This is a genomic window from Bacillus sp. 5RYD7K (assembly GCF_059831465.1).
The window spans coordinates 2428559-2543901 of sequence record NZ_CP191200.1 but is presented as its reverse complement, the minus strand read 5'-3'; the positions used below and the strand labels follow the sequence as shown (position 1 = coordinate 2543901).

Genomic DNA, 115343 nt, shown 5'->3' with positions numbered 1-115343 from the left:
CTCCAAGGTCCCGGCAGCGTTTCTTTAATAGATAAAGAAATGCGCTCGTTATCGCGGTCTACGGACAATACTTTCACTTTTACGTCCTGTCCCTCTTCCACGACGTCAGACGGTTTTTCGACGTGTGAATGAGACAGCTGCGAAATATGAACAAGCCCGTCGATTCCGCCGATATCGACAAACGCGCCGAAATCAGTCAGGCGCTGCACTTTTCCTTCTAGCACGCTTCCAACTTCAAGCGTTTGGAGAAAATCGTGCTTTTTGGCTGTCTGTTCTTTTTCCACCACAGCCCGGTGTGACAGAATCACACGGTTTTTATCACGGTCAAGTTCAACGACGATAAGAGAGAGAGTTTTCCCTTTATAGTCAGTGAAATCCTCGACGAAATGAGCTTCGACAAGTGATGCGGGAATAAAGCCGCGAACGCCGATATCAACGACGAGACCGCCTTTCACCACATCTTTCACTTCAGCTTCAAACACTTCTTTTGTTTCGAATTTTTTTTCAAGGTCTTCCCAAGCGCGGTCAGCATCAACGGCACGTTTAGATAAAATCAAAGCATCGTCTTCCACTTTTGTTACTTTCAGGTCAAGCTCGTCGTCAACTTTTACGACATCCGATGCTTTCTCTACATGAAGACTTGATAATTCACTGATTGGAATGATCCCGGATTGTTTGACATTGATAATTTCGACATCTACATGCTTGTCCTCTACCTTTGTCACAATCCCTTTTACTACATCTCCAACCTCTGGCACTTGAACATCAATTTGATTCATTTCCTCTGTCATTTGAATAACCTCCTTGGTCCAAACCTACACAGCTTAATTAAAACGGTTTGAAAGCTGAACATGTGAATGTCCGCTTTTCAGCCGAATATGTATTAAAGAATCATCCAAAAAAAGATTTTGAATGATCAATAAAAAGTTTTATTAGTATTAACTTCTAATAAAAGGACTGGTTTGTCAAGCAATAACATCTTGTCTTTTGAAAAAAAATTAAAATGAGCTCCGCCCGATGTTAACGTGATTTCTGTTCAACGATCTCCAGAATTTTTCCAGCGACCTCAGGAATGCTCAGTGACGTCGTATCGATTTCCACCGCGTCGTCCGCTTTGCGCAGCGGGGAAACTTCCCTCTCTGAATCGAGTTTATCGCGTCTTGCAATTTCTTCAATGAGCGTCTCGTAATTCACGTCATAGCCCTTTTTCTTATTCTCTTCATATCGGCGCTTCGCTCTTTCTTCAACGGACGCCAAAAGGAAAATCTTCACTTCCGCATCAGGCAGCACGTGAGTTCCGATATCACGGCCGTCCATGACGACGCCGCCCTTTTCTCCGAGCTGCTGCTGTCTTTTCACCATTTCTTCTCTGACGCCTTTATGCTTGGCGGCGATAGATACTTGGTTGCTGACTTCGTCTTTTCGGATTTCTTCTGTCACATCTTCTCCGTTTACCAGAACGATTTGTCCTTCCGGAGCGGATACAAGCTCAATTTCCGTACGCTTCAAAAGCTCTGTGAGCGCGGCTTCATCCGTTAAATCGGCATTTTGCTTGAGCGCCGTGTGTGTAATGGCACGATACATCGCTCCCGTGTCAATGTACACATATGATTTTTTCTCAGCCACTATTTTAGCAACGGTGCTTTTTCCGGCAGCCGCCGGACCGTCGATTGCAATTGATAATTTCTTGTCCATAATCTCTCTCCTTGCTCTTTACTCCTCTATGGATTGTATCATGAACTGTCCGAAAAGGGGCGAAAAAATTGAGACGATTTACCGCTTTACCGTTTCAATCCATTCTTTTTTCTCCATTTTATCCACTCCTTCATATTTCACAGCTTTCGAAATATAAGGTTCAATAGGCTGATAATGAAGCAAAAACTGTACTGCGCCCAAAATAACGAACTGAATGCAGACCAATTTGACCAGCAGACGTTCAAATGTTTTCATACACGCGCACCTCCATTAGGATTAGTATGGAAAAGTGCGCTGCAGTTTATTCCGGCAGACGGTTTCTTCTCTGCTGCAGCTGCACGCGCATACAGTATCGGAGTATATGCTGCTGAGACGCGGGGTCGATGTCTGTAAATTCAAGCGTCATTTTTCGTTTCGCCGCCTTTTCATCATAAAAAACCCGCTGGGTAACGGCCTCGGCCGTTATATCCGCTGTATTTTCCTTTTCGGAGAGAGTGAACGAAACATACAGCTTTTCACCCGGTTCCGCGGAAATATGTTCAGGCAGCACAACTGCAATTCCGCCGGCGCTCATATTAGAAGAAACCGTTTGAAAGGCGTTTTTTTCCGCTTCCATTTTGACGGCTACATCCAATACAGCGTCTGCACGGACGTACCGGCGTCTTTGAATCCGCTTCATTTCTTCCTTTGGGGGAATATCCAGTCCGATCATCGGGATGGGATCTTTTTTCTTTCCTTTGATTATGGTTTTAAATTGATAAGGCACTTGGCCGTTCCCCATACATTCAGCTGTTATCTCCAACCCTTTGTGCAAAAAGACCGTCCGTCCCGTATCCAGATCGACGGGATATGAAATGTACAGTTCACCGCTTTCAATACTGACTGCTTTGCTCCTCGCTTTTTTGCACTCATTGTTCTCTATGTATTCAATCCAAATATAATTTCCGACAGCTATCATAGGCCTTCACTCTTTCATTATTTATGCTTTTATTAAAGCATGTAATGAAAAAAAGGAAAAGACTTTTAGTCCTTTCCTCCTTTATTTTTATAGGTCTTTGTATATAGGTTCTGCACTTTTTAATTTTTCTATTTTTTCTTCTTTTCCGTCGTCCGCATTGATGAACATTTGATATGTGTCTTTCCCGATCGTCCCGAGCATTTCATAGCAAAGCACTTCCTGTCCGAGTTCATTCGTGATCAGTGCCTGCCGCGTCTCCCGGACTTCAACATTTTTGTTCAGCTTCGCTTTCGCTTCATCAGCCGATAAAGCCGGAGCCGGAATTGTTCTCGTGCGGTGCGCCGCCAAATAATCACGCGCGGAGAAGCCGACGACTTCACCGTCATCCAGCGCCACCTTCATCCGGATGGCTTCCGGATAAATACGGACGTTTTTCTCAATGGGAATAAACGAGAAGACGCCGATGTTGTTATATTGCGCGCTTTCATCAATTTCGAGATTTTTTGTTTCATAACCGTTTTTCTTTAAAAACGCGACGGCCCGGTTAGATGCTTCATTGAGGCTGATCTTTTGTTTCTTCACGGCCCGCTTTTGAATTAAATAGACCGGATGTCCGCCTTTTTGGGTAATATCCATATAGATAAAAGACTTGCTGTCGGCGTCTTTCATGCGGATGCTGTATACGTCCCGATTCGTCTTCCGGCCGCTTTTGACCACTTTAATGGAATAATTATGATCAGGCGCAAACCGTTGCGCGATTTTGACCGCTTCTTTTTCTGTAATTTGTTTTCCTTTCAGATGCGTAAAACCTTTTCTTTCTGTATTTGCGCTTGTAAACGTAGGGCTGGTGCTGTCTTCAGAAAAAGCGCCTACATTTTTTTCGACTGTTTTAAAGCTGTCGACGATCGTATTATCGCTTTGTTTTTTGTCAGAGGCGAGCGCCATCTCAACATCCATCCACCGCAGATTTTTGCTCATGACGAGATGCTGAACGCTGCGCAGCTGGTTTTGAATGTTCTCCGCCTGTTTGTACAGGCTGTTCAGTGTTGTATATTCTTTCTTATCGAGCGGTTTTTGATCTAAATCCCGGACAGATGTTTTATAGCTGAAATCTCCTATGTTGGATAAAAATTCTTCCGTCTTATTAAAAGGCATGAGAGTCAGCGGCAGCTGGCTCACATTGTTATGAGCTTCAGATGTTATTCTCCATACATCAATGAGCGCCGGAGACAGAGATTTTTTACTGTTCATAGCAAGCGTCGTCCCGATTTTGTCGTGAAGCTGATCTACATGGTATGTCAGTTCATGAAATGCCCTCTGATAATTATTTTCCGCATGCAGAAGGACCGCATCTTTTTCCTGATGCTCTTTATATCCCCAATACCCGGTTGCGGCGATCGCGACACCGAGAACAGCGATAATGATTCCTCTAATCATGTTAACACCTCATTTTTCGTACTTTTACTCACAGAAAATGTGTTTTCCGATCTGTTTAATCTGCGGACGTCCCCAAATCCATTTGCTTGTCGCCGTATCAGGATTGAAATAATAAAGCGCGTTTTCAGAAGGGTCCCAGCCGTTAATCGCATCAAGAACCGCTTCTTTTGCTCTTTCATTCGGCTGCATATATATTTGGCCGTCGGCAACAGCGGTAAACGCGAGCGGTTCGAAAATGACGCCGGCCACCGTATTCGGAAATAACGGGCTTTTAATACGGTTTAAAATAACAGCGGCGATGGCAACCTGTCCTTCAAACGGCTCACCGCGCGCTTCCCCGTACACAGCCTGCGCCAGAAGATTGATGTCGTTGTTTGAGAAACCGCCCGGCATATTGGCCGCTGTCGTATTTTGCTTTTGATTTGACTGACCGCCTGTATTGTTTTGCGGTTTTTGAGCGGGCTTATTCGTTCCAGCAGGTTTCTGCGCGCCGGCAGACGGTTTCGTTTGGTTTTTTAAAGGAACGTTGCCATAATGGGTGAACGTATTCCCTTTTTGAATCTGCTCCATTACATATTCGCGGTAGTATTTTGATTTTGAAATCAGCACCTGCTTGGTTTTCGCGCCGACGAGGCCGTCAACCGGCTTCATGCCGAATTTCTCCTGAAAATTCCGTACGGCCCAGTATGTCGTCCAGCCGTAAACACCATCGATTTTCCCGTTATAAAATCCGTTATATTGCAGACGGGCCTGCAATTCTATAACATCATCACCCGTTGCGCCTCTTTGAATCACTTGATTTGAAAACGCATGGGCCGTTTCATGATCGAAGATAGCGGCGGCGAATGAAAATAGAATAAGACAAGCCATAAGCGCTCCTTTACACTTCATCTTTTCAAGCCTCCTCCAGCAAAATTTAAAGTGTACCCGTATTGTCTGTCACGAGGTTATTTTTATGCACGTTTCCTTCTTATCCCCTGTCAAGGCATAAAAAAGAAACCGCGCGCGGCGCGCGGTTTCTTCATACTTGGATTATATTGACGGAACGTGCTTTTTTTGCCTTCCTCAGCCCGAACCACCATAAAAACAGCATAAACGGCAGCATATAATATACCCAATGATTGAGGGCGGTAAGAATAAAATCGTAAGAACCATGCAGACATGAAGGCACAACCAGTGAAATCACTAGCCACTTCACACGGGCTTTTTTCTGCGAAAAGCGGGCTTTTCCAAGATAAAACCCCATGATCACCCCGATCAGCGCGTGGCAGGAGACCGGCAGAATCGCCCTGATGAAAGCATGCTCAACACCGTGGCCGAATAAATAAAGGATATTTTCAAGCGTCGCAAAGCCTAATGACACACTTGCCCCGTAAACGATTCCGTCATAATGCTCATCAAAATGAGCATGCGGGTACACACTGATCATCAGAACAAACCATTTCACCGACTCTTCCAAGAAGCCCGAAGACAAAAACGAAACGAAAAAGCTTCCTCCCCCTACATGCTCTTTTTCAAGAACATACTGGATGAACATGGTCGGAAACACAAGTACAACTCCGAGAAAAAAAGACCTCAGCACCATATGTACGGGTTCATTGTCATATTGATCTTTTAAATAAAAATAACTTAACAGCGCAATGCCGGGAGCAATTCCTGCAGAGATGATTGCAAACATCAGGCAACCTCTTTCCTGTATATTCCTATATCTATCGTACCATGTTGTTTATATTTTTACATCTTCCAATTTCTAAAAAAGAGCATATGAATGATCATATGCTCTCTGCACCCAGCCGTTTTGAAATTTCGTTTGCGATCAAGCCGCCGTGAAAACGGCCGTTCTCGATAAAAATTTCATTGGCGTTATTTCCCGCTGCAATAACCCCGGCAATAAAAACACCATCAACATTTGTTTCCATCGTTTCTTCCCGGAAAAACGGCCGGCCTGATTCTGCATCAATCTGCACACCGATTTTTTCAAGAAATCCGTGATCGGGATGATATCCTGTCATGGCAAATACAAAATCGTTTTTCAGCCTGACCGTCTCATTCCGGCCGGAGCGGAAAATGATCTCATCTTCCGTCACTTCTTCAAGACAAGCGCCGAATTCCATCCGGATTGTTCCGTTTCTGACGAGGGCCTCAAACTCAGGCAGAATCCACGGCTTGATGCTCGGGGAGTACTCATTTCCTCTGTAGAGCACCGTAACGCGCGCGCCGGACTTCACCAATTCCAAAGCCGCATCTACACTCGAGTTTTTCCCGCCGATCACCGCGACATCTTTATCAAAATAAGGATGGCCTTCTTTAAAGTAATGAAATACCTTAGGAAGCTCTTCACCCGGTATGTTCATATAATTCGGATGATCATAATATCCTGTCGCGATAATACAAAACGGAGTGAGATAGCGGTCTTTTGACGTTTCGACAAGAAAACGGCCGTCTTCTTGTTTCGTGACGCGCTCCACCGTTTCAAAGGCGTTTACACGAAGCTCTTTTCTTCTGACAACCTCTCTGTAGTACGAGAGAGCCTGTATTCGGACCGGTTTTCTGTTTTCCGTTATAAAGGCGACATCGCCGATCTCCAGTTTTTCACTTGAACTGAAAAAAGTTTGATGTGTCGGATAGTGATAAATGCTGTTTACGACATTTCCTTTTTCGATCACAAGGGCGTTTACGCCAATTTTCTTCAGATGTATAGCCGCCGATAATCCGCAAGGACCTCCGCCTATTATAATTGCTTTTTCTTCTGTCATGTCCTTCAACTCCTGCGATTTGGCATTTCCATCATAAGTTTCCACTCATATAAAAAATCTCCTATATTATCATAGGAGATTTTTTTTGTTTATGCAAACGATTGGTTTATATCCAGCCTCTGAAACGCGAAGCCTCCGCCATTTTCCGCACGCCGACCATATAAGCCGCAAGCCTCATGTCAATCCGGCGGTTTTGGGACATTTCATAAATATTATTAAACGATTTTACCATCATATTTTCCAGTTTTTCTTCGACTTCTTCTTCACTCCAGTAGAAGCCCTGGTTATTTTGAACCCATTCGAAATAAGAAACCGTTACACCGCCGGCACTCGCCAGAACATCGGGAACCAGCAGCGTTCCTTTGTCTGTCAGGATTTTCGTTCCTTCCAGTGTCGTCGGTCCGTTTGCCGCTTCTACTACGATTTTCGCTTTGATGCGGTCAGCGTTTTCTTCTGTAATTTGGTTTTCGATCGCTGCCGGGACCAGTATATCACAGTCAAGCTCAAGCAGCTCCTGATTCGTAATGGTGTCATTGAAGAGCTTCGTCACTGTTCCGAAGCTGTCTCTGCGGTCAAGCAGGTAATCAATATCAAGACCGTCCGGATCGTAAAGGCCTCCGTACGCGTCAGAAATTCCGACAACTTTCGCGCCGGCGTCATGCATAAATTTTGCCAGATAGCTGCCCGCGTTTCCGAAACCTTGTACGACGACGCGCGCGTTCTGAATATCGAGGCCTTTTTTCTTGGCCGCTTCTTTAATGCAGATGGTGACGCCTTTTGCCGTAGCTGATTCCCTGCCGTGGGATCCGCCGAGTACAAGCGGTTTTCCCGTAATAAAGCCGGGTGAGTTAAATTCATCAATTCGTGAATATTCATCCATCATCCAAGCCATAATCTGCGAGTTTGTAAATACGTCAGGCGCCGGGACGTCTTTAGTCGGTCCGACAATCTGACTGATTGCTCTGACGTATCCTCTGCTCAGTCTTTCAAGCTCTCTGAATGACATATTTCTCGGATCACAAACAATTCCGCCTTTACCACCGCCATAAGGAAGATCAATAATGCCGCATTTTAAACTCATCCAGATAGAAAGTGCTTTCACCTCTTTTTCAGTTACATTCGGGTGAAAACGAATACCGCCTTTTGTCGGACCTACGGAATCATTGTGCTGCGCACGATAGCCTGTAAATATTTTCACAGACCCGTCATCCATCCGAACCGGAATTTTAACCGTTAATAATCTGAGCGGTTCTTTCAGCAGTTCATACACTTCTTCTGGATACCCCAATTTTTCCAGAGCTTTATGTATTACGGTTTGGGTTGATTTTAATACATCATGTTTGTCTTCTTCATTATGACCGGTGAATCGATCGGCTGCCATTTGAGTTAACCTCCTAAAATCTTCTGTTTCTCTCATGCTCCCTTTCAGTGACTAGTATACACCTTCAATATCTCCGTGCATAGGAGAAAGACAATGATTTTTTCCATAATTTCGCTCAAAAAAAAACGGCCGCTGAAAACAGCAGCCGTTTCATCTTTTTTATGAAAAATGTTTCTGGATGGTCTCTACAGCATTGCCGTCCATGATGAGTTTTCCGTATTCATGGAGCCTGTAAATCGTGATCGTCGCCGGATGCCCGTATTCGGCCAGCACCGAGACAACGCCTTCGGCAGAACGGGAGCCGAGGTCTTCAAGACTTACATAGTATAGGTTCTCATAGTGGTAGACGGTTCCGCCGGTAATCCCGATGCGATGAAGGCTCCCGGCAAGCTGAATGATATCTTCAAACGAATGGAACTGATAAATAATATCCGGGCTTTCGTCAAGTTTGACCTGCATCTCGATATAATCATCGTCATATTCGTCATCTTCTGCGTCCGCGTCATGATTTTTCGTTACAATCACAACCATGCCTTGTGCCTGAAGAGAATATACTTCCACCGCGATCGGACCATTCGCTTCAAAGCCGAGCTCTGTATTTGCTTCATTCATCATATCTTTAAATAACTGGTGGACTTTAAACGAGTCCTTCCAGAGGTCTTCTTTTGTCAATCCCCGATCAGTCAGATCGTCGAGGGTTAAAAAGATTTTAATCTTATTATAGTTCAGACGCTCAAGCCGCATAATGTTCCCTCCTGCCTCTTCTTGCACACAAATCATATAACACAGTATATGAATAAATGAGTCATAGGTTCTTAATTTGTTATCAGTTTACACCGTGTACAGCGGGAAGACAAGCAGAATGCCGTTTTTTATCGGAACGGCCGGGTTTGTCTCAGGAAAACGGCTCATCAGGGCCGCACAGCGTAATGATATGCGTCTCCGGTTTCGCTCCGAGCCTCAGCGGAACTTTTGTCGTGCCGTAGCCGTTGCTGATCAGGTAATGCGCTTTCTTTACCGTGCCCGTCCCGCCCAACTCATACGGCCCGAACCGGCCGAAACGGATTTGGCCGCCGTGCGTATGGCCGCTGAACACGGCATCAATTCCGTCAGACTCATTCATCTGCTCATGGATTTCCGGGTTATGGCAAAGCAGGAGATTTACTTGGTTTGCATCCGTATGTCTGACCGCAGATTCGTAATCATCCATCATCATCCGGATATCATCCACGCCGCAGATCGTAACAGTTTCCCCTTTATAAGCAAACTGAACCGATTCATTTCTCAGCGGAATCACTTTATATGCCCGTAAAAGAGAGAGCAATTTTTGCTGGCTGACCTCGTAATCATTATTTCCCCACACATAAATGACAGGCGCAAGAGCCGTCAGACGCTTGATGTTTTCTTCAATTCTGGCGTAAGGAACTCCGCCCTCCGCCAAATCACCGCCGAGCAAAACCGCATCCGGCTTATAAACCGATGCTTCCCAGAGAAGCTTTTCATCAATTAAACGGCGGTGCACGTCAGATATAAAGAAGATGGTGAGCGGCTTCATCCCTTTCATTTTATCAAGCGTAAATGTATGTGTTTTCAGATGGCTGCCGTTTGCCGTTTTGTACATGACGGCCGCCATAACTGCAGCCGCTCCCGCCAATGAGCCGAGAATTCCCGCTGTAAGCTTCATAAAATGCACTCTCCATTCTGTCATTGTCTTACATTAGACGGACAAACAAAAAAAGACGTTTCTATCCTTTCCGGAAAACGCCTCTTTTTATTTGCTTTCAAAATAAAGATTGATATCATACCGATGTTTCATTAAGTGAAAAACGGATTCTCTCGCCCGCCATTTTTCCGGCTGAGGCCATAAATCCGTGCTTTTTTGGATAATTTCACATCTCAGTTTATGAAATTCTCCCTCAGCTTTTTCTTCCTTTTTTTTAAAATAATAAGAAGTGCAATACGCAAAAGCGGAAGCCATAATCCAGCACAAATAAACCGTATGGCCTAATATTTCCTGCAGAATTAGCTGCGGAGAAGCTTGAGGGGCATTAAAGCTTTTAAAAATCAGCAGTACGCACATCAGGGAAAAGCAAACGAGGGACGCCCACTGCCATCTTCGGCATTGCGCGGCATAATTTTCGTATTTTAATTTCCTTTTAACCAGTGCCTGAAGCATTTGTTTCGTCGGTCCGTCAGCAAATCGGTCTAATTGCTTCCATAAAGAATCCATGCGCTTCACACCTTGTCCGTTTTCATTGATACACTATATGAAAGCCGCGGTGAAAATATGTATTTATTCGGACAGCGGAATGTTCAGAACCTGGCCGGTATACACGTCGTTTCCGTTTAACCCGTTGTAGCTGCGGATTTTTTCTTCGCCCACCCGGCTTTTATAATATTTCATTGAAATGCGGTAAAGCGTTTCTTTCGGCTGTACAGTATGCTGGACGGTCCGCACTTTTTGCCGGACGGTTCCGGCTTGATCACTGCCGGCAGCCGGAACCGCTTTTTCACGGACAGCCGGCGGAGACTGCTGTTTGGTCTCCGCATATTCGGTTTCTTTCGGCTTCACCACCTGTTTTTCTGAAGCCGTTTCCGTTTTTTTCGGTGTTTTTTCAATCGGTTTCTTTTTCGTTTTTTCAGATGCGGCCGTTTCTTTTTTTTCTTTGGCCTCAGACTTTTTTTCCGGCTCTTTTAAAAGAGCCGTTTCGGATGTTTCTTTCTGAACGTCCGCTTTCGGAGTAACGGCAGGCGCACTTTCACTGTGATCTATGAAGACATCTTCATAATCCTTCGGGTCAAATCTGCTGCTGTTCGTCATATACAGAAGACCGAAAAAGACACCGATTGTCACAATAATAAACAGAACGGTCAGGAAAGTGAACAGCGGTGTTTTTGTTTTGGTTTTTTCCTTCACCTGCTCTTCCTTTTTTTTACGCTCCTCTTTTACAGATTGTCTTGTCGGGAGGCTGTCTTCAAGATATTCAATTTGTTCATCCGCGGCCGCGGCAACCTGCTGCTCGGCACGCAGCTGAGCTTTTCTTCTTTCAACTCTTGACATTTCCGTCATGCAAACCCCTCCTCACATATTGAAAACGGATTTGACAGGCAAATACCGCATCAATAATAAAATGCGCTGTAACCGGAACGAATAAATTGCCGGTCCATTCATAAATAAGTCCCAGCAAAAGACTGATGCCCGCAACCATAATAAACAGAAGCCACTTCGCCAAGTATCTGAAATGAAGCACGGTGAAAATCAAGCTGGCGGCCCATAAACCGATATGTGTCTGCAGGACGCCTCTGAATAAAATCTCTTCGCTGAACGAAATGAGAAGCGTCAAAAACAAAATGTGCAAAACCGGCCTGTTCTTAAAAAGCAATGTATTAATACCGCCGTCATCATATAAATGCGAAGGACACCATTTCATCACCGCCAGATCGGCAAAAATGACAAGGACGGCAAGAGTTACACCGTACCATATGATTTTATCGTCACGTATATGCCAAAGCTTTAAAAAATCGTGAACATCAGTGAAAAAGAAAAAGCCGATAACGGCTGAAGCCGCCAATATGAGCAATTGGGTAACATAAAGCTGTATGACAATCTCCCGGTCTGAGAGCTGATGGATCAATTCGCTTTGCCGTCTCAGCTCAACTCACCCGCAGACTCTAAACCGAAAATCCGGTCTAATTCCATCTTCCAATCTTCAAACCGCTCCATGTTTTTCCGTTCTCCTTTTTGCTCGTACGGGGCCAGATCAACTCCGCAGCTGCTGCAGCATTGTCCTGTTTGATCTTCAGGCTCATACGATTCATCAAAGTAAGCCAACAGCGCTTTTCTTATGCATTCTTCCCGCTCCAATAACGCCGAAAAGCGGTTCATTTTATGCAGCTTCTTTTCCACGCGGTATGTCAGTTCTTCCTGCAGCTGTTCTTTTGTGGTTTTTCCCTGCAGATACAGGTGGATGGCCGTTCGCGCCTGCGTTTCCTGAACGCCCTTACTTATAAGAACGTCCCGAAGCTTTCGCTCATCGCTCGTACCGGCTTCCCGGATGATGGCCAGAATGCCTTCCAGATCATAATCAGACAAGCTTTCTGTCTGAATAATCTGCTGCTGAAGCTCTGTATCGCCAGGCGCTCTCAGCAAAATACTGACACTCGGGCTGCCGTCGCGTCCCGCTCTGCCGATTTCCTGCATAAAGGCCTCAGCCGTTTGGGGAGGATAAAAGTGAATGACAAAGCGGATATCAGACTTGTCCACACCCATGCCGAACGCATTGGTGCAGCAAATGCAATCAAGCTGGTTATGGATAAATTGCTGCTGGATTAAAATTCTGTCGCCTGTATCCATCCCTCCATGATAATAATCCGTCCGCTTTCCCGTTTTTTCGTTCAGCTCAGCCGCAAGCTCTTCCGCCCACTTTCTGGTCGGACAATACACGATGCCCGGGCCTTCAAGCTTTTTGACGAGATCCGTGATCCTGCTTATTTTTTCGGCATTATCAGCCAAATGTTCAACCGTCAAAAGAATATTCGGCCGGTTGACAGAATATAGATGGCGCACTGCATGCTCAAGTCCGAGCACGTCCGTCACATCACTGAGCGTTTCTTTTGTCGCTGTTGCGGTCAGCGCCAATACAGGCGGCTTGCCGAGTGCTTGCCTGAAGGGCCCGAGCTTTGAATAATCAGGCCTGAAATCATGCCCCCATTCTGATATGCAATGAGCCTCATCAATGACAAACAAACTGACCGGGACGTTTTTCAAACGGTTCAGCACATAAGGTGACGAGAGGGCTTCAGGGGACATATAAAGAAATTTGTACCTGTTGATGTTGCTGAGAATAAAATGCCGCTCGGCAGCATTCAGCATGCTGTTTAATGCCGCAACCCGTTTTTCTCCTTTCGCTTTCAGCTGCTGCACCTGATCTTCCATTAATGAAAGGAGCGGCGAAATAATCAGCACGAGTCCGTCCATTATGTAACCGGGAAGCTGATAGCATAATGATTTTCCCCCGCCGGTCGGAAGCATGGCGATCGTATCCTTTTTTTGGAGCACGCTAGTCATAATCTCTTCCTGCCCTTTTTTAAACGAATGCAAACCAAAGTGCCGGTATAAAGCTTTATGGAGCTCAGTCATGCTGTTTCACCGTCTTTGCCAGCGCGAGCCTGATCTGAAAATAGCTGAAGCGCATCTGCATTCCTTCGCGAATCCGTTTAATTTTATTCGTTTGATGCTGTTTTGCAAATGCCGTTATCATACGCTGGTCCTCTTCAGAAATGTACTGTTCTATAAAAAATGCAGGCTGATGCAGTGATATTTCTACGATATGATCTTCGATGGTGGCGGTTTTTAAATTTCTGACCGCGGCGATCCTTTCAATCGGAAAACCTTTTTCCAAAAGCTCCAAGGTTTTCCTGGCAGACTGTGTCAGCGCGCTTTCCGCCCGCAAATCGGACAACAGCTCGCCTAGAGCCGGATGTGCACATTGCGGAAGCGATTGAATAACATAATGTACCGCTCCCCAAAACTGGACGGACACATACCATTCATCTTCGTTCAGCTGAGAAGCGAGCTGCTTATTCGTTTTGCCGATTCTGTCGAAAGATGTTAAAGAATAGACAAAAATAAGGGCCTGCCGTTCACTTACGCCTTGCAGAAGCTGAAACAGCGCGTCATGCATTTGGACGGAGAGCTCTTTGGCGTCTCTGTTTTTGCGCATGAACCGTTTGACCCATCTCAGCGCCTGCACATCGTTTGTAACCGGGATATATTGACTGCATTGGCGCTCTTTGTTTGACAGGACTTGAATGAGCAGGGAAAGCCGCTTCCACAAGGTAACGGCCGGCGTTTGATAATTCGCGCCGTGACAATGCTTCGGCCAAGGCCGCTCGGCAAATGCCCGTTCGAGCTTTTGAACGCCGCGTGCAGTCACTTTACACGTTCCCTCTTCTTTTCCGGCTGTAATGTATAAGTCCCCGGCGAGTTTATGCATAGAATCCGCAATGTCGCCGCGTTCACACTGAGAAGCCATGCCGAAATATTTAGCAATCTGAAATAAGCCGGCATCCTGAATGGTTTGAGACGACTTTTTTCCTTTTAATAAATGAAACACAGCACTCGGAGTCCGTTCGCCGTCTATTTTGTCCAGACAGTCGAGAACCACGGTATCAAAGTAGTTTATCGCCAATCTAAACACACCTACATTCCTTCTGTGACAAGTTTCGTTTTTTGGTTCTTTTTATTTTAACAGATTTTCATATAAATTTGACGTTTAAAGTCATCTTTTGGGGGGAAGTGCTAAAGAGAATCCCTTATGTGATAAGCATTCTCAATCATTTTTCTGTTGAAATTTGACACTAACATCATTACAATAAGTAAGAGGAATAGGTGTTATATTTAAAAAATATATAAGGTAAACCATTTGTTCCAACACGAACAATCTGGGAGGTTTTTTTTCATGGCAAAGTACACAATCGTAGATAAAGATACGTGTATTGCATGCGGCGCCTGCGGAGCTGCGGCACCAGACATTTATGATTATGATGATGAAGGCATTGCATTCGTTACACTTGACGAAAATAAAGGTGTCGTCGAAGTTCCGGAAGTGCTGGAAGAAGATATGATTGACGCATTTGAAGGATGCCCTACTGATTCAATCAAAGTTGCGGATGAGCCGTTCGAAGGCGACCCGCTAAAATACGAATAAAAAAGCCCTCCCCGTGAGAGGAGCTTTTAGTTCTTGAATAAGACTCCGGCTGTTATCGGCCGGAGTCTTATTTTTTTGCGTGATCAAACAATCAAAAAAGCGCCCGGCCTGTGTTTTACAGAGCGGACGCTTTGGCGTGGTTATTGTGTCTGGATGCTGCGTTTTTGTTCAATCCAAGGTTTAAGCTTCGTAAAGATGAACGTAAAGACGATGGTGATGATAACGCCTTTTACAATGTTAAACGGCAGAATTCCTGCCACAACCGCCGTTTTTAATTGGCTGTTTGACAATGCCGGTGAATGTAAAAACCAAGTATACGCAGGCAGGATGAGAATATAGTTCAAAATACTCATCAGCACGGTCATTGCTGCGGTTCCGGCCAGCAGGCTCACTGCAAGTCCTTTAGCAGATTTGAGCTTTTTAAACATAAACGCTGTCGGCAGAATAAACAGCGTCCCCGCGATAAAATTGGCTGCCTGCCCGACAGGCACGCCGGCCATGCTTCCTTGAATGATATACTGCAGAATATTTTTAATCGCTTCAACCGCAATCCCCGCCGCAGGCCCGTAAACCAAAATGGCAATAATTGCAGGAACGTCACTGAAATCAATTTTCAAGTAATCCGGCAGACCCGGAAACGGGAAATTTAACAGCATAAGCACAAACGCAATGCTGCTAAGCATACTGATGACAACTAATTTTTTTACTTTCACAATGCTCTCTCCTTTTCGATCAAATCTCTCGAAAAGAGGAAAGGTTCTTTTGCACCTCAATAAAAAAACCGCTTTTATTAAAAAGCGGGAGCTTACTAAGGCTTGGCAAAGAAACGTTAGATATAAGCATCAAAACGTCTGCTGAACCTCCATCTTCTCCCATCCAGACTATACTGTCGGCTCCGGAATCTCACCGGATCCTGCCGCCGAAGCAGCTCGCGGGCTTAGAGCATGACGCTCATCACCGCCGGTAGGGAATTTCACCCTGCCCCGAAGATTGATCTTATGAATTTATTCACATTATATATGATCAAATTGTAATTGTATAGAGAACTGCTCAATTTTATATAAAATATTGATAAAGCCCATTTTAACTGAATTATCGGCTTCCTTTTCTCCTTTACTGCGTCAATACACATTGACACTCAATTAAGAATATGATAAATTATCAGATATTTAGTCAGCTAAACTAGGAGGAAATCTAACAATGTTTCGAGTTTTGGTCTCAGATAAGATGAGCAATGACGGCTTAAAGCCGCTGATGGAATCAGACTTTATAGAAATTGTTCAAAAAAACGTCGCGGATGCAGAAGATGAATTACATACCTTTGATGCCCTGTTAGTCCGCAGTGCCACAAAAGTAACCGAAGAATTGTTTAAAAAGATGACTTCTTTAAAAATCGTCGGCAGAGCCGGTGTCGGCGTAGACAACATCGACATTGATGAGGCCACAAAACATGGAGTTATCGTGATTAATGCGCCGAACGGAAACACCATTTCAACGGCAGAGCATACATTCGCGATGATTTCTTCATTAATGAGACACATTCCGCAAGCCAATATTTCAGTCAAATCAAGGGAATGGAACCGGACGGCTTTTGTCGGAGCGGAACTTTACGGAAAGACTTTAGGTATTATCGGTCTGGGCCGGATCGGAAGCGAAATCGCCCAGCGCGCCAGAGCATTCGGTATGACTGTCCATGTATTCGATCCGTTCTTAACCGAGGAGAGAGCCGGCAAAATCGGCGTGAACAGCCGGACATTCGAAGAAGTGCTTGAAAGCGCGGATATCATTACCGTTCACACGCCTTTAACAAAGGAAACAAAAGGTCTGCTTAACAGAGAAACCATTGCCAAAACAAAAAAAGGCGTCCGCCTGATCAACTGTGCAAGAGGCGGGATTATTGATGAAGCTGCGCTTTTGGAAGCGCTGGAAAGCGGGCATGTCGCAGGCGCTGCGCTTGATGTGTTTGAAGTGGAGCCTCCTGTTGAGTCAAAACTCCCAGATCATCCGTTAGTAATCGCCACACCTCACTTAGGCGCATCAACGAAAGAAGCACAGCTGAATGTCGCGGCGCAGGTTTCTGAAGAAGTGCTGCAGTTTGCTAAAGGTCTGCCTGTCATGTCGGCGATCAATCTGCCTGCGATGACGAAGGATGAATTCAAAAAAATTCAGCCTTATCACCAAATTGCCGATAAAATCGGAAGTCTCGTGTCACAATGTATGAAAGAACCCGTCAAGGATGTTGCCATTCAATATGAAGGCACTATCGCGAAACTTGAAACATCATTTATTACAAAAAGCCTGCTGTCCGGCTTCTTAAAACCGCGTGTAGACTCAACGGTCAATGAAGTGAACGCCGGCGGTGTAGCAAAAGAACGCGGAATCAGCTTCAGCGAAAAGATTTCCTCCAATGAAACAGGATATGATAACTGCATCAGCGTAAAAGTGACCGGAGACCGGAGCACCTTTACGTTAACAGCTACGTATATCCCTCACTTCGGTGAACGAATCGTAGAACTGAACGGCTTTAATATTGACTTAAATCCTGCCGGCCACCTCGTTTATATCCAGCATCAGGATACGACCGGTGTAATCGGACGCGTCGGACGCATCCTCGGCGATAACGATATCAATATCGCTACCATGCAGGTAGGCCGTAAAGAAAAAGGCGGAGAAGCCATTATGATGCTTTCTTTTGATAAACATTTAGATGACAAAGTCGTCAATGAGCTGACTTCAATTCAGGATATTGTCTCAGTTAAATTGATTGACCTTCCGTAACAAACAAAAAACCCAAAACATTCATATGTTTTGGGTTTTTCACATTTAATGGTTCGGAAGCGGATTAGGCGCGGCGGGCACAGCGATCGGTTTTGTCACATCATAATTGCCGATTTTCTTTGTAGGCGCATGTGTGAACAGCACCTCAGAATAACCGAATTCCTTCGCAGTTAACAGAAGCCCTTCAATCATTAAAATGCCTTCCAACGAATCTTCAACTTTATGTTTTTCGGACAACTGGATCCGCAGCTGCTCGCCGCTTTCCCTTTCCGATACCGATGCAATCGCATCTGCTTCTATAATGCTCGCGGTCTGTGAGTCTCCGTCTGTTGTTTTCATCCCGTCAATGGCCTGATAAACTGAATAATAGGTTTGTGCAGACGGGATGAGATACTCTTGTCCCAGACTGTCGCGATAAGAAAAATACGCCCGGTTGGCCTGCTTATGTACGGACATCTCAGCCGAAAGGCCGGAAGCTTTAAAAAAATCCTGACCTTCTCCGTTTTGAATCTTTGTCAATTTTATCCGCTCGTAAGGACTCCAGGTCAAAGTCTCTTCCAGCATCTTTTTCAATAAATCAGCTTCGGCAGCTGATTCGATTGAAAGCCGTCCGTTTACCTGCACAAGCAAATCTTTCTTAACCGCGGTTACTTGCACACCGTCCAAAAGCTGAGGAACAGAGAGGAAAGATTCGGGCACTTCTAAGTTTTCTGCATCAGAGAATGCCTCTGAAACCGATTCGTCAGGCTTCTTTTTTTCAAAACTGACCGGAATGACGGCGGATGTATCTGAATCGGCAAACGCTAAAGTAATGTAATTGTTTTTGTTTTCGTTAGAAACGACAAACGTCTTCTGATCCGGCTTGACAGCAGCTGACTGACTGGCTATTTCAGCTTGACCGCTGTCAGCTGTAAGATCACCGGCAGATTCGTTTTTTGTCATCAGGTGAGGAGATATAATCAGAGCGATGCACAATGCGCAGATGCCGGCGGCGGCGGGGCCAACCCAGCTTCGGGCCGGTTTTTTTCTGTCCTGTCTACCCGTTTCAACATTCCGGTAAATGGCCTCTGGTGAACGATGATCTCTAACCGCCGGAAGTTGTCTTAACAACTCCTCTACCCTTTCTTCGTTCCAATATGACTTCATCATCCATTAGCTCCTCCCTCAAAAGCTCCATCTGTTTCCGAAGTATTTTGAGCCCTCTGTGTTGGGTCGTTTTGACTTTGCTTTCCGAGAAGCCAAGAGCGGCGGCTGTTTCCTGGATGGAATATCCCTGAATAAATCTCAAGATAATAACAGCTCTTTGATCTATAGTGCAATGATCAAGCGCGGTATAAATTTCCCGGACATTTTCATGCTGTACGGCGAGTTCGTCCGGAAGCAAATGCTGATCTCTGACATCTTGTGTATCCCAATCAAACGTACCCATAATACGCTGTCTGATCGTCTGCTGCTTGCGGAACCAGTCAATCGCCACATGGCGCGCGATGGACAACAGCCATGTTTTTTCACTGCTTCTTCCTTCAAAAGTATGATAAGAATTCAAGACGCGGATATACACTTCCTGCGCCAGATCCTCAGCCTGAGTCTTATCTTTCACCATATAAAATAAAAATTGGTATAAATCTTGATGGTATGAATCATATAATATCTGAAAGGTTTCTTCCATGGGAAGCCCCTCCGTTCACTTTTTTGTCGTAAAAATGCGTTGAAAAGTTACATTACAACTATATTACGAGAAACTGGAATTTGGAAGGGAATTTATATTAACATATTCTTAAATTTTTAAAGGAGAAATAAACAAAAACACCCGCATGTTCTGCGGGTGTTTCGTATGGAACAAGATTGTTCGTCAATTTCAGACGCCATCCTGCACTTTTGTCGGAATATAAAATGTAAATGTCGTTCCTTTGTCAATGCTGCTGTGCACCGCAATTGAGCCGCCGTGGGCTTCCACGATATTTTTCACGATGGCAAGTCCGAGTCCGGTTCCTGCCCTGCCCCTTGTTCTCGCCTTGTCCGCTTTATAAAAACGTTCAAAAATAAAAGGCAGGTCCTCTTCAGGTATTCCCGAGCCGGAATCTTTAATATCGATTTTCAAACCGTCTTTCACGGTCTGAACCGCGATATGAACGTTTCCGCCTGACTCTGTGTGACGCAGCGCATTATCTATAAGGTTGGTAAACACCTGCTCCATTTTGTCTTCGTCAAAAACACACTCCGGCTGAGACACGGCAATATCTTCTGTGAGCGAAACCTCTTTTTCTTTCGCTACACCGGAGAATTTCCGGGAGATCTTCTCCAGAAATTCATGCAGATTCACCGTCTCATAATGCAGGCCCGTATGTCCGGATTCCATTCTGGCCAAATCCAGCAAATCATTGACGAGCCGGCCCATGCGAAGAGATTCATCATAAATGATCTGTGCGATTTCTTTTTTCTCCTCTTCGGTGCTTGCAATGTCGTCCACTATTGCTTCGCTGTATCCCTGCAGCATAGAAATCGGGGTCCTGAGTTCGTGACTGACATTGGCAATGAAATCTTCACGCAGCTTATCAAGCCTGCGCTCTTCGGTCATATCACGGAGCACGGCTACGGCGCCGCGGACGTGTGATTCCGCATAAAGAGGCGACATTAATAAAACCCATGACCTTCCTTGAAGCGTCATCTCAATCATTTGCTCTTTTTCTGTGCTCACGGCATTTTGGAAAAGCTCTTTCGCCTCAGGCGGAAGGTTGTCTCCTTCTTTAATATTCATATTCTGCTCATAATACCAGGCCTGCAGAAAGCGTTCAGCCGGCGGGTTTGTCACCAAAATGGTGCCGTCGATATTAATGGTGATAACTCCGTCTGCCATACTGCTTAATATATTGGACAGCTGTTCTTTTTCCTGATTCAGCGCGTTGATATGAAAATTGAGCTGCCGGCCCATCTGATTAAAGGCGATGGCAAGCTCCCCGATTTCATCTTGAGTAAGAATCGGAATCTTTGTATCAAACTTTCCTTTCGCCAAATCCTGGGCGCCTTCCCGCATTTTCCGAAGCGGGTACGTCACCCTGCTGGACAAGAAGAAGGCGAAAAACGTTGTCAAGACAATGGCGATGCCCGCCGCAAGAAAAATATAGCGTGTCGTATGTTTCGTCGTATCTTTGACGGCAAGCAGCGACTGAGATAAAAAGACCATGCCTTTTTTGCCGTCTTTTTCATACGGCACTCCGACGATCAGCCGTTCGTTATCGGAACCGGCATTGTTGGGCACCGCGCGTTTGCTTACTTTTTTTCGGTCTGTCAGCGCCTTGTGCAGATCCCGGTCGTGTTTGATCTGTTCCAATGTAATAGAGGATAAATGATTATCGTCATTGGGCGAATACCAGACATGCTTATCGTCCTGAATGATCGCGATGCTCGTTAAATTGTCCGCCAGCTCCCACGTGATGGATCTGGCAAGCGGCTGGTCTTCATGATTTTCTATAATGACCGCAATTTTATCGGCAAGCTGCGTTAAATCTTTTTCTGCTTCTTCTACGTGGTAATTTTCTATAAACTCCAGAAGCAGCACCGTTAAAATAAATAAAACAATTAATACGAGTGAAAGAATGGTAAACCAAAGCTTTCCTACTACGCTTTTCCAAAACTTCATTCAGCGCCTACCTCAAATTTGTATCCGACTCCCCAGACGGTGACGATTTTTTTCGCCGCTCCCGGGGATACTTTGTTTAATTTTTCACGGAGCCGTTTGACATGGGTGTCAACCGTTCTGAGATCACCGAAGAATTCATACTGCCACACTTCTTTTAAAAGTTTTTCTCTGTCATACACTTTGTCCGGTGTTTTTGCCAGAAAGTACAGCAGTTCATATTCCTTCGGCGTCAGGCTTACCTCTGTGCCGTCCGCGGTCACTCTGTGAGCATCGTGATCGATGGAAAGATGTGAAAAGACGAGCACATTTTTTGTCGGCGTATTGGCTGTCAGATAGGATGTTTGGGAAGCTCTTCTTAAGAGCGCCTTTACCCGGAGCACCACTTCTCTTGGACTGAAAGGCTTCACGATATAATCGTCCGTGCCTGCTTCAAACCCCTGGACGCGGTTGGCTTCTTCCCCTTTTGCCGTCAGCATGATAATCGGCGTTGCTTTTTTTTCTCTAAGCTGCCGGCATACTTCTATTCCGTCCGTTCCCGGCATCATTAAATCCAAAAGCACCAGATCATAATCTGATGCCAGCCCCATTTTAATGGCCTCATCGCCGTTTTCCGCTTCTTCAATCACATAGTTTTCCCGTTCAAGGTACATTCTTAAAAGGCGTCGAATTCTGGCTTCATCATCTACTACTAATATTTTAGTTTCATTTGTTTGATCCATCGTTTTCCCCCTGCTTTCCTTCTGTTACTATCATTTTAACAAACTGTACGGCTGCTTGAGAACTGTATCGGCTTTCGGCTCTATGCGTACGAATGAAGTCCGGCAAGCACGAGATTCACAAAAATTAAGTTAAACATAATAATGGCGAAACCGATGACGGCAAGCCACGCGGACTTTTCGCCATGCCAGCCTCTTGACAGCCGCAAGTGCAAGTACGCTGCGTAAAATAAAAAGGTGATCAGCGCCCATACTTCTTTCGGGTCCCAGCCCCAAAAACGCGTCCATGCAAGCTGCGCCCAGATCATCGCAAACACAAGCGCGCCGAGCGTAAATACCGGAAAGCCGATAGAAACCGCGCGGTAGCCAACTTCATCTACCAAGTCCAGATTCACATTTTTGACGAGCGGGCTTAAAAGAGCGCTGATTCTCTTTCTGAATATCAGTCTGAGGGCGCCGTATAAGACGAGACCCGCGCCAAACGACCAGATCACCGTATTGACCTTTCTGCCTGAAAAAATAGCCGGAAGCTCAATAAACGGCTTCATCGCGCCTTCTGTAAGCAGTTCTCCATCATGCGGGCCGACAAGCGCAGGCATATCATATATCATGACGCTTTTGGCGTCTTTTTTATCCACCCAATTAAATTCGGCTTTGTAGTCCGCCAGCCGGAATGCCGACGTCACAGCGATAAATGCCACCGTCGTCACAATAATAAACATGATGACCTCGAGCCAGAACGTTTTTTTGCCCGGTCTGGACTGGTCGACATGCTTTAACAGGAAAATGACACCGGCTACAAAGCTGATCGCAAGAATTGCCTGCCCGAGCGCCGCCGTCGTGACGTGAATGTACAGCCAATTGCTCTGCAATGACGGAATAAGCGGCGTAATATCAGCGGGAAACATGCTTGCGTACGCGATCAGCAAAAGTGCGACAGACAATGTGAACATGCCTAAAGACGGCAGTCTGTAAATAAAGTAAATAATAATAAAAGCGAGAACAAGCATCATGCCGAATGACGTTGTAAATTCAAACATATTGCTGACAGGCGCATGTCCGCTTGCCGACCATCTCGCAATGAAGTAGGCGAGATGGCATAGAAATCCGACAATGGTTAACGTGATTCCGATAGCCGACCAGCGGCCCTTCCCGTCCTTTGCGCCTTTTGTTCCCCGGATGGCGCCGCCGAAAACCGGGACGGCAATTAAATAAATCAAAAAGGCAGCATAAAGAAAATTTGCGCTCAGCTCCGCCATGACACCACTCCTTTTTCATTAGGCCTGATTTTTGACCAGTTCTTTTTGATCGGCCGGTTCTTTAATCTCCGTCCCGCTAAGAACATATCCGATATCCTTTTTTAAACCGAACCAGTTTTTGTTCGTATGTCCTGCCACAAGCACTTCGCTGTCACCGGGTTTGATCCAGATCCTTCTATGCTGCCAGTACATCCCTTGAATGACGCCGATCATAAAGATCGCGCCCCCGACGGCAAGCACCCATAAGGTTAAATCTTTTCTGACGGTGAGACCTGTAATGTTTTTCGTTTCCACATGGTCGAATTTTAATTTGTACTTGTTATTTGCGGAACCTTCAACAGTCTGCTGAATCGCAACAAAGCTTTTCTCCCCTTTCGGCTTGTCAGGAGCCGTGACTTTAAAGACGAAAGCCGGATTGTTTGGGACCTTTGTTTTCGTGCTCGGTTCTCCGTCCTTATTAAAATAAAAATCGGGAAGATAACTGGCGATCTGCACTTTGTAACCGTTACCAAGATCATAGTCCGTGTCGGGATCAAGAAGATTGATCTTCAGTTTGCCGAATGACCGTTTTGTTTTTTGGTCGATCAGCTGGAATACCATCTGATCGAGCTGGTTTTCTTTATAGTCCACCTGATACACAGAATAGGAGTCAAACCGCAGCGGTTCATTGACGCGGATATCGTTTTCTTTGACTCTTTTAAGCTTTGGCTTTTCACCGAATACGATGTCGCCCTCCCTCTTGTACAAAACCGCATCCGTTGTGAAGGATTTTGCGACTTTGCCGTTTCCGGCTCTGTCAATGGCATCGGCGAATACTTTTTTCTCAGTGTTTTTATTATACGTCTCCATGGTGAACCGGTTGTTTTTTAAGTAATATTGGCCGTCGGTGCCGGGAATCTGGGCGGTTTCGCCTTCACGGACCCAGAGCGTTTCATCGACGTACATCCCCGGGACGAATCTCAGCATGGCCCCAATCAGAAAAATGATCAGGCCGATATGATTAACGTAGGGCCCCCACCTTGAAAAACGGCCCTTTTCTGCGAGAATACTTCCCTCTTGTTCCCGCACTCTATAATGCTTTTTTTTCAATCGTGTTCTGATGCCATCAGCCGTATCTCCGCTCAGCTCAGTTTCTGTCCGGCTGTATAGACGCTGCCGCCTTAAAAAGACCGGATTCCGCTGAACGCCTTGATTTTTCAGCGCCCTGTACAACGGAATCACCCGATCAAGGCTGCAGATGACAAGTGATACGCCGATTGATGCGATCAAAAGCATATACCACCATGAGCCGTACAGGTGATGAAAGCCCAGCAGATAATACAATTGGCCGATTGTGCCGTACTGCTGTTCATAGTATGTATCCGGCTGAGCGCCCGGCGGCAGATAAGCTTCCTGCGGAAAAACCGTGCCGAATGCCGACGCCGCCAGAGTAATGACGATCAGCCATATTCCGACTTTAACGGAAGAAAAGAAATTCCATACCTTATCTACAATTGTTTTGTTATATGTTTGCGAACGTCTTGCGCTGCCGTCGTACCGCATATCGGCAAGCGGCGACTTTTGATCATCAAGCGGCTTTCCGCATGACTCGCACAATACCGTCCCGGCTGGATTCACGTGTCCGCATTCACATTTAGCCTTTTTCATGAAGACGCCTCCGGCTTAATTAAATTCATATAGTCATGAACCATGCGTTCTGTCATCGTGCCGGTCACCACTTTCACGACTTTTCCGTCGGGATTGATCAAAAATGTCGTCGGGATAGGCGATACGCCGTACGCGTCCAGCACTTGCCGGTCAGTATCAAGCGCAACAGGGAAATTGACGCCGTATGTTTTCATAAAATTATGTACTGCAATTTTTGATTCGCCGACATTTACCGCAATCACCTCGACACCGAGGTCTTTAAAATGCTTGTATTGATTCTCCATATAGGGAAATTCCTGCTTGCACGGCTCGCACCACGTTCCCCAGAAATTCAGAAAAACACCTTTTCCTTTTAACTGACTCAGTTCTATGAGTCTGCCCTCTGTATCTTTCAGCGCGAAATTCGGGGCTTTGGACCCCTCAGATATACGCTCGCCGTTTGAGTAAACAGCATTATAGACGGTATATCCGAGCGCGCAGAGTAAGATGAGAAGGATGCCGGTCCGAATGAATAAACGCCGCCGTTTTTTGTTCATTGTACACTGCTCCCCTCCCCTGCCTGCAAATCCATTCAATTATATCATCTACGCGTTTTGTAATTTTTGAAGGTTATGTGAAAATTAGAAAGCGTTTTTACCGTGTTCAGCTAAAGACCGCAGCCTTTTCACCTCATGCGGCGTCAATTCTCTTGCGTCTCCTGTGTGAAGGCCCCTTAAATCTAAAAAGGCGTATTCTTCACGTTTGAGCTTCAGCACGTCATGACCGATCGCCTCAAACATACGGCGGACCTGTCTGTTCCGACCTTCATGAATTGTCAGCTGAATAATGCTCGTCTGCTTTCTTTTATCCAGAGAAAGCATTTTCGCTCTGGCCGGCGCTGTCTTGCCTTCTTCAAGCTGAATGCCGCGCTCAAGCTTCCGCAGAAGTTCCTTGGAAGGAATCCCCTTCACTTTGGCGACGTACGTCTTATCAATTTCGTATTTCGGGTGCATGAGTTTGTTGGCAAACTCGCCGTCATTTGTCAGTAATAAAAGACCGCTCGTATCATAATCAAGTCTGCCGATCGGATAAATACGCTGCGGCACTTCTTTGAAAAAGTCGGTTACCACTTTCCGCCCTTTATCGTCATCAGAAGCTGAGATCACTCCTCTCGGTTTATAAAGCAGAAAGTACACGGGTTCTTCCCGCTCCACCTTTAATCCGTTTACTTCAATCTGATCAGAACCGGTCACTTTTACGCCGAGCTCTGTTATTACTTTTCCATTCACCTTTACTTTTCCTTCTTTTATCAGCTCTTCTGCCTTTCTGCGTGATGCCACGCCGGCATGAGCAATAACTTTTTGCAGTCTTTCCATGTCGTTCACCTCAAGTATAATCTTACTTTTTTCCCCTTGAACAAACAAGCTTTTTCAAGGAGCATTATTCTGATATATAAAAAGCGCCTCAATCAGGCGCTTCCAAATAATAACGTAACTATGATGATTGATGCAACCACCCCGATCAGATCAGCAAGAAGACCAACCTTTAAAGCATCCCCCATTTTTTTGATGCCGACTGCACCGAAATACACAGTCAGGACATACAGCGTCGTGTCAGTCGATCCCTGCATGACCGAGGCCAGTCTGCCGATAAATGAATCAGGCCCGTACACGGCGATCAAATCCGTCGTCATGCCGAGCGCCGCCGTACCCGAAATCGGACGGATCAGAGCAAGCGGCACGACCTCTGCGGGAATGCCGAGCGCCGTAAAGAAAGGCTTGCACAGCCCCATGACAAAATCAAGCGCGCCCGAGGCCCGGAATACGGTTATCGCCACAAGCATCCCGACCAAATACGGAATGATGGAAAACGCAATCTCTATTCCTTCTTTTCCGCCTTCAACGAATGATTCATAAGTCGGCACTTTTTTGATCGTGCCGTATATCAATATACCGGCGATAATAATCGGAATCATGGCTAAAGACAGCCAATTCACCATTTCCATTCGCTTACCTCCCTTTTCTTTTGCGGCGGTACCAGAAGTAGCGGTCAATGAAAATCGCGCCGATGCCCGAAATTAAAGTCGCTAAGATGGTCGGTCCGACGATATCGGTCGGTGATTTCGCCGAATAAGCCATGCGGACGGCAATGACGGTTGTCGGTATCAATGTAATGCTCGAAGTATTTACCGCCAAAAAGGTAATCATGGAACGGCTGGCCTCAGACTTGCCTCCGTTCAGCTTTTTCATCTGCTCCATGGCTTTAATGCCGAGGGGCGTCGCCGCATTTCCCAATCCGAAAAAGTTTGCCATGAGATTTGATAAGATGTATCCCATTGCCGGATGATCAGGGGGAATATCAGGAAACAGCTTAGAAATAAACGGACGGCACATTCTGCTGAATATATCCAAAAGGCCGGACTGCTCGGCTATTTTCATCAGGCCGAGCCAGAACACGAGGACGCTCATTAATCCAAACGAAATCGTAACCGCTTCTTTCGCTCCTTTAAAAACTGCTTCATTCACATCCTGCAAGGTTCCGTTAAACATCGCAAAGACCAGTCCGATTACCGTCAGACAGACCCAGATTAAATTGACCATGCTGAACCGCCCGTCGCGCTCATAAACAGGCTCGTAAATGTTTCAATGAAATGCTTTTTCGGTTTTTTAAGGTGCTCGTTTTCATAATAGACGGGGACCTTGGCGATCACTTTCCCATCATGCATAACAGTCATCCGTCCGACGACATCAGGAATGAGAGAAGCATCCTTTTTCCAAGCTTTTTTCGGTTTTATTAAGGTTGTGCTGATTTTCACATCATCGATCTCATCCTCTTTTAACAAATACTTGACATCCCGGGAAATAAAAGCGTGTTTTCCGTAAAACGTCTTTTTCAGCTTCGGGATGCCGCCTTTTTTGGCGACGATATAGGTTTTATAGTGCTCAAAGACATAATTAAACATATTCATATGGTCATCCCAGTCATCCGGATCATTTATGGTGACTGCGATAAGATCCGTGCCGTCTTTTGAAGCCGTCGAAACGAGCGTCCGTTTCGCGATTTTTGTGTACCCCGTTTTTCCTCCTGTGCTGTAACGATAAAGCCCTGTCAGAAGCTTGTTTTTATTTTTCCATACCCGGTCCATCGTTTCCGCTTTATACACTTTGGTGCCCGAAACAGTCCGGTATTCCTTGATCTTCATCGCGTATTTAGTCAAAAGCGCCATATCATACGCCGTTGAATATAAATTTTCATGGTCGTCCAGCCCGTGCGGGTTTTGAAATTTTGTATTTTCCATTCCGATTTGCTCGGCTTTGTGGTTCATCATAAATACAAAACCGTCAAGACTTCCGCCGACATATTCAGCAATGGCCGCAGCGGCGTCATTTCCTGACCTCAGCATAAGCCCGTAAACGAGGTCCTTCAGTTTTACTTTCTGTCCAGGCTGAAGATAAATGGCCGAGCCTTCCGTTTTTACGGCATTCGGCGAAACCGTCACAGTCTCTTCCATCTTCCCAGATTCAATCGCCAGCACCGCCGTCATGATTTTCGTAATGCTCGCGATCCGCCGCTTATGGTGTTCGTCCTTAGCAAACAACACCCTGCCTGATGCACCGTCGATTATAATCGCGCTTTTTGCGCTGACATGTATTTGGGCATGTGCCGTATTTCCGTCTGTAATAGAAAACAAAATAACAAAAATCAAAAGAAATACGGCAGCTTTTTTGAGAAAGCGCATGAATGCTCACGTCCTTGTTGTGGGTTTGTACAAGTTTATGCGCATGTCCATGACTTATGAATACCAATTGCATCTCTTTTACGTAAAAAAACTCTCCCTTTGGGAGAGTTTTTTTATCTGGATGATACCATATTCGAGCCTGATGCTTCATATTGCGCCAATTCTTCACGCATGCGCAGAAACTCACTGCTTAGTGAAAGCAGAAGGCTCCGCAGCGAATCGGGCACATGCTGATAAAATTCAATCGCACTTTGGCCTGTATAAGCGGCGCGGCTGTTTTCGTACCACGTATCCTTTTTCGGCATGAAAAATTCTTCCACGCACTGATGATACACTTTATACAGTGTTTTTTCCGCTCTCGCCTCATGAAACGGCTCCTGCATTAAGAGCCGGCGGCAGGCTTCCTGGGCGCCTTCGCAAAAGACGGTCATCCTTCTCAGCACACTGAGCACATCGCGGCAGTATGCCTCATCCGCCTTTCCAGAAGCCTGCATTTCCGGTAATGTCGTATGATTTAAATAACTGTTGACCATCGTGACAACCTCGGCTAAAAATTCACCAGTTTCTTCAGTATGGGCCCTCACAATCGAATTTCCCATTTCCGTCCGTTTCCTTCCTCTCTTGTACTTCGTCAATTTGCGTTATTCATCAATGGCCTTTCCCTATTATCGTATGATGAAAAACCGTTATTATTTAATATCCTCAAAAGTTTGGTTGAAGTTTTCAAAGAATAAGTCGGCTTCCTCCTGGAGAACGTCTTCTTCCGCATTTTCAGGAAGAGGCGGAAGCTCGTCCAGTGTTTTTAAGCCGAATTGTTCAAGAAATACCGGGGTCGTGCCGTATAAAATCGCCCGGCCGGGACCGTCGGCGCGTCCCACCTCACACAGCAGCGCTTTTGACACGAGACTGTGCAGAATCCGCTCAGACTTCACGCCCCGAATATCTTCAATTTCCGCCCGTGTGATCGGCTGCTTGTATGAAACGATCGCCAGCACTTCTAAAGAAGCCTGTGACAGTCCCTTTGACGGCACCTCGATTAATTTTTTCAAATAAGGCACGAATTCTTTTTTCGTTGCAAGCATATACGTATCCGCATATTCGGTCAGCTCAATGCCCCTGCCGTCTTCCTTGTACTGGGCGGCCACTTCTTCCATGATTCCGGCCAGTTCCGCTTCTTCTATTTCAAGCACCGTCACCAATTGCTTTTTGGTCAGCCCTTCATCACCCGCCGCGTACAGCAAGGCCTCCACAATCGCTTTCCAATTCACGATATCAAGCGCCATGAATGGATTCACTCCCCGTAATGTATATATCTGAAAAGTTTTCTTCTTGTTCGATGATAATCTGCTGATTTTTCATCAGCTCCAGAACGGCTAAAAACGTCACGACGAGATGGTCTCTTTGCCGAGAAGGAAAAAGCTCCGTAAAGTTAATTCTTCTTCCCGCCGTCTTTAAGCTTTTTACGATTTCGTTCATTCTGTCTTCAATCGGTATTTCCTGTCTTGTAATGGTCGTTTCTTTCGGCCGCGAGATTTTTTTACGCTGAAGCACCTTTTGAAACGCACCGATCATGTCATAAACGGTCACCGACAGCCTCTGCTCCGTCTGTTTGATTTCTTTTGCATACTCACTTAAATCACTCGGCGGCTTTGTAAATGACTTTTGTCTTTCTTCTTCCCGCTCTTTTAAATCATTCGCAGCGGTTTTATATTTTCTATACTCAATCAGCTTTTCAATCAGTTCGTCCCGAGGGTCTTCCTCTTCAAGCATTTCATCTTCAAACAGCTCTTCCTCTTGTTTCGGAAGCAGCATTCTGCTTTTAATGCTGAGAAGCGTCGCCGCCATGACCAGATATTCACTGGCGACATCAAGTTCAAGCACTTGCATTGTATGTACATATAATAAATATTGTTCAGTAATGGTTGCCACGGGTATGTCGTATATGTCGATTTCAAGACGGTTAATCAGATGAAGCAGCAGGTCCAATGGGCCTTCAAACGTATCAATTTTCACTTGATATTCTACCATTATCTCACCATTTTCAATATCACTCTCATTGCCGGAAAAACTGGCTACCCTTTAGTATAATCCACCGAAATGCTCTCGTCCAATACTTTTCTAATTGTGCTTCGTTATTTAGAAAATACTGAAAAAGAAGGTATACGCCTATACCTTTAAAGGCGGATGCACATATGATAGCCGTGTAAACATGAAACAAAGGGAGGCTGATTTCAGATGGGCGGAGCTTGTTTCGGCGGAGGTTTTGCATTAATTGTCGTTCTGTTTATTTTGCTTATTGTCGTAGGGGCATCTTATATCTGCTAGTTCTTCACGTTTCAGACACCAAGCCGCTCTTTTTTTCCTTTTCATAACGCTGTGGTACACTGGTTTTAGCAAAAGGAGGAAGCGGCTTGTATCCAAAAGCTTATATCGGCTTTTTGGCCGAATTTCACGCATCAAGAGATTATTTTGAGTGTCATGAACTGTTAGAGGAATATTGGAAAAAAAGCCCGCCTGAGGAGCGGAGCATTCATTGGGTCGGCCTGATTCAGTTAGCCGTCGCTCTGTATCACCAGCGGAGGGGAAATGAAGCCGGGGCGAAACGGCTGATCGCCAACAGCTTACGCATTCTGAGGGCTGAAAAACAGGCTGTCAGCTCTCTCGGCCTCAGCCATCCAAAGCTGATAGAGCTGATAGAGTCGCTGTCAGACGATATAAAAGCCGGCCGCCCGTACAAAAGTGTTATGCTGCCGATTACAGATGACACTCTGAAAGAAGCGTGTCTTGCCGAATGCCGCCGCAAAGGCTATACATGGGGGCAGGCCGGCGTATCAGACACCTTTCTTATTCATAAACACCGCCTGCGGGACAGGACGGATGTCATTAAGGAACGCGAACGGGAAATGGAGAGAAGAAAAAAAAGCAGAGGCTGACGGACAGCCCTGCTTTTTCTGCATAAAAACAGCTCCCGAAACCGTGAAAATTCCGGGAGCATTTGTCAGTTATTATATGAAATATCCTGATCTTTTTGATGTTGACAGCGTTCAAAAAAGCTTTGCGTTAATTCATTCGGAACGAGTGCCTCCGTTTTGAACAGACGTTTTAAGGCGTCCATCATTTGCTTTCCGATTCCTTGATGGCGGTGAGAAGGATTCACGCTGATATGGCGGATTTCAACCTCTGAGTCTTTTTTTTCGACTCCGATCGCTCCGACGATATCTTCATCCTCTTTCCAAAGAAAGAGCTGGCGGCCAGTATCCGTTTCATAGTCCTTTATTGTCTGCTGAAGCTGCTTGAGATCTTTTTCATTCGGCATAAATGACAGAAGACCCATTGCAATCTTTTCAAACGATTTTTTATAACGAATTAACATAAAAACCCCTCTATATCCAAAATGTCCATTCATGTCCTAGCAAACGGATGAATAAAGGCGATCCGTTTCCTCACATTATATCATTTTCGCCGCTGTTTTAAACGCTTTTCAACAAATTATTCAAATGAACGGTTTAGATTCGCCATTTCAATGGCGGATACTGCGCAATCCGCTCCCTTATTTCCGGCTTTTGTTCCGGCGCGTTCGATCGCCTGCTCAATGGTTTCAGTCGTTACGATACCGAAGATAACCGGGACGCCCGTCGCCGTGCCCGCTTGAGCGATGCCTTTTGCCGCTTCGTTGCAGACATAGTCATAATGCGTTGTCGCTCCTCTGATCACCGTGCCGAGTGTAATAACCGCATCGTATTTTTTCGTTTCCGCCATTTTTTTTGCCGCAAACGGGATTTCAAACGCTCCCGGCACCCAAGCAACGTCAATGTCATTTGATTCTACACCGTGGCGAAGCAATGTATCTTCCGCTCCGCTTAACAGCTTGCTCGTAATAAATTCATTAAATCTGCCGACGACGATTCCGATTTTAAGTCCTGTTCCTACTAAGTTTCCTTGTATGATATTCATATGTTATCCATCCTTTTTTGTGAGATTTGTTTTTAGAAATGAAGCAAGTGTCCGAGTTTGTTCATTTTGGTTTGTAAGTAATTCCTGTTATGCTCACCCGCTTCCATTTGAAGCGGCACCCGTTCTGAAATGCTCAGTCCGTATCCTTCAAGGCCGGCGATTTTCCGGGGGTTATTGGTTAAAAGTTTCATATGCTGAACCCCCAAATCGCGGAGAATCTGGGCACCGATCCCGTAGTTGCGCAGGTCAGGCAGAAAGCCGAGCGCTTCGTTCGCTTCAACCGTGTCATACCCCTCTTCCTGCAATCGATACGCTTTCAGCTTATTGATTAAACCGATTCCTCTTCCTTCCTGACGCAAATACAATAAGACGCCTCGGCCTTCTTCGGCAATTTGCGCAAGCGCGGCATGAAGCTGAGGCCCGCAATCACAGCGGTGGGATGCAAACACATCGCCCGTCAGGCATTCTGAGTGCACTCTGACAAGAACGGGTTCGCTGCTAAACGGGACATCACCCATAACAAAGGCGAGGTGTTCTTTTCCGTCAACCTCGTTTGTATATCCGTAAACCCGGAACGTGCCGAAATCAGTCGGCAGCGTAATGTCAACTTCTCGGTTCACAAGTGTCGTAATGTTGTAGCGGTATTCTATTAAGTCTTTTATCGTAATCATTTTCAGCTGGTGGCGTTTGGCGATTTCTGATAACTCAGGCACTCTGGCCATTGTGCCGTCTTCATTCATAATTTCACAAATGACGCCCGCTCCTTGAGAGCCGCATGCTTTTGCAAGGTCAACGGCTGCTTCCGTGTGGCCCGCCCGCTTCAGGACGCCTCCTTTTTTTGCGATTAAGGGAAAAATGTGGCCCGGACGCTGAAAATCGTCAGACACAGATTCCTCGTTCAACAGCGCCTGAATCGTAAATGAACGTTCTTGAGCGCTGATTCCTGTTTTTGTCAGTCTGTGGTCAATGCTGACCGTAAACGCGGTTTCATGTGAGTCCGTATTATGATCGACCATCGGGTGAAGATCCAGCCGGCCGGCAATATCTTCAGAAAGCGGCGTGCAGATCAGGCCCCTCCCATGGGTCGCCATAAAATTGACCACTTCGGGTGTGGCATGCTCAGCGAGCGCTACGAAATCTCCTTCATTTTCTCTGTCTTCATCATCGACAACGATGATGACTTCACCTTTTTTCAGCGCATCTAACGCCTCTTCTATTGGATGAAACATATTGATCTTCCTTTCTAAAAGCCGTTCTCGTTTAAAAAAGCTTCTGTGATCGTTTGATTGCTTTTCGTTTGTTCTGTTTTGTGCAAAAAGCGGTATAAGTATTTGCCGATCATGTCACACTCAATATTTACGGTCGAGCCGACTGTTTTCGTCTGAAAAATCGTTTCTGAGATGGTATGCGGAATAACGGATACCGTCACGCTTTCGTCTGATAAACCGAAAATCGTCAGGCTCACGCCGTCTACCGTAATCGAACCTTTCAAGACGAGCGTTTTCGTCAATTCGGGCGAAAGTTTTAGATCGTAATAAACCGCGTTGCTTTTTTTCTCAATCCGGGTAATTTCCGCCGTTCCGTCCACATGCCCGGATACAAAGTGGCCGCCGAAGCGTCCGTTGGCGGACATCGCTCTTTCCAGATTGACTTTGCTGCCTTTTGACAAGCCGTTCAGCGAAGTGGCTTTTACGGTTTCCGGCATGACATCAACCGTAAATTGTTTATCAGAAAATCCGGTTACGGTCAGGCAGATGCCGTTTACGGCGATGCTGTCGCCAAGTTTTACATCGCTTGTCACTTTTGAAGCGGCGATGGTTAATGCCATGGAAAGGCCTGTCTTTTTGATTGCTTGGATCGTGCCTGTTTCTTCAACGATTCCTGTAAACATCGTCACCATCCTTTCCGTCTTTAGGTATGGCCGTCAGTTTTATATCCGGCCCGATTTGGGTGATTTGTGTGAATTGTAAATGGGGGACATCTTTCATTGATTGAAAACCTTCACCGGAGATCAAGCTGGGAGCAAGCGTTCCTCCGATTAATTTAGGGGCGAAATAGAAATGAAGCTCCTCGAAACAGCCTTCCTTGACAAAACTTCCGTGTACGGATGCGCCGCCTTCCACATAAACGGACATTATGCCGTTTTCAGCTAGAATGCTGAGCACCTCAGGAATGTGAATGCGGTCTGTTTCAAGCGAAAAGACTTTTATTCCGAGTGCGGTCAGCCGCTCTTTCTTTTGCACGTCAGCGCCTTTGGCCGTAAATATCCATGTCGGCGCGGCGCCGTCAGTAACAACATTTGCCGTTTCCGGAATGGTCAGCTTTGTATCGAGAATGACTCTGACCGGCTGCTTGACCGCATCAGGCAGCCTGCAGGTCAGACTCGGATTATCGGCTTTGACTGTGCCTGCTCCGACAAGAATGCTTTGATGCGATTTCCTGTATTGCTGGGCATCAAGCCTTGCCGCCTCTGAAGTAATCCATTTGCTGTCACCGGTTTCAGTCGCTGTTTTCCCGTCAAGGCTTGCGGCCGCTTTCAAGGTGACATACGGAAGTCCGGTCCTCATGAAGTGAAGAAACATTTTATTCAGCTCTTCTGCCTGCTGCCTGAGAAGTCCGGTTTTCACTTCGATGCCCGCTGCTTCCAGCATTCTGATGCCTTTTCCGGCGACTAGCGGATTTGGATCTGTCATAGCGACAAATACTCTTTTTATCCCCGACTTTATCATCAGTTCGGCGCATGGCGGTGTTTTTCCGTAATGGCTGCAAGGCTCCAGCGTCACATACATATCTGCGTCTTTTGCGTGACTGCCTGCCATATTGATCGCGTGCACTTCCGCATGGGCTTCCCCGTATTGCAAATGGGCGCCCATTCCGACGATCTGGCCGTTTTTGACGACGACAGCACCGACAAGGGGATTGGACTGCGTCTGCCCTTCACCGCGTCTGGCAAGCTCTATTGCCGTATTCATATAATATTCTTCCATCGTTATCCCTCCCTTCTTCCACGCAATTTGGCGTCAAAAAAGCCCCGAATGTTTACACAGTTCGGGGCTTTGCCAGTTTTAATCCATAGGAAATAAGACTATACAGTAAGATTATTTTTTGCATAGCTTCTCTCATCCTTCTCCCATCCAGACTTTCACTGTCGGCTTCAGCTTTTCACTGAATCCACCGTATACAGATGCATACGGGTCACGGGCTGTAAAGCGCAAAACGCCTTATTACCGCCGGTCGGGATTTTCACCCAGCCCCGAAGGATACAATCAATATTTTTTTGTCCTTATCCGCTATTATAACATCCTTTGCGGCAGGCGCAATGAATTTGCACCTCATTTTTCAGAAAAAATAAAAAGCGCCCTTTTTCCAAAAAAGGCGCCTTTATTTATTCGTTTACTTTAACAACCTTCAATAAGCCGTCAATCCGGTTTGATTTGCTGAAATACGCTTTAATCTTATCTCCTTTTTTCACATCGGAGAGATCCTGCTTCAGCTTGTCGCCGTTAAAAATGATTTTTGTGCCGTTTGCTGCCGTGCCGTGGTATTCGGTTCCTTCTATTTTCGTAATTTTATATGTTTTCACTGTATATTCTTCTTTTTCCTGAGACAGGGTTTGTCCGATAGCCGTCGGCACGTCTTTCAGCTCAATATCGTTTATGACCATAAAACCGCCCGCCAATAACAGCAGCAGTACAAGTAAAATGGCTGCTTTTGTTTTAATACTTCCCATTTTTCTACCTCCAGCCCGTATCAATCTATTCATTACTATGTCATATTCCTTTTTTTCATGAATAGAAAACCGTTCTTCCCTGCGTGAGTTATTCATATAACGTTTCGTCAAGGGAAGATGTTTCATGTATCTGTAAAACTTTCTATCTATTAAATAGTTATACGAATTTATGTTCTGTTTTTGTGGGTAGGGAGATTAATTTATATAAAAAAAAGCAGTTTTCTCATAAAGAAAACTGCCGTACGGTTTATTTCGTCTTGCGGATTTCGTTAAACGGGAAGAAGACGAATTTTGATGTGCCCGCGATTTGTTTTTTCGTAAAAAGACCGAGGCCGTTACGGCTGTCCATAGATTCTCTGCGGTTATCACCCATGACGAAATATTTATCGTCCGGCACTTTCACCGGGCCGAAGTCTTCCGTCAGCCGGTCATAGCCGCCTTGCTTCGCTTTTTTCTTGTTTGCCGCTAAATACGATTCGGACACTTTTTTGCCGTTGATGTACAGCTGGTCGTTTTTCATTTGCACCGTGTCGCCGGGAAGTCCGATAATCCGTTTGACATAGTGTTCGTTTTCTCCGTTCAGAACGACGATCTGGCCGCGTTTGAAGTCGCTTATGTATTTGACCGTCATATTAACAAAGATTCTCTCGCGGTCATGCAGCGTCGGTTCCATTGATCTTCCGTCAACGAGATAAGGAGCAAATAAAAAGTTGCGGATGAGCAATGCGAGAACGACAGCGATGATAATGGCTTTCGCCCAATCAAGTACGGCGCTTTTTTTAGAAGTTTTTTCTTTTTCTGATTTCAAGTGATTTCCTCCCATTAGCCATGGTCGTTTTTATTTTACCATGAATCCCTGCACAGAGGGCAAATAAGCCCCGCACCTCATCCATTTTTTTCATTTTATAAGCCGGATCTGCTGATTTTACGGTATTTTACGAAGCTTCCGATCCGCCAAATGCACAAATACACAAAAGCAAGCTCCATTGTTAAAACGGCAAATTCCGTCGCGTCAATGTTTTTGAAATATTGACTGAGCACGATACGGATCGCAATAATCGCGATAATGACATATTTAAAGTTTTTATTCCGCTTAGAGTACACAAAGCCGTCTTCCCGGATTTCATATGCGGTTTGCGACAGCATGATGGCGCCAAATACCGCGCCTAACAGCCCGGCGATGGCGAGCTCCCAAACAGCGGGAAGATGAAACGGCTTTCCCGGGATATTCATGAGCTGGCTGATGCTCAATGAAAAAATGACGGCGATAATCAAAAGCGGGAGAATGATGCCGAAGCCGCCGCCTTTAATCGGCCTGTTTCCCTTTTTCAGTCTGAACCAAAAGATAAGTGCGATAATAATAATGACAAATAAAACGGTTGCCAATTGAACCAACGTTTTTACCTCTTTTCATTGTTGTAATCGGTCTTTTACACTATACCAGAGTGACCGCGGAAGTTCATATATGTATTTTTTCATGATTTACACATGAGAATTTTCATATACATAAAAAAACCCGCCTCCAAAAGGCGGGTTTTTCGGTCATTATCCTTCTACACGGACTTCTTTCATTTTGTCTCCGTTAGACATGTTTTTCGCGTGCTCTAAACCGCTTGTCACTTTTCCGAATACAGTATGAACGCCGTTTAAATGCGGCTGCGGCTCATGTACGATGAAGAATTGGCTTGAACCCGTGTCTTTACCGGCATGCGCCATTGATAAAGAACCGGCTTCGTGCTTATGCGGATTGCCTTCTGTTTCACATTTGATCGTTTTTCCGCTTCCGCCCATGCCTGTCCCAGTCGGATCTCCGCCTTGGCTGACAAAGCCCGGAATCACGCGGTGGAAAATAACGCCGTCGTAGAAGCCTGTATTCGCCAGGTTTTCAAAGTTAGCGACTGTATTAGGCGCTTCATTCGGGTAAAGTTCAAATTCGATTCTGCTGCCGTTCTCCATTTCGATGTAACCAGTTTTCATTCTCATTCCTACTTCCATATGTTTTTTGTCAAAGCCTTCTTCAATATGAATTTCAATTGTAAGCCGGCTTTCTTTTTGATATCCTTTTGAAGGAAGATGCGTCTGCTCTTCTTTTCGCGGCTATTATACCACACCTTCAGCCGGAAAACGAATCTCCCCGCTTCCAAAGAAAGAAAATGAAACCAGAACAGCTTCACAGCCGTCTATGTAACGGAACTGCTTCACGCAGTCCCTCACAAACCGCTTCAAAACGGCATTTGTGAAAAGAAGGAGGTTAACCGCTTTGAAAAAAATGTGGATTGGATTGCTGGCGGCGGCCGCAGTATTGTGCACAATACCGAAAATCAGCCTGGCCGATGCCGCAGTCGGAGATGTTATCGTCACACTGGGGGCAGATCTGTCAAACGCAGACCGTCAGAAAGTGCTTGACGAATTAAATGTCCCTGATAACGCGACAAAGGTGACGGTCACTAATAAAGAAGAACATGAATATCTGGGAAAATATATATCGAATGCCCAAATCGGCACAAGAGCCATTTCTTCATCATCCATCACGGTGGAAAAGAAAGGGTCCGGACTTGACGTCCAAACCCATAATATTGATTCCATTACGGATGAGATGTACTTAAACGCCCTGATGACAGCAGGCGTGAAAGATGCAAAAGTATACGTGACGGCGCCGTTTGAGGTATCAGGAACCGCCGCATTGACGGGAATCATTAAAGCGTATGAAGTTTCATCAGACAAAGCGATTTCAGAAGACGTAAAACAGGTCGCCAACCAAGAGCTTGTCACAACTTCAAATCTCGGGGAAAAAATCGGAGATAAAAACGCCTCCGCGCTTATCGCAAACATTAAAGACGATTTCGCGAAAAACGGTGTGCCCGATACAAAAGAAGGAATCGAGAAAAAAGTCGATGATGCGGCATCAAACCTTAACATTACACTGACTGACGCTCAAAAAGACCAGTTAGTTTCATTGTTTAATAAAATGAAAAATGCCAAGATTGATTGGGGCCAAGTCGGCAATCAGCTCGATAAGGCAAAAGACAAAATCACAAAGTTCATTCAATCCGATGAAGGCAAAAGCTTTATTCAAAAAGTCATTGATTTCTTCGCTTCAATTTGGAATGCGATCGTGTCTGTATTTACAGGAGACAGCGGGTCAGCTTCTTCAAACAGCTGAGACAAAAAAGAGACCGGACTCCATTGTCCCGGTCTCTTTTTTTATTTATTGTTTGACCCCCGTCTTAAACGGCAGATCCAGCTTTACGATGTCTTCATAAGTTTCCCTTTTAATGACAAGATGCGCTTGGCCGTCTTCCACAAATACGACGGCAGGCCGCGGAATGCGGTTGTAGTTGTTAGCCATGCTGTACCCGTATGCTCCTGTGCAGAAGACGGCGAGAAGATCGCCTTCTTTCACTTCCGGAAGATCTATATCCCAGATGAGCATATCTCCGCTTTCACAGCACTTACCTGCGATGGACACCGTCGTGTCGTGGTGTTCTCCGATTCTGTTTGCCGAAACGGCTTCATATTTGGCCTGATAAAGCGCAGGACGGATATTGTCGCTCATGCCTCCGTCAACCGCTGCATATTTACGGGTGCCGGGAACTTCTTTTTGCGAGCCGATGGTATAAAGCGTCGTTCCGGCGTCGCCGACGAGCGAGCGCCCCGGTTCAATCCAAATTTCCGGAATGTCAAAAGCATGCAGCGCTGCGTTTTCTTTTACCGCTTCGATTATTTTTTCAACGTAGACGGCAGGATGAAGAGGTTCATCCTCTTCCGTGTAGCGGATGCCGAAGCCGCCCCCTAAATTCAGCACTTCAGAAACGAAGCCGAAAGATTCTCTCCATTCACTCAGTTTTGCGAAGATTTTTTCTGCGGCTAGCACAAAGCCCGCCGTATCAAAAATTTGTGATCCGATGTGGCAGTGAACGCCGAGAAGATGGATATGGTCTGACTGCAGCACTTGCTCAATCGCCTTTTCTATTTGCCCGTTATGCAGATCAAAGCCGAATTTGGAATCTTCCTGTCCGGTCGTAATATAATCATGCGTATGCGCCTCTACTCCCGGGGTGATCCGCAGAAGCACATCCATGGCGCGCCCTGATTTGCTGCACAGTTCCGCGAGTAAGGATATTTCATAAAAATTATCAACGACGATGCAGCCGATTTGATGATCGAGCGCCATTTTTAATTCTTCTCTGCTTTTGTTATTGCCGTGAAAATGAATCCGGTCAGCCGGAAAACCAGCCGAAACCGCCGTAAACAGCTCTCCGCCGGATACAACGTCCAGTGAGAGCCCCTCCTGCTCAGCAAGCTGTATCATTGCAACGGAGGAAAACGCCTTGCTCGCGTATGCGACCTGCGCTTTTAAATCCGCGTCAATGAATGCCTGTTTAAAGCTTTTAGCGCGCTCACGTATTAAAGCCACGTCATAAACATAAAGAGGCGTGCCGTAATGCTCCGCTAAATACAGGGCATCCACACCTCCGATTTCCAGATGACCTAGTTTGTTTTGTCTGCTTGTGCCATGTAAGAACAATGCTCATTCCCTCTTTCTGATCCGCATATGGGTGAAAAGGACAGCTTTTTTTGAGCTGTCCTTATACAAGTCCCGCATAAGTTAAGACATACAATATCATAATCTTCTGTCGGTTTCAATGCGATTATGAACCGCTTGGCTGTCTTTGACGGTCTTTCGGGTGAACAATGCTCGGTCTGACTTTCGCTCCCGGCACTGTCGTCCTGACGAGCACCTGCCACAGCGCCTTTCCGTTAAACGGTAAAAACGGCCATAAATACGGTGTATGAAACGAGCGGATACCCGCCATTAAAATCAGCAGCAATGTAAAGCCGATAACAAAGCCTTTTACTTTAAAAATGGCCACGAGCACCATTAAGATGAGACGTATCATTTTATTGGCGAGGCTGAGTTCATAGCTCGGCGTGGTAAATGATCCGATGGCGGCGATCGATACGTACAGAATGACTTCGGCTGAAAAAAGCCCCACCGCTATGGCAATTTGTCCGATCAGCACCGCCGCTATCAGGCCCATGGCAGTCGATAAAGCGGTCGGCGTATGGATCGCGGCCATCCTGAGAAACTCAATCCCCAAATCAGCCAGAAAGATCTGCAGAATGATCGGAATGTGCGTATTTTTATTTAAGCCGATAAAATCCAATCTTTCAGGCAGAAGTGACGGGTCGAGAACAAAGAGGAACCAGATCGGAAGCAGAACCGTTGAAGCGATAATACCGAAAAACCTGATCCATCTTAAAAATGTTCCGACAGAAGGCGCCTGTCTGTATTCTTCCGCATGCTGAACGTGGTGAAAAATCGTTGTGGGCGTTATGATCACGCTCGGTGACGTATCGACGACGATAATGACGTGCCCTTCTAAAATATGATTGGCGGCCACATCAGGACGCTCCGTGTATCTGACCATCGGAAACGGGTTGTAGCCTTGTTTGACGATAAATTCTTCCACCGTTTTATCAGCCATCGTCAGTCCGTCAATGTCAATCGCATTCACTTCGTTTTCGACGATGCTGACAAGGTCCGGATCCGCGATGTCCTCTATATACACAATGGCAAGATCCGTTTTAGAACGCTCGCCGACTTTCGTAATTTTGACGCGGAGCCTTTCGTCTCTGATCCTTCTTCTGATTAACGCTGTGTTAATGACGATACTTTCGATAAATCCGTCTCTGGCCCCGCGAACGACCTTCTCTGTATCCGGTTCTTCGGGTGTGCGTCCGGGGTAATTTCTGACGTCAACGACGAAGGCGAAACCGGCGTCTTCTACGATAACGGCCACAAGTCCGGAAAGCACTTGATCCGTCGCTTCGTCGAGCGTTTTGACTTTTTGGACCTGCTGGTTCACAAGCCTGTTTTCAACAACATCAAGCGCTTCATCCGCGTTCTCGTCATAATTATTGACATCGACGAGCTGTTCTATTAAATGAATGATAAACAATGTATCGGTTAACCCATTGACAAAGTAAATCTGGACTTCCCGGTCTAATACTTGAACTTTGCGGACTCCGATATCGTAGCTCGTCCCCATACCGACGCGGTCTTTAAAAAATTGTTCATTTTTTCTAGGATCCCGGTATACTTTTATCATGTTTTCCGGTTTTTCCGGCATGATATTCGCTCCTTTCTAAAATGAATTCGACAGCCTTCATCGTGATCGGCGAGCCTTTGGATATGTCATCTTTTCTTCCCATTTTTCCTATATCGCCGATGCCCACAACGAGAGGAACGTCCAGTTTGTCAAGACAATACACCGTATCTCCGTTCATTCTGTGCTCGTCCATTTCTCTCATTCCGGTTTTATCGACGCCAAACTCCGTCACTTCTCCATCACGGTCAATGGAGACATCGACTTTTGTCCATTCAGCCTGATGGGTTTTAGAAGCGACCGCAATTACCCCAAGCACTTCAATGTCTTGATGTGAGGCGACATATTTCAGCGCCGTTTCGCCCGGCCCTTCCCCTTGCAGGCCGGAATCGTCAAACATGACAAACACCGGGTCATGCGGCGCGGCTTTAATCAGCTGAACGAGTTCCGGACCGGTTCTGGTTGACGGATTGCCTTTTGATTGGGAAATACATCGTCCGCCTGCTTTTTCCGCGGCATATTCAATCGTTTTGGCGGCGTATACGTCTCCGTCTGTCACAAGGATGACCTTCCGTTTCGTCATCAGACATTATCCTTTCGGTTTAAAAATAACGGCTACAAGAAATGCGAATAGAATCGCTGAAGATATACCGGCGGAGGTCAGTTCAAAAATCCCCATGCCGATCCCGATAAATCCATGCTCGTGAGCCTGATGCATGGCGCCGTGCAATAAGCTGTGCCCGAAGCTGACGATGGGGACCGTCGCGCCCGCGCCTGCGAATTCGATAAATTTATCATAAATTCCGAACCCGTCTAATAAGGTGCCGATGACGACAAAGGTTGTCATCACATGGGCGGGTGTCAGTTTAAAAATGTCCAGCAGCAGCTGACCGATAATGCATATGATTCCTCCGCAAACAAAAGCCATCAGATATTCCATTTATGATGCACCTCCCGCTCGCTCAAATACCACACCGTGGGCGATGGTCGGAATGGTTTCCTTCTGCTGAATCATTGTCGGACTTAAAAGCGCTCCTGTCGCGACAACGAGAACCCTGTTAAGAGAGCCCGATTTCAGTTGATTAAAGATATGTGTGTACGTAACGAGCGCGGAGCAGGCGCAGCCGCTTCCGCCCGCAAACACCTGCTGATCCGGCGTATAGATGAGAAGACCGCAGTCATCGTGTTTCGTTCCCGCGGGATAGCCTTCTTCCTTAAGCAAATCTTTTAAGATCGGCGAGCCTACGCCTGAAAGGTCTCCCGTTAAAATCAGATCGTAATCATCCGCCGTGCGGTTCAAATCCTTCAGGTGCTGTTTGATTGTATCGGCCGCAGCGGGCGCCATGGCTGAGCCCATATCAAACGGGTCTGTAATTCCGAGGTCGCTTACTTTTCCCACTGTCGCGCTTGTAATCCGGATATCAGAAGGGTTTTGGCTGATGATGACCGCCCCGCCCCCCGTGACCGTTGAAGTGGCGGTATCCGGTTTTTGCCCGCCATACTCCGTCGGATTACGGAATTGTCTTTCAGCCGTCGCATTATGGCTGCTCGTCGCTGCAATCGCCCGGTTCGCAAAACCGCCGTCAATAAGCGCGGATGCGACGGCGACCGTTTCCATTGACGTCGAGCAGGCGCCGAACAGGCAGAGGAACGGAATTTTCAGATGTCTTGCGACGTAATTGGCCGTCACGTTTTGATTTAAAAGATCGCCAGCGAGTAACAAATCGATGTCACTCTTTTTCAAATTCTGTTTTTGCAAAGCGGAGTTGATGGCATCTTCCATTAATTGACGTTCCGCCATTTCCCAGTTTTTCTGATTGCAATGCATTTCATCGTATGTTTTATCAAACAGCGAGCCGAGCGGGCCGTCTTTTTCTTTCGGTCCGGCTGCCGTTCCCGCCGCATTTATAAATAACGGGTTTTCAAACACCCAGGTTTGCTTTCCGGTCAATTTCATTTTTTCTCCTCCTATGAAAACAGTTTTTCACAAGCAAACCGTATCAGCCCTACGATATAGGCCGCCACGACGCCGAATACAATGACGTTTCCCGCCAGTTTAAACATGTTTGTCGCTACACCGAGCACAAGCCCTTCACTTCTATGTTCCAGAGCCGCGCTTGTCATACTGTTTGCAAATCCCGTCACCGGCACGGCTGAACCCGCTCCGGCAAACTGACCGAGCCTGTCATAAATGCCGAATCCGGTCAAGAGGGCTGAAATTAAAATAAGAGTGGCGGACGTCGGGTTTCCCGCTGTTTTTTCATTAAAATTAAAAAAGTGGATGTAAAAGTCTTGAAGAGCCTGCCCGATCAGACAAATCAAACCGCCGATCAGAAAGGCTTTGACACAATTCCAGACGTATGGCGGTTTCGGCTGATAGTCTTTCACTTTTGTTTTGTAATTTTCTTTTAAGTTTGTCACGTCTGTTCCTCCTTAAGAACGATGGATAAAATACAGCCAATGAAATAATGAGCCGGCTATTTTGCCGAACACGATGGCCATCAGCAAAATGATGATTTTGCTCCCGAAACCGATCCGTTTGGCAAGAATGGGAAGCACGTTCAGCACTTCTGTAAGCGCCGCGGCCAGCATGCCGACAAACATGCCGGCCAGAAGCCCGACCGGAACGGCAAGCCATTCAGATAAAAAAAAATGATTCATATTTAAGGTTTCCCAGCCGCCGAACACCGCCCCGGAAATAACAGCCCCTTCGTAGGCCTGTACAAAGCGCATGGTTTTTGTCAGCTGCATAAGGCGGGGGATGATTCCCATAACGGTTAAAAAAGCCACAAAGCCCGCTCCCACGGTCAGCCCTCCGCCAAGCCCGACAAACATAACGAAAAGAATGCTAACGATCATGCAGATCTTTCATCGTCTCTTCGTTTTCGTGTATTGCGACATAATGATCGAGATCAAGCTGATAATTAAACATCTCGACCTCCAGCGGGCTTGGCTCTTCATTCAGGCGTTTTTTAAAGATGTGATTAAAAAAGACGATCATCCCGAGACCGAGGCCGATGCTGTACGGAATCTGAAGCAGGTACGGATACTCATTCCGCCTGCCCGTTATGATTTCATATAAGGCAATATGAACTTCTCTCATGCTGACATCTTCATGAAAATTCATAATGGCGAGACATGAACCGATAAAAAGCAGCAGCCAGACACCGACGAACAAAACGGCTGACAGCTGCTTTTTCTGGTAATGGATTTCCACTATCGTTTCAGCGCCGCCGACGGTCTGCACATCAAGAGCGGGAAAAGCGGTATGAATGGCCTTCAGCACTTTTATGATGTCCAGCACGACGATATTTTTGTCTTTTTTCGTGATCTGATACAGCGGCAGTACCGACAGTTTTTTTTTCAGCTTTTGCTGTCCTGCGATCTGGGCGGCGTCACCGACTGTGATGATATCTCCGGTATGAGCCTTCACGCGGTGGCGAAGTCTGAGAAATATTCGTCTTTCCATCTTGCATCACCATCTTTCGGGTGGTTATATATGTAGTATGTGGTTCACTTTTGTTCTCATTCATCAGCGGCAAAAGACCATAAATTACCATTCGGGCGCAAATAAAAAAAGCCGGCCTGTAAAAGGTCAGCTTTCCGTATGATCCATCTGCACTTTAATCTGCTTCAATATTTTTTTCTCCAGCCTCGATACCTGAACTTGTGAAATCCCGAGCCGTTCGGCTACTTCCGACTGCGTCTGATCCTTGTAATACCTCAGATAGACAATGAGCTTTTCCCGTTCTTCCAAATCACTGATCGCTTCCTTGAGAGCGATTTTGTCAAACCATTTCTCTTCTGAATGATCGGCGATCTGATCGAGCAGGGTGATCGGGTCTCCGTCATTTTCATACACCGTTTCATGAATGGACGAAGGCGCCCGCACCGCTTCCTGCGCAAGCACCACGTCCTCCGCGTCAATTTCCAGGTGGTCAGCGATTTCCTGGACTGTCGGCACTCTTCCGTATGTTTTTGACAGTTCATCTTTCGCCCGGCGGATTTTATTGCCGAGCTCTTTTAAAGATCTTGATACTTTAACGGTTCCGTCATCCCGGATGAAGCGCTGGATTTCTCCGATAATCATCGGCACGGCATAAGTTGAAAAACGGACATCATAGGACAAATCGAATTTATCAACGGATTTTAACAACCCGATACAGCCGATCTGAAACAGATCGTCCGGCTCATAGCCCCTGTTTAAGAACCTTTGCACGACGGACCATACAAGACGCATGTTTTTTTCTATGAGGAGGTCTCTTGCCTGCTGGTCGCCCTCTTGGCTCTTTTTGATCAATTCTTTGACTTCATGGTCCTTGAGCTGCGCGTTTTTGCTGTTTTTCTTAACCTCCACATCCATAACAAATCTCCTTAATTACAAAGCGCTTTGCTTTTTGATAGGTGTTTTGTTAAGCGTATCGTCGTCCCCATCTCCGGCGAGGAATCAATCGAGACATCATCCATGAAGTTTTCCATAATGGTAAAGCCCATTCCGGAGCGCTCAAGCTCGGGTTTTGTCGTAAAGAGCGGCTGGCGCGCTTCCTCAAGATCCGTGATCCCGAGGCCTTCGTCACGTATGGTCAGATAAACGACATGATCCTCCAAGGTAACGGAGATGTACACCTTTCCGTCGCAGTTTTCTTCATAGCCGTGGATGATTGCGTTTGTTACCGCTTCTGATACGACGGTTTTGATTTCTGTCAGCTCGTCCATCGTCGGGTCGAGCTGCGCGATAAAAGAAGCAACCGTTACACGCGCAAACGATTCATTCTGACTGAGGGCTGAAAATTCAAGATGCATCTCGTTTTTCATGATGCCACCCCCAGCGTTAAAAGCGCTTTTTGTTCTGATTGTTCGAACCTGATGATTTTAAACAGGCCTGACATGTCAAACAGACGTCTCACCGCAGGCGAAATCGCGCACACGACCATTTCTCCGCCGAGCTGTTTAATTTGTTTATAACGCCCTAAAATCACGCCGAGGCCGGAGCTGTCCATGAAGGAAAGATCTTCAAGGTTCAGCACGATGTGACGGATGCCGTCAGCCTCCAGCGATTCAGCAACCTTTTGTTTTAATGATTCTGCCGTATGGTGATCGAGTTCACCAGTTAATCGAATACAAAGCACGGATTCTTTGACATGCAAGTCAATTCCAAGGCTCATGCTCATTCCTCCTTGATATGATCGGATAATGAGTGTTTCGATTTTCGGGAAAGCAATTCCTTCACTATGACAAAACTAGTGACCGTTCGCCACGATTATTTAAATTTTGTCCAATCTCCCATCGTCCGCTTCAGAAAAGTGAGAAAACCCGCTTTTTCCATGTCGTCTTTTGCCGTAACCGGGCTTTCAACGAGCACTTTTCCGTCTTTTTTCAGCACGAGGCTGCCGAGCACCTCCCCTTTTTTAACCGGGGCCGTTATATTGCTGTTGATTTTCACTTCTTTTTTTACTTTGTCCATGTTCTCTCCCTTTTTGGCTAGGAGGGAAATCGGTTCAGATGTGGTCAGCTTGATCAGTTTCTGTTTTCCTTTTTTCACTTTTACCGTTCCGATGATTTGATTCCGTTTATACAGCGGGTGTGTTTTGAACTGGCTGAAGGCATAATCAAGCATTTTTGTTACTTGGGCATTTCTTTCTTTCGGAGTGCTGGCTCCGAAAACGACTGCGATGACCCTCATATTTCCTTTTTTAGCGGTGGCGGTTAAACAATACTTTGCTTCGCCTGTAAAACCCGTTTTCACACCGTCAACACCCGGATAAAATTTGATCAGCCGGTTTGTATTGACGAGCCAGAACTTTTTGTCTGTGTTTTCTCTTAAATAATCTTCATACGTTCCCGTAAATTGAGTGATTTTATCATACTTCAATAATTCCTTCGCCATTTTCGCCATGTCATAAGCAGAGCTGTAGTGGCCTTTTTCAGGCAATCCCGTCGGGTTTTTGAAGGAGGTATCTTTCAATCCCAATTCTTTTGCTTTTTTGTTCATCTGATTGACGAAATCCTCTTCCGAACCGGCGATATACTCTGCCATCGCGACGGATGCGTCATTTCCGGAAGCTATCGCAATTCCTTTGAGCATTTCTTTTACCGTCATTTCCTCACCGGGTTCGAGGAAAATCTGCGATCCGCCCATGGATGCGGCATGCTCACTCGTCCTGACTTTATCGCTCATCTTAATGTTTCCTTTGTCAAGCGCTTCCATAATTAAAAGCATGGTCATGATTTTTGTCATGCTCGCCGGCGCCAGACGCTCCCGGCTGTTCTTGTTGTAAAGAATGTTTCCCGTATCGCGTTCAATCAGCACGGCGCTTTTGGCTTCATGAGCGAGCTCCGATGTATGTTTTCCGTCCGGCTTTGCAAAAGCGGACGGTGCTGATGCGGTTATTAAAATGCCAATCAACAAAGTGGATATAAGACGTTTCATCTCCAAAGCCCTCCATTTCATAATCCTTTTTATTTTTTCCAAGCCCGGTGGTTTTATACGCCTCATCTGGAAAATGTTTCGTTTTGAGGACATAAAAAAACAGCTGCTTCCGAAGAAACAGCTGATCTATGCTGATTTAGTTTTGAGATCGTGCGACTACGGCTTTTACAAGCTTTAAAAAGCCGCCTTTTACTTTTTCCGTCATTTCCATTACTTCATCATGGGATAACGGCTGGTCAAGAATGCCGGCTGCCGCGTTGGAAATGCACGAGATGCCGAGCACGCGCATTCCCGCGTGGTTGGCGACGATGACTTCCGGCACGGTCGACATTCCGACAGCGTCAGACCCCATCGTTCTTAAAAACCGGACTTCAGCCGGCGTTTCGTAAGATGGCCCCGTAACAGCCGTGTACACACCTTTTTGAACAGGGATGCCAAGCTCAGCCGCCGTTTTTTCAGCCAAGCCTGAAAGCTCTTTGTCATAGGCTTCTGACATGTCCGGGAATCTGGCTCCGAATTCCGCTTCGTTCGGACCGATTAGCGGGTTGGTGCCCGTAAAGTTGATATGGTCGGTAATAATCATCAGATCACCGGCGCGGAAGTCAGTGTTGATACCGCCCGCTGCGTTCGTCACGATGAGAGATTCAACGCCGAGCGCCTTCATCACGCGGACCGGGAACGTTACCTGATCCATTGAGTAGCCTTCATAATAATGAAAGCGGCCCTGCATCGCGATGACCTGCACACCTTCAAGCGTTCCCATCACAAGCTGGCCGGCATGGCCTTCTACCGTTGAGACCGGAAAATCAGGGATCGTTTCATATGTAAGCTTGACAGCTCCTTCAATTTCATCGGCCAATACGCCGAGCCCTGAACCTAAAATCAGACCGATCTTCGGTGTTTCTTTCACGTGTTCTTTAATAAATGCAGCAGCACGTTCGATCTTTTGTTTCAAAAAAAGTCCCCCTACTGTAATCTTGATAAAAAGCTTTTTCCGTATTCCGGCTTTTCCGTTTTGAAATTGTCCGCAATGGTTGCGCCGATATCGGCAAATGTATCCGCAAGCGGCAGCTGTTCGGTGTGTTTATGCTTTTTGCTGTAGACAAGAAGCGGCACATACTCCCGCGTGTGATCTGTCCCGTGATGGACAGGATCATTGCCGTGATCCGCCGTGATGATGAGCAGATCGTCCTCTTTCATTTTTTCAAACACTTCCGGAAGCCTTGCGTCGAATTCCTCAAGCGCTTTTCCGTACCCTTCCGGATCACGGCGGTGTCCGTACAGCGCATCAAAATCAACGAGGTTGGCAAAGCTCAGGCCCGTAAAATCTTCACCGAGCGTTTCAATCACTTTGTCCATGCCGTCCATGTTAGATACCGTGCGGCGGGAAGATGTGATGCCTTCTCCGTCGTAAATATCAGAAATTTTACCGATGGAAATGACGTCTAATCCGCTGTCTTTCATTCCGTTCATTACCGTGCGGCCGAACGGTTTGAGCGCATAATCATGGCGGTTCGGCGTGCGTTTGAAGCTGCCCGGTTCTCCGATGAACGGTCTTGCGATAATCCGGCCGACCATGTACTTCGGATCAAGCGTCAGTTCTCTGGCTGTTTCACAGATGCTGTACAGCTCGTCAAGCGGAACGACATCTTCGTGAGCCGCAATCTGCAAAACGGAATCTGCTGATGTATAAACGATCAGCGCACCCGTTTCCATATGTTCTTTTCCGAGCTCGTCCAGAATCGCCGTCCCTGAAGCCGGCTTATTCCCGATGATTTTGCGTCCGGAACGCTTTTCAAGCTCCTGAAGAAGCTCATCCGGAAATCCTTCCGGGAATACTTTAAACGGTTTTTCAATGTAGAGGCCCATTATCTCCCAGTGCCCCGTCATCGTATCTTTTCCGTTTGACGCCTCCTGCATTTTACCGTAGTACGCCAGAGGCTGCTCCGTTTTTTCCACACCCTTAATATCCCCGATCAGTCCGAGACCGAGCTGTGCCATATGGGGCATATGTAAACCGTTCATGTGCTCTGCGATATGTCCGAGCGTATTTGCGCCTATATCATTAAAATCGGCGGCGTCCGGCGCTTCACCGATTCCGACCGAATCCATTACGATCAAAAACACACGTTTATATTTGTATTCAGACATCATAAAAGCCTCCTTTTCTTCCATCTGTCCATTTTAGCTTACAGAGGTCAGACAACTCAAGTATAAACCGTTTACATTCTTGTTGACAATGCCTATTCAAATAATAAGAACCTTCTCTGTATTCCGCCAATCGGACAGAAAAAAGCCGCGGCACCTTTGCCAGCGGCTCCTAGGCGCGCGGATGATACTGCTTGTACACGTCCTTCAGCCTTGTTTTCGTCACATGCGTGTAAATTTGCGTCGTGGAAATATCGGCATGTCCGAGCATCTCCTGTACGGCGCGAAGGTCCGCCCCGTTTTCAAGCAGGTGTGTTGCAAAAGAGTGCCGGAGCGTGTGCGGTGTCAGTTCTTTTTTAATGCCTGCCTCAAGGGCGATTTTCTTCAGGTTTTTCCAAAATCCCTGACGGCTGATCTGCCTGCCGTGATGATTCAGAAAAAGCGCTTCGGTCACATTTTTCTTTAATAATTTCCCTCTGGCTTTTTCGATGTATGCTTCGATCGCATGGGAGGCGGCTTCACCGATCGGCACAATCCGCTCTTTCCGGCCTTTTCCGAAGCAGCGGACAAATCCCATCGTCAAATGAACGTCAGATAATTTCAGCTCAATCATCTCGCTGACCCTGATGCCGGTTGCATACAGCAATTCGAGCATGGCTTTATCCCTGAGACCGAACGGGCTGTCAAGCTTAGGCGTGTCCAATAACCGCTCTACTTCGTTTAGCGCAAGCACTTTTGGGAGGGCCCGCTCTGTTTTTTGTGTTTCAATATGTACCGAAGGATCTTTATCCGCGGCTTTCTCCCTTAACAGAAATTGATGAAAAGACCGGATTGACGCCAAATGCCTGGCAGACGTCTTCCCTGATTTCCCCGAATCCTTCAAGTGCTTTAAATATTGAATAATATGAAGACGGGTCACATCATTCCAAGAAGTGATCTGAAGGGTTTCAGTTAAGAATAGAGAATAACTTTTCAGATCACGCTCATAGGACATCATCGTATTTTGGGACAGCCCTCTTTCAACCCTCACATAATGGATGAAATCCTTAATTTGATCCTTCACTCTTGATCTACTCCCCGTTTTGGTAAAAAAAGATCAACCGGCCGAACCAGCCGTCCTTCTCCTCATGTTCCGTTTTGGCCACTTTGACGGCGGAGCCTTCCGGTTTATCGTACCGATGATAGTTTTCATACTCTGAATTCACCCATATCATAGCATAATAGAACAGCGCGGTAAAACCTGTGAACAGAATAAACACTTTGATCGTATCCGCGGCTGTTTTTAGGAATCTGCCCATCTTTCGATCGATCCTTTCTTTGGCGGCTGTTAGTACACCTTATGCCAATTTCAAAGGCTTTTATACATAAAAACAGCAAAAAACCCTTTCCTGGAAGAAAAGGTTCATAGGCTTTTATTCTGTTTCATTCCCGCCGCAGCGGTGGCAGATTCCGTGAAAAGTCAATCTATGATCTTTAATTTTAAATTTCCAATCACGTTCAATCACTTCTTCAACGTCTTCAAGCAGATCTTCTTCAATTTCATCGACGGCTCCGCACTCCATGCACACCAGATGATGATGGAAGTGGGCCGCGCCCTCTTTGCGAAGGTCGTAGCGGGATACGCCGTCCCCGAAGTTAATTTTATCAACGACTTTTAATTCTGTTAATAATTCTAATGTACGATATACTGTAGCGAGACCAATTTCAGGAGATTTCTCTTTTACGAGGAGGTATACATCTTCTGCGCTTAAATGGTCTTCTTCATTTTCAAGCAGCACTCTTACCGTTGCTTCACGCTGTGGCGTAAGCTTGTAGCTTGACGAGTGCAGCTGCTTTTTAATTCGATCAATACGGTTTTCCATGTCTTTCCCTCCTACGCCGCATTCCATGACTCATTATAACAAAATACGCGCAGAGTTCCAACTATAATTATTATAAACTGATAAATAAAAGTATTATTTTGTGATAATCATTCTAAAAGATCCGTGATGAAAGCTTTTCCATAAACAGCGGAGACACATACGCTTCCAGCAGTGAAGCGATGACCGAGAAGAAAATGATGAGAATCAGCACGAAGGCGTAGCGTCCGAACCATTGGATCGGCGTGTCGTGGAGGCTGCGTTTGACAAACAGCTGCCGGATCAGTTTCAGCGAAAAAGCGATAGAGCATGTCCCCATGATAAGGTATGCCGGAATGAGAACAATGTTTTGCGGCAGCACCGAGATGAAAGACAGGAAAAATCCGTTCATCCCCATTTGATTCACTAAAAATCCGACCGTAAAACCGACGACGATTCCTTTCAAAAACACCATGATGAAAATCACCGGGAGACCGATTACGGAAATACCCAGAATCCACATCAGCCCCAAATATTTTACATCATGAAAGACGGCCTGCCAAAACATGTCTGAGGCGCCGGCATGTTTTCCGTCAGACAGCTGTCCGAAGAATTTGCTTAAATAGTAATACAAATCTTCTTTCTGTGTGATTGTCATGCTGTTGACAATGATCGCGCCGAAAATGACACCCATTAAAAACAAGACAAACACAAATATATAAAGTGACAGATGATCCTTCATATGGCGAAAAAACAGTTCTTTGTACGATTGTTTCCTCATACCGCTTTCCTCCCGCTAATCTATTGACTTGATTTAGTAGATTGTATGAAAGAAAAGAGAAAACATGACAGAGAAATCATAGAAAGGCTCCGAGATTCCGGCAAAAAAAAGAATCCCCGCCATCACTCTTGTGATCATGGGGATTCCTTTTTTTATGCTTTATTCTCTCCAGCCTGCCTTTTTTGGTTTTTGTCACTCTTTCATACGTGCTGAAGGACGGCGACGCCCCTCTTGATAAGACTGCGTCACGCATCCCGTTTCTTCTGAGATGCTCCCGCATTTTTTTCGCTTTGCTTTTCGCCATGTGCCGATCGCTCCTTTTTTGCCTTTTCTCTATCATAACAAAAAAATCCAGGTGTGTTCATGAATACGGCTCATGTTTCTTCCGATAGGCGCGCATAGATGTTTTGGCAGATGAAAAACTCCCCATTGCGGCGTATCCGTAAAAGAATCCCATAAAGCTCCCCTCATACACGTGTTCGTGGTGACCGAAAACGATAGACACAATATTTCCGACAACAAGGGCAATCGTGGGAACGAATATGCCGGGAACCCTGCAGAACACTTTGATCAGCTGTGTGACGCATAAGACGACCGGCACGCCGATCACAGCATCCCAAATATTTGTATGGATCAGCGGAAAATAATCCACATTGACACCTCTTTATTCCGTCTTTTGCTATTTGTTAGCCTGCCAAAGAATTCCGCTTCCTATTCATGATAAAAAAAGCACCGGATACATATCCGGTGCTGTGAGCGTTATTTATTTTCCCGCCGCGGCCCGCTCTACAGCTGCCGATACGGCCTGATGCACGTCCGCGTCCAAAGGCTGAGGCACAAGATCACCGTGTTTCGTACAAGAAGCGATGGCTTCAGCGGCCGCCACAAGCATTCCATGGTCAATTTTCTTGCTTTTGGCGTTCAGCGCGCCGCGGAAAATACCCGGGAAGCCGAGAACATTATTGACTGAACGGCCGTCGGCTGCATAAGCGGCTCCGGCCTGCAGCGCCTCTTCCGGTTCAATCTCCGGCTTCGGATTAGATAAAGCCAGAATGACTTGTCCTTTTCTGACATCCTCTTTTTTAATGAGCCCCGGAACTCCTGTGGTGCTGATCACAATGTCACACGTGTCCATTAAATCTTTAATGCTTTCAAGCGGCTGACCTCCGTATTGAGCGAGGCGGTTCATTGCTTCTTCTGACTTGTCCGTTCCGCAGACCGCTTTGACTCCGTATGCCATAAACATGCGGCAGATGGCGACGCCCGCCGCGCCGAGACCGATCTGGCCGACTTTCGCTTCTTTTAAATCAAGACCTGCGCTTTTACAAGCGGAAATGGCGGCAGCGAGAGTGACGACCGCCGTGCCGTGCTGGTCGTCGTGCATAACCGGAATGTCCAATTCTTCCTTCAGGCGGTCTTCAATGTCAAAGCAGTGAGGCGAACCGATATCTTCAAGCAGAATTCCGCTGAATCCCGGAGAAATATGTTTGACCGTGCGGATGATTTCTTCCGGATCAGAGGTGTCGAGCAAAATCGGAATACCGCTGATGCCTGCCAGCTGGTCAAAAAGCGCTGCCTTCCCTTCCATTACGGGCATTCCGGCGACAGAGCCGATGTTGCCGAGACCGAGAATCGCCGTTCCGTCGGTGACAATGGCGACAGAATTGCTGATGGTCGTATAGATGGATGCTTTTTCAGGCTCGCTTTCGATCAGTCTGCACACATCGGCCACGCCCGGCGTATAAACACGGCCAAGCTCAGCCAGTGTCCGGATCGGCATTTTGCTTTTCATCTGAATTTTTCCGCCTTCATGAGCAGAGAGCACTTCATCTGAGACGGTATGAAGCCGGATGCCTTCACCGAGAGCTTCAATGGCTTGAATGATTTCCTGCAGCTGCTCATCATTTTCAGCCTGCACCGTAATGTTGCGCATGGTGTAGTTCGGGCCGACTTTAACGGTTTCAACTTCTCCGATATCTCCGCCCATCACTCCGATGGCCGTTGCCACTTTTCCCAGATTTCCGGGAACAGTCGGCGTTTCTATCATTAACGTCCGAATCATATGCTTTGTAATCATAAAATAACCCCCTAACCCAGTTTTTGAGATTGCAAGGATTTTTCTTTCGTGTACCAAATGAATTTACCCGTGTATCCGTACAATATGGCCAGTCCGATAGATACAAAACTGAGCCACATGAACGGCAGATAAGAAAACGTTGAGACGCCGAGAATGCCGGCCATATAGATGCCGTTGTCAGACCATGGCACCATCCCTGAAGTAAGCGTGCCGCCCACCTCGGCATTCCGGGATAAAACTCTTCTGTCAAGTTTCAGTTTATCATAACTGTTCTCCATAATTTTCGGCGTCAGTATCAATGACACATACATCGCACAGCCGAAAATGTTTGCTAAAAGGGCGACGATCAGCGTCGAAAGCGTTACATTTCCCGGTGTGGTCAGTTTTTTCTCAAAAGTTGAGACAATCACTTTTAATACGCCGAGCTTCTCGAGAATTCCTCCAAAACCGAGACCGAAAAGGATAACGACCAACGTATCCAGCATGCCGGTCATGCCTCCGCGGTTTAACAGGCCATTTAAAAATTCGACGTCCGTTTTAATGGAAAAACCATTGTAAGCAGTCGCGATGGCACTTGCAAAATTCATTCCCTGAAAAACAGAAGCCCAGATTGCGCCAAGCAAGGCACCGATGACAATGACGGGCATAGACGGCTTTTTCAAAATCAGAAGGACGACGACGACAACCGCCGGGAAGAGCATCCATATATGAATATCAAACGTTTTCTGCAATGCAGACTTTAAAAATTCCACTTTATCAAGATCAATATTTTTTCCGCCGTATATAAATCCCGTTACGGTAAAAAGAATGGCCGTAATGATATAGGACGGAATGGACAGATACATCATCGCTCTGACGTGTGACAGCACATCCACCTTAGAAAGCGTGGAGGCAAGCACCGTACTGTCAGACAGCGGTGAAAGCTTGTCCCCGAAGTAAGCGCCGGACAAAACGGCCCCCGCCACGATCGGAAGCGGTATGCCCATTCCCTCTCCGATGGCAATCATGGCGATTCCCGCCGTTCCCACGGTTCCCCAGGACGTCCCGGTCGCAACGGACATAACCGAACAAATAACCAATGTAGCAAGCAGGAACACATGAGGATTAATAAACTCTAAACCATAATAAATTAACGTCGGCACAACGCCGCCGGCAATCCATGTCCCGATAAGCGCACCGACCGAAACAAGAATCAAAATGGCTTCAAGACCGTTTGATATCCCGGTGACAATGGAGGACTGCAAGTCTTTATATGAATATCCCAGCCTGATTCCGAGAATAATAGCGATAAACCAGGATATAAAGAGAGCAAGCTGGATCGGCAGGTCTAAAAACACTGTGAATGACAAAACAAGCGCTAAAAACCCGAATAATAAGATAATAATTTCCAATAAATTTGGCAATCTGACCTCTTTCACAAAAAAATCCCCCTAGAAGAAAAAGCTAAAACGCTTTCATCAAATGATATAACAAATTACACTATACTTCCTCATCCCTTTGTATGGCAACCGCCTATTCACTGAAAAACGTGAAAAGGCGGCTGTTGTTGCTTCAAAATTTATTTTTCTAAAAGATCTTTTCCGGCAATCCCCGGTTTTGTCATTTCATACGGATTCAAAATGATATCCAATTCTTCTTCTGTCAGTACATCGTTTTGGAGACAGAGATCTCTTACAGATTGCCCCGTCATGATTGCTTCACGGGCAATTCGCGCAGCTGCCTCATATCCAAGGTGCGGGTTGACCGCTGTAATGATGCCGACGCTTTTTTCCACGTATTGCTTCAGGCGTTTTTCGTTGGCTTCAATCCCCGCCAGACAATGATCGGTAAATGAGCGGAAACCGTTGTTCATAATACTGATGGATTGAAGCAGGTTAAATACGAGCACCGGCTCCATTACGTTAAGCTCCAGCTGGCCCGCTTCTGAAGCGAGGCAGATCGTATTGTCATTCCCGATGACCTGGAAGGCGATTTGGTTGATCAGCTCTGCCATTACAGGGTTGACTTTCCCCGGCATAATGGATGATCCCGGCTGACGGGCGGGCAGTGAAATTTCCGCAAGTCCCGCGCGCGGACCTGAGGCCATTAAGCGCAGATCGTTGGCGATTTTAGACATATTCATCATGCATACCTTCAACGCGGCTGAAACTTCCGTATAAGCATCAGTGTTTTGTGTGGCATCAACCAAATGGCCGGCGCCGACAAGAGGCAGTCCGCTGATGTCAGCCAGGTGCTTTACAACCTGTTCTATGTAGCGCGGATCAGCGTTAAGTCCCGTACCTACAGCCGTTGCTCCCATGTTTACTTCATACAGATGCTGGCGGGATTGTTTAATTCGCTTTATATCACGCTCAAGCACGCGGCTGTACGCTTCAAATTCCTGTCCGAGACGGATCGGCACAGCGTCCTGAAGGTGTGTGCGCCCCATTTTAATGACAGAATCAAATTGTTTCGCTTTATCTTTAAAGACACTCAGCATATGCGCCATTGTATCAAGGAGCTTATCCAGAAGTTTTAAGGTAGAAATATGAATCGCCGTCGGGAACACGTCGTTTGTCGATTGTGACATATTGACGTGTGTGTTCGGGCTGAGATGAATGTATTCACCTTTTTTATGCCCCATGATTTCAAGCGCTCTGTTTCCGATTACTTCGTTGGCATTCATGTTCATGGACGTTCCGGCTCCCCCTTGGATCGGATCGACGATGAATTGGTCATGCCATTTACCCTCAAGAATCTCGTCTGCGGCCTGGACAATCGCGTTGCCGATTCCTTCATAGAGGCGCTTTACATCCATATTGGCAAGCGCCGCCGCTTTTTTGACGATGGCGAGCGCATTAATCATTTCTTCATGGATGCGGTAGCCGGTAATCGGAAAGTTTTCTTTCGCGCGCAGCGTTTGGATTCCGTAATACACATCAGCTTCAATTTGTTTTTCTCCGAGGAAATCTTTTTCCTGACGATATTCTTTTTGCGCGTTTGTCATGCTAAAACCCTACTTTCTCTTTGATGGTGGTCTTTTTTACAGTACAACGTCGTCTGCGATCGGTGTCTCCATTATGTTTTTGACTTCGGCCAAATTGCGAGACTGGCCGAGCGCCCACATTAATTTCGGCACGATGGCTTCTGTGTTCATATTTCTTGAACGGATGATGAGATCTTGATTGACTCTCCGTCCGACTTCATAGACACTCATGTCTTCTCCTTCTTCAAGACATTGTGTCGTAATGACAACGACAATGCCGCTTTCAATCATTTCATTGACTTTGGCGAGAATGTCTCTTCCTTCAAACGGCACGCCGCCGCTGCCGTAGCTTTCAATGACGATTCCTTTGTACATACCTTTTAACGCGTCAAACATTTCCGGTTTAAGCCCCGGATGAAGCTTGAGCAGGCACACGTCCGTGCAAAGTGAAGTGTTCACCGTAAAGGCGTCATCTTTTGGCATGTGCACGTGTTTGTTGTATTCAATTCCGTTTTCGGTAATAAACGCGATATATGGGTAGTTAATGCTCTCAAATGCGTCATAGCTTTTCGTTCTTAATTTAATGGCGCGGGTGCCTTGAATGACTCTGCCGTCAAATACGACGTATACGCCGCCCACCCCTTCACATGCGAAGCGGATCGCGTCTGTGATATTTTTTTTGGCATCGGTTTTTTGAAATGTAATCGGGATTTGCGAACCCGTAATGACGATCGGTTTATCGGCATGCTGAAGCATATAAGACAGCGCCGCTGATGTATAAGCCATTGTGTCTGTGCCGTGCGTGATGACGAACCCGTCGTACGCGTCATATTTTTCTTTGACAGCATCAGCTATTTGGACCCAGTATTCAGGCTGCATATTGGTGCTGTCGATGTTCATTAACGAATGGGTCTCCATCGTGTAATCGTTATCAAGTTTTGATACGTAGGTTAACAATTCGTCTGCTTTTACCCCGGGTGCAAGCCCGTTTTCTCCTTCGACTGAGGCGATTGTTCCTCCGGTTGTTAACAGCAATAATTTTTTCATACCCTGCACCTCTTCATCATTTCTCAAGATGTTTAAGCATTCGCTTTTCGCATACTTTTAATCAAATTATAGACAGACGAATGAAATTAATCAAGTGATTATTATTCAATTCGCGTACACTTTTACACATCGATATGATATAATTTTGCTCAAGTGAAAAGGAGCGGTTTTGAATATGAATTTAGATCGTTTAACTGAACTGAGAAAAAAGAAAAATTGGTCTCTTCAATATACGGCTGACCGGCTCGGCATCGCAAAAAGCACATACGCCGGGTATGAATCAGGCTACCGGCGCCCGTCATTCGAAGCGCTGGGCACGCTTGCCGATCTGTTTGACACGACGTGCGACGATTTACTGGGGCGCACTGAAAAAAAGGCGGAGCCGTTTGCCCAGACCATCGAATTAACAAAAGCCGCACAAGGCCGCGGCACACTGACCGTTGACGGGGAGCCGCTTAATCAGGATGAAATCATCGAATTGATTGCATTTGTCCGCACGAAAAAAAAGTTGCAGGAGGAGCTCCGCTAAAACCGGCTTTACGGCTTGATTCGGCCGTATGTTCCTCCGCCTCCGGCCTCAAGGGCGAGCTGCCCGGTGCGCGCTTTATGAATGACAGCCGCTATTTTAGGCTGCACGACGCGTGCCAAGTCCTCTTCTTCTGCCTGATGAAGAATCGCCATTTCCGTCCCGAAAGTCCGCTTTAGTTTTTCCAATGTTTTCGGCCCGACCCTGGGAATGAACTGCAGAGGGATTTGATGAATATACGGAGGCCGCGGCACGCGGCTTTTTTTCGGTCCGCTCAGTTCCTCCAGCCGTTCACTGACCCCTTTTGTCATTGTTTTCCCGCCGCATTCCGTACATTTTAAAGCTCCTTTTTCAGCCGGGCTGCCGCAGCGGTCGCAAGCCGTCCTGTAATACTTCCCGAGCTTCGGGTTCAGTCCGTAATTCGCCGTGATTTTTCTTCCGCCTTTCCCTTTTAGAGCCAGCGAAAATTCCGTAAAGTTCGCTTCCTTCAGAAGCATTTCATTATATTCTCTGCCGATTTTCCCCAAGGAATGTGCATCAGAATTTGTTAAAAATGTATACGGATCAAGTTCCGTTAACCGTGAAGCCATGTCAGTGTCGCAGCTTAATCCGAGTTCCGCCGCGTCAATAAGCGCCGGGTCGAAAACTTCTGTCAAAGAAGATCTAACCCCTTTTCCGTACAGGCTTTTATGCGGGGTGAACATGTGGGCGGGGATAAACAGCCCGCCCAATTCCTTTGTTTTCTTTTGAAGATTCAAACCGGTCTCGTAAATGCGCTGGGAACTGAGATGGATATTTTTAAGCCTTTTTGCGAGCCACTCAGAAAACATCTTCATTTCGGCAAGAGCCGGCATAAAGACGAGAACGTGAATCGGCCCGCGGCATGTGTGGTCATAAATTTCAAGCTCACTGCCCAACAGAAGCGTCGTATTCCGATAACGGATGCCGCCTTCTTTCAGCTCACGGTATCTGCCTTCATCAATTCCGTGCTCGATTTCTTCCATGACTTCCGGGGAATGGCAGTCGATGATGCCCAAAAGCTCAATTCCCTTCCCCTCGCTTGCTTCTTCCAAAATCCGCTGCAGCGTCAATGTTTTAGCCCCGGTGATTTTGACCGGTCTCCCCGTATAGGTGCGCCCGATATGAATATGCAGATCCGCATAAACGGTTTTCATCATTTTTCCTTCAGCGCTTCTTTCAGCTGGAGATACTGAATCGCGTATGCCGTTTTAGCGTCATACACCTGGCGGGATTCAACCAGCTTCACGGCCTCTTCAAGCGTGACCTGCATCACTTCGACAAATTCATCCTCATCCAGTTCGCGCTTTTCTTCAAGCGGTGAAAGCCCTTCAGCAAGAAAGAGATGCACGATTTCATCAGCAAATCCGGGTGATGTATAAAAAGCGGTGATTTTCGTCAAAGTTTCCGCCGTATATCCCGTTTCTTCTTCGAGCTCTCTTAAAGCGGTATGTTCGGGCTCTTCTCCTTTTTCCAGCTTGCCGGCCGGAATTTCAACGATTGTCCGTTCCAGCGGCTTTCTGAACTGGTTCACCAAAATGATTTTTCCTTCTTCGGTCACCGCAAGCACAGCCACCGCTCCCGGATGTTTGACGATTTCCCGCTTGCTTGTTTTTCCGTTCGGGAGCTCTACATCCTCTAAGTAAAGATCTATGACTTTCCCGTCATACAGCTTTTTTTTCGCCAGTGTTTTTTCTTCTAAATGTTTCATCATGTCATCTCCCGTTCTGTCTCTCTATTATGCCTCATATATTTTATCATACATGCATAAGAGGGAGGTGCTTTTCGATTGAAGGTGTACCGGAAGGATAAGAGCATCGTATTGGTCGGAAAGGCTTGGGAAGTGCGGGCTAAATTGAAAGAGTACGGACGGACATTCCGCTATGTCGGAGATTGGATCACCGGGCCTTAACAGTTGAAAACTTCGCGCCTTTATATTACGGTCAATAAAAGACCATAAAAAGGAGCAAAATGATGAGAAAACGCAAATTGGGACGTTCTGATTTAGAAATAAGCGAAATCGGGCTCGGCTGTATGTCGCTCGGCACGGATAAAGCTAAGGCGCTGTCTATTTTGGATGAAGCGATCGGGCTTGGAATCAATTATTTAGATACCGCTGATCTTTATGATTTCGGCAGAAATGAGGAAATCGTCGGGGAGGCCGTCAAAAACCGCAGACACGACATCATTTTAGCCACGAAAGCCGGAAACCGCTGGAATGATGAGAAAGATGGCTGGCATTGGGACGCTTCCAAAGGATACATAAAAGAAGCGGTCAAAAACAGTCTGCGCCGGCTGAAAACGGACTATATCGACCTTTATCAGCTGCATGGCGGCACGATGGAGGATCAGATTGATGAAACGATCGAAGCGTTCGAGGACTTAAAACAGGAAGGTGTCATCCGGTATTACGGCATTTCCTCGATTCGTCCGAATGTCATTAAAGAATATGTAAAAAAAGCAAATATCACAAGCGTTTTGATGCAATACAGCCTGCTGGACCGGCGTCCCGAGGAGTGGCTTCCCCTTTTAGAGGAGAACGGAATCAGCGTCGTCGCCAGAGGGCCGGTCGCTAAAGGGCTTCTTACGGAAAAACCGCTCGATCAAGCGGCTGCAAGCGTAAAAGAGAACGGCTATTTAACATATTCTTTTGAAGAACTGGCAGAAACCAAAAAAGCGATTAACGCTGCCGTGCCTGATCTGAGCATGACGGAGCTTTCTCTTCAATACTTGCTTTCACAGCCGGCCGTCGCTTCTGTCATCACCGGAGCAAGCTCGCCTGAACAGCTGAGAGAAAACTGTTCGGCTCTAGAGGCCCGGCGTTTAAGCAGTCAGGAAATCAAAGCCCTGCAATACCATACAAAACAGGACGTATACGAAGCCCATCGTTCTTAAATAATAAAACCGGCACCTTGTCAGATGCCGGTTTATTTATATTTGTGCCAATCGAGACTGCTTTCATTCAGCAGCTCTTCAAAGCTTTTATTTTTTTCTTTTTCTTTTCGTTTTCTGATTTGTTCCGCCTTTTGCTGCGCTTGTTTTTTCTCGTCTTCTTCCTTCAGCTCACTTTTCATTTGCAAAAGCCTGGCCTTCAGATCTTCCTCCAGATTGTCTTTTAAGCTGTGTTTTTCTTTAGGCAGCTGCTTTTTCATCATTATGCCCCCCCGTATCTGAATAATGGTGAAGCAAGTGTACCATGGAGCGCCGGAGGCCGGCAACGTTCAGAGGGAAGGATTTTTCATATTAAAGGAGGGTGTCTGCATGAAAAAATGGCTGGCGGTGTTCGGTTCGGCTTGCGCTGTCTTTTTGGCCGCCGGATTTGCTTTTACGAATCTGATCATGTTTATGAAGAAAAAGACGGATGAAGACATCATGAAAAGAGAAACGGCAGACTGGCGTGGGGTATTTGATTCCTTTCAGGCCATGGAAAAAGAAGAGGCTGTCATCTTGTCACGCCACGGGTATGAGATCAAAGGCTTTTACATCGCCCCGCATCATACGGCAAACACGATGATTATTTGTCACGGTGTTACCGTCAATTTGTTTAATTCATTGAAATACATGGATTTGTTTCTGGATTTAGGCTGGAATGTGCTCGTGTATGACCACCGCCGGCACGGAAAAAGCGGCGGCCGAACAACGAGCTACGGTTATTTTGAAAAAGATGATTTGGAAGAAGCCGTGAATTGGGTGAGAAACAAAACCGGGGACGGCGGTCAAATCGGTGTCCACGGCGAATCAATGGGAGCAGTGACGGCCTTATTATACGCGGGAGATCATCAGAATGGAGACGGCGCTGATTTTTATATTGCGGACTGTCCGTTCGCAAGTTTTCACGATCAGTTAGCCTACAGACTGAAGCGGGAATTCCGGCTGCCTCGGTGGCCGCTGCTGCCTTTGGCTGATTTCTTTTTGCTGGTGAGAGAAGGATACCGCATCCGTGATATCTCGCCTTTATCGGTTATCAGCCGCATCCGGCAGCCCATTCTGTTTATTCACAGTAAGGAGGATGATTATATACCTCCCGCTTCCTCCGAAATGCTGCACCGCAGAAAACGCGGCCCGAAGATGCTGTATCTGGCCGAATCGGGCGGGCATGCCATGTCGTACACCAAAAATCCGGAGAGCTACCGCAAAGCCGTGCAAACCTTTTTAGATACCGTAACGCAAACGTAAAAAAGCGAAAGAACGTATACTGGTTCTTTCGCTTTCCCGTCATAAAACGTCGGTAATCCCGTCCATATTTTCTCCGATCCAGTCAATGGCGAGGTCGATTGTCGTAAACTCCTGCGCTTTGAAGGTCATCTCATCCTGAAGCAGCCAGACATCCTTTTGTACGGATTCAGCGCCCCCGATGGACCAGTGCAGCAGACTGTACGGATGGTTGTTGTTCAAAAAGGATACCCACGTTTTATGCTGTGCCGTCTGTTTAATGGCTTTCAGCTTTTGATTCACTTTCAGTTTCTCCCTGCTTTACTAATATGCTCATTCTCGGGCTCAGCATTTCTGCCGGGCTTTTTAAGACGAGCGTTTTTGCCTTTTCATTGTAATCGATTGTCATTTCCTCGTCAAAAAACACTTTTTGAGAAGTCTGGATGTAAAGCGGAAGTCCGTTGGTTTCAATGCGTTCGCATTGTCCCGTTAATTCGTCCGCCAGCCAGATGGCCGGCACGCCGCTGACCGCGCACCCGCAGCCTTCTGCGTCATAGCGGAGCTGCGCTTTTTTCTCCGGGTTGGCGTCCATTGCCTGCAAAAGCGTGTGTTTCGCCGCATCCGTCACATGTATTTGCATAGGTGATCCTCCGTTTTTCATTTTCGCCATTGTAGCATACCGGACCGCTGTATGCATTGTTTCTGCTTTCTTTACAGCAGCCCGCTCTCCTTAGTCCTTTGCCTCTTGTTCAGCCGCCTTGATCCAGTCCTTTTTCCCTTCAATATACTTTGCCATATCGTACGGGTATGTCTCAGCGAGCCGCTTTTTCAGCTTCATGTATTGAGCCGCTTTTTCAGGCTTTGCGGTGAGGTAATCCCGGAACAGCAGATGACGCCCCGCGTCCGGATGGCCTGTTTCGTATATGTGAACGTGGTGTGTGCGCCTGTTGCCGCCTTTTTGAAAGAAACGCCGGCCTTCTATCCCGTTTTCCCCTTTCGCCTCATAGCCGAGTGCTTCCAACTGCGGACTGAATCGGTCAGCATCCGAAATATCTTTGACCTCCGCCAGTATATCGATGACGGGTTTTGCGGCCATCCCGGGGATGGAGGTGCTGCCGATGTGGCTGACCGAATGGAGTGCGCGGCCGAAGATTCGGATCAAATCCGCCTTTTCTCTTTCAAACATCTCTTTCCATTCCGGCTGATGCGGAATCACTTCCGCTTTTCTCTTCGGATAAAGATGAAAAAATGAGAGAGTCAGCCCTTCCGGCGTCTCAGTCTGTCCGGCTTCCGTGAACCCTGCTTTTAAATAGAGAGAGACTGCCGGAACGTTTTGGCTGGCGGTAGCCGTCTCTATTTTTTGGGCGTCCCGGTTCTCGTCTAACACAAATTGAATGAGCGCCCGTCCGATTCCTTTCCGAAAGCCGGACGGGTGCACCGTCAGCCGGCATATGACAAGATCATATCCCTTTTTTTCATACGAAATGACGCCTGCGAGCCGATCTTTTACTCTGAAACCGGCAAACGTCTCCTGGGACCGCTGTATGTCTTCGGCTGTTTCATGCAGCCCGGGAATGCCGAAAAAGCCGATCAGCTCGGCTTCTTTTTGATAAGAGCAGCGCTGAACCGCCGCAATTTCCCGTGCCGTCTGTTCTTCTTTATGCTGTAAAAATGCAATCAATCTTCCGCTCCTTTTGACGCAAACATCCGCTGCGGCTCCGTCCTCGTCATGCGGACCGCGTACGCTTCATTCCAGGCGCTTTTTCCTTTTTGTTTTGCCGCCCGGTCTTTCCACCGTTTAATCGCATCCATGCTGTCCCAGCAGGAAACCGTGATGCCGCAGCCGTTTTTTCGCGAACGCTTTCCGCTCCTAAAAAACCCGGCTGTCCTTCTGATGAAAAAATGACCGCATCATAAGGCGGGTTGGGCGTGTCAGCTAAAAAACCCATTTTCGGCCTCCTCTATATGTATTTCACAAACAGAATCCGATCCTGGCCCGGACCGTCATAATTCGCAAAAACAGGGATTCCGTTTACGGTCTTGGTTCCTTTTTCAGCTTCAAAGCCTAACTTTGTATGATAGGCGATTGATACTTTATTGACAGGCGCCGTCACGCAATTGACTTTTGTGCAGCCCCTTTCTTTCACCGTCTCCATAAATCGGTCATAGAGCTGTTTTCCAATTTGCATTTTTCTGAAATCCGGATGCACACCGGAAAAATGAATATATGCCGTCTCAGGGTCTGATTGTGACTGAAACCCGATTAAAAAACCGGTCATTCCCTCCGGCCCGAACGTAATAAAGCTTGTGTCCTGAAAATGTTCAAAAAACAAGCGCGGCAGTTTGTCTTTCATCTGCCTGCCGCCCCACCATTCATTCAAAACAGACGTAACCATTTCATAGTCTTCAGAGGTAATTGTTCGAATATCCATAATCGATTGACTCTCCTTTTCGTCCGGCAAAATGAATGTCAGCTTCTTTCATTGGAATATAAAAAATTATATGTGGGTTGTTTGCAATTGTAAATGATTTCTTTTCAAGCGGACGAATCAGCCCGTCTTCCAACCGGGGAATGATTTACCAGTATGAACGCGGTCATTGTTCGGGTAAAATAAAAAACAGAACAAACGTTCCCGGAGGTTTTTTTATGGCTGATATTCTTCTTGTTGATATGCAATCGTTTTATGCGTCTGTGGAAAAAGCGGAAGCGCCTCATCTTAAAAACCGGCCCGTCATTGTCTCGGGAGATCCCGAAAGACGCAGCGGCGTCGTGCTTGCGGCTTGTCCGCTCGCCAAACGATACGGCGTAAAAAACGCTGAACGGCTGGGGGAAGCGCAGGCCAAATGTCCAGACGCCGTTATCGTCCGTCCGCGGATGCAGCGGTATATTGATGTCTCCGTTATGATTACCGAGCTGTTCGAGCGGTATACCGATCTTGTAGAACCCTACTCCATCGATGAGCAGTTTCTCGACGTGACCGGGAGCAGGCGGCTGTTCGGTGATCCTTTTACAATCGCCAAAAACATTCAACAAGCGATTATGCGTGAATTCGGTATTTATGCCCGTGTCGGCATCGGGCCGAATAAGGCGCTTGCGAAAATGGCTTGCGACCATTTTGCCAAAAAAAACGCATCCGGCATTCACAGATTGGATATGTCAAATATCAGGCAGGATCTGTGGCCGCTGCCGGTCGGAAAATTATTCGGCATCGGAAAACGGATGGAGCATCATTTAAGGCGGATGGGCATCAGCACAATCGGCGGGCTTGCCGGGCATCCTCCCGAACTGCTGAAAAAGCGCTGGGGCATTAATGGCGAATTGCTTCAGCGGACAGCCCGCGGCATCGATCCCTCTCCGGTCACCGTCAACACGCACAGCCGGCAAAAAGCGATCGGCCATAACATGACCCTTCCGAGAGACTACAGCCGCTTTGAGGATATCAAAGTCGTATTGCTGGAGTTAAGCGAAGAAGTGGCCCGCCGCGCCCGTTTTAAACAATACATCGGCCATATGGTTTCAGTCAGCATCAGGGGCGCCGATTTTGATTTCCCTTCAGGTTTTCACAGACAGAGAAAGCTCGTCTCTCCGACCAATTTCGGAATGGATATTTTTAAAACGGCGGTCAAGCTCTTTAAAGAGCATTGGAACGGGGAGCCCGTCCGCAGCGCCGGCGTCTCCCTTTCCCAGCTGGAGCCCTGTGATTATGTTCAGCTGAGCCTGTTCGATGCCCAGGAAAAAAAGATCAGTCTCGGCAAAGTATTGGATGATATCCATGAACGGTACGGCCCGGCGTCGCTGCTCCATGCCGCGTCGCTGACAGAGGCCGGCCAAGCCTTTCACCGGGCTGAAAAAATCGGCGGGCATTACAAATAATTGAGGTGATATACATGAATCCGAACAAATTAACACCCGGGTATAATGTCATGTGGGAATCAAGCCGGATGATGCTCCCCGAACATCGGGAGCAGCTGCTTGCAAAGAAACGAAAAGAACGGGAATTCCGGCCGCCGGAACTGAGCGAAGAGCAAATGAACGACATGAACCGCATCATCGCGGCGTCGATTGAAGAAGACAGGGCCATCTCAGTCACCTACGCTTCCGCACACGGCCCCCGCCGGTTTTGGGGATGGGTAAAACAAGTGAAGCATGACGAAAAACGTTTAAAAATCATAAACGATGAAGATGCGTTAACCCTGCCGTTTCATCTTATTCTCTCAGCTGAACTGGAATAAAAGAGCCTAAATCGTCCTGACAGAAAATATGATAGAAGAGTGGGAGGATCACATGATATTTAGTAGAATAAAGATGAATGATAAGAATAGGAGAATATACGATGGATCAATTTATAGAAAAAATGCTGGGACAGGCCCTCCGCCAGTATGGACGGAATGTGTCGACAGATCCGCTGAGCCCCTATGAAAAACAGAGTTTGAAAAAAGCTTTGGAAGAAAGAAGGAACGAAGAACCCGATGAGGACCTCCATGCCCATGTAGAAGATATTATCTACGATTACGTCACCAATCAGGGGCAGTTCTCCTGACACGGACGTTTATGCGCCGGGCGATAAGGGAAACGATCGAGAGTAAACCCTTAAAGATTGCGTGGTGCAGAATATGCCTGTCGGGCCTTATTTCAAGATCGGCTATGCCGTTCTGCTGTTATTTCTCATCATTTATCTCGGAACATTAATAGACTTTTTGTTCCAGCCTGTTGTGATTACGGTTAAAACCTTGTTTCCGCCCATTGTATTATCGGGCGTCCTTTACTATTTGTGCCGCCCGCTCGTCACAGTGCTGCATGCGAAATTAAAGCTGCCCGAAGGAATCGCGATTTTAGCGATTTATGCGGGAACAGCCGGCCTTTTTGTCCTCTTCCTTTACACGGCGGGCCCTGCCGTTCAAAAACAGTTTACAGCCTTCACAGATCACATTCCCGAGCTTTCCGCAAAAGCTGAAAATTGGATCGGGCATCTCCAGGACAGTAAATGGTTTTCCCGGCTTCAGCATGAGGATTCCTTCAAAAAATTAGCAGACAAAGCCGCAAATTATTCCGGTTCAATCGCTGATTCTCTCAGCAGCCTGGCCGGTGCGGCTGCCAATGCCGCCATCACCGCCGCCATTATTCCGTTTGCGCTGTATTATATGTTAAAAGAAGGAAATAAAGCGCCCCGGCGGCTGCTCCGGCTTCTTCCGGAAAAACATCAAAAGGAAGGAAAACAAATCCTTCGAGACATGGATGAGGCTCTCAGTTCATACATACAAGGGCAGCTGCTCGTCAGCTTCTGTGTCGGCGTTCTCGTCACGATCGGCTATTTCATAATCGGGCTCGATTATCCGCTCGTTCTGGGCGCGTTCGCCATGGTGACAAACCTGATTCCGTTTATCGGACCTTGGATCGGCACATTTCCCGGAGTCATTGTCGGATTGTTCGATTCACCGACGCAGGCGGTGCTTGTGATTACGGTTGTCGTCATTGTCCAGCAGCTTGAAAGCCAGCTGATTTCCCCGCAAATTATGGGCCGGAAGCTGGACATTCACCCGCTGACCATTATTTTTCTTCTGCTTGCCGCCGGCAAATTCTCAGGAATTGCCGGGATGCTGCTGGCCATTCCGGGATATGCGGTTGCAAAGGTGATCATAAGCCACATGCAGAAACTGTTCATACTGAGAAAAAAACAAGGCTAGAGAGACACTAAAATGAAAAACGACGGGCTGAGGAAGCCCGCCGCACACGGAGGTAAAAAGATGAACATCGGTGATGTCATTTTTCAATTGATTTCATTCGCCGCAGCCGCGGTTTTCCTGTTTGCCGTGATATATGTATTCAGAAGCTTGAACAAGCGCCGCATACAATTGGACAGAATCGAAAAGAAACTCGACGCGCTGCGCGAAGAAAAAAACGAAAAGGCATAGTTCATTCAGAATCAGAGGCAGGAGCAGCCAGCTCTACCTTTATCCGATCCGGGTCTTCTGTGAATACGGCGTAATGCGTGCTTCCGCCTGCATATGGATGGCGATCCCTGTAAAGCACGGGGCATCCTCTGGCAAGCAGCTTTTCCGTCATCTCGTCAACCTGCTCTCTTGATGCGGCATGAAAAGCCAGATGGTTCAGCCCGACCCGGCATCTGTGGTACTCCGGTGTTAAAAAACGCTCCTTTGTCTGGACAAGCACAACATAAAATCCTGCGTTTTTCCAGCTGATGCCGGAGTCCCAATTTTGAAATTCCCTATAACCGAGCTCACCTAAAAACCATCCCCAAAACCGGGCGGAGGCTTTCAAGTCAGATACATACAATTCAATATGATGCATCATCATATTCGCTTCCTCCTCACATCACACACGCCTTACCAGCACCTCTTCAACTTTATGGCCGTCACCTTTTCTCAAAATCAAATCCGACCTGAATTTTGTCGGCAGAATATTTTCATACAGATTCGGACGGTTGACGCTCTCCCAAATGGAGGCGGCCATGGTATCCGCTTCTGCATCAGATAAATCCTTAAATTTATGAAAATAAGAGGCCGGGTCCTGAAAAGCGGTTTCCCTCAAAAGACGGAAACGCTCCAAATACCACGTAAAAATCCGGCTTTCTTCGGCATCCACATAAATTGAAAAATCAAAGAAATCCGATACAAAAATCCGCGGATCTTCCCTGTCGTCCTCTAAGGTCGGCGACTGCAAGACGTTGATTCCTTCGATAATAACGATATCCGCACCTTCGACCACTTCGACGGCGCCCTCTTCCCTGTCATAGGTAAGATGGGAATATACGGGCGCCTCCACTCTCTCTTTCCCTGACTTTATATCATTCAGAAACTCTAGCAGCGCTTTCACGTCGTAACTTTCCGGGAATCCCTTTCTGGACAGAAGGTTTTTCCTTTTTAATTCCGCCGTCGGATACAAGAAACCGTCCGTTGTCACCAGGCTCACCTTCGGCCTGTCAGGCAGACGGGAAAGAAGCTTTTGCAAAATTCTTGCGGTAGTGCTTTTACCGACGGCGACGCTGCCCGCGATTCCGATGATAAACGGGATTTTCGCTGAATGCGGATGCTTCAAAAACACGTTGACATGCTGATTCCGTCTTGCGGCAGACGTGACATGAAGATGGAGCAGTCGCACAAGCGGAATATAAATCGTTTCTACTTCTTCCACCGATAGGTAGTCATTCAGCCCCTCTACGGCCTTGGCTTCTTCTTCTGAAACGGCAATGGAAAGATGACCGCCGAATCCGGCCCAAGACTCGCGGCTGTGCTGCGTGTACAATGTATGTAAGTTCAATTCTTTACTTTTCACAATTCACACCAATCTCTCTGTATGGCTTTCCGGTAAAAAAACAAACGCTTACAAAGATTGTAACGGAAAACCGATCTACTGTCTGCCCATTTTTTTCGCAAATGAGGAACCGAGCTTGCTGTACTCTTCCATTTCCTTCTCCGGAACCATGCTCCCGCCAGTGCTCCACACAAGGTGCACGGCATTTTCCATCTCAAGCCCCCGCTCTTTTATGTAACGGTTTCCCGCTTCAGTCTGAACGAACTTGACAGCTCCTGCCATGCCGGCGAGGGCAGAAGGCTCAAGGCTCTTATTCTCGGCGGCTCTTAATTGATAGAGCAGCGAAAAAAGCGTGCCGTCATCGGCGGTATAACAGCCGCTGAGTATAGGTTCCATCAGAGGGCCGGCCAGTCCGGACGGCCTTCCCACCGCAAGTCCGTCGGCGGCCGTTTGATTATCAAGACCGATATCCTGCACGCTGATTCCGTCATGCAAGCCGGAAAACAGGCCTAACAGCATACACGGTGAATGCGTCGGCTCACCGAAAAAAATATGGACATGTTCGCCATAGATCAGCTTTAGCGCGAGCGCGACGCCGCCCGGTCCTCCTCCGACCCCGCACGGCAGATAGACGAAAAGCGGCTCATCTGCAGCAGGCTTAATGTTCATTTGATCCAGCTGCTTTTTTACACGGCTTCCCGCAACTGCATACCCTAAAAACAGATCCCGGGAATGCTCATCATCAATAAAATAACAATAAGGGTCCTGCTCCGCCTGAATGCGCCCTTCTTTGACAGCCAGACTGTAGTCTGCTTCGTATTCGATGACCAGAACCCCTTTTTCCCGGAGCAGCTCTTTTTTCCACTGCTTGGCGTCACTCGACATATGCACGGTCACACAAAAACCGAGCTTCGCGCCGATTATGCCGATACTCAAACCTAAATTGCCCGTAGAACCGACGGCTATAGAATATTTCGAGAAAAAAGCGGTAAACCGTTCCTCAGTCAATATGCTGTAATCGTCGTCTGCTGAGAGCATTCCCGCTTTTACCGCGAGATTTTCGGCATGCTTCAGCACTTCGTAAATCCCGCCGCGCGCTTTAATGGAACCGGAAATCGGAAGTTGATGGTCGCATTTCAAAAGCAGGCGTCCGGGAAAAGCCTGAGCGGCGCTGTGTTCCAGACGCTTCTTCATTTCATTAATCAAGACAAGCGGAGATTCAATGAGACCCCCCCGCCTCTTCCGTCTCCGGAAAAGCCGACGCGATATAAGGCGCAAACCGGCGCAGCCTTTCTTCCGCTTCGGCAATCTCCTTTTCCCATTCAGCGCCATGTATTACGGGATCATCGGTTTTATGCGGGTTGATCCAAAATACTTCCCGCGCCTCCGCCATTTGTCTGACTAAAGGCTCTTCCATCAATGCCGTGCGTATATCCCGATTGGACATTTGCTCTCTCCTCCTTGTTACTTTTTCTTTAATGCGCGGCCGGCCAGTTTTTCTGTAAACGATGGGAAAAGCTGATACAGCTTCGTCCCGAAACTCATCCATCGCGGAAGATTCATTTCCCGTTTATCCGTCAAAATCACGGACGTAATGCGCTCTGCCACATGGTCGGCATCAAGCATCCACCTGCCGACGCTTTTCACATAACCGCCCTCTTTATCTGCAATTGTAAAGAAGTCTGTTTTGATCGGGCCGGGATTAACCGTTGTCACAGCTACACCCGAACCGGCCAGCTCGAGCCGCAGCGCATTGGAATACCCTAAAACGGCGTGTTTCGTAGCGGAATAAAGGCTTGATTTCGGCGTCGCCAGTTTGCCGGCCTGTGAAGCGATATTGATAATATGGCCGCTTTTGGCGTGAAGCATCACCGGAAGACAGGCTTTCGTACAGGCAATTAATCCGAATACATTGACTTCAAACATCGCCTTCATATCATCCAAAGATGCATCAGCGGCAGTTTCAAAAATGCCGAACCCGGCGTTATTGATTAATACGTCAACATGGCCGATCAAACGCCTTACGTTTTCAGCCTCTTCTGCATGCCGGACGTCAAACGGAATGACATCACACTGTCCGCCCCGCGAAGTAATCGTTTTTTTTACTTCCTGCAAGCGGTCCTCCCGCCTTGCGGATAAAAAAACATGAGCCCCTTCTGCCGCGCAGGAATATGCAAGCCGTTCTCCGAGTCCGCCGGATGCCCCGGTGATCCAAATCCGCTTATCCGTTAATCTGCCCATTACCTTCACCCCTTCACAGCTTTAAACATCAGAGTATTTCCCGACTGAAAGGATTCGGCCTTCCCTTTTGCAGCCAGCACGTCAAGATGGCCGATCGTTTCTGACATCGTTAAAAACAATTCATTTTCGTACACAGCCGGAAACAGCCGCCGGCATACTTGGAAAGCCGTCAGCGTTTCCTCTGACAGCAGGTGCAGCACATATTCCGCCCGATTTCGCTGTTTTTCGAGCCGCCTGTCAGCAGCAGACCTAACGTCTTTCAGCAGCTCGCCGTGTCCCGGATATAAAAGGGACGGGTTGATATCATACAGCCGCTTCATTGATTTCAAATAGTCCAGCATCGGAGACGTGCGCACGCTCCCCTTTTCCGGAGCCTCCAAAATCGGATTTGTGGAGCTGTTGGACAAAAGCAGATCGCCGCTGAACATTTCACCGTTTTTTTCATGATAAAGCGCAATGTGAGACGCGGCATGCCCCGGGATTTCGAGCACCGTCCAGCCGTCCAGCCCGTCAATTTTTCCGCCTTCGCCCACTGTTTTCGTTAACGGACGGTTTGCAGAAAATAAGTATGACAGCTTAACTGTTTTATGTATGTCTTCATATGTCAGAGGAACGCCCATCTCTGTCATAAGCGACAGAAAAAAATCCTCCTGCCGGGCGATATACGACTGGTTCTGAGTAATATACCTGTCATTCAGCGGATGCCCGATTACTTCCGTATCATCGGAAAAAAGGTGCAGCAAACCTGAATGATCTGCGTGATGATGAGTGAGCACCACCTGATCTATATCCGCCGCAGAAACACCGTGTTCTTTAAGCTGCATAAAGAGCGATTCAGCCGCTTCCTTTGTATTCGGGCCGCAATCAATGAGGGTTAAGGCTTCATCTTTTACTAAATAAACGATAACGTCGCCGACTGCAAAGGGAGTCGGTACACGTATCGGAATGATCTTTCTCGCTGCCATATTTACGCTCCTTCGTTCTTTTCATTCCTGAATACTCATATTTTAGCCTTTTCTCTTCCCTGTGTCATTATTGCCGTATATCAGAAAAAAAGATTGACATCCCGCTCTGCCGCATAGCATAATGAACAACAAACTAGAAAACACGGAACGCGATGACGAGGAACTAGTATATAAACAACGGCAGCAGAGAGCAATGTCCCCGGCTGAAAGACATTGCGGCCCTCTTGTTTACAGAACCTGCCCTCAGAGCGGTTAGGAAAACCTAAACGTATCCCCTCGTTACGGGATTTGAGCTGAGCACGGCTGATTCGTGCTAATGTAAGGTGGTACCGCGAAACCTTTTCGTCCTTTTTGACGGGAAGGTTTTTTTGTGTTTTGGAAAGAAGGAGGATTTATATGAAGAAAATCGGGTTTATCGGAGCCGGATCAATGGCGGAAGCAATGGTGAACGGACTGCTGCAAAGCGGACTGACGGCCCCCGGGCATATATACATGACAAACCGGTCAAATGACAGCCGGCTTGAAGAGCTCCATAAAACGTACGGAGTGAAACCGTGCCGGGATAAAGAAGAGTTTTTCAGCAAGACCGACATTATCGTTCTCGCCTTTAAACCGAAAGATGCGGCAGAAAGCATTGAAAACATTCGCGAATACGTGAAAGATCAGCTTGTGATTTCTGTGATCGCAGGGCTGACGATTCACACCATTCAGCAATATTTCGGCAGAAAGCTCACCATCATCCGGGCGATGCCGAATACATCCGCGGCCATTCAGCAATCGGCGACCGGTTTTTCCGCAAGCTCTGAGGCGAGTGAGGCAGAAATCCGGACGGCAAAAGAGCTGCTGGAAACAATCGGAGAAGCGACGCTCTTTGAAGAAAAACACCTTGATGCCGTCACAGCCATCGCCGGAAGCGGCCCCGCCTATGTGTACCGGTATGTCGAAGCGATGGAAAAAGCCGCCCTTCAAGTCGGTCTGCCGGAAGAAAAGGCAAAAGAGCTGATTTTACAAACCATGGCCGGGGCGACGGAAATGCTCAGAAAAAGCAGCAAACGCCCTGAGCGCCTGCGCAAGGAAATCACAAGCCCTGGCGGCACAACCGAGGCAGGCCTTCGCGCATTAAACGAGCGCCGCTTTGAAGAAGCCATCATTCACTGCATTACAGAAACCGCAGCCCGAAGCGCCGAAATTAAAGAACAATTCACAGGCTCCGTGCTGCAAAAGACGGACCAATCATAAAGCATGGGGCTTCCCATGCTTTTTTCATTCTGTTTAACTGCCGTATAAGCGGCTGATTCTCTCTTTTACTTCAGGAAGATGGAATGTGGCTTCGTGCATGTTCACCTCTTCCTCAACCGCTTTTGTCAGCTCTCTTTTGATCCGTGCGGTCACATTGGTTTTCAGCGCAACCAGTGAGGCTCTCGGTTTATCCGCCAGCAGCCGGGCCAATTCGCGGCCTCTTTGAAGGACGTCTTTTTTCGGCAGCACTTCAAACGGAACTCCCCTTTTTTCCAGAGCGGCGCCGCTGAAATTTGCGGCCGTAAACAGCATTTCTTCCCCGAGGACAATTCCCAGTTTTTCAGGCACAATATACGTCGCGCCCATTCCCGGTGTAAATCCGTACTTCATATAATTACAAGAATAAAAACTCTCTCTGCTTAAAATCACGAAATCCGAGCTCAGACCGATCGTAAAGCCGGCTCCGATCGCATGCCCCTGCATGACGGAAATCACGGGAATCCTGCAATCCAATAAAAGACTGTGAAGCTTTAAATCTGTAAATTGGAGCTTTCCGCTCTGAATGGTCAAAAGCCCCTCCTGCGTTCCTCCCGTGCAGAAATAATTTCCGTAACCCGTCAGAAGGACGGTTTTATAGGACGGATGGGCATTGATGTCTTGGAATACCCGGTGCAGCTCTCTTACAAACTCTTCTGACAGCCCGTTTTTCCCGGCCGTATCCTGCATTGTGACCTGCACAATGCCCGGTTCTGTTTCCTGTACATCGATCATTGGATTCATGTTTATTCTCCGCTTCTTTAAAAATATTCAAGCCTTTCCGGCTCTGAGTGTTTCTGATATTAGGTCGCCCATTCATACTTTCTGTGAAACTCTTTTATTTCAGTCAGCACCAATCGCGTTTTTCCTTGATGCGCATTCGGGATGTCTGCTGCGGGTGCGGCATTTCTTGTGCCGAATTTTACGATGCCGCTGTCTTGGAGCAGCCGATCATAATCAGCCATCGATAAACGGACGCGTTCATCCAAATGCCGGCTGATCTGAAATTGATTCTGCCGTGTCCGGCTTTGCGGCATAACGACGCCGCTGTAAAATTCAGAGCAGCAGCCCGAACCGTATGAAAAACAGCCGACGCGTTTCGGCGTTTCAAAAGAGCCGTTATCAATCGTGCTGGCAAGAGATAAAAATACGGTGGCTCCCATGATGTTGCCTACGCGCTGACAGTATTGAATCCCAGGCAGCACGCGTTGCTGAAAATCCGCTTCAATGTCTTGCGGCTTAGCCTTTGCCAATTTTCTCATCATCGTCCGATGCGCTCCTTTTACCATTCCGCCAAACGGAGTATGAAAAGAAAGGTATTGAAATGTACTCTTATAATCCGCCCCGCTCACACGCTTTCGGTATTCCTGAAATGATTTTTCACAGCAGTCCAAATAAGACATGAGCGACAGATCAGCATCCCCCGCTTCACTATCCGGAATCGGGCGGCAGGTATCCATGACTTCATACCCGTAATACCCGCTTGCGCCTTGATCAAGCAAAAAGACATGAGGGGTGCTGCTGACTAAAAGCGCCACAGCTCCCGCCCCCGCACTCGGTTCGGCATAGGACCATTCCTCCGTCAACGCGTCACCGCCTTCAGCCACTAAAAAACGGGAAATATCCGTTCCGATGATGAGCGCTTTCGCTCCCGGTGATGTTTGCGATAAGATGAAATTCACGCCCATTTGAAATCCGGCCGTTAAAGAATAGCAAGCCTGTTTCACCTCAAATAACCGGCAATTCCGCTTCAGCTGCAAATAATCATGGACGTATGTACTGATGGATTTGCCAAAATCAATCCCGGATTCCGTACAGGTAATGACCATTTCAATCTGATTCCGTTCCTCTTCTGACAGAGAGTCGATAATCGGTTTTGCGGCATTTACGGCGAACGTAATCGGATCTTCAAACGGAAGCGCCACCACTTTTTCTTTCATCAGCAGGTTCTCAAACCTTTTTTTATCCAGATTCCGATGTTCCGCAAGCTCCATGACGTCTACATACGCGGTTCCGCCAAACACGTTCATTGCTTCGATTCCTACATTCATTTCTCCAAGCCCCCAGAGTAAAGAGGCTTCACGTGAAGCCTCTTTTATTTTTTCGCTCAAAACTCAACAAGCAGCCTGTCAACGCCGTGAAATACAGGGCTCGGAACCAGATTCGGCTCTTGATCCTCAGTAAAACGCCATGCGGGCATCTGTTCAAAAAAGTGAGAAAGCGCAATTTTCGCTTCAAGCCGGGCCAGCGGCGCTCCTAAACAATAATGGCTGCCCTGACCGAATGACAAATGCTGATTCGGCTTTCGTCCCAAATCAATTTGATCGGCATTTTCAAACTTCTTTTCATCTCTGTTCGCCGATCCAATCCACGCATACACTTTTTCTCCGGCCGGAATCGTTTTTCCGCCAATCTCGCTCTCAATCGCAGTATAGCGGGTTACCCGCTGAATGGAAGGTCTGAGACGGATGACTTCCTCAATAAAGTCAGGGAGGAACGCCTTATTTTCAAGCAGCCGGGGCAGAATATGCGGAAACTCCTTGAGACTGAGAAATGAATTTCCGATCACATTTTCCGTCGTTACGTGCCCCGCGACGATCAACAAGCCGCAAAAACCGATTAATTGCTTGTCTGACAGCGGCTCTCCGTCTAAATCAGCTGAAATTAAATGGCTGATTAAATCATTTTCCGGCTGTTTTCTCCGCTGTAAAATAAACTGCATGAAGTATCCGATCATCTGCTTTTGCACTTCATTCATTTTCTTTTCATCTTTTACATTCTGGCTTTGGTCGACCCAGTTTTTAAAGATATCCCTGTCTTTCGGAGGAAATCCTAACAGCTCTGCGATCACGATAATCGGAAGCGGAAATGCGTAATCTTCAATAATGTCCATCCTGCCTTTTGAACGGACGGCCTGAAGCAGGTCATCAGCGATAGCGGCTATACGCGGTGTAAGAGTCTCAACCGATTTCGGCATGAACGGCTGATTGACCAATTTTCTGAAGACGGTGTGTTCAGGCGGGTCCATTTTCAAAAGGCTGTCTTTGTTAATATGCCGGATCATTTTTTCCTGCTTGTCCGCACTTAAGTATTTATGATCGGAAGAAAAATGACTGTAGTCAGAAATCACCCGCTTCACTTCATCATAGGTGAAGATTTCCCAGAAATCTTCCTTTTCATTGTAATGAACGGGAGAGGTTTCTCTCATCGTTTGGTACCACTTGTACGGCTGCTGCTGTCTGATTTTTGTTAAACTGGTCATTTTCATTCCTCCAAGATGTGTCCAAGATTTGAAAAGACCCGCCAAAGCTTACGGGTAAACCCGGCGGGCGGATATGTGAATTTACGGTCTTGTTTTGGCGGGCTGCTTTTGCATCTCACCATGCACGTTCATTATCTTTTCCTGCAGCTGCAGGAAGCTGTGTTCTGTCATTCCGTCTGCCGAATATAAAACGCCGCAAAATTCAGAAATCGTTTCAGCTGCGCTGTCTTCAGCCAATAACGTCATATGGTTGGATACTGCCACATCCATGATGGCGATATTTGTCATATGCTCTTCCCACTGGCTCCAGTAGTTGACGAAATCAGCAGATAAAATATCGGCCCTGATCGTAAAATACGGATCAAGCTCACCCAAGAAAATACCGTTTTTATTTCGGAAATAATAGCATGTCACCCCGTTCGGATCCGGAAGCGGCAGGAGTTCGTAATCAGTGATTTCGTAAGCGTCCTGAACGTTTATATTCTGCCTGATCAGATTTTTCACCAACGCGTCTGTCTTCGTTAACCCCCGCTGTTTGGCTTTTGCTATTAATTGCTCTAAAAATATGTCTTCATGAAGATCGGCATTCAGTTCATCACGGTGAATCAAGGTTTCAGAAATGCGTTCCGGATGTTGATAGATTGGTGCAAATAAAGCCATGTTCACCGTCTGCAGCATCATATTTTTATCAAATAATTCATCAGGAATGTTTATTTCCCGCGCACCCGCCGCGTCAAAGGAGTCGAGCATGACGATTGATTCAACGGTTTCTCCAGCCAGCTGCAATTGCCGGGTGACTTCATAAGCGAGCATGCCCCCTAATGAATAGCCCCCTACATCGTAAGGACCCCGGGGCTGCACGGTACGTATGAGCTTAACGTAATATTCCGCCATGTGTTTAATGCCGCGGATCGGTTCCCGGTCTGTCATCCATCCTCTTGCCTGAATTCCGTAAAAAGGACGCCCGGTCCGTTCGGCAACAGGCTGGTACAGCTCCACTGCCCCCAGCGCGGAATGAAACCAGAAAATCGGTCTTCCCTTTCCTTCCGGGTTAAGACAGATCAGCTCGGGCGGCTCTTGATCATCTGCCTCTTCTGATATATCGTTTTGTTTCGTATGTTCCCCATGTACTTCCTCAGTGTCTTTTTGGACAGAACCGGTCAGATACCCGGCTAATTTTGCGATTGTCGGATATTCATAGACCAGATTTGCCGTAATAGACGCTTGATAGGTTTTATTAATGGACTGAACCCATTCCACACCGATAATAGAATCCAGCCCCATATCAATGAATGCCTCATGCTCATCAATATCTTCCGGCTTCAGAAACAGGATGTCCGCAAGGCTTTCTTTGAGCTCTTTGCGCAAAGTGCCGTCAGAGATGCCGGCAAGGAGGGTTTCTGCTTCCGGGATTTGCGGACGTACCGCTGTTTCCTCCGCTTCAGCATACTCGGGTTTCTTTATTTGCCCTGATATATATTCCGCAAGCTCCTCAAGCGTCGGGTGTTCATACACCTTATTGGCTGTAATCTCAGTGTGGTACGTTTTATTTACTGTTTGTATCCATTCAACCCCGATAATGGAGTCAAGCCCCATATCGATGAAAGGCTCTTCAGCATCAATATCTTCCGGTGACAAAAATAAAATATCTGCCAGGCTTATCCTCAATTCTTCAAGCAATGTTCTATTGTCTTCGGAAACGGCGTTTTCTGGCTGCTGGACAGAACCAGTACAATCCAAAGGCTGTAACACGATCGGTTTTTGCAATGTCTCCGGTTCAAACGCTGTCATTTCGATCTCAGTTAAAGGACTCAGAGAAATCAGTCCTTCATGTTCAGGCTGTGGCGAAGACGGGAGAACGGTTTGCGTTTCAGACTTTTTCATGGCTTGACCTGATAAAGAACTGTTTATATCAGCCGCCCAATACCTTTCTTTTAAAAACGGGTAGGCAGGCAGCGGCGTTTTATAATATTGCCCTCCATCAAAAAGCCGTGTAAAAGGAAGGTCATATCCTCTGCAAAAAAGGTCAGCGATATGTGCCAGGCTTTCTCTGTACTGTGCGGGCGAAGCCGCCGAGCGGCACTGTTCAATGCACTCCATTCCGAATGTTTTCATTCCGGCTTCTTCTGCCGGCTTCTGATCCTTCAAATTGGACACAAACACACTCGGAAGCTCTCTTTTTACAAGCCACTCCGATAATACCCGCTTCAGTTCGTCTGCGCTGCTTACGATACAGGCAAACCGGTGATGCAGATGCTTTCTGCCGAGCAGGAGGGTATAACTTATATTTCCCAGATCGCTATCTTTGTTCTTACTGAGAACATCCAGCAGGCGTTCTGCCTGAATTTCCAGCTGACGCTCCGTCCGCGCAGATAAAGGAATGAGGCAGGCCGGTTTTGCCGGTGACCGGCGCACGGTTTGCGGCGCCTCTTCAATAACAAGATGGGCATTTGTTCCGCTGAATCCGAATGAACTGATGGCGGCTCTGCGCGGTGCATCCGGATTCCGTTCCCACGGTATCAGCTTTTCATTAACAAAAAACGGACTGTCCGCAATTTGAATATGCTGATTGGCTTGATGAAAATGCAGGGAAGCCGGAATCTGCCGATGCTTCAGCGACAGCAGGATTTTAAACAGTCCGGCCATCCCCGCGGCCGCAGCGGCATGTCCGAGATTGGTTTTCACAGAGCCGATGGCGCAATATCCTTTTTTATCCGTATAGCGGCGGAAAGCGCGCGTTAAGGCGCCGAATTCGATCGGGTCGCCCAGTGCAGTGCCCGTTCCGTGAGCTTCCACCATTTGAATGGTTTCCGGATCAATGTGAAAAGTATCATAGACATGCCGCTCCAATCGTTCTTGAGAAAGCGCGCTTGGAGCGGTTATTCCGTTTGTAGTGCCGTCCTGATTCATTGCAGAGCCTTTTATGACGCCGTACACATGATCTCCGTCACTAACGGCGTCGCTAAGACGTTTCAGCACCACGGCTCCCACGCCTTCACCCGGCACGAAGCCGTCCGCGCTTTGATCAAACGTATGGCAGCGCCCGGTCGGTGACAGCATATTCGCCTTATTTGACGACTGATAAAAAGCGGGAGTGGATTGAATGAAAACCCCGCCCGCCACCGCCATTTCCGTTTCTTTCGTCCAGAGCCCCTGACATGCCAAATGAATGGCTGTCAGCGAACTGGAACATGCTGTATCAACAGTGATCGCCGGACCTTGTAAATTAAGGTGATAGGCGATCCTTGCCGGAGTGACAGAATTATGATTGCCCCAAAAAGCCTGCGCGGGCCCCTGCTGTTTAAAAATGGCCTGGTAATCTCCGCCGCAGGAGCCGGCATACACGCCGCATTCCCGGCCTTTTACCGAGTCTCCCGCATATCCCGCATCTTCAAGCGCTTTCCATGTTTCTTCCAAAAACAGCCTCTGCTGAGGGTCCATATAGGTCGCTTCACGTCCCGATATATTAAAGAAAACGGGGTCAAAACATTCAATGCCCTCTATAAAACTGCCATACTGGCATTGGCTGTCAGAGACATCCCATCTGTCTGCTTTTTTAATCAGATCCCGTCCGGCGGCTAAGTTTTCCCAAAACTCATGGACATTCTCCGATTCAGCAAACCGCCCGCTCATCCCGATAATCGCGATCGGTTCTTTTTCAGGTAACACAGCTGCTGATTTGACTGTATCGGCCGGATCCTTTTGTTTGGGGCGGTACGTCCTTTGATACGGTTCAGAAACGCTGATGACGATTTTCCCGATATTTCCGCGGTCATCCAGACAGTGATACGCTTCTTTTATGTCTTCAAAGGAAAAGATTTTTGAGATGACAGGCTGAATGACTCCCTCTTCCGCCAGCCGCTGCAGTTCCAATTGATAGTCCTTGACCTGATCCGGATTTTGAAGGGACAGCTTCCGCAAATCCACGCTGTGAAACGATTGATTGTTATGAAGGACGGACAAGTCGACTGATTTAGCGGATTTCAGCGCAGTCATGGCAATTTCGATATATCTTCCGCCCGGCGCCAGGCAATTCATTCCTTTTTGCATGGCATCACCGGCCAGGGTATTAATGACTACGTCCACCCCGCGGCCGCCGGTCATTCGCATGATTTCCGTTTCAAAGTCTTCTTCTAAATAGCAAATGGTATTGCGGATCCCGAGCGAATGCAAATACTTAATTTTTTTCTGTGATCCGGCCGTGGCATATATTTCCGCGCCGATATGCCGGGCCATTTGCACCGCGATCAGCCCCGTTCCTCCCGTCGCGGTCTGAATTAATATTTTTTCGCCTTTTTTAAGTCCGGCTTTCCGGAAGGCGTCTATCATTGTCACCGCCACGGTGGGAAGAGCGCATGCTTCTTCAAAGGTCAGCCGGGCCGGTTTATGATAGACTTGATGTTCTTTACATGTGATGAGATTCGCCTGAGATCCAAATTCCTCTCCCATGCCGACAATCACTTCATCACCTGGAATAACGGATGTTACATGCCTCCCTGTCTTGATCACGACGCCGCTTGCTTCAAATCCCGGAGTGAACGGATAAGGCGGCATCGTCGGGTACAGCCCTCTGACACAAAGCAAGTCTCCGAAGTTTAAAGAAAAGGCGCGGACGGCTATTTGAACTTCGTCATCTTTTGTCTCGGGCACTTCACTGCGGGCAATCGTCAGATCTTCAATGCCGCCCGGACGGTCAATCACAACCCGGAACATTCCCGAGTCATCGGGCTTTGCGAAAGAAGGCGGCATACGTTCTTGTTTCGGTTTCTGATAACCGTTTTCCTTTCTTTCCGTCTGCAAAGGTTTTTCAGCAGGCCGTTCTTCCTGAAGCGCCGGGCGGATTTTCTCTCTTTCGGTCTTCAGAGATGAGGCTATGGTGGTTTCATATTCTGCCGAGATATAACCGGTCAGCAGTTTCACATGATAATAATCAAATAAAATCGTTGTCTGCAGTGTAAGATTCAATCGCTTATTAATCTCGTTAATCACATTGACGGCCAAAATGGAATCAATGCCGTATTCAGAGAAATTCAGTTCTTCCTGAATATCCTCTTCTTTCATTTTTAATACATCGGCAATACTTGTTTTGATGACAGAGCGGACATGGGAAGCGACCGATTCGCCATCAGCCTTAACAGCTTGATGCTCCTCTGGCGCGCGGCTGCGGGAAACAGGCTGTGTGGGCTTTCGAAAAACTTCGGACGGGGCGGCGTATGGCTTTCTGCCGTCTCTGATACCTTGCATCCGGACGAGTCCGTCACTCTCAGCTGCGATAATCTGCTGACCTAAATCATGAGCCGTTTCAGCAGGGAAACAAACCGCTCTGTATCCTTCCGAATGCAGCACACGCTCCCACGATTTTGGATATAAGCCGGGACTTCCCGGAATCCGAAGCTCAGCATCCTCATAGGACCACCAGCCGTCAAGCAGCCCGAAGGTTAAATGGGTAAAAACAGAACGATCGCTGATTTCGTTTATCAGAATCATCCCGTTGTATTTCAGAAGCGCTTTCAGACGGCGCAGTGTCAAACCGATATTTTTTGTGGCGTGAAGCACATTGGCGGCGATGACAATATCGTAAACACCCGTTTTGATATTTTGTGATTCGCAAGGCTCCTCCGCATTAAACAAGGCTGTTGTCAAATACGGCACATCAGGTCCATATTCCTGTTCGGCATGCATTAAAAAAGCTTTAGAAACGTCTGTATAACAATATTCCGCAATCTGTTTTGCAAATGGTTGCAGTTTTGTAAACAGCATGGCGCTCGTTCCGCCCGTCCCGGCCCCTACTTCTATCAGCCTGATGCCGGCATCGGGGTGTTCTGTAAGATAGGCTTTCAGGTAAGCGGCCGCGGAATCTGCTAACACTTCATTAAAATAATCCGCAACGGGATTATGCTTATAAACACCTTCAACGAGCCGCATTGATGAATCGGGAAATACGATATCCGTAGCCGGACGTTCCCCTTTTAAAATTGAAGGCATCGATTTTATCGTCGCCTCGGCCAATTCAGCTTGCGCAAGCTCCCCATTTGGAAGCAGGCGTTTATGGGCATTCCACTCATTCCAGACTGTGCGGCCGTCCGGGCGCTGATCCGTGAGAAGAGTGATCGTGTATCCGTCATACGCAATATATCCGTTTTCTTTTAATAGATTCAGGCTTTCTTCCAGCCATTTTCCGTATGTGCCGATCACGCCGGCGTTCCGCATGGATGCTGCAGCTGTGGTGACAGGCTCGCTGAAAAAACCGAGTGATTGTAATTGGTAAAATAGCAGTTTGCAAAGAAGGCTGTTCATATGCGCAACTCCATTTCTCGTTTTAAAGTCTCAAGCCGTTCATTCCGATCCGGATTTTGCCGCTTGACGCTTTCCATAAATGAAGGCTCCGGGCCGGATACAACCGTTATTGCATCTTGATTCGTCAGTGCGGCTAAGCCGTGCGGAGCAGCTTTGATGAATGCCGCTTGGCTGAACGGTTCTGATAGTAAGACTTCCAGCGCCTCCATTGCTTCATCGGGTTCAATAGAACCGATCCCTGACGCCTCCATCCGTTTTCTGTAAGACGGGTCTGAGACAACGCCCAGACTGCCCCAATATCCCCAATTCATGACTTTCACTTCACAATCAACAAAGGAAGCGATATGGCGGGCAAAGGCGTCTTGAAATGTACACCCTGCCGCATAGTTGCTTTGCCCGGCATTTTTTGTGAAAGAATTAACGGATGAGAAAAACAGCACAAAATCAAGCGGTTCTCCCTTAAAAGCTTCGATCATTCGGACGCTCGTATTCACCTTAGCTGAAAAAGCGTTTCTGAAAGAAGCTTCATCCATATTCGCCATACTTTTGTCGGCAAGCGTTATCGCGGAATGGATGACTCCCGTTATATTGCCGTACTGCTCTCTTACGGAACGGACGGCCGCTTTAAGCGCGGCGGCATCTTGAGCATCAGCCTGTATATAATGCGGCGCGGGGCCTGATAGCGCCAGCCTGTCTATTTTGCTCTGAATCTCCTGATCCTTCGGCCGCCTGCCGATCCATATAATCCGTGCCTTGTAACGGGTGATCATGTATTTGCTCCATGCTTCTCCGATGCCGCCCGCTCCGCCGATGACAGCATAAACGCCGCCTTCTCTGTACGACATACGCGGAGCGGAACTTGTCAGCACCCGGACTGTTTTTTGCTTGTGCCAAGCTCCGTTACGGTACGCGGCAGCATTTCCGTCCGGATCTGGAGGAAGGCTCCAGATGTTTTTCATCTCAGACGAATCACTGCCTTCTTCTGCATCAATCAGCCTGATGTCCCAGTTCGGATATTCTTTTGCCAATGAACCGATCAAACCGTGTACGCCTGCATGCTCAGGCTGCGGCAGATCACCCAGATACACGGACTGTGTCTGCCGGGTGACCGCCGTAAAGCTGATGTTTCGGTTTCCATACCCGAGTGACAGCAGCGCTTTGATGAAACGGAAACATTGAATCACCCCATTCTCCTGCTCATCAAGCATTTCCTGACTGACGGATGCGGGTGCGAAACGATCGGGCGCAATCCATAAGAAATGGCGGATATCCTGATACCCGGCTGTCAATTCACGTAATGTTTGCTCACTTGAATGATCCGGCGTCTCCTCCAGATGGGCGCGGGGCCACATTTTTGCCGCAGCCTTTATGGTATTTCCCGGCTTACCGATGATCAGCAATTGTTCCTGATCAACCGCTCGATTTTCTTCCAGAGAAAAGAAAGTTTTGTCCCAAACAGGGGCAAGCATCGCCGTCTGAACTTCCTGCCGTTTGCTTTCGGTTTGGTTTGTCTGCCGGACAGCCCGGCAGGAGAAGCCTGTCAATCTCATACAAACAGCGCCGTTTTCATCACATAAATCAATATCCAGCGTCAGCGCTTCGTTACCTGACCGATCGCTCTGTTTGCGGACAAGCGCCCACATCGTTTTCTGAGTCGGCTGAAATATTTCTGCCTGCCGCAGGGAAAACGGCAGCAACGGAGTGTCTCCGGCAGTATCTGAACCGGCACCCAGTGACGCCTGAAACGCGGCATCTAGAAGGCTCGGATGGATGACAAACTGATCGGCGGTACTGTCTGCCGGTTCCGGCAGCGACAGCCGGGCTGCAGCCCCCCTCTCTCCGATCATCAGCTGATCAATTCCTTGATGGCTCGGCCCGTATATCATACCCGCATGCCGGAAAGCCTGATAAACCTCATCAGACGTCATAACCGATTGGCTGCAGCCGGACAGCCAGCCCTCTAAGTGAACTGACGGAACCGCTGCTATCTCTCCTGATACCGCGGTGCCTTTACTGTATAACAGCCGTTCTCCCCCAGGTTTTTCCGATAGGCTGTAAATCGTAAATTCAATGTCTTCATTTTCCTTAAGGATAAGGCTGATATGGACTTCTACATCTGTCCCCTTATGAACAACAGGCCTCATCCATATGAGATCTTTCAAATACATTCCTTTACGTCCGTCCGGCACAGCGTATGCGGCACGCTCAACGGCCGCCCTGACCATTTCGATCATGGCGGCTCCCGGGAGCACCTTCTGCCCATTGACTGTGTGATCAGTGAAAAAGAATTCCCGTCCGGTAAAAACAGAGGTGAATTTCAGCTCCCAAAGATCGGATGTGTTTTCATGAAGCAGCGGATGGATCACCGTTTTGCCGTCATCCCTTTTTGAAACCGCCTCGGCTTCATCTTGAATCCAGCACCTGACCTTTGCAAACGGATAGGCGGGAAGGCTGATTCTCCGGGGTTTTTGTCCCGAATATAACAAGTTCCAGTCCACATCGACTCCCTGCACCCACATGTTCAGCAAATGACCGTACTTTCTCTTTTTCAGCCATTTGACCATGGCTTCCTGCAAATCTTCATCAGATTCAAACACAGCCACTGTCTCATGATTTCGCTTTGCCCGCCCCCTGTAAAGATGCGGTGCGTTTTCATTTTCCAAGTACGATCTGAGCTTGTCCTTCAGCTCCTTAAGGGAGTCCGCAATGAGAGCCAGCCGCTCATCCATCGCTTCCCGCCCCGCCTGTAAAGTATATGCGACATCAAATAAGTCCGGCTTATCCGTATGCTTCTTTTGAAGAAAAGCAAGAAGGCGCTCCGCATATTCTGTCAGACGCTCCCCATTTTTTGCAGACAGCAGAATGACAGCCGGCTCTTGGCTGCTGATCGCTTGTTTTACAGGAGCCTCATATTCTTCAATAATGATATGCGCGTTAGAACCGCCCGCACCAAAGCTGCTGATCCCCGCCCTGAGCGGCTGTTCTTCTCCGTCTGCTGAAATCCGTTTCCAATCTGTTAATTCACGGCAGACGGAAAACGGTCCTTCATCAAATTGGATATTCGGATTTAAAATATCTGCATGCAAAGATGGGGCGATTTGTTTGTGCTTCATCTGCAGCAGCACTTTTGTGACAGCAGCGATGCCTGCTACCGATTCCCCATGTCCGATATTTGATTTGACAGACCCGATGAGACATGTTTCAGGAACATCACCGAATGCATCGGTTAAAGCCCGGATTTCAATCGGATCGCCTAATTTCGTCCCTGTCCCGTGCGCTTCCACATAGCTGATCTGGCCCGGAGATACCGCCGCCTCCTGTAAAGCAAGAGATATGACTTCGCTTTGCGCCTTAGGGTTCGGTACGGTGTAACCGCTCGCTCTCCCGCCATGATTGATGGCAGCTCCTTTAATGACGCCGTAAATCCGATCTCCGTCTTGTACGGCGTCTTCTAAACGTTTAAGAAGCAGCACTCCGACCCCTTCTGCCGGAATATAGCCGTCACCCCCGGCGCCGAAACTCCCGCAATGTCCTTTAGATGAGATGAACTGCCCTTGGCTCAGCATGAAGTACTTGTTAGGATGAACGGTGAGATTCACTCCGCCGGCAAGCGCCGCGCGAATCCGATGATCCCGCAGATCCCGGCACGCCATGTACAAAGAAGTCAGCGAACCTGAACACATCGTATCGACCGAAATGCTCGGCCCTTGAAAATCACAAAAATAGGAGACACGGTTAGCAATGGATGAAATCCCGCCTGGGAGCCCGATATGCCGTCCTTTCACTCCCGCTTCAGCCGCGAATAGCGGGTATTCCTGATACATGACACCGGCATACACACCTACCTGACGGCCCAGTTCAGGTGATGTCCTCGTATATCCCGCATCCTCCATGGCCATCCACGCATGCATTAAAAACAGCCGTTCCTGAGGATCAAGGTGTTCTGCTTCACGGGGGGAAATCTTAAAGAACTCAGGATCAAAATCGGCGATCCCGTCAATGAATCCGCCCCATTTGCTGTAGATCGCTCCCGGCGCCGTCCGGTCCTCGGAAAAGTAATGTTCCCATTTCCAGCGGTCTTTCGGAATTTCGGTAATACAATCCTTTCCTTGTTTGAGATTATCCCAAAACGCATCGATATTATCTGCCTGCGGATACTTGCCGGAAATTCCGACAACGGCAATATCCAGCGGGTTTCCTTTCGTTTTCTGACGGCTTTGATTCCCGGACGGGGCAAAAGACGCATTTTCAAGCCGATTTGGCTGAAGCACTTCTTTCACAGACGCATTTTTCAATTCCGCCAGCTGTTCCCCGGTATGACTGAGGACTGCGGCATCAAATGAGAGAAACCCGTCTTTTTTATGTTTGATTGTATTCACCACATAGACGGTATCAGACATGACAGGTCCGTAAAGCGTCAGCCTCTCAATCATGAGCGGGACGTGAATCCGCTTTTTCAGCTGCAACTCTTCTTCACCGAGCGACATATAACAAGAATTCAATATAAGCGGGTCAAATGCAAAGTGATGCAGATCGCCTTTTTCTTTTTTTCCTGATAAGTCCAGCTGCAATAAAAAAGAGCTCTCACTCATTTTGTATCCCGCCGTTACCGTTTTCAGCATCGGGCCTATCGTGAAGTCGGCAACCGAATCGTACAGACGGGAAATGACATCCGGCGCCACCTTTTGTGCATGCGACTTCATTTGTTCAACGTCATATGATTTTTTTATGGGTGCCTCTGTATATCTGCTTATTTCTCCTTCGGCACATGTCTTCCGGCTTTCTTTACCGGAGACAGTGCAGCTTGCGGTAAAGCGTTCGGCACTCTTTTCTGCCGTAATTGAAATGTCAATCTGTGCGGCCTCTCCCGGCTCCAGGGTGACGGGCCCTCCCGTAAAACGGATATCTTTCAGCTCGGCGGGATACGTGCCGGAATGAGACGCTCCGGATGCTTCAAGCACCAGACACGGATACACTACACCCATCAGTGCCGGTTTGCCGAAAACCAGATGATCCTGAAGGAATGCTTCATGTTCATAGAAAGTAAATGTCTGACTGCCCGATTGCGTTTCAGAAACCGGTGCTGCATCCGCGACAAGGCCGGAAGATTCATCTGTTCCTTTTGTTTTTATGTCTTCAAGCAGTTCGGATATGCTGCTGCACTCAAATAACAGAGTCGGATTCAGCCGCAGTTCAAACGCCCCTTCGATGTCTTTAATAATGGCCAGAAGCTGTGACGATTCAAGCCCTAATTCAAAAAACACGGTGTGCGCATCATTTCTTGTGACAGGACGGCCTGCGTATGTCGAGAAAATGCGGTATAAGGTTTCCTCCATCTGCTGAACGCCTGGTATCAGCTGCCGGTCTGTCCGCACCTTTTTGGCTGTCAGGCCGAGCAGTGAAGCAATATGCACACCGCTGGGGTTGTAAAAGTCAATATCCATTTTCACCATTTCTGAAGGTGTGCCGGATTTTTTCGAAATCACCGCATAACAGCGCTCCGTAACGATCTCAGCAGCAATAAACGACTCATAATAAATCGGTAAAAACAAACCGGCGCCTGCAGCTGTCTGCAATACGCCGGAGGCCATGGCGGCACCGTCCATCAGCGCGGGGTGAAAGAGAGCGCCGGGGAGATTTTCCTGGCATGAATCAGACTGCCGAATATCAAGGAAACATTCCTCTTCATTTGCATAGATCTCTCCCTCCGGCTTCATCAGCCCGTCATGCGACAGTCCGCGGCTTCTCGCGGCTTCGTAAACTGTATGCAAAGAGACTGACGGAAGTGCGGCTTGTTGTTTTTTCTCCCCTGCGTCAAGGCGCCTATCTGATGAGAAGACTCCTTCATGCACCTCCGCTGATAAGAAAACCGTCCCGGAATCCGCACCGCAAATCGAGGCTGTCCAGAACTCCTTTTCTTTACTGAATATGACATGTACATCAAGCCGCTCTGACCGTTTCACTGATAAAGGATGATAAATGGTCACCCGTTTCAGACAGATGGAACGGAATGAAAGATCAAGGCATTGCTTTGCCAGCTGATACAGCATATCAATGTAGGCCAGACCGGGCATGACAGATTCACCGTGAACAAGATGGTTTTTCATAATGGGATGTTCTGCCGTCAGGCGCAGATTCACTGTTTTTTTCATGGTTAGTCCCCTTTTAAAAACGTCACGTTGTCACCTGCCAAAACGAGTCTGCAGGTGCAGTGCTTGTCTCTGCTTTTTTCTCATATCTCTTTAAAAGATCCGCAATGTCCGTTTTTTCATTACTTGTTTTTTCCGCTTCATTCTCCGTGCTGTTCCAGCTGCCCAAAAGCGGGTAGTGTTTTTTTCTGAATTCCGGCGGCTGGGGCGTTCGGTGATTTTCCCGCTGCCTTTCACCTCTGTATTCTTCAACGAGGATATGAGCATTTGTCCCGCCGTCAGGAAATGAACTCTGAGCTGCGACGCGGGGTTTCTTCTCTGAATGCCAATCAACGGGTTCACGATTAAAATGAATACGCGACGCTTCAAAGTCATAATGTTCAAATGGCTCACGCGCTGATAAGAAAGGCGGAATCCGCTTATGGTAGACGCTCAGCACACATCGGATGAAGCCCGCAAGACCTGAAGACAGAAGCAAATGCCCTACATTCGGTTTCACCGATCCGATCCGGCAGGGCAGAAGCGTTTTCCGGTTCAGCTGATAGACATCTGAGAGCGCCTTGATTTCCACTGAATCAACGATTGGGGAACCGCCTCCGTTCACTTCTATATATCCAATGTCTTCGGGCGACTTTTCCGCCATATTAAGCGCAGTTTGAATGACGTCTCTCTGCGCTCTTATATTCGGTGAACCGGGACCGAGCGTCCGGCCGTCATTGTTTACCGAGACGGCTTTTATGACGCCGTAAATGCGGTCTCCGTCCCGCACCGCATCGCTCAATCGCTTGATAAACACCGCCCCCGCTCCTTCTCCGAGCACTTCTCCCGCTGATTCACGGTCGAATATATGAAACACGCCGTTCTCATTTAAAATATGGCGCGCTCCGAATAACCGGTGCGCGGACGGAGATAAGAGCAGACTCACTGAACCGACTAAGGCCGCGTCAATCCTTCCGGCCAAAAGGGCATCTTTTGCAAAGGACAGCCCGATCAGCCCTGAGGAACATGCTGTATCCACGACAAGGCTCGGCCCTGTGACATTAAAAAATCGTGAAATATTGGCCGCCAAATAGTTTTGCCCTGCTCCCAAAATCGGATTAGGCGCTTGCAAGATATGTTCCATACCGGCTGAAGGCTGCGCCCTGCCGCCGATGTACACGCCGACTTTCCGGCCCGACAAATCGTTTTGGCCGTACCCGGCATCATAAACGGAATGAACCGCTTCTTCTAATATGATCCGCGCCTGCGGGTCCATAATTGCCGCGTCTTTTTCAGAGATGCCGAAAAAGCCTGCATCAAACATGTCGATATCATCTATCCACCCCGCATAATCCTTTGTATGTGCTGTTGCATGCCAGCGCGATGCGGGGACAGGCCGGATGGCGGTGTTCCCTTTCATCAGCAGCTCCCAAAAAGCATCCGTTCCGCCCGCCCCCGGAAAACGGCAGGACATGCCGACGACGGCAATATCGTCTTCGGTATCCGCTTTCGGCTTCATGGATGTTCTCTCTTCAGCGGAGGCGGTTAAATCAGGCTGGAGGTCCCTGTCTTGAACGAAACCATTTTCTTTTGTCACAAAATCGGCTTCATGATGCACTGCGAAATAGTCAACCATTTCTGTAATCGTTTGATATTGAAGCATTAAGGACGGTGTTAACTTTATGCTGATGCGTTTTTGCAATGATTGAACCAATTCCGCAAAGAGTATTGAGTCAATCCCGTATTCATCAAACGGCATATCATCTTTTATCTGCTCATCCGTCATTTTCAGTTCTTCGCTGAAAACGGTGCGCACCCATTGGCGAATCGTATCCTTCACCTTTTGGTCACTGGAAATGCTTTTTTTCACGGGAGCTTCAGATTTCTTCACCTTCAAAAGATCACCAAAATCAGCCTCACTGTCTTCGGGAACACAAGGAATTCCGCAGCTTTGTCCGTTTAATATGATGTAATCTAAAAACTTCAGTCCGTCCTCGGCAGACAGTCTGGAAAGTCCTGATTTTTGATAAGCAGGTGTTTCCGGCAGGCCTTCAGCCATGCCGGTTTCTTTCCAGACGGGCCATTGAACGGCTTTAACAAACACGTTCCCTTTACCTGCTTGATGATTTGCAAATGAGTCCATAAATGAATTAGCCATCGCGTAGTCACTTTGCCCCGCAGCAAGCGAAGGGATCTGCCCCGAAACGGATGAGAACAAAATAAAAAACGACAGCGGCTCATTCTGAACGGCTTCATAGAGACCGCGAAGCCCTGTTACTTTCGGCACGCAAACGCTTTCGATTTCCGTTTCGGTTTTGTTATAAAAAGCGGGGTGTTCTCCCATTGCACCCGCGCAATGAAAAACGCCGGTAATCGGTCCCATCGTGCCGCGGATGCTGTCCGTCATTTTCCGGAGGCTCTTTTGATCCGTAAGAGAAACGCTGTAATAACGGATCTCCGCGCCCCGCTCGGCTAACCTCTGCATCCGCTCGGCTTTTTCCGGGAGAATGCCGTCCTTTTTCATGTCTGCCCACTCTGAGGAATCGGGAAGCAGCTCCCGCCCCATGATGACCAGTTTCCTGCATCCGCGTGAAACGGCATGCTCCGCCGCAATTGCGCCGATCCCGCGCGATCCGCCCGTTATTAACAGCACATCATCAGACGAATAGGAAAGCTCAGGCGCCGCCGAAACATTCATACCCTGCTTCAGAAACGGCACATAACGGCGATTCAGCCTGTAGCAGCATTCACTGCCGCTTTTGGCCCGCGGCTGTAAAAATTCAGTCTCAATCTGTCTGCTTAATTCTTCTGTATGCTCAATCTCACAATCGCTATCTATCGTAAAAGAATGGATGTTGGTATACTCAGCGCCCAGCATCCGGTACAGCCCCGCCGTTTTCGCCCCTTGCATCAGAGGTTTACTTTCCTTGAAAGGCTGGAGGCGGTGTGTCACTTGACTGAACACAGCGCCTCTATGACGGAATGATTCAAGAGCCTGCTGTAAAAAGGCAAGCTTTCCGTGTTCTATCTCTTCCTGCCGTTCATATTCCGCATCATATGCGGTTATGTCGATGACCCCGAGTATCTGTTTGTTTTTAAGAGACTCCCGCACTCTGCCGTAAAGGTTTCGCCCCGATGCGGCAGCGTAATAATCGGCGCCGTCTTTTGCCTGATGGATGAAGCGGATCGTTTCAATATGGCCGTTTCCTTTAAAAAGAGCATCGGCCAATCGTCTCGTCTTATCAGTTGCAAGTATCATTACTGTTCCTGATAATGCTTCAGATTCCGCCGGATCTTGCTGCTTCCAGTCTTTTTGCAGAATGATCTTTTGGTTTTCTACCGATTCGTCTGTCTGTTTCCGGATATCCGCAGGCACAGGCACCCAATACCGCTCCTTCGCGAACGGATATACAGGAAGGCTGACCCGTTTCGGCTTCTCTCCTTCGTATAACTGGCTCCAGTCAACGGCGGCTCCTTTTGTCCACTCAGTGAGCAATCCGGAATATTGCTTGTTTTTCAAAAGCTCGGCCATTCCACTTGATGACATATCATCTTGAGCACGTCCGCGGAAACACCCTTCAATTTCTGTTTTCCGTTCAAGCATATCCTTCAGTTTCGCTTGCAGGCCGCAAACGGATGTAACGATAAATGCCAGCCGTTCAGGCATCGCTTCTCTGCCAGCTTGAAGCGTGTAGGCTAGGTCTTTAAGGTCGACTTCTTTTTCCCGTAAAAAGCGGTCATACCGTTTTACATATTCCAATAGGCGTTCTTCATTTTTTGCCGAAAGCAGAAACAGAACCGGCTCGTCTTCCCGTATACTCACCGATTTCTTTTCAGCCTGCGGCGGCAGATATTCTTCTATGACAAAATGGGCATTGCTCCCGCTGGCGCCAAAAGAACTTAAACCCGCTCTTCTCGGCTGGTCAGGATGTAACGGCCGTTCCCATTCTACCAGCCGGTCCGCCACATAAAACGGTGTGTCCTGAAACGGAATATGGGGATTCAGCGTGTCCGCGTGCAATGACGGAAAGATTTCTCCATGCTTCAGCTGCAAAAGCACCTTTGTTAATCCGGCGATTCCGGCGGCTCCTTCTAAATGGCCGATATTTGATTTGGCAGAGCCGATGGCGCAAAACCGCTTCTTGTTTGTCCATTTGCGGAAAGCGCGGCTCAGCCCTTCAATTTCAATCGGATCCCCCAAAGACGTACCTGTTCCGTGGGCTTCAATATAGCTCAATGTCTCCGGATCAATGCCGGCACTCTGAAAAGAATCTGTAATGACTTCCGCCTGTGATGCCGGATCAGGCACGGTCAAACCGGATGTTTTTCCGACATGGTTTAAAGCGGAGCCTTTTATGACGCCATATATCGGACAGCCCATTCTTTCCGCTTCTTGAACGGTTGTCAGCAACACCGCGCCGACGCCTTCTCCCGGCACATAGCCGTCACCGCCGGCGGCGAAGCTTTTGCAGACGCCTTCTGAAGACAGAAATCCGGCATTCGCCAAAAACGCATATTTATGCGGATGTGTGACCGCATTAACACCGCCGGCAATGGCGAATTCGCACTCTCCCCTTTTAATGCTTTCACATGCCAAATGTATGGATGTGAGCGAAGAAGAGCACATCGTATCAACAGCCATTGACGGTCCTGTAAAGTTCAGGCAGTGAGACACGATATTCGGAACAGAGGCAGGCGTCACGCCCATAGACAGCGGTGTGCCCCGCTGTGTGATCTCAGCGCCGAACAGCTCATAATGGCTCCAAAACACACCTGCGAATACCCCGACGCGTTTTCTCTTTTGTGAAGATAGCCCGCGCACCGTTCTGTCCTGATAAAAACCGGCATCTTCACAAGCTTCCCAAGCCGTCTCTAAAAAAAGCCGCGCCTGCGGGTCCATCATTTCAGCCTGGCGCGGAGTCAGATTGAAAAACAGCGGATCAAAGCAGTCTATGCGATCTAAAAATCCTCCGTAACGATAGAACTGATCTGCTTCATATGTGAAAGGATAACCTTTCCATCTGTCTTTCGGCATTGTTGTGATGCTGTCTTTACCTGAACGCAGATTTTGGTAAAATTCATCGATGCTTCCCGCCTGCGGGTATCTTCCCGCCAATCCGATGACCGCAATATCGTGCTCTTCTGTGTGTCTCTCTTGTTTTCGGCTCCTTCTCTTGACAGCTGCATGGGATAATGAAGAGCGGTTCTTGTCTGCCATCGGAACCAATCGGGCCATGCTTTCAGTTACAGCCGGCTCCTTCCCGTATAAAATAACGGATTGCAGCTTGCCGAGACGCAGCATATATTCAAGTGAAGCCATCCCTTCCCCGGCCGGAATCGGGCTGGTGCCAGTTGCATCATTCATGATCTCTTTCATCAAGCTGTCAACCTGCATGCCGCCATCTTCCCAAAGCGGCCAGTTGATCGTCATAGAAGCCCCGGCCCGTTCGCCTTTTTTCGCTTTGCAATCGCGATATTTCATATATTCATCCATAAAAGCGTTCGCTGCGGCGTAATCTGTCTGGCCCGCATTTCCGGCCAACGCCGAGAATGAGGAAAATACGGCGAAAAACTCAAGCGGTTCATGCCGTGAAGCTTCGTCCGCATGAATCAGGCCGCTGATTTTCGGCAGGAACACCCGCTTCAAGTCAGAACTGTCTTTTTGGATGATAAATTGATCTTTTAAAACACCGGCGCAATGAAAAATGCCCGTCAGCCGGCCGAAAGTTTCTGTAATCAGAGCAAATGCCCGCTCTGTTTCGGCTTTGCTGCCGATGTCCGCTTGAACGTAAAGAACTTCTGCGCCCAATGCTTTCAGTCTGCTGATCTTCTCAGACTGTTCCGGCGAACGGCCGATGAGTGCCAGCTTCACCTTTTCTTTTTCTGCAAGGTGACGGGCAAGCAGAAATCCAAGACCGCCGAGGCCTCCTGTAATGACATATACGCCGTTTTGTTTCCAAGGAGATTGTGTCTGCCCGCCCGGTTTCTCAATACGTTCGAACAATCTGATCTGCCGCATATTGTCTTTATACCGAATGTCTGTGCAGCCCGCATAAGAGCAGTCTGCTTCTGTTCTAATGATTGCGGCCGTCTCACTTGGCAATCTCTCATTCTTGTTACAGAAGGTGATCACCTGAGTGCGAAAAGCCGGATTTTCAAGATGTGCCGTTTTCAGCATAGCCCCGAGAGCGGAAGACAATGCCGCTCCATTCTCAGCGGCGCATACAAGCTGAATCAATGTATGTTCTTTCGGATGGTCTGTCAGTTCCCGTTTGAGCATACGAAATATGCGCTCGGCATCTGCTTCAAACTGCTCATCTGCAACCTCATGCTCCCTTTTTAGTTCTATCACTTCCGCTTCCGGGCAATATGTGCCGAGTTCATCGGTGAGACGGGGTCCTGCATCGGCAGCGATAATGAGATGACGGGTGTGTTTTTGCCCGTTCCGCACCGCCGTTTCCAGCGGCTGATCTTTCCAGGCGGGTTCAAAAAACAGAACCTCATCAGCAATGTCAGCGTCTGATGTATGCCGTTCTTCAGCTGAATCTTTCAGCACACAGCCCGCTTCATTGATAAGGTAATCCGCAAGGCGGCGGACAGACGAATATTCAAAAAGCAGTGTCGGATAAAACTGCTGCTGAAAAGTCTGCTCTAATATCTTTACAAGCTTCAGCAAATGCGCCGAGTCAAGCCCCATATCATAAAAGCCTTTCCGCACATCAATATCCTGTGCCGGACGATTGATCAACCTGGCGATTTCCGACTTTATGTAAGTCACCATGTTTTGTTCCGGCGTTTGCTGTTCAGACACGTCTTCTGCGACAACAGGACTTTCGGGCTCGCCACGGCCGCTTCTGTTCTGCTGAGGCGGCTTCTCTTTGTCTATCAGATGGGTAATCATATTCGCTTGTCTGACCCTTTTTACTGTCAGTTTCTCACATTCAGCCAATACGTTCCCTGCCCTGTCGTAAATCGTGAAGTCGGCCGAATAAAAATCAGGTTCCCTATCTGATGCGCCGCTTTCAGTGCGGCTGTTTTTCGCAGAATAAGTGTAAATCGTTTTCGGAAACGGCTGATATATGCAAAAACGATTGATCATAAAAGGAATATAAGGTGTGTCATTCTGCTTTTGGGCTGACAATGCAAAGGAAGAGCCGGCAAGGGTGGACGCATCTAAAAAAGCCGGATGCGCCTTAAATTTCTCCCGGAATCCTTCAGCCAAATCACTCAGACTGAGCTCCATTAATTCTTCTTTATCCTGAAGCTGATAAACGGCCCCTTCATTTTTCATAAACTCGCCATGCTCAATATGGCTTCTTCTTGCAATTCCGTAAATGTCATGCATATCCCATTTTCGGCTTGCGTTTTTTATGAACGCTTCAATATTCAGCTCTTTTGCCCGGGGCGTGTTTTTTTGCAAATAAAGCTGACATTCCATATTCTCATCCCGTTTTCCGCCAAGCGGTGTGCCGTTTTTTGCTTTTTCGCTTGTGATCTCAACTTTCCAGCTGTCACGCGCCGGCGTAAAGGTGACATACAGGTGTTTATCAAACTCTTCAGATGTTACAACAGGCTGCTTAAAAATAATCTGTCTTAATTCTATAGGCCGTTCACCGAGATACCCGGCGGCGAGCCGATACAGCATATCTATTAAAGTCACGCCCGGGAGGACGCGGATTTGATGAACGCGATGATCCCGGACGATATAATTCGTATGGCTGATTTTCTGCAGGAACGTTTTGACCTGATCGGTAGCAACTGCCAATCTATCACACCTCGCTTATTTCAAACATTGCTTCTGTGCCCGCCTCATTTTCTTCCGCATCGGACAACTGTGCTTTTTCAGGCCAATACCGCTGTTTTCGGTATACTGTCTGGCCGCCTTTCGGTTCCATGGCCGCTTTTCGTTCTTTCGGAATTCCTTCGTTGCTGACAATAATATGAGCGTTATTCCCGCCCAAGCCGAACGCGCTGACCCCGGCCCTGAGTATCTCTTTTTTTCCGTTCCACCGCTTCAGCTCAAGCACAGGATAAAGCGGCGAATCATTAAATTGAAAGCGGGGGTTCGGTTTATGGCAATGCAAAGTCGGCGGCAGTTCTTCATTGGCAATCGCCAGCAAAACTTTGATGATTCCCGCCGCGCCCGCCGCACTCAGCAAGTGGCCGATATTGCTTTTGACGCTTCCTACACCGCAAAATTGTTTTTCATCGGAATAAGCAGACAAGACATTGGTTAATCCTTTTAATTCAATCGGGTCGCCGATCAATGTACCGGTTCCGTGCGTCTCTACGTACGTCATGGTGTCCGGATCGATTTCCGCCGATTGAACCGCCTGCTCAATCAAGTCCTGCTGCGCCCGGGGATTCGGCGTCGTCACGCCCATTGTGCTGCCGTCATTATTTATCGCAGATCCGTCAATAACGCCGTATATTTTATCTTCGTCTTCTATCGCTTTTTCGAGCGGCTTCAGCATCAGCACGCCGCAGCCCTCTCCGATTCCTGTTCCGTCCGCATCGGCATCGAAAGATTTTGAACGGCCATTTGGCGATAAGATTCTCGCCGCGCTCATTGTGAGAAAAGGTTTTTCATCAAGCAAAATGTCAACCCCGCCCGCAAAGGCCGCCTCCGCTTCTCCATTTTGAATAGCCTGCACGGCCAAATGAATTGCCGTAAGCGAACTGGAGCAGGCGGTATCTACGACCAGGTTGGGCCCTGTAAAGTTATAAATGTGCGCCATATGTGCGGTAATAAAATTTTGCCCCGCGCCGATAATCGCGTCTTTTTGCAAATATTGAAATTTCTGATGAAACGCACCTGCCCTTGCACCGGCAAAAACGCCGATACGGCGGCCCCAGAGATCCTCTTTTTTATAACCGGCATCGGCCAAAGCTTCCGCGCTCACTTCGAGCCACTGCCTTTGCAGCGGATCTATCATCGGTGCCAGCGTTTCTGAAATATTAAAATACCCCGGGTCAAATTGATCAATATCGTGAATAAAACCGCCCCATTTACTGATGCTTTTTCCTTCTTGATATTCACCCGACTGATAGTGTTCCCCGGCGTTCCATCTGTCCGACGGAACTTCAGTGACGGCATCCGTTCCGCTGCGGAGATTCTTCCAAAATTCTTTTATATCCCCCGCTTTCGGAAAATGACAGGCCATGCCGATTATCGCAACCTTTCCCCGTTTCCCGGGCTTATCTGCCGTTTTTTTGCTCCGTTTCGGTGTCTTCTGCAAAGGGAACTTCTCCGCGGGAACCGCTGCATCTGCCGAAAAAGCTTCCGGACAATGTGCGGCTAAATAATCCGCGAGCTGTTCTATAGTAGGGTGTTCCAGAAGGACAGTCGGATCAATTGAAACGGACGGCAGTTTTTGATCAATCTTTGTCAGCACTTGCGCCAGAAAGATAGAATCCATTCCGTATTCCTGAAAAGGCACATCGATATCCATATGCGTTTCATCGATACTCAGCTCTTTTGCCAAAAGCGACTTCAGCCAAGATTGAATATCAATCCGGTTATGTTCCCGTTTTTTTGTTTCAGGAGGTTTGGCAGCTGTTCTCATTCCTTTATGGGCGGCTGGCTTGGCGTTTTCCAGCGCTTTGATGTCCCAATCATGTTTCACTTGTGCCGGCAGCACGACAGCTCCGGGTCTTTCTCTTAAAATGTAATCAAGCATCTTGAGACCTTCCGCGTCAGAGTGCCGCAGCAATCCCGTTTGCTGATACATTCCGCTTTTTGTATCCCTGCTCATGCCCGTCTCATCCCATGCCGGCCATTGTATGCTAATGATGCCGCTCTCATTGTTTTCTGCAAAATAGTCCATATAAGAATTAGCCATCGCATAATCGCTCTGACCCGCCGCAAGAATCGGGACGGCTGCCGAGACAGATGAAAACAGGACGAAAAATGCCGGCGCATCATCCTTTACACTCTCATACAGACCGTGGAGGCCGTCTGCTTTCGGGGCGAGCACCCGAGCGATACTGTCTTTGGATTTGCGGAGAAAAGCAGGGTTTTCACGGTCCGCAATTCCCGCGCAATGCAGAATGCCTCCGACAGGTCCGAGCGTTGAGGTTACCTCTTTTATAAGCCGTCCGACGGCCTGCTTATCCGTCAGATCAACTGCTGAGACGCACACTTTTACGCCTTGTGATTCCAGCTGCCGGATAAGCTGTATTTTTTCCGAAACAACAGGGTCTGTTTGCTCAAGATCCCACTCGGTTTTCGGCGGCAGCTCCTTTCTGCCTGTCAGAAGCAGTTTCTTCACACCGTATGCGGAAACGAAATGCTTGGCGCATAAAGCGCCGAGTCCGCGCGTTCCTCCGGTTATCATCAGGACGGCGTCTTTTGGAAACACAGTCCGGTCTGTTTGCACGGCTTCTGGTTCAATCTGATCAGTCTGTCGAAGAACATAGCTGAAGCGCATGCCGTCCCTGTAGCAAACAGCAGACTCCGTTAAGTCTGATTCAATTTCTTTTTTAATAAAAGCGGCTGTCTGCTCCAGCGGCTCTTCAGGATCAATATCGGCGTGACAGGTGAGAATATGGCTATATTCATGCCGCAGCATGCGATAAAGCCCCGCTTTTTCAATACCATGCATAGCGGCAGCCTTATTTTTGAAAGATTCAAGCCCTTTTGTAAGATAAAGCATTTTCATGTTTTCTTGTCCGCGGCCGTATTCAATCAGCTGCTGCAGCGATGCCGCCCAGCTGATGTCCTGCCGCTTTTGCCGGGAGCCGCAGCCGGTGAAGTCAATAAACCCGGAATAGATGTCCGCATTCGGATCCTGTAAGAAAGAGATGAGCTGATTTTCCTGCACAATGTCAGCATCATTCAGCTGTTTTTTCACCTCGGCGGCAAGGTCTTTTGTATCCTCGGAGACGATGAGCGCTAATTTGCTGAATGGCTCGGATGAAGACACTGCTTCGCAAGGCTCCCATGTTTTCTGCAATAATACTGTTTTTTGATTAGAAAGCGGCAGCTGCTCCAGTTTCGGCACCCAATAGCGGTCTGCTCTGAACGGATAGGAGGGCAGGCTGATGCGGCGCGGCTTACTGTCCGTATACAGCTGCTCCCAATCCGTATCAAATCCGTTTGCCCAGAGCCGCAGCACTTTCTTGTATTTCTTTTTCTCAATCCAGGCGCTGACGAGGTCAGCAGCGTCTTCATCGTCTGAGAACATGGAGATCGTGTTATTCTCGCGTTTTTTACGGCCGCTGATGATATCTTCGCTGTTTTTTCCCAACAGAAACGCGTTCAGTTTTTCAGTCAGTTCCTCTGCGGAGTCTGCAATGATTCCCAGCCTCGCTTCCATCGCGTCCCGTCCGGTCTGCAGTGTGTATGCGGCATCTGCAAGATCGATATGGCGGGATGATCCGTTTTTGATAAAATCGCGAAGGAGACGCGCTCTTTCTTTCAGCCGCTCTTCATTTTTAGCCGACAAAACAAAAAGAGATGACGCTTTCTCACGGGTTTCCGGCTGTTCCGTCTCACTTTTGCCCATGTATTCTTCAATAACGATATGCGCATTGACTCCTCCGAAACCGAATGAGCTTACACCCGCCCGGCGGGGCAGGACCCGGCCGTTTTCATCACGCAGCGCTTCCCACTCCTTTGTTTCTGTCACAATGTAAAACGGGCTGTCCTTCAATTTGATATGGGGATTGATGGTCTCGCAATGCAGACTTTTGGCGAGCGTCCGATGTTTCAGCTGCATCAATACTTTGATAACGCCCGCAATGCCTGCTGCGAGCTCCAAATGTCCGATATTTGTCTTCACTGAGCCTATCCCGCAATACCCGCCCGGAGCACCGTCTGTTTGGAAAGCTTTTTTCAATGCATTGATTTCAATCGGATCTCCGAGTGCCGTTCCGGTTCCGTGCGCTTCTATATAAGTGATCGTTGACGGGTGAATACCGGCTTTTTGATAAGCGCTTTTCAGCACATCCGTCTGAGCCTGCGGGTTCGGCGCGGTAAGTGACGCTGAGCGTCCGCCGTGATTTTCCGCTGTACCGCGGATGAGGCCGTAGATGTGATCTCTGTCATGCTCAGCCTCTGAAAGCTTTTTCAAGACAATCATGCCGGCACCCTCTCCTCTGACATAACCGTCAGCCTGGTCAGAAAATGTTTTGCAGCGCCCGTCTTCACTGAGCATGCCTGCTTTTTGAAAACCGATATGCCCTTCAGGCGTGACGATCGTGTTGACGCCCCCTGCGACCGCCATATCACAATCTCCCGTTTCAATGGCTTTTACCGCGCGGTGAATGGCGACTAAAGAGCTTGAACAAGCGGTTTCTACCGGCTCGCTCGGCCCGTGAATATCAAGAAAATAACTCATCCGGTTCGGCCCGACGGACGGCACGATTCCGGTCATCGTATACCCCTCGACAGGAAGACCCGCCTTATTGATTAAGGTTTGATATCCGCTTCCCAATGTGCCGGTGAAAATGCCGGTTTTTGTTGCGGCAATCCGTTTTGCTGAGTACCCCGCGTCTTCAATGGCTTTCCACACATACATCATTAATAGACGCTGCTGAGGATCCATCATTTCAGCTTCTTTCGGAGATATCCCGAAAAACAGCGGGTCAAACCCGGCGATTCCATCTATAAAACCGCCCCATTTAATTGACGTTTTATTTGCATCCGCTGCCGGATCGCCGTCATATTCACGCCAATCCCAGCGATCTCGGGGAATTTCTGTAATGCAATGCTCTCCTTTTGATAAACGTGTCCAGAATTCATCTATGTCTTTCGCTTGCGGAAAAATACCGCTGATTCCGATAATGGCTATCGGTTCGGTTTTTTCTTCTGATTTTCCTTTTACGGATACGGGCGTTTCCCGCTTGACATGAACGGCCGCCGGAGCTTCAGCTTTTCTTTTTCCGGCTTTTGGGGCGGTTTTTAAACTCTCTCTTTCTAAGCCGCTGAATGCTTCTTTCCATTCTGATATCAAATGGCCGCTCAGTTTGCGCAATGTCGGAAATTCAAAGAAGATAGTCGGGCTGAGCTCAAGCTGGTAAGACCGATTTAATAGATTTGTAAATTCAGTGAAGATGATCGAATCAAATCCGTATTCCGTCAGTTCGCTGTCAGCCTCAATATCTTTAATGCTTACCTTTAAAAGATCTGATACATGCCGCTTTAGTTTCTCTTGAACCCGATCTTTCAGATCTCTTGCATCTGTCTCTGCCGCAGCTTGTCCGGCGGCGCTTTGTTCTTCGCCCAGATCGAAAATATGGCTGCGAATCCGTTTTTCATCGCCCTCCGCCACCATGACCTGGTGTTCTCCGGAGGCAAAAGCGGCATAAAGCGCTTGGATGCCTGAAGCCGATCGCATGGCTTTCATTCCGGTCTGTTCATACATCAGCCGTTCGGTCTCTTTGTCCACGCGCATACCGCCCTCTTCCCAAAGCGGCCAGTTGACGGACAGAGTCTGCCCGCTCCGCTTGTTGTCCCGCACGAGACGGTTTCGGCGGGCTGCATAAACATCCATAAATGCGTTGGCTGCCGCATAACCGGCCTGCCCCGGATTTCCCATGCCTCCCGCCAAGGAAGAAAACAGAATGAAAAAGTCCAGCCGCACATCTTTCGCTGCTTCATCAAGATTGATAAGCCCTTTCACTTTCGGCGCCATGACGGTCTTCCGTTCGTTTTCTGTCTGGTTCAGAATGTAGTTGTCAGCAATCACGCCGGCGCCGTGAATGATCCCGTCGAGTGTTCCGTGCTCCTCCTGTATGCCGCGGACGAGGGCGATGACCGCCGCTCTGTCTGTCACGTCAACCGGTTGATACAATACGCGGGCACCCGACGCTTCCAAGCGCCGTAAGCGGGCGGAGCGGTCTTCATCAAGCGCTTCCGCCCTTCCCGTTAATACGAGGACGGCGTTTTTGACGCGGGAGGCTATTTCTTCAGCGAAAATCAGTCCGATGCCGCCCGCTCCCCCGGTGAGGAGGTAAACCCCTTCGTCTTTCCACGGAACGGCGCCGCTTTGAGAGGCCGGCAGATGACCCCAGTTTCTGACGAGACGTTTGCCGTCTTCATAACGGATTTCCGCTTGTTCAGGATGCGCCCGGTTTTCTTTCAGTTTGGCAAGAAGCGATGATGCTGACTCGTCCGGATCGGCTTGGATGACTTGGCCGTACAGCTTCGGATGTTCAAGGTGAGCCGTTTTCAGGAAAGCGGCCAGCCCCGCCAATACATTGTCTTCCCCCCTGTCGGGGACAAGAAGCTGGATCAGCGTTTTTTTCTTCTGTTTTTCTTTGATAAGACGCGTGACGATCGCTGACAGCTCCGCCGCGCAGGCGTCATAACGGTCCCCAAGCGGACCTTCGCCGTCAGCCGCACGTACGGCGCCGCTTATGTCTTCCGCATTCATTCCGCCATACAGCGTCACGTATCTGAAAGACTCTTCTTGTCCGCCTTCACCCGGCGGTGAGTCCTGCCACTTTGGCTGAAGCAAGAGCGGTTTTTCCTCCGTTTCCTCTTCCAGAAAACGGGCGGTGAGTCCCGTCAATCGGACACATACCGCGCCGTTTTCATCACACAGCTCAATATGATAGGCGCCGTCCGCTGAGGAAAGCACCGCCCACATCGTCTCACGGCACGCAGAAAACACCTGCATATCCTGCAGGGCAAACGGCAGAAACGGCCGTCCGGACGCGGAACCGTCTGAGAGCACGAGACCGATAGAAGCCTGAAGGGCGGCGTCCAGCATGCTCGGATGCAGGATGAACGGTTCCTTTTCTTCGCGGGCGGACGGCGGAAGAGTGAGCTTCGCGAGCACTTCTCCACTCCCGGCATAGACGGCGTCAAGCGCCTGATGAGACGGTCCGTAGGTAATGCCGAGGCTGTCGAATGCTTCATAGCACTCAGCCTTTGACATGCGCCGGCCACAGCAGCGCGCCTGAACCGCTTCCACATCGAGTACAGGAGCACGCTCCGTCTCTTCGAGCACGGCCTTTCCCTGGAAAAAGACAAGCGGCTCTTCTCCTTCGGCATACGCTTCAAAAGCGATGTCTCCGTTTTCTTCCGGCTGAAGCTTTACATGAAGCGTCACTCCTTCAGAAAGCGCCGTCACCGGACGGAGCCAAACGATCTGTTTGAGCCGGACACCCGCTTTCCCGCCCGGCAAGTCTTCAGCGGCAAGCGTAACGGCAGCCCGGGCCATTTCTAAAGCAGCCGCGCCCGGAAGCACCGGTTTTCCATTGACGATATGATCGGCAAAAAACGGTTCACGCCCTGAAAAAACAGAAGTAAAGCGCTGGGCGGTAAAGGTCGATGTATTCGCATGGAGCAGCGGGTGAAGCTTTTCACGTTCAGCTGAAGTCCGGCTTTCTAGCTCTCTCTGAAGATCGGACGCCCAATACGTCTGCCTGGCAAACGGGTAGCCCGGCAGATTGCCGATTCGCGGCAAAGGTCCGCCATAAAGCAAGTCCCCTTCGATTTCATAACCTTGACAATAAAAATCTGCCAGCACGCATAACAGCTCCTGATATTTTCTATGGTCAGAATATGAGGCGCTGCACTTGCCGAGCACTTCTATTATGTGCTCCTGAATGTGCTGACGGCCTGCAAAGTGCTGCGGTACTTTTCCCGAAAACGCATAAGGGTGATGTTCATTAAGCTTTGCCTGCTTCCATACATACACTGCGTCATCAGCATCTTGAACCACGATGGCGGCGCGATGGTTAAAGTGATGCCGTCCTTTTAGCAACGTATAGCTGAGCTGGGCTAGATCATTTTCTTTCAGTCCGCCATTTTCCGCCCAAGTGATCATATCTTCGATTTTTTCCTGAAGGGCATCCTTTGTTTTTGCAGACAAAGTCAGTAAATATGCAGGGGCATCCCGATGAGGTGAAACGCTGCGCTTATAGCTTTCCATAACGACATGGGCGTTTGTTCCGCTCATCCCGAATGCGCTGACTGCCCCCATTCGGTTTTTATCCGGCAGAGAAGGCCACGGTTTACCCGTTTTATTCACATAAAAAGGACTCTTCTCCCAGTTGATATAGCGGTTTTCCCCGCTGCAATGCAGACTGGCGGGAATCATTTCACGGGAGAACGCCTGTAACAGACTGATCAAACTGACAATGCCTGACGCGGCAAACGTGTGGCCGATATTGGTTTTAATTGATGTGAGCGCGCAAAATGCTTCTTTGTCTGTATAGGCAGAAAACGCGTCATAAAGCGCGTTAATTTCCACCGGATCACCGAGTTTTGTCCCCGTGCCGTGTGTGACGATATATTCGATATCTTCAGGGTTGATACGGCCCCGGTCATATACGGAAGTAAGCAGCCGGGTCTGCGCGACGCCGCTCGGAGCGGTAATTCCGTTTGTTTTCCCATCATAATTGATGCCGCTCGCCCGAATCACCCCGTAAATCGGATCACCATCCGCTTCCGCCTCTCTCAGCGGCTTAAGAACAACCGCCGCGGCCGCTTCCCCCGGAACCATGCCGTCAGCCCTTTTATCAAACGCGAAGCATTTCCCGTTTTCCGACAGCATTCCGGCTTTATCTATCGTTTCAAAAAAGTCCGGGGTATTCATGATATTCACCCCGGCCGCAACAGCTGTTGTGCACTCTTTATTCTGCAGGCTTAATACCGCCTGATGGACAGAAACGAGCCCCGAAGAACATGCAGTATTTATCGCCATCACAGGACCTGACAAATTCAAGTGATAAGCCAGCCGCGCCGCCAAAATACCGTTATGATGAGACGTGACATTGCCTTTGTCCCGTGTTAAAAGGTGATAATCTCCTTCTTCCGCCCCCACAAACATACCGATCGTCTGCTGCCTGATGTGACTGGCGCCGTAGCCGGCGTCCTCAAGGGCCCTCCATGCTTCCTGAAGAAGCAGCCGCTGCTTCGGATCCATCGTTTCAGCTTCCCTCGGCGATATTTCAAAAAATAAAGGGTCGAATTCGTCCGCCCCCGGTACAGCGCCGAGTTTCCATTTTGAACTTGTGAAGCCTTTTTTTGCGACCGGTGCGACAACGTCCTTTTCCTGAAACAGAATGTCCCAGAGCTCGTCCGCCGTGCGCGCCTGAGGAAATCGGCCGCTCATGCCGATAATGGCAATGGAATCAGCTGCCTGAATGCCCTCGGTTCCGGCGTTCAGCTTATTTCCTCCCCTCTGCTTCTTTCGCTTTTCCGTTCCTGCCTTTTCAAAGACAGATTGATCTGCGGATTCAGGTTTCTTTTCTTCATAGACATGCTCCATGACGGACTTGTGTTCCGTCAGAAAATAGCGGACGACCTTCTCCAGTGTGGAATGTCCGAAAAACAGGGCCGGTGTCACTTCAATTCCGTAATGAGCGGACAAAGAAGAGGCGAATTCCGCCAAACTGATAGAATCAAAGCCGAAATCAGCCAGATTGTCAGCGTCCGTCAGTCTGTTCTTGTCTATTTTCAAAAGCCCCGCCGCCAGTTCCTTCACATCCCAGCTTACGCATTCTTCCAGTGTAAAGCCTTTCATTTCACTCCGCCTTCCTGAAAACGGGACGTTCCTGTTTACAGAACCCGAAATCGGCCGTTCGCCTTGATCTATCTGCAGGAAGCGTTTGGCCCTCGACGGAAAACCGGCCAGGACGAGATACTGGCTGGACGGCTGGACTAACAATGTTTCAAAAGCTTCGAGTCCTTCCTCTGTGTATAAATAACGCTGTCCGCTTGATTTTAAATACATATCGGTGCTTTCCGCCGTGCCGACATGCATCCCCCCTTCTTTCCAAAGCGGCCAATTGATGGCAAGTGACTTGCCGCTTCTGAGTCCGAGGCTCACAAGTTTATCCCGATGACGGACAAAAGCCATTTGGAAGCGGTTCCCCATTGCGTAGTCACAAGAACCGAAGTCTCCTAAAATCGCTGAAGAAGAAGAGAAACAACAGAAGAAGTCAAGCGGCTCCCGTGACAGAACCTGATCTAACACTGCGGTGCCGTCCGCTTTTGGGGATAAGACTTGCTGAAAGGTTTGCAGATCTTTCTCCAGAATGCTTTCAGTGCCTTGAAGACCTGCAGCGTGAATGACACCGTGAATCGGCCCGCATCCTTTCTCTTTCGCTTCTTGCAAACCTTTCTCCATCTGAGCCTGGTCTGCGGCATCCGCCTGCACGTAAAACACCTTGGCGCCTGATTCTTCCAATCTCTTGATCTTGTTCAGCACCGGGCCGCCTGCCGCTGATCTCCCCGTCAAAATGAGCGTAACCGATCCTTTTTCAGCAAAATACCTGGCAAATAACAAGCCTAATCCCCCGCATCCGCCGGTAATCAAGTACGTTTTTCCGCTTTTTATCACACGCTTCTCAACAGGGGCAATATCCGTCTGCTTCATTTCCATGACGTGACGGATTTCCCCGCTGTACATGACACTGCGGAACGACTCACTGTGAAGCTCTTCACATACGTTATGGATCAGCTTTTCAAACGGTCCTTTTTGTCCAAAATAAACCGCGGCCGTATCCGTCTCCGGCAGAATCAGTTTCAGCGACCGTTCCAGCCCGATCCATGACTCGGCGTAACTGATATCGGTACCGGTCCCGCACTGAGCGGAAAGAAGGATTCGCCTCGGTTTAGAACGCAAAGAAGCAGCTGCGCGGATCACATGATAGAGAATAGAATAGTCTTTCACGGCCTTTTCATCTTCAAGCGGCCATCCATATAAAACGGCATCCGCTTTGCCAGCAGCCGTTTCAATATGCCGAAACGTTTCTTGATATGCTTGTCCGTCAGTGATTTTAATTTGATAATGCGTGTTTGAAAGCTTTTGAGTTTCCTCACCCTGTGAAATAAAAAACACGCCGGTTCCCGGATAAAGGGATTGTAAAGACCGATAAGCATGCTTTCTGGCAGCTTCTCCCGTAAGTAAACAGATGACCGTTTTCAGCTCTTCATGAATGGATTTCCCCAGAGGCTGCTGAGTCCACATTTCTTCAAATATCATCATCTCGGATTGTTCCTCTTGCCCGTGATCCTGCTGAGACGGCTGTCTCATTCTCACCCCTTTGATTTCTGCGCAGACAATGCCGGTTTCATCACAAAATTGAATGTCACAGCCGGTTTGATTCTTTTTATTAATATACATCCACATGCCCGATGAACACGGACGCATGACGCGCAGTTCTTCAACTGCTTCAGGCACGATATGGACTGACGGCTCCGTTTTTGCCAGGACATGAAAAGCTGCGTCCAAAAATTCCGGCGGTATATGATATCCCGGATTACGGCCGCCGCTTTCATCTATAAGAGCAAGCTTCGCCCAAACCGCATTTTCTCCCGCATAAAGCTTTTCAACGGTGCGGAACTCCTTACTGATGGTTACACCTGATGTGCCTGGTGTTTCATAATCGAATGACAGCGGGCGGCAGTCTTTTTGTAAGGAGACAATATCAAGCACGCGGGATGGCTGTATGTTCCCTTGTCCGACGATTCCATAATGATGCAGCTTCTCTACGTCACTGTATATTTCATAATGGATGCCTTCCTCGTCTCCAGACAAAAGGGAGAGATTGACGCCCGCACCTTGTCCTCCGGTAATCGGGTCAGTCCATGCCGCCGTTCGGATCCATATCTCTTTTTCTTCAGAGCTGTCTGCCGCATGATGATAAGCTGCTAGCGCCATTTCTAAATAAACGGCTGCCGACAGAACCCGCTCCCCTTTCACATTCTGGAAAACGTGTTCCCGGCCTGTAAAAGATGTATGATAGCTTTGCTCCGCCAAGGTTGACGTATTTTCATGCAGAAGAGGATGCACATATTCAGTTGTTCCTGTTTTTGGTTCTTCCCGCTTCATCCAGTAGCTTTCTTTTGCAAATGGATAAGACGGCAGACTGATACGATGCGGCAGCGCACCTTTATATAAAGATGCCCAATCGACGGGCGCCCCGTGAACCCAGGCATTCAAAAGACTGTCAAATTGACGTTTTTCCATCCAATCACTGACTGTGCCTTCCGTCTCTGTGACAGAGCTATCACTCCGGCCTGTAAACACCCCGCTTACGGAACCAGCATTATTCAGAAAAGCAGTCAGCTTCTGTTCCAATTCAGAAACAGAGTCCGCTGTCATCGCCAGCCGTTCCTCCATCGGGACTCTGCCGACTTGAAGGGTAAATGCCGCGTCAAGCAGATTTGCATCTGTAATTGTTCCGTTTCCGGCGGCATCCGACAGCAACAGAGCCCGCTCGCGCAAGCGGTCTTTATCTTTTGCCGATAAAACAAAAAGCGCCGGACGGCCGGAGTCTGCCGAAGTCATTTCAGCCGGTTCATACTCTTCTATCAACAGGTGGGCATTCGCTCCGCCCGCTCCGAAAGAAGATGTACCCGCGATTCTCGGATATTCCTGTGTTACTCCTTCAGATTCTATGACCGGCCGTCTCCATTCCGCCGTTTCCTGCTGCACGATAAAAGGGGAAGTTTCAAAATCAATTTCCGGATTCAGCTGCTTTGAGTGCAGCGACGGCACCAGATATCCGTGTTTCATCTGAAGAAGAATTTTAGTGACCGCAGCAACACCCGCCGCACTTTCCAGGTGTCCGATATTGGATTTAACAGAACCGATGGAACAAAATTGCGCTGCATCCGTATAGCGGCGGAAAGCCTTGGTTAACCCTGCGATTTCAATCGGATCTCCTAAAGAAGTGCCGGTGCCGTGGGCTTCCAGATAGCTGACTGCTCTCGGGTCAATCCCTGCCCGCTCCATCGCCTCTGCGATCACTTCCCCTTGTGCATTCGGATTCGGAACGGTGAACCCGTTCGTTTTGCCGCCGGCGTTCAGAGCGCTTCCTTTAATGACACCGTATATATGATCATGATCTGCAACAGCCTTCTTCAACGGCTTTAACACGATACAGCCGACGCCCTCTCCGTCAACAAACCCGTCAGCCTTATCACCGAACGCTTTGCACGCGTTTGACGGTGACAGCATTCTCATAGAAGAAAGTCCGATATAATGAACCGGATCTGTAATCAGATTTACGCCGCCGGCAATCGCGCATTCAGATGCACCTGTTCTGATGCTTTCTGCGGCGAGATGAATGGCGGTTAAGGATGAGGAGCATGCGGTATCGACCGCAATGCTCGGACCGTGAAAATCAAACACATAGGATACGCGGTTCGGGATAAAGTGGTAGTGGGCCCCTGTCGGATAGTTGCCGTTCATGACACCCGCAAAGACGCCAACCTTTTTACCGGCGCATAGTGAATCAGGGGTGTATCCGGCATCCTCAAGGGCCGCATAAGCGGTTTCCAGAAACAGTCTCTCCTGCGGATCCATGCGCTCCGCTTCTTTCGGAGAGATTTTAAAAAACAGCGGGTCAAATTTATCAATATCTGTTAAAAAGCCGCCCCACTTTGTATACATCCGGCCTTCCTTCCCTTTTGTCTCATCATAGTAGTCCCGCCAATCCCAGCGGTCTTTTGGAATTTCGGTGATTCCGTGTTCACCGGTCTTTAACCGTTCCCAGAACTCATTAACATTTTCAGCTCCGGGGTACCTCCCGGCAAGACCGACAATTGCCACTTCAAGGTGTTTTGACGGCGGCTCGGAAGCGGGCGGCGCTTTTTCAGAAAAAGATGCCGCTTGGCGCTTCGTCAATCCGGCGCTTTTTTTCCGGCTTTGCTTTTTCTGTAAAGTGTGCGGCGTCTTTTCAGCTTCTTTATTTGTCTTGAAAATCCCAGCCATATCTTCCTGTCTTGAGCTGACGAGATATTCCGCTAATCCGCCGATTGTCGGATACTCGAAGAACAATGTGCTGCTGATATCAGGGACGTCTTCCCGCAAGCGGTTGGTCAGCTGTACGATTAAGATGGAATCGATTCCGTATTCTTCAAGGGGCGTATGGGCTTGAACGTCCTCAATCGGCATCTTTAAGATGGTGCTGACGATCTGTTTCAGGTACTCTGTGCTTTTTTCAAGCAAAGAGCCGGATGATACCGCTTCAGTATGACGGACTTCTTCAGAAAATTGCGCATGCAGTTCGCGCTCCTTCGTTTCAGCTAAGTATGCGGCAAGCTCTTCTATCGTCCGGTATTCAAAAAACAGCGTGCTGCTGATATCAGGGACGAGATCCCGCAGCTCATTCGTCAGCTGAACGATCAGAATAGAGTCAATGCCGTATTCATCCAGGGGAGCCAGCGGATTTATCTCTTCTGCCGGCATTTTTAATACTTTTGCCGCAGCCCTTATCAGAAAAGCCGCTGTCTTTTCCGAAAGCCCCTCTCCCGCTTGTTTGATGGGGAGCTGACGCTCAGAGGATGTTTGCGGTACGTTTGATTGGCGCTTTTGCGCGGTGTAAGCTTCCCTGCTCTGCCTGATGACCCCGTTGCTTTTCGCCGTGATAATCTGCTGGGTGTGCAGACGTTCGTTTTCAGCCGGAAATTGAATGGAATGAAAGCCTTCAGCCATTAAAACGGATTTCCATGTTTCCGGATAAAGACCGGGGCACCCCGGAATCCGCAGCGCCTCGTCTTCGTACAGCCACCAGCCATCTAATAAGCCGAATGTAACATGTGTAAACGGCGTATGCCCGCCCAGTTCATTAACGAGCAGCAAACCGTCCTTTTTCAATACGGCTTTTGCCGTCCGTAAGGTTTTCCGGATATTTTTGGTGGCATGCAGCACGTTTGCGGCAATAGCGATATCGTAGGTTCTCAGATGTAATCCCTGGCCCGCCGCAGGCTTCTCCACATTAAACAGCTGATACGTCAAATACGGATTGTCCGCGCCGTATTCCTTTTCGGCATGCATTAAAAAAGCTTTTGACAAGTCGGTATAACAGTATTCCTGAATATGGTTTTGATAGGGGCGGAGCTTTTTAAACAGTGTGCTGCTCGTTCCGCCGGTGCCCGCTCCGATCTCCAGCAGACGGATGTTTGCATCAGGATTGTTTTTAATTACATTTTCCACATACATACACGCTTCATTTGCCAGCACATCGTTGTAATAATCAGCGAGAATGTTATGCTTATAGATTCCTTCAACAAGCTCCATTGAAGAATCGGGAAACATCACGTCAGTCGCTTTTATTTTGCCTGTTAAAATGTCAGGCAAAGCTTGAATGACGGTATCCGCCAGCAGAGCCTGCGCTTTCATATCCGGATCTTTCAGCCATTCGTTTTTCTTCTTATGCCACTCTTCCCAAACCGCGGCCGTTTCACCGCTGTTAAGATCACTGTCTAAAAGACGGATGCTTTCTTCCAGCCAGCGCTCATATAAAGGCAGACAGGAAGCCGCCCGCGCTTCGCCGGTCAGACCCATTGAACGCAGCGTCACCCGCAGCACTTGCAGCAAAAGCCGATTCAATTCTTTCATTTCATTGCTTATTTCTGTTCTTAAGGATAACTGTGTACGGTCTTTTTGTTTGTCTCCCTTACCCAAAACCTTATCCTCCTAAGAAAATTAAATTTGCTCCGTCATTTTGACAGGCAATCAGA

The 115343-nt window shown here is 47.9% G+C and carries 98 protein-coding genes, 2 pseudogenes and 2 riboswitches (2 of these 102 running past the window's edge); of the genes and pseudogenes, 15 read left to right on the top strand and 85 right to left on the bottom strand.

Features of this window, described 5'->3' with window-relative positions:
* The 16 genes from rpsA to ACQE26_RS12655 form a co-directional block, all read right to left on the bottom strand.
* Positions 1-791, bottom strand: partial view of a 30S ribosomal protein S1 gene (gene rpsA, locus ACQE26_RS12730; RefSeq protein WP_500469623.1) — the 5' portion only. Its footprint begins 358 nt before the window's first position; the window shows 791 of its 1149 coding nt (coding positions 1-791); its start codon is at positions 789-791; its stop codon lies beyond the left edge, outside the window.
* A 229-nt stretch (positions 792-1020) separates the two neighbouring features.
* Positions 1021-1695, bottom strand: a complete 675-nt coding sequence (cmk, locus tag ACQE26_RS12725) for a (d)CMP kinase (protein ID WP_500469622.1) — start codon at positions 1693-1695, stop codon at positions 1021-1023.
* A gap of 78 nt (positions 1696-1773) precedes the next feature.
* Complete coding sequence (locus ACQE26_RS12720; RefSeq protein WP_500469621.1) at positions 1774-1950, bottom strand: YpfB family protein; 177 nt, start codon at positions 1948-1950, stop codon at positions 1774-1776.
* A gap of 46 nt (positions 1951-1996) precedes the next feature.
* Positions 1997-2653, bottom strand: coding sequence for a flagellar brake protein (locus ACQE26_RS12715; protein ID WP_500469620.1), 657 nt, complete (start codon positions 2651-2653; stop codon positions 1997-1999).
* Between the two features lie 87 nt (positions 2654-2740).
* A complete protein-coding gene (ypeB, locus tag ACQE26_RS12710) occupies positions 2741-4090 on the bottom strand; it encodes a germination protein YpeB (protein WP_500469619.1) in 1350 nt (449 codons plus the stop codon).
* A gap of 24 nt (positions 4091-4114) precedes the next feature.
* Positions 4115-4981, bottom strand: coding sequence for a spore cortex-lytic enzyme (sleB, locus tag ACQE26_RS12705; RefSeq protein ID WP_060964878.1), 867 nt, complete (start codon positions 4979-4981; stop codon positions 4115-4117).
* A gap of 130 nt (positions 4982-5111) precedes the next feature.
* Positions 5112-5768: a glutamic-type intramembrane protease PrsW gene (prsW, locus tag ACQE26_RS12700; RefSeq protein WP_045925478.1), complete on the bottom strand. Its 657-nt coding sequence runs from the start codon at positions 5766-5768 to the stop codon at positions 5112-5114.
* 94 nt (positions 5769-5862) lie between these two features.
* A complete protein-coding gene (locus ACQE26_RS12695) occupies positions 5863-6846 on the bottom strand; it encodes a YpdA family putative bacillithiol disulfide reductase (protein ID WP_500469618.1) in 984 nt (327 codons plus the stop codon).
* A gap of 106 nt (positions 6847-6952) precedes the next feature.
* Positions 6953-8227 (bottom strand): NAD-specific glutamate dehydrogenase, encoded by a 1275-nt coding sequence (gene gudB, locus ACQE26_RS12690; RefSeq protein WP_016939121.1) that lies wholly within the window; start codon positions 8225-8227, stop codon positions 6953-6955.
* Positions 8228-8386: 159 nt separating this feature from the next.
* A complete protein-coding gene (locus tag ACQE26_RS12685; protein ID WP_500469617.1) occupies positions 8387-8971 on the bottom strand; it encodes a genetic competence negative regulator in 585 nt (194 codons plus the stop codon).
* Positions 8972-9122: 151 nt separating this feature from the next.
* Positions 9123-9911: a metallophosphoesterase gene (locus ACQE26_RS12680; protein ID WP_438420142.1), complete on the bottom strand. Its 789-nt coding sequence runs from the start codon at positions 9909-9911 to the stop codon at positions 9123-9125.
* Positions 9912-9998: 87 nt separating this feature from the next.
* On the bottom strand, positions 9999-10457 hold the full coding sequence (locus ACQE26_RS12675) for a YpbF family protein (RefSeq protein ID WP_016939124.1): 459 nt from the start codon (positions 10455-10457) through the stop codon (positions 9999-10001).
* 63 nt (positions 10458-10520) lie between these two features.
* Positions 10521-11297, bottom strand: coding sequence for a LysM peptidoglycan-binding domain-containing protein (locus ACQE26_RS12670; protein ID WP_500469616.1), 777 nt, complete (start codon positions 11295-11297; stop codon positions 10521-10523).
* Positions 11275-11862, bottom strand: coding sequence for a CPBP family intramembrane glutamic endopeptidase (locus ACQE26_RS12665; protein ID WP_047475711.1), 588 nt, complete (start codon positions 11860-11862; stop codon positions 11275-11277). Before ACQE26_RS12665 ends, ACQE26_RS12670 begins: the two co-directional genes overlap by 23 nt.
* 14 nt (positions 11863-11876) lie before the next feature.
* Entirely contained in the window at positions 11877-13367 is a 1491-nt protein-coding gene (locus ACQE26_RS12660) for a RecQ family ATP-dependent DNA helicase (RefSeq protein ID WP_500469615.1), read from the bottom strand.
* Entirely contained in the window at positions 13360-14418 is a 1059-nt protein-coding gene (locus ACQE26_RS12655; RefSeq protein WP_500469614.1) for a YpbB family protein, read from the bottom strand. Before ACQE26_RS12655 ends, ACQE26_RS12660 begins: the two co-directional genes overlap by 8 nt.
* Before the next feature lie 270 nt (positions 14419-14688).
* On the opposite strand from ACQE26_RS12655, the gene ACQE26_RS12650 reads away from it, so the two are divergent.
* Positions 14689-14937 (top strand): ferredoxin, encoded by a 249-nt coding sequence (locus tag ACQE26_RS12650; RefSeq protein WP_003153403.1) that lies wholly within the window; start codon positions 14689-14691, stop codon positions 14935-14937.
* Between the two features lie 140 nt (positions 14938-15077).
* Here ACQE26_RS12650 and fmnP read toward each other — a convergent pair whose 3' ends face one another.
* Complete coding sequence (gene fmnP, locus ACQE26_RS12645; protein ID WP_015240114.1) at positions 15078-15650, bottom strand: riboflavin transporter FmnP; 573 nt, start codon at positions 15648-15650, stop codon at positions 15078-15080.
* Between the two features lie 147 nt (positions 15651-15797).
* Positions 15798-15932: riboswitch (FMN riboswitch) on the bottom strand.
* 205 nt (positions 15933-16137) lie between these two features.
* Here fmnP and serA point away from each other — a divergent pair.
* Positions 16138-17715, top strand: a complete 1578-nt coding sequence (gene serA / locus ACQE26_RS12640) for a phosphoglycerate dehydrogenase (RefSeq protein ID WP_500469613.1) — start codon at positions 16138-16140, stop codon at positions 17713-17715.
* A gap of 45 nt (positions 17716-17760) precedes the next feature.
* Here the strand turns inward: serA and ACQE26_RS12635 are convergent, their stop codons facing one another.
* From ACQE26_RS12635 to ACQE26_RS12570, 14 genes are all read right to left on the bottom strand, one after another.
* Positions 17761-18864, bottom strand: coding sequence for an RsiX family anti-sigma factor (locus tag ACQE26_RS12635; protein ID WP_500469612.1), 1104 nt, complete (start codon positions 18862-18864; stop codon positions 17761-17763).
* Positions 18800-19384 carry an RNA polymerase sigma factor SigX gene (gene sigX / locus ACQE26_RS12630; RefSeq protein WP_016939131.1) on the bottom strand — a complete coding sequence of 195 codons (585 nt, stop codon included), beginning with the start codon at positions 19382-19384 and terminating at the stop codon, positions 18800-18802. Before sigX ends, ACQE26_RS12635 begins: the two co-directional genes overlap by 65 nt.
* A 189-nt stretch (positions 19385-19573) precedes the next feature.
* Positions 19574-21355 carry an ATP-binding protein gene (locus ACQE26_RS12625; RefSeq protein ID WP_016939132.1) on the bottom strand — a complete coding sequence of 594 codons (1782 nt, stop codon included), beginning with the start codon at positions 21353-21355 and terminating at the stop codon, positions 19574-19576.
* Entirely contained in the window at positions 21352-22074 is a 723-nt protein-coding gene (gene resD / locus ACQE26_RS12620) for a DNA-binding response regulator ResD (RefSeq protein WP_003153397.1), read from the bottom strand. The genes ACQE26_RS12625 and resD overlap by 4 nt, the downstream gene beginning before the upstream one ends.
* Positions 22075-22154: 80 nt before the next feature.
* On the bottom strand, positions 22155-23330 hold the full coding sequence (ccsB, locus tag ACQE26_RS12615) for a c-type cytochrome biogenesis protein CcsB (RefSeq protein WP_500469611.1): 1176 nt from the start codon (positions 23328-23330) through the stop codon (positions 22155-22157).
* A gap of 18 nt (positions 23331-23348) precedes the next feature.
* Entirely contained in the window at positions 23349-24977 is a 1629-nt protein-coding gene (gene resB / locus ACQE26_RS12610; protein ID WP_438420147.1) for a cytochrome c biogenesis protein ResB, read from the bottom strand.
* On the bottom strand, positions 24974-25513 hold the full coding sequence (resA, locus tag ACQE26_RS12605; protein WP_045925489.1) for a thiol-disulfide oxidoreductase ResA: 540 nt from the start codon (positions 25511-25513) through the stop codon (positions 24974-24976). Before resA ends, resB begins: the two co-directional genes overlap by 4 nt.
* Before the next feature lie 84 nt (positions 25514-25597).
* Positions 25598-26332: a 23S rRNA pseudouridine(2605) synthase RluB gene (gene rluB, locus ACQE26_RS12600; protein WP_500469610.1), complete on the bottom strand. Its 735-nt coding sequence runs from the start codon at positions 26330-26332 to the stop codon at positions 25598-25600.
* A 92-nt stretch (positions 26333-26424) separates the two neighbouring features.
* Complete coding sequence (spmB, locus tag ACQE26_RS12595) at positions 26425-26961, bottom strand: spore maturation protein SpmB (protein ID WP_003153387.1); 537 nt, start codon at positions 26959-26961, stop codon at positions 26425-26427.
* 4 nt (positions 26962-26965) lie between these two features.
* A complete protein-coding gene (locus ACQE26_RS12590; RefSeq protein ID WP_003153385.1) occupies positions 26966-27556 on the bottom strand; it encodes a nucleoside recognition domain-containing protein in 591 nt (196 codons plus the stop codon).
* Positions 27544-28695, bottom strand: coding sequence for a D-alanyl-D-alanine carboxypeptidase family protein (locus ACQE26_RS12585; RefSeq protein ID WP_500469609.1), 1152 nt, complete (start codon positions 28693-28695; stop codon positions 27544-27546). Before ACQE26_RS12585 ends, ACQE26_RS12590 begins: the two co-directional genes overlap by 13 nt.
* A gap of 113 nt (positions 28696-28808) precedes the next feature.
* Complete coding sequence (locus ACQE26_RS12580; RefSeq protein ID WP_016939138.1) at positions 28809-29294, bottom strand: DUF3907 family protein; 486 nt, start codon at positions 29292-29294, stop codon at positions 28809-28811.
* A gap of 90 nt (positions 29295-29384) precedes the next feature.
* Complete coding sequence (gene scpB, locus ACQE26_RS12575) at positions 29385-29978, bottom strand: SMC-Scp complex subunit ScpB (protein ID WP_016939139.1); 594 nt, start codon at positions 29976-29978, stop codon at positions 29385-29387.
* Positions 29968-30723: a segregation/condensation protein A gene (locus ACQE26_RS12570; RefSeq protein WP_438420151.1), complete on the bottom strand. Its 756-nt coding sequence runs from the start codon at positions 30721-30723 to the stop codon at positions 29968-29970. The genes scpB and ACQE26_RS12570 overlap by 11 nt, the downstream gene beginning before the upstream one ends.
* A gap of 207 nt (positions 30724-30930) precedes the next feature.
* Between ACQE26_RS12570 and ACQE26_RS12565 the strand changes: the two genes are divergently transcribed.
* Positions 30931-31020, top strand: a complete 90-nt coding sequence (locus ACQE26_RS12565; protein ID WP_016939141.1) for a YjcZ family sporulation protein — start codon at positions 30931-30933, stop codon at positions 31018-31020.
* A gap of 86 nt (positions 31021-31106) precedes the next feature.
* Positions 31107-31628: a DUF309 domain-containing protein gene (locus tag ACQE26_RS12560; protein ID WP_438420152.1), complete on the top strand. Its 522-nt coding sequence runs from the start codon at positions 31107-31109 to the stop codon at positions 31626-31628.
* Positions 31629-31693: 65 nt separating this feature from the next.
* Here the strand turns inward: ACQE26_RS12560 and ribT are convergent, their stop codons facing one another.
* From ribT to ACQE26_RS12515, 9 genes are all read right to left on the bottom strand, one after another.
* Complete coding sequence (gene ribT, locus ACQE26_RS12555) at positions 31694-32068, bottom strand: GNAT family N-acetyltransferase RibT (protein ID WP_003153373.1); 375 nt, start codon at positions 32066-32068, stop codon at positions 31694-31696.
* 116 nt (positions 32069-32184) lie between these two features.
* Positions 32185-32649, bottom strand: coding sequence for a 6,7-dimethyl-8-ribityllumazine synthase (ribH, locus tag ACQE26_RS12550; RefSeq protein WP_003153372.1), 465 nt, complete (start codon positions 32647-32649; stop codon positions 32185-32187).
* A 32-nt stretch (positions 32650-32681) separates the two neighbouring features.
* Positions 32682-33878, bottom strand: coding sequence for a bifunctional 3,4-dihydroxy-2-butanone-4-phosphate synthase/GTP cyclohydrolase II (locus ACQE26_RS12545; protein WP_500469608.1), 1197 nt, complete (start codon positions 33876-33878; stop codon positions 32682-32684).
* A 14-nt stretch (positions 33879-33892) separates the two neighbouring features.
* Positions 33893-34540, bottom strand: a complete 648-nt coding sequence (ribE, locus tag ACQE26_RS12540; RefSeq protein WP_500469607.1) for a riboflavin synthase — start codon at positions 34538-34540, stop codon at positions 33893-33895.
* Complete coding sequence (gene ribD / locus ACQE26_RS12535; protein WP_500469606.1) at positions 34521-35636, bottom strand: bifunctional diaminohydroxyphosphoribosylaminopyrimidine deaminase/5-amino-6-(5-phosphoribosylamino)uracil reductase RibD; 1116 nt, start codon at positions 35634-35636, stop codon at positions 34521-34523. Before ribD ends, ribE begins: the two co-directional genes overlap by 20 nt.
* 131 nt (positions 35637-35767) lie before the next feature.
* Positions 35768-35914, bottom strand: a riboswitch (FMN riboswitch).
* Between the two features lie 120 nt (positions 35915-36034).
* Positions 36035-36379, bottom strand: a complete 345-nt coding sequence (locus tag ACQE26_RS12530; protein ID WP_060964863.1) for a hypothetical protein — start codon at positions 36377-36379, stop codon at positions 36035-36037.
* 247 nt (positions 36380-36626) lie between these two features.
* Complete coding sequence (lepB, locus tag ACQE26_RS12525) at positions 36627-37202, bottom strand: signal peptidase I (protein ID WP_500469605.1); 576 nt, start codon at positions 37200-37202, stop codon at positions 36627-36629.
* A gap of 80 nt (positions 37203-37282) precedes the next feature.
* Positions 37283-37774, bottom strand: coding sequence for a CcdC protein domain-containing protein (locus ACQE26_RS12520; protein ID WP_060964862.1), 492 nt, complete (start codon positions 37772-37774; stop codon positions 37283-37285).
* A gap of 150 nt (positions 37775-37924) precedes the next feature.
* A complete protein-coding gene (locus ACQE26_RS12515; protein WP_038463262.1) occupies positions 37925-38356 on the bottom strand; it encodes a peptidylprolyl isomerase in 432 nt (143 codons plus the stop codon).
* A gap of 283 nt (positions 38357-38639) precedes the next feature.
* On the opposite strand from ACQE26_RS12515, the gene ACQE26_RS12510 reads away from it, so the two are divergent.
* Positions 38640-39542 carry a DUF1002 domain-containing protein gene (locus ACQE26_RS12510; protein ID WP_500469604.1) on the top strand — a complete coding sequence of 301 codons (903 nt, stop codon included), beginning with the start codon at positions 38640-38642 and terminating at the stop codon, positions 39540-39542.
* 45 nt (positions 39543-39587) lie between these two features.
* Here ACQE26_RS12510 and lysA read toward each other — a convergent pair whose 3' ends face one another.
* From lysA to ACQE26_RS12390, 24 genes are all read right to left on the bottom strand, one after another.
* Entirely contained in the window at positions 39588-40907 is a 1320-nt protein-coding gene (lysA, locus tag ACQE26_RS12505) for a diaminopimelate decarboxylase (RefSeq protein WP_500469603.1), read from the bottom strand.
* A 124-nt stretch (positions 40908-41031) separates the two neighbouring features.
* Positions 41032-42513 carry a spore germination protein gene (locus ACQE26_RS12500; RefSeq protein ID WP_045925497.1) on the bottom strand — a complete coding sequence of 494 codons (1482 nt, stop codon included), beginning with the start codon at positions 42511-42513 and terminating at the stop codon, positions 41032-41034.
* Positions 42467-43075 (bottom strand): stage V sporulation protein SpoVABEA, encoded by a 609-nt coding sequence (gene spoVAEA, locus ACQE26_RS12495; protein ID WP_095241744.1) that lies wholly within the window; start codon positions 43073-43075, stop codon positions 42467-42469. The genes ACQE26_RS12500 and spoVAEA overlap by 47 nt, the downstream gene beginning before the upstream one ends.
* Positions 43076-43078: 3 nt before the next feature.
* Positions 43079-43429, bottom strand: a complete 351-nt coding sequence (gene spoVAE / locus ACQE26_RS12490; protein ID WP_047475693.1) for a stage V sporulation protein AE — start codon at positions 43427-43429, stop codon at positions 43079-43081.
* Positions 43430-44446 (bottom strand): stage V sporulation protein AD, encoded by a 1017-nt coding sequence (gene spoVAD, locus ACQE26_RS12485; protein WP_016939156.1) that lies wholly within the window; start codon positions 44444-44446, stop codon positions 43430-43432.
* A gap of 11 nt (positions 44447-44457) precedes the next feature.
* Complete coding sequence (gene spoVAC, locus ACQE26_RS12480; protein WP_007612334.1) at positions 44458-44910, bottom strand: stage V sporulation protein AC; 453 nt, start codon at positions 44908-44910, stop codon at positions 44458-44460.
* Positions 44911-44922: 12 nt separating this feature from the next.
* A complete protein-coding gene (locus ACQE26_RS12475) occupies positions 44923-45348 on the bottom strand; it encodes a stage V sporulation protein AB (protein WP_500469600.1) in 426 nt (141 codons plus the stop codon).
* On the bottom strand, positions 45338-45958 hold the full coding sequence (spoVAA, locus tag ACQE26_RS12470) for a stage V sporulation protein SpoVAA (RefSeq protein WP_500469598.1): 621 nt from the start codon (positions 45956-45958) through the stop codon (positions 45338-45340). The genes ACQE26_RS12475 and spoVAA overlap by 11 nt, the downstream gene beginning before the upstream one ends.
* Before the next feature lie 126 nt (positions 45959-46084).
* Positions 46085-46852, bottom strand: a complete 768-nt coding sequence (gene sigF, locus ACQE26_RS12465) for an RNA polymerase sporulation sigma factor SigF (protein WP_003153348.1) — start codon at positions 46850-46852, stop codon at positions 46085-46087.
* Positions 46853-46863: 11 nt separating this feature from the next.
* Complete coding sequence (gene spoIIAB / locus ACQE26_RS12460; RefSeq protein WP_016939159.1) at positions 46864-47304, bottom strand: anti-sigma F factor; 441 nt, start codon at positions 47302-47304, stop codon at positions 46864-46866.
* Positions 47301-47654, bottom strand: coding sequence for an anti-sigma F factor antagonist (spoIIAA, locus tag ACQE26_RS12455; RefSeq protein WP_016939160.1), 354 nt, complete (start codon positions 47652-47654; stop codon positions 47301-47303). Before spoIIAA ends, spoIIAB begins: the two co-directional genes overlap by 4 nt.
* A gap of 95 nt (positions 47655-47749) precedes the next feature.
* Complete coding sequence (locus ACQE26_RS12450; protein WP_045925499.1) at positions 47750-48919, bottom strand: D-alanyl-D-alanine carboxypeptidase family protein; 1170 nt, start codon at positions 48917-48919, stop codon at positions 47750-47752.
* 136 nt (positions 48920-49055) lie between these two features.
* The gene (locus tag ACQE26_RS12445; RefSeq protein ID WP_045925500.1) at positions 49056-49874 is read right to left on the bottom strand and encodes a purine-nucleoside phosphorylase; all 819 of its coding nucleotides are present in this window, start codon (positions 49872-49874) and stop codon (positions 49056-49058) included.
* A gap of 11 nt (positions 49875-49885) precedes the next feature.
* A complete protein-coding gene (deoB, locus tag ACQE26_RS12440; RefSeq protein WP_016939163.1) occupies positions 49886-51070 on the bottom strand; it encodes a phosphopentomutase in 1185 nt (394 codons plus the stop codon).
* Positions 51071-51239: 169 nt separating this feature from the next.
* Positions 51240-52130 carry a site-specific tyrosine recombinase XerD gene (gene xerD / locus ACQE26_RS12435; RefSeq protein ID WP_045925501.1) on the bottom strand — a complete coding sequence of 297 codons (891 nt, stop codon included), beginning with the start codon at positions 52128-52130 and terminating at the stop codon, positions 51240-51242.
* Between the two features lie 7 nt (positions 52131-52137).
* Complete coding sequence (locus ACQE26_RS12430; protein ID WP_003153331.1) at positions 52138-52365, bottom strand: YqzK family protein; 228 nt, start codon at positions 52363-52365, stop codon at positions 52138-52140.
* A gap of 114 nt (positions 52366-52479) precedes the next feature.
* Positions 52480-52929 (bottom strand): ferric iron uptake transcriptional regulator, encoded by a 450-nt coding sequence (fur, locus tag ACQE26_RS12425; RefSeq protein ID WP_016939165.1) that lies wholly within the window; start codon positions 52927-52929, stop codon positions 52480-52482.
* Positions 52930-53041: 112 nt separating this feature from the next.
* Positions 53042-53686 carry a stage II sporulation protein M gene (spoIIM, locus tag ACQE26_RS12420; RefSeq protein WP_016939166.1) on the bottom strand — a complete coding sequence of 215 codons (645 nt, stop codon included), beginning with the start codon at positions 53684-53686 and terminating at the stop codon, positions 53042-53044.
* 76 nt (positions 53687-53762) lie between these two features.
* A complete protein-coding gene (brfA, locus tag ACQE26_RS12415; protein ID WP_500469593.1) occupies positions 53763-53990 on the bottom strand; it encodes a ribosome rescue factor BrfA in 228 nt (75 codons plus the stop codon).
* Positions 53991-54047: 57 nt separating this feature from the next.
* Positions 54048-54338, bottom strand: coding sequence for a hypothetical protein (locus ACQE26_RS12410; RefSeq protein ID WP_438420161.1), 291 nt, complete (start codon positions 54336-54338; stop codon positions 54048-54050).
* A 111-nt stretch (positions 54339-54449) separates the two neighbouring features.
* A complete protein-coding gene (locus ACQE26_RS12405) occupies positions 54450-55763 on the bottom strand; it encodes an NAD-dependent malic enzyme (protein ID WP_060964854.1) in 1314 nt (437 codons plus the stop codon).
* A gap of 11 nt (positions 55764-55774) precedes the next feature.
* Entirely contained in the window at positions 55775-57181 is a 1407-nt protein-coding gene (nhaC, locus tag ACQE26_RS12400; RefSeq protein WP_500469591.1) for a Na+/H+ antiporter NhaC, read from the bottom strand.
* A 140-nt stretch (positions 57182-57321) separates the two neighbouring features.
* Positions 57322-58749 carry an aspartate ammonia-lyase gene (gene aspA / locus ACQE26_RS12395; RefSeq protein ID WP_500469589.1) on the bottom strand — a complete coding sequence of 476 codons (1428 nt, stop codon included), beginning with the start codon at positions 58747-58749 and terminating at the stop codon, positions 57322-57324.
* Between the two features lie 36 nt (positions 58750-58785).
* On the bottom strand, positions 58786-59775 hold the full coding sequence (locus ACQE26_RS12390; RefSeq protein WP_500469587.1) for a type I asparaginase: 990 nt from the start codon (positions 59773-59775) through the stop codon (positions 58786-58788).
* 175 nt (positions 59776-59950) lie between these two features.
* Between ACQE26_RS12390 and ACQE26_RS12385 the strand changes: the two genes are divergently transcribed.
* The gene (locus tag ACQE26_RS12385) at positions 59951-60304 is read left to right on the top strand and encodes a helix-turn-helix domain-containing protein (protein ID WP_500469586.1); all 354 of its coding nucleotides are present in this window, start codon (positions 59951-59953) and stop codon (positions 60302-60304) included.
* An 8-nt stretch (positions 60305-60312) separates the two neighbouring features.
* On the opposite strand, the gene ACQE26_RS12380 is transcribed toward ACQE26_RS12385, so the two are convergent.
* Positions 60313-61476, bottom strand: a complete 1164-nt coding sequence (locus tag ACQE26_RS12380; RefSeq protein ID WP_500469584.1) for a TIGR00375 family protein — start codon at positions 61474-61476, stop codon at positions 60313-60315.
* The gene (locus ACQE26_RS12375; protein ID WP_500469583.1) at positions 61476-62030 is read right to left on the bottom strand and encodes an NUDIX hydrolase; all 555 of its coding nucleotides are present in this window, start codon (positions 62028-62030) and stop codon (positions 61476-61478) included. The genes ACQE26_RS12380 and ACQE26_RS12375 overlap by 1 nt, the downstream gene beginning before the upstream one ends.
* 78 nt (positions 62031-62108) lie before the next feature.
* Here ACQE26_RS12375 and mciZ point away from each other — a divergent pair, with 78 nt between their 5' ends.
* Together mciZ and ACQE26_RS12365 are read left to right on the top strand one after the other, a co-directional pair.
* Positions 62109-62231: a Z-ring formation inhibitor MciZ gene (mciZ, locus tag ACQE26_RS12370; RefSeq protein WP_003153315.1), complete on the top strand. Its 123-nt coding sequence runs from the start codon at positions 62109-62111 to the stop codon at positions 62229-62231.
* Between the two features lie 62 nt (positions 62232-62293).
* Positions 62294-63214, top strand: a complete 921-nt coding sequence (locus ACQE26_RS12365) for an aldo/keto reductase (protein WP_500469581.1) — start codon at positions 62294-62296, stop codon at positions 63212-63214.
* A 32-nt stretch (positions 63215-63246) separates the two neighbouring features.
* On the opposite strand, the gene ACQE26_RS12360 is transcribed toward ACQE26_RS12365, so the two are convergent.
* Positions 63247-63471, bottom strand: coding sequence for a YqkE family protein (locus ACQE26_RS12360; RefSeq protein ID WP_016939176.1), 225 nt, complete (start codon positions 63469-63471; stop codon positions 63247-63249).
* Positions 63472-63580: 109 nt separating this feature from the next.
* Here ACQE26_RS12360 and ACQE26_RS12355 point away from each other — a divergent pair, with 109 nt between their 5' ends.
* Positions 63581-64495, top strand: coding sequence for an alpha/beta hydrolase (locus ACQE26_RS12355; RefSeq protein WP_500469579.1), 915 nt, complete (start codon positions 63581-63583; stop codon positions 64493-64495).
* Positions 64496-64534: 39 nt separating this feature from the next.
* Here ACQE26_RS12355 and ACQE26_RS12350 read toward each other — a convergent pair whose 3' ends face one another.
* From ACQE26_RS12350 to ACQE26_RS12330, 5 genes and pseudogenes are all read right to left on the bottom strand, one after another.
* Positions 64535-64774 carry a DUF2552 family protein gene (locus tag ACQE26_RS12350; RefSeq protein WP_003153307.1) on the bottom strand — a complete coding sequence of 80 codons (240 nt, stop codon included), beginning with the start codon at positions 64772-64774 and terminating at the stop codon, positions 64535-64537.
* The gene (locus tag ACQE26_RS12345) at positions 64749-65111 is read right to left on the bottom strand and encodes an iron-sulfur cluster biosynthesis family protein (RefSeq protein ID WP_047475681.1); all 363 of its coding nucleotides are present in this window, start codon (positions 65109-65111) and stop codon (positions 64749-64751) included. The genes ACQE26_RS12350 and ACQE26_RS12345 overlap by 26 nt, the downstream gene beginning before the upstream one ends.
* A gap of 90 nt (positions 65112-65201) precedes the next feature.
* Entirely contained in the window at positions 65202-66152 is a 951-nt protein-coding gene (locus tag ACQE26_RS12340) for a GNAT family N-acetyltransferase (protein WP_500469576.1), read from the bottom strand.
* A pseudogene (locus ACQE26_RS12335) lies at positions 66149-66420 on the bottom strand (antibiotic biosynthesis monooxygenase family protein). The gene ACQE26_RS12340 and the pseudogene ACQE26_RS12335 overlap by 4 nt, the downstream one beginning before the upstream one ends.
* 12 nt (positions 66421-66432) lie before the next feature.
* Positions 66433-66903 (bottom strand): GNAT family N-acetyltransferase, encoded by a 471-nt coding sequence (locus ACQE26_RS12330; protein WP_060964846.1) that lies wholly within the window; start codon positions 66901-66903, stop codon positions 66433-66435.
* A gap of 215 nt (positions 66904-67118) precedes the next feature.
* Here ACQE26_RS12330 and ACQE26_RS12325 point away from each other — a divergent pair, with 215 nt between their 5' ends.
* The 5 genes from ACQE26_RS12325 to ACQE26_RS12305 all read left to right on the top strand — a co-directional run bounded on the left by ACQE26_RS12325 (position 67119) and on the right by ACQE26_RS12305 (position 70384).
* Positions 67119-68345, top strand: a complete 1227-nt coding sequence (locus ACQE26_RS12325; RefSeq protein ID WP_500469574.1) for a DNA polymerase IV — start codon at positions 67119-67121, stop codon at positions 68343-68345.
* 14 nt (positions 68346-68359) lie between these two features.
* Positions 68360-68704 carry a YolD-like family protein gene (locus ACQE26_RS12320; protein WP_060964844.1) on the top strand — a complete coding sequence of 115 codons (345 nt, stop codon included), beginning with the start codon at positions 68360-68362 and terminating at the stop codon, positions 68702-68704.
* Between the two features lie 101 nt (positions 68705-68805).
* Positions 68806-69012 carry a YqzH family protein gene (locus ACQE26_RS12315; protein ID WP_003153294.1) on the top strand — a complete coding sequence of 69 codons (207 nt, stop codon included), beginning with the start codon at positions 68806-68808 and terminating at the stop codon, positions 69010-69012.
* Positions 69013-69085: 73 nt separating this feature from the next.
* On the top strand, positions 69086-70156 hold the full coding sequence (locus tag ACQE26_RS12310) for an AI-2E family transporter (RefSeq protein WP_500471491.1): 1071 nt from the start codon (positions 69086-69088) through the stop codon (positions 70154-70156).
* 60 nt (positions 70157-70216) lie between these two features.
* Entirely contained in the window at positions 70217-70384 is a 168-nt protein-coding gene (locus ACQE26_RS12305) for a DUF4083 family protein (protein ID WP_101605606.1), read from the top strand.
* Between the two features lies 1 nt (position 70385).
* Here ACQE26_RS12305 and ACQE26_RS12300 read toward each other — a convergent pair whose 3' ends face one another.
* The 5 genes and pseudogenes from ACQE26_RS12300 to ACQE26_RS12280 all read right to left on the bottom strand — a co-directional run bounded on the left by ACQE26_RS12300 (position 70386) and on the right by ACQE26_RS12280 (position 74950).
* Entirely contained in the window at positions 70386-70781 is a 396-nt protein-coding gene (locus ACQE26_RS12300; protein ID WP_500471490.1) for a VOC family protein, read from the bottom strand.
* Positions 70782-70805: 24 nt separating this feature from the next.
* Positions 70806-71765 carry a type I pantothenate kinase gene (coaA, locus tag ACQE26_RS12295; protein WP_003153290.1) on the bottom strand — a complete coding sequence of 320 codons (960 nt, stop codon included), beginning with the start codon at positions 71763-71765 and terminating at the stop codon, positions 70806-70808.
* A 75-nt stretch (positions 71766-71840) separates the two neighbouring features.
* Positions 71841-73191: pseudogene (gene dsdA, locus ACQE26_RS12290) on the bottom strand (D-serine ammonia-lyase).
* Positions 73192-73208: 17 nt separating this feature from the next.
* Positions 73209-73985, bottom strand: a complete 777-nt coding sequence (locus ACQE26_RS12285; RefSeq protein ID WP_500469571.1) for an SDR family NAD(P)-dependent oxidoreductase — start codon at positions 73983-73985, stop codon at positions 73209-73211.
* 5 nt (positions 73986-73990) lie between these two features.
* Positions 73991-74950: an MBL fold metallo-hydrolase gene (locus tag ACQE26_RS12280; protein ID WP_060964838.1), complete on the bottom strand. Its 960-nt coding sequence runs from the start codon at positions 74948-74950 to the stop codon at positions 73991-73993.
* 396 nt (positions 74951-75346) lie between these two features.
* Here ACQE26_RS12280 and proC point away from each other — a divergent pair, with 396 nt between their 5' ends.
* Positions 75347-76189 (top strand): pyrroline-5-carboxylate reductase, encoded by an 843-nt coding sequence (proC, locus tag ACQE26_RS12275; protein ID WP_060964837.1) that lies wholly within the window; start codon positions 75347-75349, stop codon positions 76187-76189.
* 33 nt (positions 76190-76222) lie between these two features.
* On the opposite strand, the gene ACQE26_RS12270 is transcribed toward proC, so the two are convergent.
* The 8 genes from ACQE26_RS12270 to ACQE26_RS12235 all read right to left on the bottom strand — a co-directional run.
* On the bottom strand, positions 76223-76969 hold the full coding sequence (locus tag ACQE26_RS12270; RefSeq protein ID WP_016939192.1) for a polyketide synthase: 747 nt from the start codon (positions 76967-76969) through the stop codon (positions 76223-76225).
* Between the two features lie 59 nt (positions 76970-77028).
* Positions 77029-78276, bottom strand: coding sequence for a hydroxymethylglutaryl-CoA synthase family protein (locus ACQE26_RS12265; RefSeq protein ID WP_500469568.1), 1248 nt, complete (start codon positions 78274-78276; stop codon positions 77029-77031).
* A gap of 56 nt (positions 78277-78332) precedes the next feature.
* Entirely contained in the window at positions 78333-79487 is a 1155-nt protein-coding gene (locus tag ACQE26_RS12260) for a cytochrome P450 (RefSeq protein WP_500469566.1), read from the bottom strand.
* Between the two features lie 81 nt (positions 79488-79568).
* Positions 79569-85784 (bottom strand): beta-ketoacyl synthase N-terminal-like domain-containing protein, encoded by a 6216-nt coding sequence (locus ACQE26_RS12255; RefSeq protein ID WP_500469565.1) that lies wholly within the window; start codon positions 85782-85784, stop codon positions 79569-79571.
* Entirely contained in the window at positions 85781-91936 is a 6156-nt protein-coding gene (locus tag ACQE26_RS12250; RefSeq protein ID WP_500469563.1) for a type I polyketide synthase, read from the bottom strand. The genes ACQE26_RS12255 and ACQE26_RS12250 overlap by 4 nt, the downstream gene beginning before the upstream one ends.
* Positions 91937-91958: 22 nt before the next feature.
* Complete coding sequence (locus tag ACQE26_RS12245; protein WP_500469562.1) at positions 91959-99677, bottom strand: type I polyketide synthase; 7719 nt, start codon at positions 99675-99677, stop codon at positions 91959-91961.
* A 4-nt stretch (positions 99678-99681) separates the two neighbouring features.
* Entirely contained in the window at positions 99682-115287 is a 15606-nt protein-coding gene (locus tag ACQE26_RS12240; protein WP_500469560.1) for an SDR family NAD(P)-dependent oxidoreductase, read from the bottom strand.
* A gap of 51 nt (positions 115288-115338) precedes the next feature.
* Positions 115339-115343, bottom strand: the 3' portion of a protein-coding gene (locus ACQE26_RS12235; RefSeq protein ID WP_500469558.1) for a type I polyketide synthase. 5725 nt of this gene lie beyond the right edge of the window; the window shows 5 of its 5730 coding nt (coding positions 5726-5730); the start codon falls outside the window, past its right edge — the gene reads right to left on this strand; it ends in the stop codon at positions 115339-115341.

Coding starts and splice junctions, on each gene's coding strand:
- cmk (WP_500469622.1), bottom strand. CDS start 1,695: ATGGACAAGAAATTATCAATTGCAATCGACGGTCCGGCGGCTGCCGGA.
- ACQE26_RS12720 (WP_500469621.1), bottom strand. CDS start 1,950: ATGAAAACATTTGAACGTCTGCTGGTCAAATTGGTCTGCATTCAGTTC.
- ACQE26_RS12715 (WP_500469620.1), bottom strand. CDS start 2,653: ATGATAGCTGTCGGAAATTATATTTGGATTGAATACATAGAGAACAAT.
- ypeB (WP_500469619.1), bottom strand. CDS start 4,090: ATGATTAGAGGAATCATTATCGCTGTTCTCGGTGTCGCGATCGCCGCA.
- sleB (WP_060964878.1), bottom strand. CDS start 4,981: ATGAAGTGTAAAGGAGCGCTTATGGCTTGTCTTATTCTATTTTCATTC.
- prsW (WP_045925478.1), bottom strand. CDS start 5,768: ATGTTTGCAATCATCTCTGCAGGAATTGCTCCCGGCATTGCGCTGTTA.
- ACQE26_RS12695 (WP_500469618.1), bottom strand. CDS start 6,846: ATGACAGAAGAAAAAGCAATTATAATAGGCGGAGGTCCTTGCGGATTA.
- gudB (WP_016939121.1), bottom strand. CDS start 8,227: ATGGCAGCCGATCGATTCACCGGTCATAATGAAGAAGACAAACATGAT.
- ACQE26_RS12685 (WP_500469617.1), bottom strand. CDS start 8,971: ATGCGGCTTGAGCGTCTGAACTATAATAAGATTAAAATCTTTTTAACC.
- ACQE26_RS12680 (WP_438420142.1), bottom strand. CDS start 9,911: ATGAAGCTTACAGCGGGAATTCTCGGCTCATTGGCGGGAGCGGCTGCA.
- ACQE26_RS12675 (WP_016939124.1), bottom strand. CDS start 10,457: ATGGATTCTTTATGGAAGCAATTAGACCGATTTGCTGACGGACCGACG.
- ACQE26_RS12670 (WP_500469616.1), bottom strand. CDS start 11,297: ATGACGGAAATGTCAAGAGTTGAAAGAAGAAAAGCTCAGCTGCGTGCC.
- ACQE26_RS12660 (WP_500469615.1), bottom strand. CDS start 13,367: ATGACTGAGCTCCATAAAGCTTTATACCGGCACTTTGGTTTGCATTCG.
- ACQE26_RS12650 (WP_003153403.1), top strand. CDS start 14,689: ATGGCAAAGTACACAATCGTAGATAAAGATACGTGTATTGCATGCGGC.
- serA (WP_500469613.1), top strand. CDS start 16,138: ATGTTTCGAGTTTTGGTCTCAGATAAGATGAGCAATGACGGCTTAAAG.
- ACQE26_RS12635 (WP_500469612.1), bottom strand. CDS start 18,864: ATGATGAAGTCATATTGGAACGAAGAAAGGGTAGAGGAGTTGTTAAGA.
- sigX (WP_016939131.1), bottom strand. CDS start 19,384: ATGGAAGAAACCTTTCAGATATTATATGATTCATACCATCAAGATTTA.
- ACQE26_RS12625 (WP_016939132.1), bottom strand. CDS start 21,355: ATGAAGTTTTGGAAAAGCGTAGTAGGAAAGCTTTGGTTTACCATTCTT.
- resD (WP_003153397.1), bottom strand. CDS start 22,074: ATGGATCAAACAAATGAAACTAAAATATTAGTAGTAGATGATGAAGCC.
- ccsB (WP_500469611.1), bottom strand. CDS start 23,330: ATGGCGGAGCTGAGCGCAAATTTTCTTTATGCTGCCTTTTTGATTTAT.
- resB (WP_438420147.1), bottom strand. CDS start 24,977: ATGAAAAAGGCTAAATGTGAATGCGGACACGTGAATCCAGCCGGGACG.
- resA (WP_045925489.1), bottom strand. CDS start 25,513: ATGAACAAAAAACGGCGGCGTTTATTCATTCGGACCGGCATCCTTCTC.
- rluB (WP_500469610.1), bottom strand. CDS start 26,332: ATGGAAAGACTGCAAAAAGTTATTGCTCATGCCGGCGTGGCATCACGC.
- spmB (WP_003153387.1), bottom strand. CDS start 26,961: ATGGAAATGGTGAATTGGCTGTCTTTAGCCATGATTCCGATTATTATC.
- ACQE26_RS12590 (WP_003153385.1), bottom strand. CDS start 27,556: ATGGTCAATTTAATCTGGGTCTGTCTGACGGTAATCGGACTGGTCTTT.
- ACQE26_RS12585 (WP_500469609.1), bottom strand. CDS start 28,695: ATGCGCTTTCTCAAAAAAGCTGCCGTATTTCTTTTGATTTTTGTTATT.
- ACQE26_RS12580 (WP_016939138.1), bottom strand. CDS start 29,294: ATGGGAAATTCGATTGTGAGGGCCCATACTGAAGAAACTGGTGAATTT.
- scpB (WP_016939139.1), bottom strand. CDS start 29,978: ATGGCGCTTGATATCGTGAATTGGAAAGCGATTGTGGAGGCCTTGCTG.
- ACQE26_RS12570 (WP_438420151.1), bottom strand. CDS start 30,723: ATGGTAGAATATCAAGTGAAAATTGATACGTTTGAAGGCCCATTGGAC.
- ACQE26_RS12565 (WP_016939141.1), top strand. CDS start 30,931: ATGGGCGGAGCTTGTTTCGGCGGAGGTTTTGCATTAATTGTCGTTCTG.
- ribT (WP_003153373.1), bottom strand. CDS start 32,068: ATGTTAATTCGTTATAAAAAATCGTTTGAAAAGATTGCAATGGGTCTT.
- ribH (WP_003153372.1), bottom strand. CDS start 32,649: ATGAATATCATACAAGGAAACTTAGTAGGAACAGGACTTAAAATCGGA.
- ACQE26_RS12545 (WP_500469608.1), bottom strand. CDS start 33,878: ATGTTTCATCCAATAGAAGAGGCGTTAGATGCGCTGAAAAAAGGTGAA.
- ribE (WP_500469607.1), bottom strand. CDS start 34,540: ATGTTTACAGGAATCGTTGAAGAAACAGGCACGATCCAAGCAATCAAA.
- ribD (WP_500469606.1), bottom strand. CDS start 35,636: ATGGAAGAATATTATATGAATACGGCAATAGAGCTTGCCAGACGCGGT.
- ACQE26_RS12530 (WP_060964863.1), bottom strand. CDS start 36,379: ATGGGAAGTATTAAAACAAAAGCAGCCATTTTACTTGTACTGCTGCTG.
- lepB (WP_500469605.1), bottom strand. CDS start 37,202: ATGGGAGGAAATCACTTGAAATCAGAAAAAGAAAAAACTTCTAAAAAA.
- ACQE26_RS12515 (WP_038463262.1), bottom strand. CDS start 38,356: ATGAAAACTGGTTACATCGAAATGGAGAACGGCAGCAGAATCGAATTT.
- ACQE26_RS12500 (WP_045925497.1), bottom strand. CDS start 42,513: ATGCCGGAAAAACCGGAAAACATGATAAAAGTATACCGGGATCCTAGA.
- spoVAE (WP_047475693.1), bottom strand. CDS start 43,429: ATGGAATATCTGATGGCTTTTGTTTGCGGAGGAATCATATGCATTATC.
- spoVAD (WP_016939156.1), bottom strand. CDS start 44,446: ATGAAATTGACCGGAAAGCAAACCTGGGTGTTTGAAAACCCGTTATTT.
- ACQE26_RS12475 (WP_500469600.1), bottom strand. CDS start 45,348: ATGATCGTTAGCATTCTTTTCGTTATGTTTGTCGGGCTTGGCGGAGGG.
- spoVAA (WP_500469598.1), bottom strand. CDS start 45,958: ATGGAAAGACGAATATTTCTCAGACTTCGCCACCGCGTGAAGGCTCAT.
- sigF (WP_003153348.1), bottom strand. CDS start 46,852: ATGGATGTGGAGGTTAAGAAAAACAGCAAAAACGCGCAGCTCAAGGAC.
- spoIIAB (WP_016939159.1), bottom strand. CDS start 47,304: ATGAAAAACGAGATGCATCTTGAATTTTCAGCCCTCAGTCAGAATGAA.
- spoIIAA (WP_016939160.1), bottom strand. CDS start 47,654: ATGAGCCTTGGAATTGACTTGCATGTCAAAGAATCCGTGCTTTGTATT.
- ACQE26_RS12450 (WP_045925499.1), bottom strand. CDS start 48,919: ATGAAACGTCTTATATCCACTTTGTTGATTGGCATTTTAATAACCGCA.
- deoB (WP_016939163.1), bottom strand. CDS start 51,070: ATGTCTGAATACAAATATAAACGTGTGTTTTTGATCGTAATGGATTCG.
- ACQE26_RS12430 (WP_003153331.1), bottom strand. CDS start 52,365: ATGGGCAGATTCCTAAAAACAGCCGCGGATACGATCAAAGTGTTTATT.
- fur (WP_016939165.1), bottom strand. CDS start 52,929: ATGGAAAACCGTATTGATCGAATTAAAAAGCAGCTGCACTCGTCAAGC.
- spoIIM (WP_016939166.1), bottom strand. CDS start 53,686: ATGAGGAAACAATCGTACAAAGAACTGTTTTTTCGCCATATGAAGGAT.
- brfA (WP_500469593.1), bottom strand. CDS start 53,990: ATGGCGAAAAGCAAAGCGAAAAAAATGCGGGAGCATCTCAGAAGAAAC.
- ACQE26_RS12405 (WP_060964854.1), bottom strand. CDS start 55,763: ATGATTACAAAGCATATGATTCGGACGTTAATGATAGAAACGCCGACT.
- aspA (WP_500469589.1), bottom strand. CDS start 58,749: ATGACAAACGCGCAAAAAGAATATCGTCAGGAAAAAGATTTCCTCGGA.
- ACQE26_RS12390 (WP_500469587.1), bottom strand. CDS start 59,775: ATGAAAAAATTATTGCTGTTAACAACCGGAGGAACAATCGCCTCAGTC.
- ACQE26_RS12385 (WP_500469586.1), top strand. CDS start 59,951: ATGAATTTAGATCGTTTAACTGAACTGAGAAAAAAGAAAAATTGGTCT.
- ACQE26_RS12380 (WP_500469584.1), bottom strand. CDS start 61,476: ATGAAAACCGTTTATGCGGATCTGCATATTCATATCGGGCGCACCTAT.
- ACQE26_RS12375 (WP_500469583.1), bottom strand. CDS start 62,030: ATGAAACATTTAGAAGAAAAAACACTGGCGAAAAAAAAGCTGTATGAC.
- ACQE26_RS12365 (WP_500469581.1), top strand. CDS start 62,294: ATGAGAAAACGCAAATTGGGACGTTCTGATTTAGAAATAAGCGAAATC.
- ACQE26_RS12360 (WP_016939176.1), bottom strand. CDS start 63,471: ATGAAAAAGCAGCTGCCTAAAGAAAAACACAGCTTAAAAGACAATCTG.
- ACQE26_RS12355 (WP_500469579.1), top strand. CDS start 63,581: ATGAAAAAATGGCTGGCGGTGTTCGGTTCGGCTTGCGCTGTCTTTTTG.
- ACQE26_RS12345 (WP_047475681.1), bottom strand. CDS start 65,111: ATGCAAATACATGTGACGGATGCGGCGAAACACACGCTTTTGCAGGCA.
- ACQE26_RS12330 (WP_060964846.1), bottom strand. CDS start 66,903: ATGGATATTCGAACAATTACCTCTGAAGACTATGAAATGGTTACGTCT.
- ACQE26_RS12325 (WP_500469574.1), top strand. CDS start 67,119: ATGGCTGATATTCTTCTTGTTGATATGCAATCGTTTTATGCGTCTGTG.
- ACQE26_RS12320 (WP_060964844.1), top strand. CDS start 68,360: ATGAATCCGAACAAATTAACACCCGGGTATAATGTCATGTGGGAATCA.
- ACQE26_RS12315 (WP_003153294.1), top strand. CDS start 68,806: ATGGATCAATTTATAGAAAAAATGCTGGGACAGGCCCTCCGCCAGTAT.
- ACQE26_RS12310 (WP_500471491.1), top strand. CDS start 69,086: ATGCCTGTCGGGCCTTATTTCAAGATCGGCTATGCCGTTCTGCTGTTA.
- ACQE26_RS12305 (WP_101605606.1), top strand. CDS start 70,217: ATGAACATCGGTGATGTCATTTTTCAATTGATTTCATTCGCCGCAGCC.
- ACQE26_RS12300 (WP_500471490.1), bottom strand. CDS start 70,781: ATGCATCATATTGAATTGTATGTATCTGACTTGAAAGCCTCCGCCCGG.
- ACQE26_RS12285 (WP_500469571.1), bottom strand. CDS start 73,985: ATGGGCAGATTAACGGATAAGCGGATTTGGATCACCGGGGCATCCGGC.
- ACQE26_RS12280 (WP_060964838.1), bottom strand. CDS start 74,950: ATGGCAGCGAGAAAGATCATTCCGATACGTGTACCGACTCCCTTTGCA.
- proC (WP_060964837.1), top strand. CDS start 75,347: ATGAAGAAAATCGGGTTTATCGGAGCCGGATCAATGGCGGAAGCAATG.
- ACQE26_RS12270 (WP_016939192.1), bottom strand. CDS start 76,969: ATGAATCCAATGATCGATGTACAGGAAACAGAACCGGGCATTGTGCAG.
- ACQE26_RS12265 (WP_500469568.1), bottom strand. CDS start 78,276: ATGAATGTAGGAATCGAAGCAATGAACGTGTTTGGCGGAACCGCGTAT.
- ACQE26_RS12260 (WP_500469566.1), bottom strand. CDS start 79,487: ATGACCAGTTTAACAAAAATCAGACAGCAGCAGCCGTACAAGTGGTAC.
- ACQE26_RS12255 (WP_500469565.1), bottom strand. CDS start 85,784: ATGAACAGCCTTCTTTGCAAACTGCTATTTTACCAATTACAATCACTC.
- ACQE26_RS12250 (WP_500469563.1), bottom strand. CDS start 91,936: ATGAAAAAAACAGTGAATCTGCGCCTGACGGCAGAACATCCCATTATG.